General features: G+C 40.9%; 100 protein-coding genes and 1 pseudogene. 17 read left to right on the top strand and 84 right to left on the bottom strand.

The window, feature by feature from the left end:
• Nucleotides 1–213: 213 nt before the first annotated feature.
• The 8 genes from H0173_RS15045 to spoIIID all read right to left on the bottom strand — a co-directional run bounded on the left by H0173_RS15045 (nt 214) and on the right by spoIIID (nt 7,217).
• Nucleotides 214–699: a hypothetical protein gene (locus H0173_RS15045; protein ID WP_221847338.1), complete on the bottom strand. Its 486-nt coding sequence runs from the start codon at nt 697–699 to the stop codon at nt 214–216.
• A 165-nt stretch (nt 700–864) separates the two neighbouring features.
• Nucleotides 865–1,188, bottom strand: a complete 324-nt coding sequence (locus tag H0173_RS15050) for a hypothetical protein (RefSeq protein ID WP_221847339.1) — start codon at nt 1,186–1,188, stop codon at nt 865–867.
• Nucleotides 1,189–1,325: 137 nt separating this feature from the next.
• The gene (gene fabZ / locus H0173_RS15055; RefSeq protein WP_221847340.1) at nt 1,326–1,748 is read right to left on the bottom strand and encodes a 3-hydroxyacyl-ACP dehydratase FabZ; all 423 of its coding nucleotides are present in this window, start codon (nt 1,746–1,748) and stop codon (nt 1,326–1,328) included.
• An 808-nt stretch (nt 1,749–2,556) separates the two neighbouring features.
• Entirely contained in the window at nt 2,557–2,829 is a 273-nt protein-coding gene (locus H0173_RS15060) for a DNA-directed RNA polymerase subunit beta (protein WP_221847341.1), read from the bottom strand.
• Between the two features lie 13 nt (nt 2,830–2,842).
• Nucleotides 2,843–3,685, bottom strand: coding sequence for a flagellar hook-basal body protein (locus H0173_RS15065; RefSeq protein ID WP_221847342.1), 843 nt, complete (start codon nt 3,683–3,685; stop codon nt 2,843–2,845).
• 49 nt (nt 3,686–3,734) lie between these two features.
• Nucleotides 3,735–4,556 (bottom strand): flagellar hook-basal body protein, encoded by an 822-nt coding sequence (locus H0173_RS15070; RefSeq protein WP_221847343.1) that lies wholly within the window; start codon nt 4,554–4,556, stop codon nt 3,735–3,737.
• 957 nt (nt 4,557–5,513) lie between these two features.
• Nucleotides 5,514–6,515: a rod shape-determining protein gene (mreB, locus tag H0173_RS15075; RefSeq protein WP_221847344.1), complete on the bottom strand. Its 1,002-nt coding sequence runs from the start codon at nt 6,513–6,515 to the stop codon at nt 5,514–5,516.
• Nucleotides 6,516–6,944: 429 nt separating this feature from the next.
• Nucleotides 6,945–7,217, bottom strand: coding sequence for a sporulation transcriptional regulator SpoIIID (spoIIID, locus tag H0173_RS15080; RefSeq protein WP_221847345.1), 273 nt, complete (start codon nt 7,215–7,217; stop codon nt 6,945–6,947).
• 595 nt (nt 7,218–7,812) lie between these two features.
• On the opposite strand from spoIIID, the gene H0173_RS22900 reads away from it, so the two are divergent.
• Nucleotides 7,813–9,516: a methyl-accepting chemotaxis protein gene (locus H0173_RS22900; protein WP_221847346.1), complete on the top strand. Its 1,704-nt coding sequence runs from the start codon at nt 7,813–7,815 to the stop codon at nt 9,514–9,516.
• Between the two features lie 76 nt (nt 9,517–9,592).
• Here H0173_RS22900 and spoIIQ read toward each other — a convergent pair whose 3' ends face one another.
• Nucleotides 9,593–10,447, bottom strand: a complete 855-nt coding sequence (gene spoIIQ / locus H0173_RS15090) for a stage II sporulation protein SpoIIQ (protein WP_221847347.1) — start codon at nt 10,445–10,447, stop codon at nt 9,593–9,595.
• Nucleotides 10,448–10,672: 225 nt separating this feature from the next.
• Between spoIIQ and H0173_RS15095 the strand changes: the two genes are divergently transcribed.
• Entirely contained in the window at nt 10,673–11,425 is a 753-nt protein-coding gene (locus tag H0173_RS15095; protein ID WP_260631204.1) for an IclR family transcriptional regulator, read from the top strand.
• A 50-nt stretch (nt 11,426–11,475) separates the two neighbouring features.
• Here H0173_RS15095 and accC read toward each other — a convergent pair whose 3' ends face one another.
• The 4 genes from accC to pxpB are packed head-to-tail and all read right to left on the bottom strand — an operon-like array spanning nt 11,476 to nt 15,014.
• Nucleotides 11,476–12,831, bottom strand: coding sequence for an acetyl-CoA carboxylase biotin carboxylase subunit (gene accC, locus H0173_RS15100; protein WP_221847348.1), 1,356 nt, complete (start codon nt 12,829–12,831; stop codon nt 11,476–11,478).
• Between the two features lies 1 nt (nt 12,832).
• Nucleotides 12,833–13,279, bottom strand: coding sequence for an acetyl-CoA carboxylase biotin carboxyl carrier protein (gene accB, locus H0173_RS15105; protein WP_221847349.1), 447 nt, complete (start codon nt 13,277–13,279; stop codon nt 12,833–12,835).
• Entirely contained in the window at nt 13,276–14,292 is a 1,017-nt protein-coding gene (locus tag H0173_RS15110; RefSeq protein ID WP_221847350.1) for a 5-oxoprolinase subunit C family protein, read from the bottom strand. The genes accB and H0173_RS15110 overlap by 4 nt, the downstream gene beginning before the upstream one ends.
• Nucleotides 14,289–15,014: a 5-oxoprolinase subunit PxpB gene (gene pxpB, locus H0173_RS15115; RefSeq protein WP_221847351.1), complete on the bottom strand. Its 726-nt coding sequence runs from the start codon at nt 15,012–15,014 to the stop codon at nt 14,289–14,291. Before pxpB ends, H0173_RS15110 begins: the two co-directional genes overlap by 4 nt.
• A 278-nt stretch (nt 15,015–15,292) precedes the next feature.
• Here pxpB and H0173_RS15120 point away from each other — a divergent pair, with 278 nt between their 5' ends.
• The 4 genes from H0173_RS15120 to H0173_RS15135 all read left to right on the top strand — a co-directional run bounded on the left by H0173_RS15120 (nt 15,293) and on the right by H0173_RS15135 (nt 19,261).
• Nucleotides 15,293–16,063: a LamB/YcsF family protein gene (locus H0173_RS15120; protein WP_221847352.1), complete on the top strand. Its 771-nt coding sequence runs from the start codon at nt 15,293–15,295 to the stop codon at nt 16,061–16,063.
• 97 nt (nt 16,064–16,160) lie between these two features.
• Complete coding sequence (locus tag H0173_RS15125) at nt 16,161–17,303, top strand: NRAMP family divalent metal transporter (protein WP_396021248.1); 1,143 nt, start codon at nt 16,161–16,163, stop codon at nt 17,301–17,303.
• A gap of 35 nt (nt 17,304–17,338) precedes the next feature.
• Nucleotides 17,339–18,130, top strand: coding sequence for a putative hydro-lyase (locus H0173_RS15130; protein ID WP_221847354.1), 792 nt, complete (start codon nt 17,339–17,341; stop codon nt 18,128–18,130).
• A gap of 201 nt (nt 18,131–18,331) precedes the next feature.
• Entirely contained in the window at nt 18,332–19,261 is a 930-nt protein-coding gene (locus H0173_RS15135) for a DMT family transporter (RefSeq protein WP_221847355.1), read from the top strand.
• 153 nt (nt 19,262–19,414) lie between these two features.
• On the opposite strand, the gene spoIID is transcribed toward H0173_RS15135, so the two are convergent.
• The 38 genes and pseudogenes from spoIID to spoIIR form a co-directional block, all read right to left on the bottom strand.
• Nucleotides 19,415–20,446, bottom strand: a complete 1,032-nt coding sequence (gene spoIID, locus H0173_RS15140) for a stage II sporulation protein D (protein ID WP_221847356.1) — start codon at nt 20,444–20,446, stop codon at nt 19,415–19,417.
• 692 nt (nt 20,447–21,138) lie between these two features.
• Nucleotides 21,139–22,452, bottom strand: coding sequence for a UDP-N-acetylglucosamine 1-carboxyvinyltransferase (gene murA / locus H0173_RS15145; protein WP_221847357.1), 1,314 nt, complete (start codon nt 22,450–22,452; stop codon nt 21,139–21,141).
• A gap of 33 nt (nt 22,453–22,485) precedes the next feature.
• The gene (locus H0173_RS15150) at nt 22,486–23,229 is read right to left on the bottom strand and encodes a YwmB family TATA-box binding protein (protein ID WP_221847358.1); all 744 of its coding nucleotides are present in this window, start codon (nt 23,227–23,229) and stop codon (nt 22,486–22,488) included.
• 332 nt (nt 23,230–23,561) lie between these two features.
• Nucleotides 23,562–23,810 (bottom strand): DUF1146 family protein, encoded by a 249-nt coding sequence (locus tag H0173_RS15155; protein ID WP_221847359.1) that lies wholly within the window; start codon nt 23,808–23,810, stop codon nt 23,562–23,564.
• Nucleotides 23,811–24,304: 494 nt separating this feature from the next.
• Nucleotides 24,305–25,822 (bottom strand): NADH-quinone oxidoreductase subunit NuoN, encoded by a 1,518-nt coding sequence (nuoN, locus tag H0173_RS15160; RefSeq protein WP_221847360.1) that lies wholly within the window; start codon nt 25,820–25,822, stop codon nt 24,305–24,307.
• A gap of 6 nt (nt 25,823–25,828) precedes the next feature.
• The gene (locus tag H0173_RS15165) at nt 25,829–27,340 is read right to left on the bottom strand and encodes a complex I subunit 4 family protein (protein ID WP_221847361.1); all 1,512 of its coding nucleotides are present in this window, start codon (nt 27,338–27,340) and stop codon (nt 25,829–25,831) included.
• Nucleotides 27,337–29,199, bottom strand: coding sequence for an NADH-quinone oxidoreductase subunit L (gene nuoL / locus H0173_RS15170; protein WP_221847362.1), 1,863 nt, complete (start codon nt 29,197–29,199; stop codon nt 27,337–27,339). Before nuoL ends, H0173_RS15165 begins: the two co-directional genes overlap by 4 nt.
• 193 nt (nt 29,200–29,392) lie before the next feature.
• A complete protein-coding gene (gene nuoK / locus H0173_RS15175) occupies nt 29,393–29,707 on the bottom strand; it encodes an NADH-quinone oxidoreductase subunit NuoK (RefSeq protein ID WP_221847363.1) in 315 nt (104 codons plus the stop codon).
• Nucleotides 29,704–30,225 carry an NADH-quinone oxidoreductase subunit J gene (locus tag H0173_RS15180; protein ID WP_221847364.1) on the bottom strand — a complete coding sequence of 174 codons (522 nt, stop codon included), beginning with the start codon at nt 30,223–30,225 and terminating at the stop codon, nt 29,704–29,706. Before H0173_RS15180 ends, nuoK begins: the two co-directional genes overlap by 4 nt.
• Nucleotides 30,222–30,641, bottom strand: coding sequence for an NADH-quinone oxidoreductase subunit NuoI (nuoI, locus tag H0173_RS15185; RefSeq protein ID WP_066296838.1), 420 nt, complete (start codon nt 30,639–30,641; stop codon nt 30,222–30,224). Before nuoI ends, H0173_RS15180 begins: the two co-directional genes overlap by 4 nt.
• Before the next feature lie 38 nt (nt 30,642–30,679).
• Nucleotides 30,680–31,687, bottom strand: coding sequence for an NADH-quinone oxidoreductase subunit NuoH (gene nuoH, locus H0173_RS15190; protein WP_221847365.1), 1,008 nt, complete (start codon nt 31,685–31,687; stop codon nt 30,680–30,682).
• Nucleotides 31,687–32,787, bottom strand: coding sequence for an NADH-quinone oxidoreductase subunit D (locus H0173_RS15195; RefSeq protein ID WP_221847366.1), 1,101 nt, complete (start codon nt 32,785–32,787; stop codon nt 31,687–31,689). Before H0173_RS15195 ends, nuoH begins: the two co-directional genes overlap by 1 nt.
• A gap of 3 nt (nt 32,788–32,790) precedes the next feature.
• On the bottom strand, nt 32,791–34,176 hold the full coding sequence (locus H0173_RS15200; protein WP_221847367.1) for an NADH-quinone oxidoreductase subunit C: 1,386 nt from the start codon (nt 34,174–34,176) through the stop codon (nt 32,791–32,793).
• Between the two features lie 3 nt (nt 34,177–34,179).
• On the bottom strand, nt 34,180–34,692 hold the full coding sequence (locus H0173_RS15205) for a NuoB/complex I 20 kDa subunit family protein (protein ID WP_221847368.1): 513 nt from the start codon (nt 34,690–34,692) through the stop codon (nt 34,180–34,182).
• Nucleotides 34,683–35,057 carry an NADH-quinone oxidoreductase subunit A gene (locus H0173_RS15210; RefSeq protein WP_313770655.1) on the bottom strand — a complete coding sequence of 125 codons (375 nt, stop codon included), beginning with the start codon at nt 35,055–35,057 and terminating at the stop codon, nt 34,683–34,685. The genes H0173_RS15205 and H0173_RS15210 overlap by 10 nt, the downstream gene beginning before the upstream one ends.
• Nucleotides 35,058–35,578: 521 nt before the next feature.
• Nucleotides 35,579–36,286, bottom strand: a complete 708-nt coding sequence (locus H0173_RS15215) for a DNA alkylation repair protein (protein ID WP_221847369.1) — start codon at nt 36,284–36,286, stop codon at nt 35,579–35,581.
• A 668-nt stretch (nt 36,287–36,954) separates the two neighbouring features.
• Nucleotides 36,955–37,362: a F0F1 ATP synthase subunit epsilon gene (locus tag H0173_RS15220; RefSeq protein ID WP_221847370.1), complete on the bottom strand. Its 408-nt coding sequence runs from the start codon at nt 37,360–37,362 to the stop codon at nt 36,955–36,957.
• Between the two features lie 22 nt (nt 37,363–37,384).
• Nucleotides 37,385–38,806, bottom strand: coding sequence for a F0F1 ATP synthase subunit beta (gene atpD / locus H0173_RS15225; protein WP_221847371.1), 1,422 nt, complete (start codon nt 38,804–38,806; stop codon nt 37,385–37,387).
• 199 nt (nt 38,807–39,005) lie between these two features.
• Nucleotides 39,006–39,863 (bottom strand): F0F1 ATP synthase subunit gamma, encoded by an 858-nt coding sequence (locus tag H0173_RS15230; protein ID WP_221847372.1) that lies wholly within the window; start codon nt 39,861–39,863, stop codon nt 39,006–39,008.
• Nucleotides 39,864–39,969: 106 nt separating this feature from the next.
• Nucleotides 39,970–41,481, bottom strand: a complete 1,512-nt coding sequence (gene atpA / locus H0173_RS15235; RefSeq protein ID WP_221847373.1) for a F0F1 ATP synthase subunit alpha — start codon at nt 41,479–41,481, stop codon at nt 39,970–39,972.
• A gap of 24 nt (nt 41,482–41,505) precedes the next feature.
• Nucleotides 41,506–42,042: a F0F1 ATP synthase subunit delta gene (locus H0173_RS15240; protein ID WP_221847374.1), complete on the bottom strand. Its 537-nt coding sequence runs from the start codon at nt 42,040–42,042 to the stop codon at nt 41,506–41,508.
• Entirely contained in the window at nt 42,039–42,551 is a 513-nt protein-coding gene (gene atpF / locus H0173_RS15245) for a F0F1 ATP synthase subunit B (protein WP_221847431.1), read from the bottom strand. Before atpF ends, H0173_RS15240 begins: the two co-directional genes overlap by 4 nt.
• Before the next feature lie 143 nt (nt 42,552–42,694).
• Nucleotides 42,695–42,907: a F0F1 ATP synthase subunit C gene (gene atpE / locus H0173_RS15250; protein ID WP_023613579.1), complete on the bottom strand. Its 213-nt coding sequence runs from the start codon at nt 42,905–42,907 to the stop codon at nt 42,695–42,697.
• A 76-nt stretch (nt 42,908–42,983) separates the two neighbouring features.
• Nucleotides 42,984–43,697, bottom strand: coding sequence for a F0F1 ATP synthase subunit A (gene atpB, locus H0173_RS15255; protein ID WP_221847375.1), 714 nt, complete (start codon nt 43,695–43,697; stop codon nt 42,984–42,986).
• 23 nt (nt 43,698–43,720) lie between these two features.
• Nucleotides 43,721–44,095 carry an ATP synthase subunit I gene (locus tag H0173_RS15260; RefSeq protein WP_221847376.1) on the bottom strand — a complete coding sequence of 125 codons (375 nt, stop codon included), beginning with the start codon at nt 44,093–44,095 and terminating at the stop codon, nt 43,721–43,723.
• Nucleotides 44,096–44,097: 2 nt separating this feature from the next.
• A complete protein-coding gene (locus H0173_RS15265; protein WP_221847377.1) occupies nt 44,098–44,322 on the bottom strand; it encodes an AtpZ/AtpI family protein in 225 nt (74 codons plus the stop codon).
• A 247-nt stretch (nt 44,323–44,569) separates the two neighbouring features.
• The gene (locus tag H0173_RS15270) at nt 44,570–46,819 is read right to left on the bottom strand and encodes a S8 family serine peptidase (RefSeq protein WP_221847378.1); all 2,250 of its coding nucleotides are present in this window, start codon (nt 46,817–46,819) and stop codon (nt 44,570–44,572) included.
• A gap of 114 nt (nt 46,820–46,933) precedes the next feature.
• On the bottom strand, nt 46,934–47,563 hold the full coding sequence (gene upp, locus H0173_RS15275; RefSeq protein WP_221847379.1) for a uracil phosphoribosyltransferase: 630 nt from the start codon (nt 47,561–47,563) through the stop codon (nt 46,934–46,936).
• 231 nt (nt 47,564–47,794) lie between these two features.
• A complete protein-coding gene (locus H0173_RS15280) occupies nt 47,795–49,036 on the bottom strand; it encodes a serine hydroxymethyltransferase (protein ID WP_221847380.1) in 1,242 nt (413 codons plus the stop codon).
• A 162-nt stretch (nt 49,037–49,198) separates the two neighbouring features.
• Nucleotides 49,199–49,774 carry a TIGR01440 family protein gene (locus tag H0173_RS15285; protein WP_221847381.1) on the bottom strand — a complete coding sequence of 192 codons (576 nt, stop codon included), beginning with the start codon at nt 49,772–49,774 and terminating at the stop codon, nt 49,199–49,201.
• Nucleotides 49,775–49,860: 86 nt separating this feature from the next.
• Nucleotides 49,861–50,301: a ribose 5-phosphate isomerase B gene (gene rpiB / locus H0173_RS15290; protein WP_221847382.1), complete on the bottom strand. Its 441-nt coding sequence runs from the start codon at nt 50,299–50,301 to the stop codon at nt 49,861–49,863.
• A gap of 491 nt (nt 50,302–50,792) precedes the next feature.
• A complete protein-coding gene (locus H0173_RS15295; protein ID WP_483862200.1) occupies nt 50,793–51,740 on the bottom strand; it encodes a methyl-accepting chemotaxis protein in 948 nt (315 codons plus the stop codon).
• Nucleotides 51,732–52,088, bottom strand: a pseudogene (locus tag H0173_RS22905) (HAMP domain-containing protein); the annotation flags it as partial. The pseudogene H0173_RS22905 and the gene H0173_RS15295, both read right to left, overlap by 9 nt.
• A gap of 16 nt (nt 52,089–52,104) precedes the next feature.
• Nucleotides 52,105–52,539: a low molecular weight protein arginine phosphatase gene (locus H0173_RS15300; protein WP_260631206.1), complete on the bottom strand. Its 435-nt coding sequence runs from the start codon at nt 52,537–52,539 to the stop codon at nt 52,105–52,107.
• 151 nt (nt 52,540–52,690) lie between these two features.
• Nucleotides 52,691–53,242 (bottom strand): manganese efflux pump MntP, encoded by a 552-nt coding sequence (locus tag H0173_RS15305; RefSeq protein ID WP_221847384.1) that lies wholly within the window; start codon nt 53,240–53,242, stop codon nt 52,691–52,693.
• Nucleotides 53,243–53,371: 129 nt separating this feature from the next.
• Entirely contained in the window at nt 53,372–54,418 is a 1,047-nt protein-coding gene (locus H0173_RS15310) for an L-threonylcarbamoyladenylate synthase (protein WP_221847385.1), read from the bottom strand.
• 176 nt (nt 54,419–54,594) lie between these two features.
• Nucleotides 54,595–55,038 carry a GNAT family N-acetyltransferase gene (locus H0173_RS15315; protein ID WP_313770656.1) on the bottom strand — a complete coding sequence of 148 codons (444 nt, stop codon included), beginning with the start codon at nt 55,036–55,038 and terminating at the stop codon, nt 54,595–54,597.
• 82 nt (nt 55,039–55,120) lie between these two features.
• Nucleotides 55,121–55,783 (bottom strand): stage II sporulation protein R, encoded by a 663-nt coding sequence (spoIIR, locus tag H0173_RS15320; protein WP_221847387.1) that lies wholly within the window; start codon nt 55,781–55,783, stop codon nt 55,121–55,123.
• Nucleotides 55,784–56,248: 465 nt separating this feature from the next.
• Between spoIIR and H0173_RS15325 the strand changes: the two genes are divergently transcribed.
• Genes H0173_RS15325 through H0173_RS15350 form a run of 6 tightly spaced genes read left to right on the top strand, consistent with a single transcriptional unit; the run spans nt 56,249 to nt 66,658 of the window.
• Nucleotides 56,249–57,868 (top strand): diguanylate cyclase, encoded by a 1,620-nt coding sequence (locus H0173_RS15325; RefSeq protein WP_260631207.1) that lies wholly within the window; start codon nt 56,249–56,251, stop codon nt 57,866–57,868.
• Nucleotide 57,869: 1 nt separating this feature from the next.
• Nucleotides 57,870–58,913 carry a HEAT repeat domain-containing protein gene (locus H0173_RS15330; RefSeq protein ID WP_221847389.1) on the top strand — a complete coding sequence of 348 codons (1,044 nt, stop codon included), beginning with the start codon at nt 57,870–57,872 and terminating at the stop codon, nt 58,911–58,913.
• Between the two features lies 1 nt (nt 58,914).
• On the top strand, nt 58,915–60,315 hold the full coding sequence (locus H0173_RS15335) for a glycosyltransferase family 2 protein (RefSeq protein WP_221847390.1): 1,401 nt from the start codon (nt 58,915–58,917) through the stop codon (nt 60,313–60,315).
• Nucleotides 60,312–63,383, top strand: coding sequence for a hypothetical protein (locus H0173_RS15340; protein ID WP_221847391.1), 3,072 nt, complete (start codon nt 60,312–60,314; stop codon nt 63,381–63,383). Before H0173_RS15335 ends, H0173_RS15340 begins: the two co-directional genes overlap by 4 nt.
• Before the next feature lie 31 nt (nt 63,384–63,414).
• On the top strand, nt 63,415–63,783 hold the full coding sequence (locus H0173_RS15345; protein ID WP_221847392.1) for a response regulator: 369 nt from the start codon (nt 63,415–63,417) through the stop codon (nt 63,781–63,783).
• Nucleotides 63,773–66,658: an ATP-binding protein gene (locus H0173_RS15350; RefSeq protein WP_221847393.1), complete on the top strand. Its 2,886-nt coding sequence runs from the start codon at nt 63,773–63,775 to the stop codon at nt 66,656–66,658. The genes H0173_RS15345 and H0173_RS15350 overlap by 11 nt, the downstream gene beginning before the upstream one ends.
• A 62-nt stretch (nt 66,659–66,720) precedes the next feature.
• Here H0173_RS15350 and prmC read toward each other — a convergent pair whose 3' ends face one another.
• The 13 genes from prmC to H0173_RS15415 form a co-directional block, all read right to left on the bottom strand.
• A complete protein-coding gene (gene prmC, locus H0173_RS15355; RefSeq protein WP_313770657.1) occupies nt 66,721–67,593 on the bottom strand; it encodes a peptide chain release factor N(5)-glutamine methyltransferase in 873 nt (290 codons plus the stop codon).
• A complete protein-coding gene (prfA, locus tag H0173_RS15360; RefSeq protein WP_221847394.1) occupies nt 67,586–68,659 on the bottom strand; it encodes a peptide chain release factor 1 in 1,074 nt (357 codons plus the stop codon). The genes prmC and prfA overlap by 8 nt, the downstream gene beginning before the upstream one ends.
• Before the next feature lie 316 nt (nt 68,660–68,975).
• On the bottom strand, nt 68,976–69,641 hold the full coding sequence (locus H0173_RS15365; protein ID WP_221847395.1) for a GntR family transcriptional regulator: 666 nt from the start codon (nt 69,639–69,641) through the stop codon (nt 68,976–68,978).
• A 36-nt stretch (nt 69,642–69,677) separates the two neighbouring features.
• Nucleotides 69,678–70,655, bottom strand: coding sequence for a DMT family transporter (locus H0173_RS15370; RefSeq protein WP_221847396.1), 978 nt, complete (start codon nt 70,653–70,655; stop codon nt 69,678–69,680).
• 466 nt (nt 70,656–71,121) lie between these two features.
• On the bottom strand, nt 71,122–71,568 hold the full coding sequence (locus H0173_RS15375; RefSeq protein WP_221847397.1) for a hypothetical protein: 447 nt from the start codon (nt 71,566–71,568) through the stop codon (nt 71,122–71,124).
• A gap of 127 nt (nt 71,569–71,695) precedes the next feature.
• Nucleotides 71,696–72,316 carry a thymidine kinase gene (locus tag H0173_RS15380; RefSeq protein ID WP_221847398.1) on the bottom strand — a complete coding sequence of 207 codons (621 nt, stop codon included), beginning with the start codon at nt 72,314–72,316 and terminating at the stop codon, nt 71,696–71,698.
• A gap of 278 nt (nt 72,317–72,594) precedes the next feature.
• Nucleotides 72,595–72,798 (bottom strand): 50S ribosomal protein L31, encoded by a 204-nt coding sequence (gene rpmE / locus H0173_RS15385; RefSeq protein ID WP_221847434.1) that lies wholly within the window; start codon nt 72,796–72,798, stop codon nt 72,595–72,597.
• Nucleotides 72,799–72,961: 163 nt separating this feature from the next.
• Nucleotides 72,962–74,230 carry a transcription termination factor Rho gene (rho, locus tag H0173_RS15390; protein ID WP_221847435.1) on the bottom strand — a complete coding sequence of 423 codons (1,269 nt, stop codon included), beginning with the start codon at nt 74,228–74,230 and terminating at the stop codon, nt 72,962–72,964.
• Between the two features lie 370 nt (nt 74,231–74,600).
• Nucleotides 74,601–75,563, bottom strand: a complete 963-nt coding sequence (gene glpX / locus H0173_RS15395; protein ID WP_221847399.1) for a class II fructose-bisphosphatase — start codon at nt 75,561–75,563, stop codon at nt 74,601–74,603.
• Nucleotides 75,564–75,674: 111 nt separating this feature from the next.
• Nucleotides 75,675–76,961, bottom strand: coding sequence for a UDP-N-acetylglucosamine 1-carboxyvinyltransferase (locus H0173_RS15400; RefSeq protein WP_221847400.1), 1,287 nt, complete (start codon nt 76,959–76,961; stop codon nt 75,675–75,677).
• 265 nt (nt 76,962–77,226) lie between these two features.
• Nucleotides 77,227–77,868: a fructose-6-phosphate aldolase gene (fsa, locus tag H0173_RS15405; RefSeq protein WP_221847401.1), complete on the bottom strand. Its 642-nt coding sequence runs from the start codon at nt 77,866–77,868 to the stop codon at nt 77,227–77,229.
• A 384-nt stretch (nt 77,869–78,252) separates the two neighbouring features.
• Nucleotides 78,253–79,110: a class II fructose-bisphosphate aldolase gene (locus H0173_RS15410; RefSeq protein WP_221847402.1), complete on the bottom strand. Its 858-nt coding sequence runs from the start codon at nt 79,108–79,110 to the stop codon at nt 78,253–78,255.
• A gap of 260 nt (nt 79,111–79,370) precedes the next feature.
• On the bottom strand, nt 79,371–79,739 hold the full coding sequence (locus tag H0173_RS15415) for a response regulator (protein ID WP_221847403.1): 369 nt from the start codon (nt 79,737–79,739) through the stop codon (nt 79,371–79,373).
• 228 nt (nt 79,740–79,967) lie between these two features.
• Here H0173_RS15415 and H0173_RS15420 point away from each other — a divergent pair, with 228 nt between their 5' ends.
• Entirely contained in the window at nt 79,968–80,492 is a 525-nt protein-coding gene (locus H0173_RS15420) for a DUF2529 domain-containing protein (RefSeq protein WP_221847404.1), read from the top strand.
• Nucleotides 80,493–81,166: 674 nt separating this feature from the next.
• Here the strand turns inward: H0173_RS15420 and H0173_RS15425 are convergent.
• From H0173_RS15425 to H0173_RS15470, 10 genes are all read right to left on the bottom strand, one after another.
• Complete coding sequence (locus H0173_RS15425) at nt 81,167–82,768, bottom strand: CTP synthase (protein ID WP_221847405.1); 1,602 nt, start codon at nt 82,766–82,768, stop codon at nt 81,167–81,169.
• A gap of 319 nt (nt 82,769–83,087) precedes the next feature.
• Nucleotides 83,088–83,654, bottom strand: a complete 567-nt coding sequence (gene rpoE, locus H0173_RS15430) for a DNA-directed RNA polymerase subunit delta (RefSeq protein WP_221847406.1) — start codon at nt 83,652–83,654, stop codon at nt 83,088–83,090.
• Between the two features lie 186 nt (nt 83,655–83,840).
• Complete coding sequence (locus H0173_RS15435) at nt 83,841–84,032, bottom strand: hypothetical protein (RefSeq protein WP_221847407.1); 192 nt, start codon at nt 84,030–84,032, stop codon at nt 83,841–83,843.
• 215 nt (nt 84,033–84,247) lie between these two features.
• Complete coding sequence (gene icmF / locus H0173_RS15440) at nt 84,248–87,517, bottom strand: fused isobutyryl-CoA mutase/GTPase IcmF (protein WP_221847408.1); 3,270 nt, start codon at nt 87,515–87,517, stop codon at nt 84,248–84,250.
• Nucleotides 87,517–88,164, bottom strand: a complete 648-nt coding sequence (locus tag H0173_RS15445) for a TetR/AcrR family transcriptional regulator (protein ID WP_221847409.1) — start codon at nt 88,162–88,164, stop codon at nt 87,517–87,519. Before H0173_RS15445 ends, icmF begins: the two co-directional genes overlap by 1 nt.
• A gap of 96 nt (nt 88,165–88,260) precedes the next feature.
• Entirely contained in the window at nt 88,261–89,400 is a 1,140-nt protein-coding gene (locus tag H0173_RS15450) for an acyl-CoA dehydrogenase (RefSeq protein WP_221847410.1), read from the bottom strand.
• A gap of 72 nt (nt 89,401–89,472) precedes the next feature.
• On the bottom strand, nt 89,473–90,603 hold the full coding sequence (locus H0173_RS15455) for an acyl-CoA dehydrogenase (RefSeq protein ID WP_221847411.1): 1,131 nt from the start codon (nt 90,601–90,603) through the stop codon (nt 89,473–89,475).
• A gap of 47 nt (nt 90,604–90,650) precedes the next feature.
• The gene (locus H0173_RS15460; protein ID WP_221847412.1) at nt 90,651–91,502 is read right to left on the bottom strand and encodes a 3-hydroxybutyryl-CoA dehydrogenase; all 852 of its coding nucleotides are present in this window, start codon (nt 91,500–91,502) and stop codon (nt 90,651–90,653) included.
• Between the two features lie 645 nt (nt 91,503–92,147).
• Nucleotides 92,148–93,335 (bottom strand): acetyl-CoA C-acetyltransferase, encoded by a 1,188-nt coding sequence (locus tag H0173_RS15465; protein ID WP_221847413.1) that lies wholly within the window; start codon nt 93,333–93,335, stop codon nt 92,148–92,150.
• A gap of 239 nt (nt 93,336–93,574) precedes the next feature.
• Complete coding sequence (locus H0173_RS15470) at nt 93,575–95,677, bottom strand: (Fe-S)-binding protein (RefSeq protein WP_221847414.1); 2,103 nt, start codon at nt 95,675–95,677, stop codon at nt 93,575–93,577.
• Between the two features lie 238 nt (nt 95,678–95,915).
• Here H0173_RS15470 and cls point away from each other — a divergent pair, with 238 nt between their 5' ends.
• Nucleotides 95,916–97,118 (top strand): cardiolipin synthase, encoded by a 1,203-nt coding sequence (gene cls, locus H0173_RS15475; RefSeq protein ID WP_221847415.1) that lies wholly within the window; start codon nt 95,916–95,918, stop codon nt 97,116–97,118.
• A 285-nt stretch (nt 97,119–97,403) separates the two neighbouring features.
• Here cls and argS read toward each other — a convergent pair whose 3' ends face one another.
• The 4 genes from argS to speE form a co-directional block, all read right to left on the bottom strand.
• Nucleotides 97,404–99,074, bottom strand: a complete 1,671-nt coding sequence (gene argS, locus H0173_RS15480; protein WP_221847416.1) for an arginine--tRNA ligase — start codon at nt 99,072–99,074, stop codon at nt 97,404–97,406.
• Nucleotides 99,071–99,517, bottom strand: a complete 447-nt coding sequence (locus H0173_RS15485; protein ID WP_221847417.1) for a YwiB family protein — start codon at nt 99,515–99,517, stop codon at nt 99,071–99,073. The genes argS and H0173_RS15485 overlap by 4 nt, the downstream gene beginning before the upstream one ends.
• Before the next feature lie 148 nt (nt 99,518–99,665).
• Entirely contained in the window at nt 99,666–100,541 is an 876-nt protein-coding gene (gene speB / locus H0173_RS15490) for an agmatinase (RefSeq protein ID WP_221847418.1), read from the bottom strand.
• A 3-nt stretch (nt 100,542–100,544) separates the two neighbouring features.
• Entirely contained in the window at nt 100,545–101,375 is an 831-nt protein-coding gene (gene speE, locus H0173_RS15495; RefSeq protein WP_221847419.1) for a spermidine synthase, read from the bottom strand.
• A 366-nt stretch (nt 101,376–101,741) separates the two neighbouring features.
• Between speE and H0173_RS15500 the strand changes: the two genes are divergently transcribed.
• A complete protein-coding gene (locus H0173_RS15500; RefSeq protein WP_221847420.1) occupies nt 101,742–103,802 on the top strand; it encodes a transglycosylase domain-containing protein in 2,061 nt (686 codons plus the stop codon).
• A 183-nt stretch (nt 103,803–103,985) separates the two neighbouring features.
• Here the strand turns inward: H0173_RS15500 and H0173_RS15505 are convergent, their stop codons facing one another.
• Entirely contained in the window at nt 103,986–104,498 is a 513-nt protein-coding gene (locus H0173_RS15505; RefSeq protein WP_221847421.1) for a YwhD family protein, read from the bottom strand.
• Nucleotides 104,499–104,528: 30 nt separating this feature from the next.
• The gene (locus H0173_RS15510) at nt 104,529–105,185 is read right to left on the bottom strand and encodes a site-2 protease family protein (RefSeq protein ID WP_221847422.1); all 657 of its coding nucleotides are present in this window, start codon (nt 105,183–105,185) and stop codon (nt 104,529–104,531) included.
• Between the two features lie 342 nt (nt 105,186–105,527).
• Between H0173_RS15510 and H0173_RS15515 the strand changes: the two genes are divergently transcribed.
• Nucleotides 105,528–105,713: a 2-hydroxymuconate tautomerase gene (locus H0173_RS15515; protein ID WP_221847423.1), complete on the top strand. Its 186-nt coding sequence runs from the start codon at nt 105,528–105,530 to the stop codon at nt 105,711–105,713.
• 22 nt (nt 105,714–105,735) lie between these two features.
• On the opposite strand, the gene H0173_RS15520 is transcribed toward H0173_RS15515, so the two are convergent.
• The 3 genes from H0173_RS15520 to H0173_RS15530 form a co-directional block, all read right to left on the bottom strand.
• Nucleotides 105,736–106,245 carry a YwgA family protein gene (locus H0173_RS15520; RefSeq protein WP_221847424.1) on the bottom strand — a complete coding sequence of 170 codons (510 nt, stop codon included), beginning with the start codon at nt 106,243–106,245 and terminating at the stop codon, nt 105,736–105,738.
• Between the two features lie 22 nt (nt 106,246–106,267).
• Nucleotides 106,268–107,581 (bottom strand): HD domain-containing protein, encoded by a 1,314-nt coding sequence (locus tag H0173_RS15525; RefSeq protein WP_221847425.1) that lies wholly within the window; start codon nt 107,579–107,581, stop codon nt 106,268–106,270.
• A 196-nt stretch (nt 107,582–107,777) separates the two neighbouring features.
• Nucleotides 107,778–108,002, bottom strand: coding sequence for a YuzB family protein (locus tag H0173_RS15530; RefSeq protein ID WP_221847426.1), 225 nt, complete (start codon nt 108,000–108,002; stop codon nt 107,778–107,780).
• 390 nt (nt 108,003–108,392) lie between these two features.
• On the opposite strand from H0173_RS15530, the gene H0173_RS15535 reads away from it, so the two are divergent.
• Entirely contained in the window at nt 108,393–109,130 is a 738-nt protein-coding gene (locus tag H0173_RS15535) for an RsfA family transcriptional regulator (protein WP_221847427.1), read from the top strand.
• Nucleotides 109,131–109,390: 260 nt separating this feature from the next.
• Here the strand turns inward: H0173_RS15535 and lipL are convergent, their stop codons facing one another.
• A complete protein-coding gene (gene lipL / locus H0173_RS15540) occupies nt 109,391–110,227 on the bottom strand; it encodes an octanoyl-[GcvH]:protein N-octanoyltransferase (RefSeq protein ID WP_221847428.1) in 837 nt (278 codons plus the stop codon).
• Nucleotides 110,228–110,618 lie beyond the last annotated feature (391 nt).

Below are 110,618 nucleotides of genomic sequence, written 5' to 3' on the forward strand. Positions count from 1 at the left end.
AGTAAGGAGCTAGTTTCGTTCATGATAACTCGCCGTTCCGTCTGTGGGGTCTCGACCTTTCCTCTATCTCCCACAGGAGTCAAGTGCCTTCCGCTCCAATCCACTTTGTGCTTTAAATATTTCTAAAAATGCAACAATCTTTTAGAAAAGAGCCTAATCAAAAAATCATAAGGAGAGTCGGATACATATAGTCTGACCCCTTTTTCTCATTAATTAATGTACAATAGAATTTCTAAACGGTTCAGTGCCTTCTTCAAGCTTCATTTTTAGTTGCTCTATAATATATTCAATGTCCTGCTTACAGTAATTACGTAAAGGAAGCTCCTCTCCATAAGCATGAAAGTAAAGGATTGAAGCATATTTAAGCTCCTGATCCGTGGCACACCTTAATTGTTCTGCTTTTTTTAACAGTTCCTTCATTTTTATAATCAAACCAGATTCTTTATCCTTATTCTGTTCTTCATTAAAGACTTTTTCCAGTAAAATATTTATTTCTGCTGTTAAATCATCGCGGAAACTCGGATTCTTCTTTATTTCATCGTTAACAAAAGAATCATGATTTAAATATTCAATCCACATATTTATAAATTCATGAAACCTAACTTGCTTCACTTCCCAATTAATGCTTCCCATGTATTGTTTAAATACGATTATAATAGTTTGAGTAATTTTGGTGTCCCAAAGATCTTTAAACTCCATCCTTATAAAAGTCCTCCTATCTATTTATTCGCCATACTATAAAGTTACATTAACATGTTAATAATAACATTTGAAATAATTCTGATTGTTAGAAACAAAAAAAGGACAGGAATTTTTCCTGCCCATAAAGGATTTATTTTATATTCCGGTCAATTTATCTCTACTTTAATCGTTATGATCCTTCATCATATTCTTATTATGATCGTTATTCATATCATGACCATTATTGATATCATTATCATTGATGATATCATTTTTATTATTGTTTAGGTTGCCGTTCATGTCATCATTACGGTCTTGATTCGTATCGTCGAGACCTGGTGCATTTTTATTATCGTTCGTGTTGAAGTCGCCATTGTCACCATTTGGCGTTTTAATATTATTGTTTTGGTTTTCCGGAGGTGGTTCTTGGTCATTTGTAGCACATCCGGACAGTAACATCGCTGCAAGAACAGAGCCGCCAATAATCTTTAAAAGCTTTTTATTCATTCGAAAAAGCCCCTTTCGAAATATTATTGTTGTTGGACCGTTTTTACGGGTCTCCTGTTATATTTCCCAAAAACCTCTGCAACTTGCATAAAAAATAAAGCCAGCATGATAGATGCCGGCTTTAGGATGGAACATTATTATTGTAACGCAAACATGATTTCTGTTTCACAAACTAGCTCTCCGTCTACAGTGGCAACTGCTTTACCTTTTCCAACCGGCCCTTTCAGACGAATAATCTCAACCTCTAAACGCAATTGGTCTCCAGGCTTTACCTGTCTTTTAAAACGACATTTATCAATCCCCGCGAAAAAGGCAAGGCGGCCTCGGTTTTCTTCTTTCATCAGCATAGCAACCGCTCCAACCTGAGCTAACGCTTCTACAATTAGAACCCCAGGCATCACGGGATAATCAGGAAAATGCCCGTTAAAAAACTCCTCATTCGCTGTTACATTTTTAATTCCAATCGCCTTATGACCTTCCTCCACCTCTAAAATTCGATCAACAAGCAAAAACGGATAGCGGTGAGGAATAATTTCTTTAATTTGATTTACATCTAGCATAATTAGTACCTCCTCCTAATATTAGGTTATAGTTATTTTACTAAAAAATGAGTGAAACGGGAAGTTTTAAGAGTAGGATAAGTTTTTATATCATTCGGCTTTGGGACAAATTTTTATTGGATGTGTACTTTTTGTTGAAAAAACTTTCTAATGGTAGCATTTGGATCCTTCTTTTTATAAAACGAGTACATTGAACATTCCTATGTAGCGATTCATTCATTCTTTTCTTAAAACCAGTACATTGAGCGCTCCTATGTTGGCGTTTTACTCATTCTTTTCATAAAACCGTTACATTGAACACTCCTATGTTCACGTTTCACTCATTCTTTTCAAAATACGAGTACATTGAACATTCCTATGTAGCGATTCATTCTTTCTTTCTTAAAACCGTTACATTGAACACTCCTATGTTGACGTTTCACTCATTCTTTTCAAAAAACGAGTACATTAAACGCTCCTATATTGACGTTTCACTCATTCTTTTCATAAAACGAGTACATTGAACACTCCTATGTTACCGATTCATTCGTTCTTTTCTTTAAACCAGTTCATTGAACGCTCCTTGTTGACGTTTCACTCATTCTTTTCAAAAACGAGTACATTAAACGCTCCTATGTGAGCGATTCATTCGCGTTCTTTTCTTAAAATCAGTACATTGAACATTCCTATGTGAGCGATTCATTCGTTCTTTTCTTAAAACCAGTTCATTAAGCGCAGCCAGGATAGATTCCAACCCTGCACCCCCTGCCAAAGCAACAAGTACTAACCACAACACAAAAAAGAGGCCCCAACAAGGCCCCGTTTTTCCCTATTCTTTCTCCACTAAGTCCCTAATATGCGTCCAAGTAGATTTTTGGAATATATCTTTCGCATCGCCGCCGCCCATGACCCCATACCCGAATGCGGCTCCGGCGATGCCGCTAATCGTAATGAGCATCGCAACAATGATAATCCGCAGCCAAATAGGAATTATGCGCACCCGGATGCGGCGGTTGCGCCTTGCTTCCGCTAAGCTTTTGCGTTCTTTTTTTAATTGTCCACGCGTATTTGCTGCTTCTTGATTATTGTTGTTTGTTGACATTTTCCGTTCCCCTTTAACGAATTCCATTAACGAGTCCCATCATTTGATCAGCAATGGAGATCGATCTTGATTGGAATTGATAAGCACGCTGCATATTAATGAGCTCAGTCATCTCCTTGGACATATCCACATTGGATTGTTCAAGTGCGCGCTGCTGCATTGAAATTTGGTTTCTCAATGGGCCATTGAGTTCAGTTAAAATATCCTCAATTGGTGTATTTAACTCTCCAGCATTTTCTGGCAAACCAAGGAGATTGCCCCCCTTTTGCTCTAAAAACTGAGACTTCTTCACACGGACAACGCCGAGATTAAATTCACTCGATCCACCATTCCCCAAAGAAGCGGTTAAACGGCCGCCATCCTGTAAAACAAATTCCTTCACATCACCGTTAATCGTGATCGGATTATTATTTTCATCCAGAACCGGGTAGCCATTGCTCGTTACAAGCATATTCTCGTTTGCTGATAGAGGAGTCAGGTAGAATGCTCCGTCCCTTGTGTAGCGAATTGCAGAACCATTTTCACTCTGCTCGAGCACTTTAAAATATTGCCCCTCCGCTGTTAAAGCCATATCCAGTGACCGGTCCGTACTCTTTATGCTGCCTTGGCTTCCTACCATTTGAGATTGTGCCAGTTTCGCTCCGACTCCTTGGCGAACGCCATTCGGTGTTAAGCGGTTCACCTCGAGATTCGGGATAGTCTGATTATTATATTGCTGAAACAGCAGATCCGTGAAATTCGATTCTCTGCGTTTATAGCCGGTTGTGTCGATGTTCGCCATATTATTACTAACAATATCCATTTGCTTTTGCAGCTGGGTTAATGTGTTTTGTGCTGTAATCATCGTTCTATTCATGATTATTCCCCCTTATTCGCAAAATAACGTATATCACTTTGCGCATAAATTAGCCGATACGACCAATTTCGTTCGCAGCCTTTTCCATACTGCGGTCGTATGCCTGCAGCACCTTCTGATTCGCTTCAAATGCACGGTAAGCCGATAGCATCTCAGTCATCGTTCTTCCGACATCTACATTAGATCGCTCGACAAATCCTTGCTGAAGCTTAAATTGAGCTCCTGCCTCATTATAAGCGTTAGCTAGCGGGTTGCCATCCTCTGTGCGAAATAGCCCGTCTCCTAGCTTCATAAGGCGGTTGGCGTCCGGTGCAAAAGCGATTCCAAGCCTAGCTGTTTCGCCGCCCTCTCCTGTCACTACACCATTTTCATTAACAGTAAAAGTATCACTCGATAATTGAATCGGATTGCCCGCAACATCTAACACGTAGCCCCCGCTTGCTGTTGTTAAAAATCCTTGCCCGTCGACTGTGAAATTGCCGTTTCTCGTATACTGCCGCTCACCGTTTGGACCAGCCACTGTAAAAAACACACTGCCCTTTTCAGGCATGGACACATCAAGCAAAGCCATGTCAGTCTTAATGCCAGTTTCCTTTAAATCTCCCTGCAAAAAGGCTGGCATCGCTTCCTGCATATACACCCCTGTATTCAGCTCGCCAATGCGGCGGTTAATTGGCAAACGAAGCCCATTTTCTGTCGGGATGACTTCCTGATCAAAGCGCTGCAGCAGCATTTCTGGAAATGCACGCATAGCTGACTGATCAGCTTTAAATCCAGGTGTATTCGCATTGGCCATATTATTCGTTAACATTTCAGTCCTTTTCTGCTGTGCCAGCATACCGGACGCAACTGTATAAAATCCTCTGAACATAAGTCCACCTCATTAGAAGCTTTTCATTATATGTAAGTATCGTTTATTCCTATTATAGAAAAAATTCGCAGAATAAACATTAGTATTTTGAAGAAAAAAGTAAGAACTAACAGATTTTTGTAGAAAGTTTCCTAATATACATCCTATTTTAACATGTTCTTATCGGCTGGAAAGGTTTATTTGGATAAAAAAAAACGAGCATAAAACCAATAACGATTTTATTATCGGTTCTCTTTTGAAGTGCAAAATCATAAATATCAGTACAAATAACGTAGTAAAAAGCATGGTGATTGCAATATAATCATCATGCTTTTTCGCATCCGAATATTAACGGTGAAAATTCAAAGTCATTTATATTATCAGTTTAAGCGGGTAGTTGTTAGCACTTTCGATGGTTTTTAGTAAATGCCTATCATTAAGGTTTGGGAGACTAGAAAGATCCGCTATTATCAGTTGGGTGATCAGATAAGCACTAGATCTGATAAATAGACGGAATAATTTCGCTTAATGAGTAAATTGCATTGGAAATAGATTAAATAGCCGGAGGAATTCCGCCTATTGACTCGAAAAAAATAAAAATGGGGGATTTTGCTTGGCATAACCGGAAAACCTCCGCTTATTTTGCTTGAAACAAGCTCCATTCTGAATTTAACCGGAAAATCTCCGATTATGTTACTTTCGCTAGTTACTTAATTAAGGACAAGACTTCTTATTGTACAGGAGCCTTCGTTCAAAAATTGAAAGCCCTTCAGCCCTATCCCTGTCGCGATATAAATAAGAGTTCTGAAACTTGTAAAATAGTAACAACCGTTTTAGCCTATGAGAATGTTTATATAAAATTGTCATAAACGTTTTTATAACAATAAAAAATAGCATGCAAATCATACGCGATTTAACATGCTATTTGTACTCAAAAAGTGCACCCGTTACGGTTTTATACTCGACTTTATCAAAAAATTATCCAAGCTTGCGCTTTGGCAGCTTATCAATATTATCAAGCATGATGCCTGTTCCAATCGCTACACAGTCCATTGGGTTCTCAGCAATTAAGACAGGTACCTTTAGCTCTTCAGCAAGAAGGGTATCGATGCCATGCAGCAGCGCACCACCGCCTGTTAAAATGACACCGCGATCGATGATATCTGCAGATAGCTCTGGCGGAGTGCGTTCAAGTACACTTTTCGCAGCTTGTACAATGACAGCAACCGATTCTCTTAATGCTCTTTCAATTTCTTCAGAACGGACAGTAATTGTTCTTGGCAAGCCTGAAACCATGTCACGTCCGCGAATTTCCATTTCTTCATTTTTTAATCCAGGGAATACGGTTCCGATGCTTGTTTTAATATTCTCAGCCGTTCTTTCCCCGATTAAAAGCTTGTATTCACGTTTAATGTACTGAAGAATTTCGCTGTCAAAAGCATCCCCAGCCATTTTAATAGAAGAAGAAGTAACAATATCGCCCATTGATAAAACGGCAACATCTGTCGTTCCGCCGCCGATGTCAACAACCATGTTTCCGCTTGGCTGGAAAATATCCATGCCCGCTCCGATTGCCGCAACTTTCGGTTCTTCCTCTAAATAAATTTTCTTTCCGCCGCTCTTTTCAGCAGCTTCTTTAATAGCTTTCTGCTCAACACTTGTGATATTTGTTGGGCAGCAAATTAAAATACGAGGCTTTGAAAGAAAGCCTTTAACATTCAATTTATTAATAAAATGCTTCAGCATTGCTTCTGTTACATCGAAATCCGCGATCACTCCATCACGAAGCGGACGAATCGCTGCAATATTGCCTGGTGTACGTCCGACCATGCGTCGAGCTTCCTCACCAACAGCAAGCACCTTGTTCGTATTACGGTCAATTGCCACAACAGATGGTTCATTTAATACAATTCCGCGGCCCTTAACGTGAATGAGCACGTTAGCCGTTCCTAAGTCTATTCCAATATCCCTCGCAAACATTCTCTATTCTTTCCTCCTTAACTTCTGCCTGCATTGTCCGCCATAGGCTTATGGACATAATCAAGCACTAGGCAGAAAAACCTAGCACATACCCTATGTTTTTTAGCTATACTAAGCGAACGTCGCTATATTCACAATTTTTCAACATTTACTCCAAAAATAGAGCTCTACTTCTTACATAACAGACTTATTGATCATACGAATCAAGTTCTATCCTAATTCAATATTCTACCACACTCAATAAGAATTAAATAATTTTTTGTCAGTATTTGCGAGGGTTTTTGATGAATTTTGTCGTGACTAAGGGAAGGGTCTATTCTCCTAATAACTTTCGAATTAAAAAAGCAACCAGTCTGCCATGTGACTGATTGCTCTTTAGTAAGGTTAGTACAATTTTTGCACGCGTGTAACCCCAATTATTTGGCTTCTCTACTTGATGACCTCCTCCTCCGCTTCTTCTTTTTTATACTTCATTTTTGTCGCTTCTCCCCCGCGTAAATGTCGGATTGATTTATGGTAATCTAGAATTTCCTTCACTTCATTCGCCAGTTCAGGGTTAATTTCAGGTAGTCTTTCTGTTAAGTCTTTATGGACTGTACTTTTGGATACGCCAAACTCCTTCGCAATCACGCGAACTGTTTTTCTCGTCTCCACGATATACTTTCCAATCTTGATAGTTCTCTCTTTGATGTAATCGTGCACACCACTCGCCCTCCCTAAATTGGATGTGAGAAGTGTGAAATGAGACTCGCTTTTCGCTCCGATCTATACTCTGTTCCGCATGGGATTTGTCCCCACACGGCAGAAAGCGTTTACTTTCTGAACTTGCGGTGAATAAACATGTCCTAAGGCACATTCAGTACTATCTGCAAAACGACTCCTCACCTCAACCACTCTCTTTGTAAGGTTTGTAACAGTCTATTAGCTTGGTTGCAGATATATGCACGAAAAACATAATAGGGACAAGGTATCTTAATAATTTTTTGAAAATTCAGCCTAAATTTATGATTTTAGCTAAAATTAATCACATTTTTATACGGACATCTCTTGTTCCTTTGTAAATATTTTGTAATATTTATTTCAATTTTATTAAAAAAAGTACTTTTCTAACATTCAAACTTTATATATTATTAATTCATGTATCCTGCAAATTTTGTCGAAATAAATTATAGGAGTGGTTATCAAAAAAGCACTTTATTTTTTTTACGTTATCATTCCATTTAATGAATAAAATACAAAATAATTGTTTAGTTTTTATAAATAGAGCCATGTGTCGTGACTTGAGAGGGGAATACCAATGAGATGGTCATTGCGTAAAAAGATTTTAACCATATTCGGAGCTTTACTACTATTAATAGGGATTATTTGTGTTTCCTCATTTTTTACTTCTAGCAATCTTAATAAAAATGCAAGCACAATTAACTCAGAAGTACTGCCCCAAGTAATAAAAATTGGAGACATCAATTTTATTACTGAACATTATTTAGCAACGACGGATAAGTTATTATTATCAAAAGATGAAAAGTTTATGAATACATATCAAAATGAGTTAACCCAGCTTGAAAAGGAAACAAATACCCTTTTAGATGATTATGAAAAGTCATTGAAACAAGCAGATGCGATGCAAAACACTGGGGAGCTTAGAAAAAAGTGGAATGACTATATTTCCCTTTCCAAAGAACTTATTGCACTGAAAAAAGGGAAGCGTACAGATGAGGCGATTTTAAAATCCTATGAAGCGGAAATTGCTTTTAATAAAATGCAAGAAAACCTAGATAACTTAGTCATTATTCATGAGAACAATTCAACAGCTGTGGCAAACGAAGGGAAGAAGCTTTCTGACTTAAATAACATTGTCATGCTAAGCCTTGTTGTTTTCGCCATTATTTTCGTTATTCTTGTAAGCCTTTTCTTGCTTCGGATTATCCAAAGACCAATGGTCATGATGTCTGAGAAGTTTAGCAGAATGGCAACCGGCGACCTGACTGTTGGTGAAATCCATTTAAAAAACCGTGACGAAATTGGTGATATGGCGACAAGTTTTAACCAAATGCTAGAGAACTTAAAAGAGATTGTTCATAATATCGATTCCAATGTTGCCCTAGTGGCATCGACTTCTGAAGAATTAGCAGTCAGCTCCGAGGAAACAGCAAAGGCGCTAACACAAGTCACGGAAGCAATATCAGAGATTTCAGAGGGATCTTCTGCACAGCAGACAAGTACAACGATGAGTAAGGAAATTATTCAGGAAATTAATAGAGGAATGGATCAGGCTTCAAAATCAGTTGGGCAAGTTTCAGCTTTAGCGACCTCCACTACTGAAGCAACTGCAGACGGTACATCGGTCATGCAAAAGACGATGGATAAAATGAATGATATCCAGCAATCATCCCAGTCTACTGCCCAGCTTGTCACGTCTCTTGAGGAAAAATCGAAGGAAATTGAGCGTATTGTAACACTAATTACGGCAATCACGGATCAAACGAATTTATTAGCACTAAATGCAGCGATTGAAGCGGCTCGTGCTGGTGAACACGGTAAGGGATTTGCTGTTGTCGCAAATGAAGTTCGTAAGCTTGCTGAGCAATCAAACGGTGCGGCTAACGAAATACGTTCCCTTATTGAGACAATTCGTTTTGAAATCACGGAAGCAAATGATGCGATGGATAAATCCCTTCAAAATGTGGAGGAAGGCATTGAAATGGCAAAATCCACGCAAACAAGCTTCCTCGATATTGCTAGGATGATTGAAAATGTTTCTTCACAAACAGAAGAAATATCAGCCGTTATTGAACAAGTGAATGCCAGCACCCACAATATGCAGCAAATCATTGAAGAGGTGGCTCAGCTTTCCTCAGATGCGAATAACCGGGCACAAAATGTGGCCGCTGCAGCAGAGGAGCAAAACGCAACGATGGAGGAAATTTCATCCTCTACAAATGTCCTCAGCAAAATGGCCGACGAATTGAAGATTATAGTCAATCAATTTAAGGTACAATAATATATAAAAAAAAACCGCTCACAGCTTCACCTATTCTGGTGTAAGCCGAAAGCGGTTTTTTTATTCCTTATTAATACTATGCATTAGAGGAATCTTTGTTGTCCTCTTTCATTTTATCATCTGCTTTATCTTCTTCGGATTTTTTATCTTCATCGATTGTACCATCTTGATCTGCTTCATCCTCAGAATCTACAGCTTTTTGATCATCGGCTGCCTTAGTTTGATCTTCCTCTTTCAGCTCTTGTAGCGTACTTAATGGCTTTTGGAAGAAATCATGCGGATTCAAGGCTACATTGTCCTTACGAATCTCAAAGTGTACATGGACACCTGTTTCTTCATCAAACATGCTTTGGCCTGCTTTTGCAATCACTTGACCTTGCTTTACTTGATCGCCAACCTCGACACTGACCTCTTTAACAGATTGATACTGCGTTACAATTCCTTTGTCATGTTCAATTTCAATGACATTTCCCAACAGCACATCTTCATCAACCTTTGTAACAGTTCCGCTTAATGAAGCAACAACATCAAATGTTTCGCCGTCCTTCGAACCAATATCAATTCCTGTGTTTGGATGATATTGATTTTCGTATAGGACTAGAGCTGCCTCTTGTTCCTTTGCATCGCCATTCATATCATAGAAATGTCTTTTAATAACGGCTGCATCGGCATCTTTAACAGGCATCATGAAGTTTTCCATCGAACGGTTTACTTCGATTGCTGGTTCATTAAACTTTTTCCCCGGTACATCTGTTGCATTGTAATCCACATCTGGATTCGCTGCATTATTGTTTACATTTTGGTACCAAAGAACCCCGGTTAGAATGATTGCTGCTGCTGCAATGTAGATCGCTGGGAATGCCCAACGCTTCTTTAAAAAGCGCTTAAAGCTGGAATTTTGAGAAGATCGTTTCTTTTCTTCCTCTCTCATTTATCATCACCTCAGCAATCATTCTGAACAGATTAGAAGAATTATATACATTTGTTTAAAAATATTTTTTTGGTTTATTTTTCGACAAACAAATAGAAATTATTCATAGATTTTTTTAAAAAGTGAACCTGATCCCTGCTTTTCCTTTTCCAATGATAAAAAGTGAATTATGATAGGTGTAAAGAATAAGTCCAAACAGGGATGTTGAAAGGGGACTATTATTAGTTGAGTAAAAATAAAACAGTTGTGCGTTCCATGGATATTCTAAATCTATTTATTGAGCATCCTGAATTAACTTTTCAGGAGATTATCGATTTAACCGGGATTCCAAAGACCTCCGTTTATCGGATGCTTATGTCATTAGAGGAGATGGAGCTTCTGGAAAAAGGCAAGGATTCGAAATACCGATTAGGACTATTGTTTCTTACGTTCGGTCATCTCGTTTCGAGCAGGCTTGATATTCGCCAGATTGCCTATCCATTAATGAATGAGTTACATAATGATGTAAAAGAAGCGATTAACTTAATTGTTAGAGATGGCAATGAAGCTGTGTATATTGAAAAAATTGATGCAAAACAAAAGGTTCGGCTTTATACAGCAATTGGAAGAAAGAGCCCGCTTTATGCCGGGGCATGTTCTCGATCGATTCTGTCCTTTTTGCCAGATTCGGAAATACATGCTTATCTCGAAGCAACTGAGCTCAAATCGTTTGCTCTTGGGACTATTACCGATAAAGAAAGGCTCTATGAAACGATTAAACAGGCAAGAATCGATGGTTATACCATTAGCCATTCCGAATTGGAGAATTATACATCAGCAGTAGCAACGCCCATCTTCAACCACAAAGGTGAAGTAATTGCCGGCATCAGCATCGCAGGCATCGAAGCAAATTACAAAGGCGAAAACGTTGAATTATACGCAACTAAAGCAAAACAAGTTGCCAGGGAGATTTCTAGACAATTAGGATATGTAAAATAAAAAAAATGGGACAGTCTTTATATAAAATAGACCGTCCCGTTCATTCTAGTTTATCCTGGTTGCTTCATATTATAGGTTTCAAGAAAATTCGTGTTAAAATCCCCGCTTGTAAATATCTCATTTTCTAATAAGGATTGATGAAATGGAATAGTTGTATGAACACCTTCTACCGAAAATTCATCAAGAGCCCGTTTCATTTTCCGAATTGCTTCGTCTCTCGTTTTTCCATGCACAATTAATTTTGCCACCATCGAATCATAGAACGGCTGAATGGTGTACCCTGTATAGACAGAGGAGTCAACGCGAACACCTAATCCTCCAGGCGGCATATATTCCGTTATTTTTCCCGGTGATGGCATGAAGTTATTCGCAGGATTCTCTGCATTAATTCGGCATTCGATTGAACAGCCTGAAAGTGTAATATCTTCCTGCTGAAGGAGCAACGGAAAACCGGAAGCAATTCGAAGCTGTTCTTGAACCAAATCGACGCCTGTGACCATTTCAGTAATTGTATGCTCCACTTGAATACGTGTATTCATTTCCATGAAGTAGAATAAGTCATTCTTATAATCGTAAATAAATTCAACCGTTCCAGCCCCAACATAGTTGACTGCTTTACTAGCTTGAATCGCTGCCTCCCCCATTTTTGCACGCGTCCCTGCTGAAAGAGCCGGGGAAGGGGTTTCTTCAATTAATTTCTGCATTCTGCGCTGGATCGTACAATCTCGCTCACCAAGATGAATGACATTTCCAAATTTATCAGCTAGAATTTGAATTTCGACATGACGGAAGTCCTCAATAAATTTTTCTAAATAAACGCCAGGATTACCAAAGGCTGTTGCCGCTTCCTGCTGGGTAATTTCAAGCCCTTTTCTTAAGCTTTCAGCGTCCCTGGCAACACGAATTCCTTTTCCGCCTCCGCCTGCTGTTGCTTTAATAATGACTGGAAACCCAATCTCTTCGGCAATCTTGATGCCTTCCTCAAAATCATTAGTAATTCCGTCAGAACCTGGAACAATCGGAACCCCCGCATCTTTCATCGTTTGCCTAGCAATGTCCTTGATCCCCATTCTGCGAATAGAATCAGGTAATGGACCGATAAAGACAATACCAGCTTCCTCACATAATGCTGCAAACTCCGCATTTTCTGCAAGAAAGCCATAGCCGGGATGAATTCCATCGACATTACTTAATAGCGCAATATTCAAGATATTTTCGATATGTAAATAGCTATCTTTTGATGGTGCTGGTCCAACACAATAGGCTTCATCCGCCATTTTTGTATGGAGTGCCTCCCGATCTGCTTCCGAGAAGATAGCCACCGTTTTAATATTGAGCTCCTTGCACGCCCTAATAATTCTGACAGCAATTTCTCCTCGATTCGCAATTAATATTTTTCCAAGCATTTCATTCACTCACCTTCACGGTAAACAATGGCTGCCCGTATTCAACAACTTGTCCGTCTTCTACTAAAATCTCAATGATTTCCCCCTTGACGCCAGCTGCCACCTCATTCAATAGCTTCATGGCCTCAAGAATGCAGACCGGCTCACTTTCGGTAACCGTTGATCCTACCCCAACGAAGGGCTCAGCCTCTGGATTTGGACGTGCATAGAAGGTACCAATCATCGGGGCTTTAATGATATGGAGACTGTCTTCTTGAATGACTGGAAGCTCTGCCGCTTCTATTGGAGCATGCTGCTGTTTCTCATCTTTATTTTCTATACTGATCGAAGCATTTCCAGCACCTTGCTTTTGGAAAAAAAGCTTAAAATCCCCTTTCTCCAGCTTCAATATATCAATAGAAGATTTTTCAATGATCCCTACTATTTCTTTTAATTCGGCGATATTCATCTTCCCTTGTCCTCTCTTTCAAATAAGGCTTTAATTCGGATTCCAGTTGCTACTTTGCGAAGCTGCTGCTCTTGTTTCAGCAGTTCGATTTCCGCTTGCTCTAGTGATACTTCTTCAAACAAAATCATAGAGTTGGGCTGGAGCTGGGCTAAGCTTGGCAAATCCGCAGAAATAACTTGACCGATTTTCGGATAACCGCCAGTCGTTTGGCGATCGGCCATTAAGATGATTGGCTGACCATTCGAAGGTACTTGAATGGTGCCGTATGTCACTCCCTCTGATAGGAGTTCGAATTTCTCGGATAGTCTGATCGTTTCTCCTTCTAACCGGTAGCCCATCCGATCTGCTTGGGTTGTTAATGTATACGGCTTCGAGAAAAACGCTTCTTGACTAGCTGCATCGAAACGCTTGAACTCGGCCCCTTGTATGACTCGAATCGTTTGTGTTCTATTTAGGTTAATAAACTCTGGATAATTTACCGACCATGTAAAAGAAGAGGGTCTTTTTTCCAGCTGTTGAATGAGGGACTGGCTTACTGTACTGTAGTTGCCAACACAATCAAACACATCTCCATTTTGCAAAGCTCTTCCTAGATATCCGCCAATCGCAGCTCGTAAATAAGTGCTTTTGCTTCCCATGCTTGCGGGAACATCAATTCCGCCAGCGAAGGCGACATACGCCCTGCACCCTTTAATAGCAGATTTGAATTGTAAAATCGACCCTTTACGAATAAGAATTGGCCGCCACATTGGGACAGCTTCCCCATCAATCATAGGCTGCAAATAACCGCCAGTAATGGCGATTAACCCATCACGATCAAATTCGAGAGTTGGCCCCAATAGGGTAACTTCAAGAGCCCCTTCCCCTTCACCGTTTCCGACGAGTAAGTTAGCGATTCTTAGTGAAAGTGGATCCATTGCCCCGCTAACGATCACACCAAATTTCTGCGAACCGAATCTCCCTAAGTCTTGAATTGTTGTCATTAATCCAGGATGAAGGACTTTCACACTCATTGTTTCATCTCCTTATACTCTTCATGGGAAATTGGCACAAAACGAATTTTATCTCCGGATTGCAGCAGGGTCGGCGGTGTAAGCTCCGGAAGAAATAAATCAAGTGGAGTGCGGCCGATAATTTGCCATCCACCTGGTGTTTCCAGTGGATAGATGCCTGTTTGTTTTCCAGCAATTCCAACCGATCCAGGTGTGATCGCAAGACGGGGAGATTCCTTGCGTGGAGTAGCTATTCTCTCATCCATCCCCCCCATGAACGGGAATCCAGGCGCAAAGCCAATCATATAAACTAAATATTCATTTCCAGAATGAATTTCTATGACTTCTTCAACCGAAAGCCTATTGAACTCCGCAACATCCTCTAGATCCGGACCAAACTCTCCTCCATATGCAACTGGAATCGTGATAAGCCGTTGATCAGTTGCTTCATCTGATGATAATTCATCCATTAATCGCAAAATGAAAGCACTTACTTTTTTATAAGGACTAACGAACTCTTTATTTTCATTAGAAAAATAAACAGCAACAGGATTATAGTAAACAGTCAGACTATTATAAGACGGAACCGCTTCAGTCAATCCGGCAAACGGCTTTTTTTCTAACAAGTTTGCTAAACTTTTCACCTTTTCATGTGTGGTAGGGCATATCCCCTCGCCTAACTGAATCACTATTGCAGAATCCCCAAGAGGCCTAATTTGTGCATTTTTTTTCTGATGTATCATTAAAACAGCTCCTCTTAGTTTCGAATTTCGGTACTTACGTTCTGATAGACGGATACTAATCACATTATAATTTACTGATGTTAAAAAACAAGTACGAAAATAGTGAAAACGACAATAAATTCAATTTTTCTCACTATTTTGTAAATACATCTTTTCAAGAAAAAATAATTATGCTAGAATCGGTTTATGTTTCAAAACTCAAGTTCCGAATAACGAAACTTAGAGATGATAACGCTTACTTTTTAAAAAAATATCTGTCATTTCGGAGGGGAGAAAAGATGTTTCAGGTCGATTTAAATTGTGATATAGGGGAAAGTTTTGGTCGGTACAAGCTTGAGAACCAGGAAGAAATATTGAAATTCGTTACATCTGCCAATATTGCTTGTGGTTTCCATAGCGGAGATCCAACTGTGATGCGAGAAACGGTAAAGATTGCGATTGCCAATGGTGTCAAAATTGGAGCTCACCCTGGCCTGCCAGATTTAAACGGCTTCGGGCGTCGGGAAATGGCAATTACCCCACAAGAAGCCTATGACATGGTCGTATATCAAATTGGAGCACTGCAAGGATTTTTATCGACATTCAATGAAAAAATGCAGCACGTAAAACCCCATGGTGCGCTTTATAATATGGCAGCAAAAGATGCAAAACTTGCTGAGGCCATTGCACAGGCTGTTTATGATGTTTCACCCTCATTAATTCTATTTGGACTTGCTGGCAGTGAACTAACGAAAGCAGGTGAAAAGCTGGGTCTTCGGACAGCTCATGAAGTATTCGCTGATCGTACATATCAAGCGGATGGAACCTTAACTTCCCGGTCACAATCAGATTCAATGATTACTGATCAAGAGCATTCCGCTTCACAAGTTGTGAAGATGGTGACAGAGGGGAAAGTCATTTCCCAGCAGAAGACAGAAGTATCGTTGCGTGCAGATACGATTTGTATTCACGGTGATGGTGAACACGCACTAGACTTCGCAAAGTATATTAACGAAATGCTGGAAAAAAACAATATTACAGTATCTGCGATCTGTAAGTGGGAGGCTTAACATGGGAGTGCCAAAAATTGATTCCACACAAAAAAGCAGTGGAAGCTCAGTAAAGAAAAAAGCAACTAGAAGCGTCTTACTTGGTGCAGCCTTTTTAATGGCTACTTCATCAATTGGACCTGGATTTTTAACACAAACGACTGTATTTACGCAGCAGCTGGCAGCAAGCTTTGCATTTGTTATTTTAATATCATTATTACTCGATGTCTTTGCCCAAATTAACATTTGGCGCATTATTGCTGTATCAGGATTGCGTGGACAAGAAATTGCCAATAAAGTTTTGCCGGGACTCGGCGTTTTTCTAGCTATCCTTATCGTTTGTGGCGGCTTGGCTTTTAATATTGGAAACGTAGCCGGCGCTGGTTTAGGTCTAAATGCAATGCTAGGAATCGACCCGATTATCGGTGCAGTCATTAGTGCTGCCGTAGCCATCTTTATTTTTGTCGTTAAAGAAGCCGGGAAAGCAATGGATAGATTTGCTCAGTTTGCTGGAGGAGTTATGATCCTTCTCATGCTGTATGTTGCATTCACGACATCTCCCCCTGTAGGGAAAGCCTTGGTCAACACATTTGCACCTGAACAAATTAGTATCTTCGCGATCGTTACGCTTGTTGGCGGTACAGTTGGCGGTTATATTACATTTGCTGGCGGACATCGTCTATTAGATGCTGGGATTAAAGGTGTTGAGTCTTTGCCTGAAGTAACAAAAAGCTCGGTTACCGGGATTGTAGTTACAGGTATTATGCGTGTCGCACTTTTCTTAGCAGTTCTTGGTGTAGTTTCAAAGGGACTTGCCATTGATCCTGCCAATCCACCGGCTTCTGTATTCAAACTAGCAGCAGGTGATATCGGATTTCGTATGTTCGGTGTGATTATGTGGGCAGCTGCCATTACCTCTGTTGTCGGAGCAGCTTACACGTCCGTTTCATTTATCCGCTCGTTCCACCCAACTATTGAGAAATACAAAAACTGGGTCATTATTGGATTTATCGTTGTTTCGACTGCAACATTTGCCTTTGTCGGCAGACCTGTCACGATTTTAGTAATCGTTGGAGCGCTAAATGCGATTATTTTGCCACTAGCTTTAGGAACTCTTTTAATTGGTGCCTATAAAAAGAATATTGTCGGTGAATATAAGCATCCGTTATGGCTTACCATTACAGGCGGAATTGTTGTTGTGATTATGGGATATTTAAGTGTAGTTACTTTAATCGAGCAGTTACCTCAGGTTTTCAAGTAATCAAATAAAAATCCAACCACTTGGGGGAATCGCTAATGGAAAACTATGAAATGCTGGAGCCTCACGAAATAAGAGCACTTATTCGAAAGCAAGTCATTACTGGGCCAACAGCTGGCATGTCAAAAGGAAATACACAGGCGAATTTAGTTATTTTAAAAAAGGAGCATGCTTTTGATTTTCTCCTATTTTGCCAACGGAACCCGAAGCCATGTCCTTTATTAGACGTGACAGAGCCTGGCTCCCCAGTCCCTGCTATGATTGCTAAGGGTGCAGATATTCGTAAGGATATCCCGAAGTATCGGATTTATAGAGATGGTGTTTTTACTGAAGAGGTTTCTGATATTACTGAGTATTGGGAAGACGACATGGTTGGCTTCTTACTTGGCTGTAGCTTTACTTTTGAAACACCGCTCCTTGAAAATGGCATTCCCATTCGCCATATCGAGGAAAATTGTAATGTTCCTATGTACAAAACAAATATTTCGTGTGAAAAGGCAGGAATATTCGAAGGTCCAACTGTCGTTAGTATGAGACCAATGTCACCAGAGGATGCCATCCGTGCCGTTCAGATCACATCACGTTTCCCTGCTGTTCACGGTGCACCCATCCATATCGGCGATCCAAGCCTAATTGGCATTTCCGATATTTCAAAACCTGACTTTGGAGACTCCGTAACATTGAAGGAAGGCGAGGTTCCCGTATTCTGGGCTTGCGGTGTCACGCCACAAGCAGTGGCCATGGAGAGCAAACCCTCCATCATGATCACTCACGCACCAGGCTGCATGTTCATTAGTGACATCAAAGATAAGGAATTAAGCATCCTTTAGGATGTCACCTTTATGGTGCCTCTCTATGGTGTCAGACACCCTTTGTGGACATTTAAGCTTTTCGTCCTTCTGGAGTGGACTCCTGTTGTTATAATTTAATTTCTTCATTCATTTTTTTGAGGCGATGCACCATTCATCGTCTCTTTGACCTTTTCCGATTCAATCACGGCATATTTAATCGTCGTTGAAATGGGGTAGAATATGTTTACAAAATCAAATATCATGCTTTACGTCCTTATTTTACTCTGGGGAGCCAGCTGGCCAATTAATAAAATCGCAGTACCCTATTCGCCTCCCCTGCTTTATGCTGGACTACGTGCACTACTAGGCGGTTTATTGCTGGCTTTAATTATTTGGAAGACAAGAAAGGCAATCAAGTGGAAGAGCAATTGGAAAAAGTACCTCATCACCACACTTTTCAACTCAATCCTTTTTTTCGGCCTTCAAACAGCAGGCTTACTCTTTTTACCCGGTGGATTGTTTTCCGTTCTTGTTTATTTTCAGCCGATATTACTCGGCCTTTTCGCTTGGCTTATACTTGGTGAGTATTTGTCATTTATTCGTATAATTGGCTTGTTACTTGGTTTTGCTGGAATTGCTGTTGTAAGCGTAGATGGACTGATCGTCCATATTTCAGCAATTGGGGTAACGCTTGGATTACTGACAGCGATTAGCTGGGCTTTCGGTGTTATTTATGTAAAGAAGATTAGTAATGAAGTGGACCCGTATTGGATGGTGGCCATTCAATGCATAATCGGAGGCGTTGTCCTTTTAGGAATCGGTACAGTGTTTGAAAGCTGGTCTGGCATTGAATGGGGACGCCCACAATTCCAGCTCGGGCTAAGTTTCGGGGCTACAATCGGCATCCCGCTTGCCTATATTCTTTATTACAAGCTTGTCAGCGCTGGTGAAGCAAGCAAAGTGGGTTCCTATACGTTTCTTATTCCGATTGTTGCCGTTCTTCTAGGAGTGATTTTTTTAGGTGAAACAGTCACGTATACCCTCATTATCGGCCTACTCCTTGTAGTCATGAGTATTCGCTTTGTCAATCTTCAAAATAAGCCCCAATATAAAGCGAATTTCACTTCCCTTATTCTACCGAAAAAACGGAAAAAGGAAGAGGAATGTTAAAATGCAAAGGGACGGTTCGTTAGCTTCTTATTTATATAGAAGCTAAGACCGTCCCCTTTTTCATATTACTCTGTAAATCTGTTTACCCCTAATGTCCTCCTGAAAAACACAAACCACCCCAACTGTCTTTTTACGGTGTCTGACACCCTAAACCTATTTTTTCGCCAGGACTTTAGTTAAGTAGTTATCAGAATTAGCGATCTCTACTCCTTTATAGTAGTAGAAAATAATGTCTTTATAGCTTTTACCTTCCGCTGCCATTCCGTTGGCCCCATATTGGCTCATGCCGACCCCATGGCCATATCCCTTCGTATCAATGACAATTTTGTCACCCTTGCGAATCCAAGTGAAATCAGTAGATTTAAGTCCGAGCTTTTCCCTAATGTCCTTGCCTGTCAGAACCTTTCCGTTAATATCAACCTTGCCTACACGTTTTCCAGTTGTTCTTTCTGTTATGGTCCCGATGGTGTTACCCGACTTCAGCTTTACACCTAGTCTGTTTTCAAATTCTGCAATCGTAAAGACTTTTTGGTCACTAAACTTTGGGGACTTTAAATCCCATGGGCTCTCCACGCTCTGTAAGTACGGAACTGCATGTAACCAAATCGCTTCGGAATTCTCCGTATACCCGTTACTAGTAGAAAAGAAGCTCGCATCAATCGGGGAATTATTATAGACGATAATTTGCCCTCTCGTCTCATTCACCGCTTCTTTAATTTTGTCAATGGCCCATTTATAATCGGCTCCAAATGTTTTTCTAATTTCGTCTTGATCCATATAAACTTGGTGCTCCACCGTATCCGTCACAAGCGCTCCACCCGGCAGCCCAGATTTATTTTCTTTCATCATTTGATTAACAATATACGTTCTTGCCGCTAACGCCTGCGCTTTTAATGCTTCCTTTTCAAATTGCCTTGGCATTTCGGATGCGACAACCCCAACAACATAATCCTCAAGCGGAAGCGACTCCACCTGCTTAGTTTTCATTCGAAAAACAGCCACTTCAAGAGCTGGTCCATCAGATATTTCCGCTGGCTGTACCTTGCTCTCCTTCTGCTTTAACCGCTCCCCAAGCTTTCCCGTCACCTGATCTTCCTTAAACGGGAGGACTAACAAAGAAGGAATTAACAAAGTAATGAAAATAAGCAGTGCACCTAGTACGATGATTGGTTTAAATTTTGTCATGACTATGCCTCCATAAAAATGTAATCCTAGAACTCTGTTTGAGCCCCATCTCTCTTCATTCTTATGGTGATGGACAGGCTATTATGACAAGAAAATATTATGAGTGCAAGTAAAGGTTGTTTGCCAAGATGGAGCTCTATATTTGTATTCAACTGGCCGTCATATCCTCTTTGACGGTCAACTCCTCTCTGTTTTCGACTTCAACTGGCCGTCATTACCTCTTTGACGGTCAACTTCACTCCACTTTCGGCTTCAACTGGCCGTCATCTCCTCTTTGACGGTCAACTCCTCTCTGCTTCGACTTCAGTTGGTCGTCATCTCCTCTTTGACGGTCAACTCCTCTCTGCTTCGACTTCAGTTGGCCGTCATCTCCTCTTTGACGGTCAACTTCACTCCACTTTCGGCTTCAGTTGGCCGTCAGCTCCCCTTTGACGGTCATCTCCTCTTCATTTTCGGCTTCAACTGGTCGTCATCTTCACTTTGACGGTCATCTCCTCGCGACTTTCGACTTCAGCTGGTCGTCATCTCCCCTGTGACGGTCAACTCCTCTCTGCTTTCGACTTTAGTTGGTCATCATTTTCCCTTTAACGAACCTTATAAAAAAAGAAAAAACGCAACCCCCACTCGTCAGAGGTCTGACGGGTGAATTCTGCGCTTTTTCTCAATTATTCTTTATTTCACTAAACAAAAATTTATGCGTTCATATCGGAAACGTAAGTCTCTACTGACTTAACTGATTCTTCAATATCTTTTACTCGTTCAATATCTGCACCGATGCCAGCTAGTTTTTCATGGAAGTTGACATAGCCGCGGTCTAAATGTTTTAATTCCGTTACACGGGTAACGCCGTCTGCAACCAATCCTGATAAAATAAGTGCTGCGGCAGCGCGAAGATCGGTTGCGGCTACTTCTGCGCCTTGAAGATTCGATGGTCCATTCATAATAACCGAACGTCCCTCAATCTTAATATCAGCATTCATGCGGCGGAATTCCTCTACATGCATGAAACGATTTTCGAATACAGTCTCCGTGATTACACTGGTACCGTTCGCATGGAGCAATAACGCCATCATTTGAGATTGCATATCTGTTGGGAAGCCTGGATGAGGCATTGTTTTAATATCAACTGCCTTAAGCTTCTCCGGACCAATAACGCGAATTCCTTCTGACTCCTCGATAAAAGTAACGCCCATTTCTTCCATCTTGGCGATTAGCGAAGTGGAATGTTCAGGAACTGCGCCTTTCACAAGGACATCTCCACCTGTAATAGCAGCGGCCACCATAAAGGTACCTGCTTCAATACGGTCAGGAATAATATGATGCTCAGCGCCAAATAATTGGTCGACGCCTTCGATTTTGATTGTACCCGTACCCGCACCTCTTACTTTAGCACCCATTTTATTTAAGAAATTAGCAAGATCCACAATTTCCGGTTCTTTTGCGACGTTTTCTAAAATGGTTGTGCCTTTCGCAAGGGTCGCAGCCATCATAATGTTTTCCGTTGCACCTACACTTGGAAAATCAAGATAGATTTTTGCTCCGTGCAGGCGGCCATTTGCTGCTTCTGCCTCGATGAAACCATTGCCAACCTTCACCGTAGCTCCCATTGCTTCAAAGCCTTTTAAATGCTGGTCAATCGGGCGAGATCCAATTGCACAGCCGCCAGGCAATGCTACACGGGCACGGCCATTACGAGCTAGCAAAGATCCCATAACTAAAACAGAAGCACGCATTTTACGGACATATTCAAAAGGTGCCTCTTCTCTTAACTCTCGTGATGCATTAACAGTGACCTGATTATTATTAAACTCCACTTCGGCGTTTAAATAGCGTAATACCTCATTGATCGTGTATACATCGGAGAGAGTCGGTACATCACGAATTACGCTTTTGCCATCACTTGCTAATAGTGTTGCGGCGATAACCGGTAAAACAGCGTTTTTTGCTCCTTCAACTTTGACAGTACCGCTTAACCTATTTCCGCCGCGGACGATGATTTTTTCCAAAGTGTATTCCCCTCCGCGTCCAATTTCTCTATATTAATATTCAATCGTAATGATGGGTGTGCCAACTACAACCGTAGTCTTTTCGCCCAATCCATGATTTCTTATACCTATTTGCAAGTTCATATCCTCGCTATTTGTTTTAAGAACATTGCCAAACAATGTCGAATAGGCGGATGCAGATATGAAATTGTCCTCATTTAATGCTTCAATTTCTTTTGCACGAAATACAGCTAATAAATGGTTAATTTCTTCAGGCAAAGTCTTATCAATTTTATCACTGAATTCGCCTTTCAAACAAGAGAAAATTGTGGTATTTTCATGGAATATGTCAGAAATTCTGCTGCCTAAAAGAGACGTGATCTTTTTCTCTGATTCAGCTTTCCAACTATTTCCCTTCACTTCATAAATGACATACGTTTGGACATTTCTGTTTATGGGGGTCGATACGATCTTTATTGTCTCTTTTTGAGCATCTGTATCTAAAACCGCCATCGTTTCTGAATGTTTTGCTGACGAATTCGTCGTCCATTCCCAGTCTGGAAACAATGTCCTGAGCTCATTCGTAAACTTTTTCACATCATCTGCACTTTGAAGATTTTCCATTTTTTCTCTTGCATGTAAAGACCATTCAATGATCAAAATATCTTCGTCCTGTAAAATGGAAGCTAGCTTCGTTAGGTCAAGTTCCGATTTGGCCACAGTCGTTTTATTCCCAAAGTTTAAGACAATAAAACCAAATGTGCCAACAATTACTAAAAATATTTTCAAGTACCGCATTTCGCTTCCTCCCCCTTACTACCATTGTTACCAAGGAGGGCTCCTGCATACTTGGGAAATGTCGCCACTTTTTGACAATTTAAAAAACTGAAAGCCAACTTGTCGGCAATCTAATAACGAGCCAGTTTCCGAAACGAGACAAGAGAACGGTGTCCCGAAAAAAATTGAGGTTATTGCCCAATTTTTAATATCCTATTCAATTTTTCTCATTTCGGGAATCGTATTTGTATTCCATTTTTTTAAAAAACTTTTAATTAGCACAACACATAGAATTGTACTTAAAAAAAGGACAGTTGAAAACATGTACGAAGACCCATATTACGGCCATTTATTTAATTAAGAATAGTTTGTAGTATAAGGGGCAATTGCCTGGACCATAGCAAATAATCAAGGAAAAAATTACTGACTGCAGACCCGATTGCAATAGATAATAATATGTATAGGACCCTTGCCTGTACAACACGGTTTGGCCGCAAAATTTGATCAATGCGAATGGCTTGAAGCGCCCACCACGCAACTGCAATAAACACCAAGTGTGATATGATGCTAAGCAAGGCCTGTTGTCCAAATCCCGATACCATGAATACAACCCCCTTCACCATTCTTGGCGAAATTTTTAATGCCTTTCAATTCACATGCAGTTAAATAACCTGCTTTCAGAAACCAATAAATTGGCAATCCGCTTTATATGATAGCATCTTTTAATGCTTTAGAATAGGGAAAAGCTCTAAATTCCTTTAAAATAAACCGTTTTGCTTAAAATTTTTCGAAAAAACGCCATAATCCTTTTATTTCCGTTCATTTTCGTATGATTTCCGTAGCTTATAGGTTTTATTTGCCAGTTCACCATACATATCCGCCATTTTAAGGTTATATCCGCCAGTTCATCATATATATCCGCCAAATTTTAGTTATATCCGCCAGTTCACCGTACATATCCGCCAACTTAAAGATTTATCCGCTAGTTCATCATATATATCCGCCAATGACCTTTTTCCCCACAAAAAAAGAAAGGGGATGAAATCCCCTTCCTAAACGTTCTATATATAACCCCTTGTTTAAAAACATTCCCCTATTATTGAAAGAAATCGTTAAATTGATTGAAAGTCCCCTGTAAAAAGTCGAATGCAATACTTGGTGCAACCCCGAACAGAATCGTTGCAAATACGCAAATGCCGATTACGACTCCAAGACCTGCTGGCAGCTTGATATTCCCCTCATGGGCTGCTGGTCTGAAGAACATTTGCACCAGTACTCCGAAATAATAGAAATATGAAACGACAGTTGTTGCAATCATAATGGATACTAATACGTAGCGTGCAGGCTCAACAGCAAGTGCACCCATAAAGATGTTGAGTTTTCCGATAAACCCAGCAGTTCCCGGGATTCCCGCTAAGCTCAAAATAAATACTGCCATCGCCACAGCCAAAATCGGTGCTTTACGATATAATCCGGCAAATTGCGTAATATCTTCTGATCCGGTTTTTTGCGTAATCAGCTGGATGATCGCAAATGCTCCAAGGTTCATGAACAAGTATGCTCCTAAGTAAAACCAAAGCGTATCAAAGATAAATACGGATAGCGATGCGATTACAACTAGCAGATAACCTGCCTGCGCAATACTGGAGTAAGCAAATAAACGCTTAATATTTTTCTGTCTTAGCGCCACAACGTTTCCAATAATCATCGTCGCAGCTGCCAGGAAAGCAATATAATCCTGAACCTTCATAAACAACGGCACTGAATTTGGTATGTCAGACGATGGTGTGCTCAAGAATACAACGAGCATGATACGGACAATAATGATAAAGCCAGCTGTTTTCGAAACAACGCTCAAGAAAGCCGTAACAGGTGTCGGTGCTCCTTGGTACACATCCGGTGCCCACATATGGAACGGCGCTGTTGCCAATTTAAAGGACAATCCAACGAATACCATAAATAAAGCTAGACCCATTAGATAAATGTGCTGCGGATTCGAAAGCGAGATTAATCCCTGTGCCATTTCGAGTAAATTCGTCGTTCCAGTTAATCCGTACACATAGCTCATCCCGAATAAAGTAATCGCTGTTGAAATTCCGCCATTAATGACGTATTTCATTGCGGATTCATTCGATTGAATATTTTTCTTGCGGAGGCCCGCTAGAATATACGATGAAATCGATAGAAGCTCTAAACCTACGAATAATGTTATTAAATCGCGGCTGGACGCCATCATCATCGTACCTAATAGAGCGGCAAGGAAAAGATAGAAGAATTCCCCTTTGTAATCGCCAAGCCCTTCCTTCGGTTCATAGCTCGTTGCTAGAATCATAACGAGCGCTGCTCCCATTAGCAATAACAGCTTAAATGCCTTCGCGAACGAATCTAATCTAAATGTATCATATAGAATCGATTCCGAAGCATGCCCGAATAAGCTGAATAATGAAGCTAATGCGACTAGGATTCCGGCTAGACCAATCCAGCCGAGAATTTTCCGGTTAACAGTCTTCGGCATAAATAAGTCTAATAATGATAGTAAAGTAGCTGCACCTAGGATGATGAACTCAGGTGTCATGATGCTCCATTTATATGATAATAGTTCAGCAAGATCCATCCTTCATCACCCTCCTATCCCAAGCATGATTGTTTCTAGTGTCGAAGTTAGCGGTTCGCTTAGTACACTTGGGTACACACCAATTAATACGATAATCCCTAGTAAAACTAATGCTGGAACCCATTCCGTACCGCGAAGATCGGTAACACCGGCAAATTCGCGATGGGCTTTTCCATAAGTAATGCCTAGAACTGCACGAAGCAGGTACACAGCAGTTAGAATAATGCCTAATGCCCCAACCGCTGCCAGGACTGGCATTTCTTTAAATAGACCTAAGAAGGACATAAATTCACTGACAAACCCGGACATTCCCGGCATACCTAGCGAAGCCATTGCACCTGCTAGCAGGAATCCGGCTGTAATTGGCATCCCCTTTGCCAAACCGCCAAGATTCTGAATAATGGAGGTGTCAAAACGCTCATAAAATACGCCAACAAGGAAGAATAGAAGAGCCGCAATTAAACCATGAGATACGACTTGGAAAATCGCTCCCTGAATTCCTGCCTCATTCATCGCGCCTAAACCGATTAATACAATTCCCATATGGGAAATCGATGAGTACGCCAGCACCATTTTGAAATCGGTTTGAATCAGTGCTAAGAAAGCACCGTATAGGAGATTCACAACACCTAGCACGGCAATTAATACAGCCAAGCTTTGGAATTGCTCTGGAAAAATCCCCATTCCGAAACGGATAATCCCGTATGCACCTATTTTCAGCAAAATCCCTGCGTGAAGCATAACAACAGAAGGAGATGCCTGTACGTGAACTCTCACCATCCAGCTGTGCAGAGGGAAGATCGGCAGCTTAACGCCAAATGCGATTAATAAAGCAATAAGCAAGCCCATTTTCGTTCCTTCTGAGAAAACAGCATGATTCGGATCAGCCTTCAAAATAGCCATAAGTGCATCAATATTGGACGTACCTGTACGAGAGAACAGCACCATAATCACAATAAGCAGGACAGCAGATCCTAAACCGTTATATATAAGGAAGCTAAACGCTGCTTTTTCTTTTTCAAAATAACCCCATTTCCCAATCAGGAAGAATGTCGGAATCAGCGTAATTTCGAAAAAGATGAAGAATAATATCAAGTTTTCTGCAGCAAATACACCTAGCATACCTACTTCTAATAGAAGGAACAGCATGAAATAGCCTTTCCATTCCTTTTTAATATACATAGAAGCAATCGCTGCTAATGTAGATAGAATTGCTGTTAAAACAAGCATAATCAGTGAAAATCCATCGACTCCAAGTTCATAATCAATAGAGAACAAGTCTCCTAGACGGTTCGGGTCGCCAAATTGCACCCAGTGAGCTCTTTCACTTAAATCAGCAAGAGAGGCCCCTGCACGATATTGGAAAAAAGCCAACAGCGACAGAACCAGTGCTGGAAGAGTAGCTAAAAACCCGACTGTTTTAATCAAAGACTCATTTGTCTTCGGAATAAACGATAGGACCAATACACCAATTAAAGGGGAGAACACTAAGATTGATAAGAAATAAGCGATATTCATCTTAAATACCCCCCTGTCACTGCAAATACAACTACTAAAATGGCTAAACCTACAAAGGCGACTGTTCCATATCTCTGTACCTGTCCATCCTGGAACTTAGAGCCTAATTTTCCTAGAGCAAATACAGTTCCGGAAACCCCTTTTACAATGCCTTCAACAAGGAAGATTTCGATGTAACGGAGGAATAGACTGAAGAATTTTGTCACCTTTAAGATTGTCAGCTCGTAAAATTCATCAATAAAATATTTGTTATATAAAATCGAGTGCATCGTTTCAGCACCAAGCCAGTCGCGTGAAAGTAAACGCTTGCTGTAAATCATCCAAGCAAGGAAAATACCAAGCAGCGATACAACTGTTGCGACAATCATAATCCATGCAGGACCTTCGATATGTCCGTGTCCAAGTGCTGGATTGCCATCTGTTAGCCAATCTCCAAGGAATGTTCCGAACCATGGCGTATTAACATAACCTGCAACAACTGCCAGGACTCCTAGAATGACCATCGGGAGTGTCATCACACTTGGCGACTCCTTCACATGGCTCATATTGCTGCGGGATTCTCCCGAGAACACCATGAAGAACAGGCGGAACATATAGAATGCTGTAAAGAATGCTGCTACTACTGCCAGCCAGAACAATACAGTATTCCCATGAGCCCAAGCCGCAATTAATATTTCATCTTTACTGAAGAACCCTGAAAATAACGGTACCCCGCTAATTGCTAATGTTCCGATTAAGAACAGAGGTCCAGTGACGCGAAGCTTTTTCCACAGACCACCCATTTTTTCAATATCCTGTGTATGAACGGCATGAATAACACTTCCGGCAGCAAGGAAAAGCAATGCCTTAAAGAAAGCGTGCGTCATTAAATGGAATACACCAGCAACATAACCAGCAGATCCAAGCGCGAGCATCATATAGCCAAGCTGACTGACAGTGGAGTAAGCTAGTACTCTTTTAATATCAGTTTGAACAAGGCCAATACTTGCTGCAAAAATTGCCGTTATGGCCCCGATTACAGCCACTGTCATTAGAGCTGTTTCACTAGCTGTGAATAACGGGAACAACGCCGCTACCAAATATACCCCTGCTGCAACCATTGTTGCGGCGTGGATTAAAGCAGAAACTGGCGTCGGCCCTTCCATTGCATCTGGAAGCCACGTATGAAGCGGAAATTGACCTGATTTTCCGACAGCCCCAATAAAAATTAGTATTGCTGTTAATGTAATCATCGTTGGTGAAATCGCTCCAGCACCTACAGCTGCAAAGATTTCATCATATTCAAAGCTGCCCACTTGCCAGAATAAGAGAATCATTCCGATTAGAAGGCCCACATCCCCAATACGCGTCATAATGAACGCTTTCTTAGCTGCCTTCTTCGCTTCTTCTTTATAAAAGTAGAAACCGATTAATAGGAATGAGCCTAAACCGACAAGCTCCCAGAAAATATACGTTTGCAATAGGTTCGGTGAAAGAACAAGCCCTAACATAGCAAAAGTAAATAATCCTAAATAGGCATAAAAAATATGGAATCTGTCATCCCCGTGCATATATCCCTTGGAATACGTGTGAACAAGGAAACTTACGAGTGAGACGATTACGAGCATTAACGCATTTAACTGGTTTACTTCAAAACCCGCTGTTAACTGAACATCCCCAATTGTCAGCCAAACAGCTTCTGTCTTATGTGTGGGCTGAGTAAATCTTTCAAACAGCACCAGCACCGAATAGACAAGAGATGCAAGCGAGAGCAGAATTCCTATGTATGCACTCGCATCCTTAAGCCGTTTGCCGAAAAAGACTAGGAATAAGAACGATAGTAGCGGGAAAAGCGGTATGATCCATGCATTCTCCATCAATATCACAATCCCCTTTTTTGAACACGCTGAATAGTTTTGTTCATCTTTCAGCCAAGCGTGTTAGATTGAGGGCAAGTTATACTTGGGAGATTAGCGAAAAAATTGTAACTTATTTCCTATAAAAATTCGCATTATTTCCCGGAAAAACATTTTACTAGCATAACGAGCAGCCTCTTTATTTTTCAAAGCATTTCTAGTGCTTCATTGTATTCATTTCATCAACATTAACCGTTTTTCGATTGCGGTAAAGAGCAATCAAGATCGCTAAGCCTACAGCCGCTTCAGCTGCAGCAACCGTCATCGCGAATAAGGCAAAAATTTGACCTGTAATCGCTGGTGCTGCACCAAACTTACTGAACGCTACTAGGTTAATATTGACTGCATTGAGCATTAATTCAATAGATATTAAGACTATGACCGTATTTCTCTTCGTTAAGGCACCATATAAACCGATACAAAACAAAATTAAAGCCAAAGCCAGATAAGCTGAAATGGGAACTGAACTCATTCTTTTTCCGCTCCCTTCTCATCATCTTTCCTTGCCAGTACGATGGCACCGATCAGTGCTGCCAATAATAATACAGACGTTAGCTCAAATGGAATAATATATTTCGAATAAAGCGCCACTCCGATTTGCTCTGTATTATTTTCGTGCAATGTATTCGGCAGCCCTCCGAAATCAAGATTATAAATGCCGATGTAGACGGTAAACGCAAAACCTAATACCCCTAAAAACAGCAGCACTTTACGAAGTGATCCTGTTTTCGGCTCACTGACATCATCATGACGGGTAAGCATGATTCCAAATAACATGATGATTGTAATGGCTCCGGAGTATAGCAAAATTTGGGCTACTGCCAGAAATTCAGCAGATAGTAAAACAAAGATGCCCGCAATGCTAATGAATGTAAAAACAAGCGCCACTACCATATGCACAACTTTGGTAAGGTTTAATAAAAGCACGCCGCCCATGACCGCTACAATGGCAAGTGCCATAAACGCAATAAATTCACCTGAAAACGTCATGCTTTATTCTCCTTCCGTATATTCTCATCATTTTCATCAAGCCATTCCAAGTTTTTGAACAATTCGTCCCGGCTGTACTCTGCCAATTCAAAGTTATTCGTCATAATAATGGCCTCTGTTGGACAAACCTCTGTGCACAAGTCACATAGAATACATATTTCAAAGTTAATATCATACGTATCAATAATTTTTCCTTTTTTCGCCGGATCCGGATGCTTTTTCCCTGTTAGCTGAATGCATTCAGTCGGACAGATGTTGGCACATTGATTACATACGATACATTTTTCCGGATAGAACTTTTGTATGCCGCGAAACCGGTCTGGCAGCGGAAGCGGTTCATTCGGATAATCATATGTAACCTTTTTGCGTGTTAAGTTTTTTAGGGTATATGATAAACCTTTCGCTAATCCAAGCATGTTATTTCACCCCTTGATTTTTAGAAGTGTAAGGCTTTTTAAAATAGGTGGAGCAATTCCTTTAATAATGCGGTTAAGAAAATATTTGCTAATGCAACTGGCAATAGTACCTTCCAGCCAAATTCCATTAATTGGTCAGCACGCACACGCGGGAATGTCGAACGGAACCACGCTAATACGAAGACAACTAGTGTGAATTTAAGCGCAAACCATACAGCTCCTGGAATGAATCCTAAGAACGGAAGCGGCAGCCATCCGCCTAAGAACAAAACCGTTGTCAATGCAGCCATTGCAAAGAAATAGACATATTCAGCAAGCATGAAGAATGCCCAGCGGAAACCGGAGTATTCAACATGGAAACCGGCAATCAGCTCAGATTCTGCTTCTGGCAAGTCAAACGGCACACGGTTTAATTCAGCAACAGATGCGATGAAAAACACGATAAACGCAATTGGCTGCCAAACGATAAACCAGCCATTTCTTTGAGCCTCAACGATATCATTTAAATTTAAGCTGCCTGATAAAAGAATAACCCCAACAACAGACATTACAAGCGGGATTTCATAAGAAATCATCTGTGCTGCTGCACGCATTCCCCCAAGCAGGGCATATTTATTGTTTGATGCCCAAGCTCCTGTTACAATTCCTACTGTAGTAATTCCGGATACTGCGATATAGTAAAGCAACCCTACTCCAATATCAGCAAATTGAAATTTGTCTGTAAAAGGAATCGTTGCTAAAACCATGAATGCTGGTGCAAACGCAATGACAGGAGCAAGGATAAATAACGGTCTGTCTGCAAGCTTCGGGATCGTATCCTCTTTTAATAGAAGCTTTAGAACGTCAGCAACAGTCTGCAGCAGTCCCCATTTTCCACCAACTTGATTCGGACCCATCCGTCCCTGCATAAATCCCATTACTTTACGTTCTGCTAAAATTGCATACGTAACAAACCCTAAAACGACTAATAGTAAAACGACGGCCAGTAAGAAGAAAATACCGAAATTTAATAATCCGGGACTAGAGTGCAATAGTTCTTCTATCATTAACCGTCCACCTCCCCGAGGACAATATCAATTCCTCCTAAAATCGCAATCATGTTTGCCATGTTTTCGCCTTCAAGCAGCTTAGGGAGAATTTGCAGATTATAGAAGGACGGTCTTCTGAACTTTAAGCGATACGGCTCTTTTTTCCCGTCACTGTAAATATAGCAGCCAATTTCTCCACGTGGAGATTCGATTCTGACAAATGCTTCTCCTTTTGGAGCCTTAATAATTTTAGGAACCTTGGCCATGATTTCTCCCTCTGCCGGGAATTGTTCACACGCCTGTTCAAGTATTTTCAGAGATTCTTCGATTTCTGCCAATCTGACATGATAGCGTGCCCATGCATCCCCTTCTTCACGGGTCACAACATTAAAGTCAAAACGATCATAAATTGAATAAGGCTCATCCTTGCGCAGATCCCATTTCACTCCCGTACAGCGCAGGGTTGGACCGCTTAATGAGTAATGAATGGCATCTTCCTTCGTATAAGCTCCTACTCCTTTTACACGGTTTATAAAAATTTCATTTCCCGTCACAAGCTGATGGTAGCCGACGAGCTGTTCACGCATGTAAGGAATGAATTCTTTTACCTTTTCAATCCAGCCTTCTGGTGCATCCCATTTCACTCCGCCTACACGCATATAGTTGAAGGTCAAACGCGCTCCAGAAAGCTCATTCAGCATATTGATAATCATTTCCCGTTCACGGAAAGCATAGAGGAAAGGACTTGTTGCTCCAAGGTCTAGTAAAAATGTACCCCATGAAACTAGGTGACTTGCAACTCTTCCAAGCTCCATCGCCATAACACGCAAATATTCGGCTCTCTCTGGAACCTCGATGCCCATCATCGTTTCAACAGCATGACAGATCACATAGTTATTCGTCATAGCAGACAAATAATCCATCCTGTCTGTATAAGGAATGATTTGTGTGTATTGGAGATCTTCAGCCAGCTTTTCCGTTCCGCGATGCAAATAACCGATGACTGGCTTCGCTTCTTTAATGATTTCCCCATCTATTTTGACGACGAGACGAAATACACCGTGCGTACTAGGATGCTGAGGTCCAACATTTAAGAGCATTTCTTCAGTACGTATCACTGGTTACACCTCCACATCATACGGTTCATAGTCTTTTCTTAACGGATGGCCAATCCAATCCTCTCCAAGGAGAATCCGATGCAGATTCGGGTGACCTGTGAATGTAATGCCCAATAAATCATAGGTTTCGCACTCTGGCCAATTGGCTCCTGCCCATAAAGGCACAAGCGATTCGATGGTTGGTTCATCACGATCAATTTTTACTTTTAACGCAACAGACTGCCGGTTTTTATACGAGAATAAATGAACATATACTTCCATATGTGTTTCGAAATCTGTTCCATGGGTTTCTGATAAGTAATCAAACCCGAGCTGTTCATTATATTTCAAGAATTCTGCCAGTTTGAAGTAGGACTCTTTCTTCGCCACTAAAGTAGGAACATCTTTAGATAAACTATTGATATAGTAATCTTCCAGCACATCTTGTCCGAGATGCTCTCCAATTACTTTTACATACTTATCGAGATATGGCTGGTTTGGTGATGGTTTCGTTTCCTCGGCTGGTTCTGCGGCGGCTTTCCCACCTGCCTTAGCTTTCGCGGCTGCAGCAGCGGCGGCTTTTGCTTTTGCGGCAGCAATGGCCTTTGCCTTTTCGTCATCACCAGCTCCACCACCTGCTTTCGCATTGGCAGCAGCTTTTGCCTTTGCAGCTGCAGCAGCCTTTGCTTTTGCTGCGGCAATGGCTTTCGCCTTTTCATCATCACCAGCATCTGCTTCTCCCGATTGTTTTGCTAGTGCAGCAGCTTTCGCTTTTGCAGCTGCTGCGGCCTTTGCTTTTGCTGCGGCAATGGCTTTCGCCTTTTCATCATCACCAGCATCTGCTTCTCCTGATTGCTTTGCTAGGGCAGCGGCTTTCGCTTTTGCGGCGGCTGCGGCCTTTGCCTTCGCAGCAGCGGCAGCTTTTTGTTTTGCTATATCAAGGTCTTCGGCTGGCGGCTCCACTTCCGCTTCGCCTGATTCCTTGGCTTTCATCTTTGCAAGTGCAGCAGCCTTTGCTTTCGCTGCGGCAGCGGCTTTTTGTTTTGCTATATCAAGGTCTTCAGCTGGAGTCTCTTCCTTCGGTTCACCTTGCTCTTTTGCTTTCATCTTCGCAAGTGCAGCAGCCTTTGCTTTCGCTGCGGCAGCGGCTTTTTGTTTTGCTATATCAAGGTCTTCAACTGGAGTCTCTTCCTTCGGTTCACCTTGCTCTTTTGCTTTCATCTTCGCAAGTGCAGCAGCCTTTGCTTTCGCTGCGGCAGCGGCTTTTTGTTTTGCTATATCAAGGTCTTCGGCTGGAGTGTCTTCCTTCGCTCCACCTTGCTCTTTTGCTTTCATTTTTGCGAGTGCAGCAGCTTTTGCCTTTGCGGCAGCCTCCTTTTTTAACTGTTCCAGATCTTTTTCCCCGCTCATCGGTTACATCACCTTCTTCCCAGTTTTAGCCTCATAGCGGATTTTTTCCTTTAATTTATTAATTCCATATATTAATGCAGCCGGATTCGGGGGACATCCCGGTATGTACACATCCACAGGAACGATTTGGTCAACGCCTTTAACAACCGAATAAGATTTTACATATGGCCCCCCTGCAGTAGCACAAGATCCCATCGCAATCACCCATTTAGGTTCTGGCATTTGATCATAAAGGCGGCGAACGATTGGTGCCATCTTTTTCGTAACTGTCCCTGATACAATCATGACATCAGATTGGCGAGGGGATGTCCGGAAAAACGAGCCAAAACGGTCTAAATCGTAGTGAGCTCCGCCGACGCCCATCATTTCAATGGCACAACAAGCAAGCCCGAAGGTCATTGGCCATAATGAGTTACTCCGTGCCCAAGCTTTTATTTGTTCTAAAGTTGCCATAAAGACATTACGCTGCAACTCTTCCATCTCTTCAGGTGATATATTTTCCAATTTTAAGTCCATTTCAACACCTTCTTCTTCCATGCATAAATAAGACCGATTACAAGCATACATACAAAAATCAGCATTTCTATTAATGCAAAGATTCCGAGTTTTTCATAAGCAACAGCCCATGGATATAAAAACACAGTTTCCACATCAAAAATAACAAACATCAGTGCAAAAATATAATAGCGGATGTTAAACTGCACCATGGAATCATGGAATGGCTCAATCCCGCTCTCGTACGTAGTATACTTTGCCTCATACGGCTTATATGGCCGAAGTAGCTTCCCCAAGAACAAAGCAACCACAGGTAACAAAATTCCCAGACATAGGAACACAAACACAATCAAATAGTTATTTTGATATAAATTTAGCATCTCCATGTCTATCCCCTCCAATTTTATGAATTTTCTATACCCAGTTGTAACCGTAACCATTATAGCATTGTTACCAATTTGTGTCGATAAACCCAATAATTTTACTGGAAATTCTCTTGGGTTCAAAATAGGCATTATGCAGCCTTGGGCATCTCCTGAATTTATCTTCCTCAAGCAACATCAAAATGCCTCAAATGCGAAATATAATGTAGGACTATAGGAGAGAAATTTACAATGAGCAGCTCAAGAATTTGGAAATCCCCACACACACATTTGGAAAACGGAATGGAAGGAGTACCATATTTAACTATAAAACTCCTCCACGAATCACGGCACCCCAAAATTCTCTTTAGAAGTTACAATCCAGTGAACTCATTGATTACCATTTTCATTGAATCTCACATCATTCCTTCTTAAAATCGATTTCAACCTAATACTACATTTATTAATAAAATCTCTAAAAAATGCCCAAGCGTTTAAAAACTAAAAAACAGCTCTGCATTTAGATTGCAAAGCTGCCCTATTTATTAACAGATACAGGTCTTTCTTTTTAAACCAATTCGCTCTTTATCTTCTATTTTTTGAATATACTCAGTTGCTAACGGTACCTTACAAGCAGTATTCCCTACGTCTACGTGAACTTTTCCAATATGTTTCGCCACTCTCTTTGCCTCTTCCGATAATGCTTGAACATAGGCACCTGTCGAAATGACAAACCCGTTCATAACATAGCGCACACGATTTCGCTCACTATGAATGGTTTTCTCAATCTGTTTGAGCATTCCTCTAATTTCATCTAAATCTAATTGTTCATCAGGGGTAATTGATAAATAATTTGAATAGGTACTCCAGCCGCATACTGCAATCATTTCTTCTTCAGACTGCATCCAATCTTTTGCTAATTCAAGTGCATATTCGCTCTCCGCTGCCACACTGGCGACTGTGTACTCTGCTGGCATATACCAGTACGCCTTCTTTACCCAACCTTGTAAAACTTCCTTCGTCATTAATTTCGGGTTCACCGAGAGACCCGCTAAATACATGGCATCATGATTCCCGGTTTCATAAAGAGCAAGCGCTAAATCATGATCTTTCTTCACATATTTAACGAGCTTCTTTAAATCCCCAACCTTCACCCCGAAAAACGGTTCCTTTGCACCATGACGGAGAAATGTTTTTTTTGTTTGTTCGGACCCCATCTCCTCAAGCTGCTTCATAATCTCATCTAGCTTCACTTTTTCTCATCCCCCTTTAACTTTTTAAATCATTAATAAAATGATAGACAATTATACTTATTAATTCTTTTATTATTAAAAAAACCCTTCATAAGATTATTGTGCAGATTTACTATCTTATTTTTATTTTTGAACTAAACATAGGTTATTGGACAGCTTAACTCCTTATTAGCCAAAACTTGTCCAATAAAACTAGTTATCGGACGGCTTTCTCCCTTTTGAGCTCAAACCTGTCCAATAAAACCAGTTATCGGACAGCTTCCAACCTTTTCAGCTCAAACCTGTCCAATAAAACCACTTATCGGACAGCTTCCAACCTTTTCAGCTCAAACCTGTCCAATAAAGCCAGTTATCGGACAGCTTCCCACCTTTTCAGCTCAAACCTGTCCAATAAAACCACTTATCGGACAGCTTCCCACCTTTTCAGCTCAAACTTGTCCAATAAATCCACTTATCGGACAGCTTCCCACCTTTTCAGCTTAGACCTGTCCAATAAAACCACTTATCGGACAGCTTCCCACCTTTTGAGGACAAACCTGTCCAATAACCCAGTTATCTCCAGTTATCTCACAATTCTCCCTCTTTTAATCAAAAATTGTCCTTTCCGTCCACACTTCCTCCAATACAAAAGCCCCCCAGCCAGAGGCTGAGGGGCTATTAAACATCTATTAAAAATGTTTTTCTGATACGTTAATACGATTGATGGCACGCTGAAGAGCTAGCTCGGCACGCTTGAAATCGATGTTGTCGCGCTTTTGTTCGTGAAGGCGCTTTTCGGCGCGTTCTTTGGCACGCAACGCACGCTCGATGTCAATGCTATCTGCTTGCTCAGCTGACTGTGCTAAAATCGTTACTTTGTCAGGGCGAACTTCAACAAAGCCGCCGCTAACAGCTACAAATTCAGTATTTCCTTGTGTTTTTAAACGGACAGCTCCAATTTGTAACGGTGCAACCATTGGAATATGGCCTGGTAAAATTCCTAGCTCACCGCTTTGAGCCTTCGTACTTACCATTTCCACATCTGCTTCATACACCGGGCCATCGGGAGTAACAACACTGACTTTAATCGTCTTCATTTTTTACCCTCCTGGTCCGAAATTAGACCTCTACGCCCATTTTCTTTGCATTCTCGATAACCTCTTCGATTTTACCAACGAGACGGAATGCATCTTCTGGAAGGTGGTCATATTTTCCTTCAAGAATATCTTTGAAACCTTTAACAGTTTCTTTAACTGGTACGTATGAACCTGGCTGACCAGTGAACTGTTCAGCAACGTGGAAGTTTTGTGATAAGAAGAATTGGACACGACGCGCACGGTGTACAACAAGCTTATCTTCATCAGAAAGCTCATCCATACCTAGGATTGCGATAATATCTTGTAATTCTCTGTAACGCTGTAAAGTAGACTGAACTTGACGAGCTACTTCGTAATGCTCTTCACCAACGATTTCTGGTGATAATGCACGAGAAGTAGAAGCAAGCGGATCCACCGCTGGGTAGATACCCATTTCAGAAAGCTTACGCTCAAGGTTAGTAGTAGCATCTAAGTGAGCGAAAGTTGTAGCTGGAGCCGGATCCGTATAGTCATCGGCAGGTACATAAATCGCTTGGATAGATGTTACAGAACCTACGTTAGTAGAAGTGATACGCTCTTGTAATTTACCCATTTCTGTAGCAAGAGTTGGCTGGTAACCTACCGCAGAAGGCATACGGCCTAATAGGGCAGATACTTCAGAACCTGCTTGTGTGAAACGGAAGATGTTATCCATGAAGAAAAGAACGTCTTGTCCTTGCTCATCACGGAAGTATTCTGCCATTGTCAAACCAGTTAGAGCAACACGCATACGTGCGCCAGGCGGCTCGTTCATCTGACCGAATACCATCGCTGTTTTCTTGATAACGCCAGAATCAGTCATTTCATGATAAAGGTCGTTTCCTTCACGAGTACGCTCACCTACACCAGCGAATACAGAGATACCGCCGTGCTCTTGAGCGATGTTATTAATTAATTCCTGGATTAATACGGTTTTACCAACACCGGCACCACCGAATAGACCGATTTTTCCACCTTTGATGTATGGAGCAAGAAGGTCTACTACTTTAATTCCAGTTTCAAGAATTTCAACTTCAGTTGATAGTTGCTCGAACTTCGGTGCTTCTCTGTGGATAGAATCACGGCGTGCATCGGCAGGAATTGGACCATCAAGGTCAATTTTCTCACCTAAAACGTTAAATACACGGCCAAGAGTTACGTCCCCAACTGGAACAGAGATAGGAGCACCAGTATCTAATACTTCAACGCCACGCTGTAAGCCATCAGTTGAAGCCATCGCAATGGTACGAACTGTATCATCACCTAAATGAAGGGCAACTTCAAGGGTTAAGTTGATGTCAACTTCAGATTCGTTACGCGCTTTGTTAACGATTGTCAATGCATTATAGATCTCAGGAAGCTGACCGCTTTCGAACTTTACGTCAACAACTGGACCCATAACTTGAAGAACGCGTCCTTTGTTCATCTTTTTCCCTCCTAAATAGAAATGCGTAAGGCGACCGCTTATCGGCGACAAGCACAAGGCGAGCCGGCTTGGAGGTTGTTCTTTAACCTCCTAGACGGATTGACTTGTGACCTCGAGCCGATGTCGCCTGAAGCTAGACAGCTTCTGATTTCAAAGGTTATATTTACAAAATTCAATATTGAAAGAATTGATCGTTCTACTATTCTAACGCAGCTGCCCCGCCGACGATCTCTGTGATCTCTTGAGTAATCGCTGCTTGACGAGCACGGTTATAGCTTAGGCTTAGAGATTTAATAAGCTCATTCGCATTATCCGTGGCATTCTTCATAGCCGTCATCCTTGCAGCATGCTCAGAAGCTTTACTATCTAAAAGAGCTCCGTAAATTAAGCTTTCCGCATATTGAGGGAGCAAGACTTCTAGAATCTCTTCAGCTGACGGTTCGAATTCATAAGATGTAAGCTTTGAAGATGAAGCAATATCCGTAAGCGGAAGAAGCTTCTTCTCTGTTACATCCTGCTGAATGGCACTAACGTAGTGGTTATAGTACATATATAGCTCATCAAATGTCTGGTCTGTAAACATGCCAACCGTCTTGCTCGTAATATCTTTAATCTCAGCAAACTCAGGCTGATCCGGAACAGCAATAATGTCAAGAATGACATTCATGCCGCGCTTTCTAAAGAAATCACGTCCATTACGGCCGATAGCAATGATTGCATACTCATCATTTGATTTATGGCGTTGTTGAATAGTTTGGTATACATGCCTTAAAACGTTACTGTTAAATGCTCCAGCAAGACCACGGTCAGAAGTGATAACAAGATATCCAGTCTTTTTTACCGGACGGCTAGTTAGCATTGGATGATTTGCATCCTTGCTTCCAAGTGCGATGGAGGCAGTAACCTCTTGAATTTTTTCCATGTAGGGAACGAATGATTTAGCATTCATTTCTGCACGGTTCATTTTCGCAGCAGATACCATTTGCATTGCTTTTGTAATTTGGCTCGTTTTCTTCGTAGAAGTAATACGAGATTTTATATCGCGTAATGATGCCACAGGTTCTCACCACCCTTTTTCAAAGAATGTCCAGCAGAGAGTACCCGGAGTCCTCCGGGCACTGCCTGCTTTCCTAATGTCAGACCCTCTAATAGAGATTGCTTAATTACTTATCAGATGCTGCAAAAGTTTTCTTGAAGTCGTTAATTGCAGCAGCCATATCGTCATCAGCAGGAAGATCTTTAGTAGTAACGATCTGGTCTAACAATTCTTTGCGGTTATGGTCTAACCATGAAAGGAACTCAGATTCGAAACGACGAATATCGTGTACAGGAATATCATCTAAGAAGCCGCGAGTAAGTGCGTATAGAATCGCAACTTGCTTCTCAACTTTTAACGGCTTGTTAAGATCCTGCTTTAGAACCTCTACTGTACGGGCACCGCGGTTTAATTTCGCTTGTGTTGCTTTATCAAGGTCAGAACCGAATTGCGCAAATGATTCAAGCTCACGGTAAGAAGCAAGGTCAAGACGTAATGTACCTGCAACCTTCTTCATCGCTTTAATTTGCGCGGATCCGCCTACACGTGATACAGATAGACCTGCGTTGATCGCTGGACGTACGCCAGAGAAGAATAGGTCAGATTGTAAGAAGATTTGTCCATCAGTAATAGAAATAACGTTAGTTGGAATATAAGCAGAAACGTCCCCTGCTTGAGTTTCGATAAATGGTAAAGCTGTGATAGAACCAGCACCTTTAGCGTCACTCAACTTAGCTGCACGCTCTAATAAACGGCTGTGCAAGTAGAATACATCCCCTGGATATGCTTCACGACCTGGAGGACGGCGTAATAATAAGGAAAGCTCACGGTATGCAGAAGCTTGCTTTGTTAAGTCATCATAAACAACAAGAACGTGCTTGCCATTGTACATGAACTCTTCACCCATTGTTACCCCAGCATAAGGAGCTAAGAATAATAATGGAGCCGGCTGTGATGCAGAAGCTGTAACAACGATTGTGTAGTCTAATGCACCGTTTCTGCGAAGCATTTCTACTGCATTACGAACAGTAGATTCCTTTTGTCCGATTGCAACATAGATACAAACCATGTTTTGATCCTTTTGGTTCAGGATTGTATCGATCGCAACAGATGTTTTACCTGTTTGACGGTCACCGATGATTAACTCACGCTGTCCGCGTCCGATTGGCACTAATGCGTCAATCGCTTTAATTCCTGTTTGAAGCGGCTCGTGTACAGATTTACGATCCATAACACCTGGAGCTGCAGCTTCAATAGGACGAGTTTTTGTTGTGTTAATTGGTCCCATGCCATCTACAGGCTGTCCAAGTGGATTCACCACGCGTCCGATTAGCTCTTCCCCAACCGGAACCTCCATGATGCGTCCTGTACGGCGAACTTCATCGCCCTCACGAATATCTGTAAATGGTCCTAAAATAATGATACCGACGTTGTTTTCTTCAAGGTTTTGTGCCATACCCATAACGCCGTTTGAAAATTCAACAAGTTCTCCAGCCATGACATTGTCGAGGCCATGAGCACGAGCGATACCGTCACCTACAGAGATAACCGTACCTACATCACTCACTTGAATTTCCGACTGATAGTTTTCGATTTGCTTTTTTATCAGCGCACTGATTTCTTCAGCTTTGATGCTCATGAGTTTCACCCCTATCTACGAATCTTAGCCTAATAATTGACGTTCTAGACGATCTAGCTTACCGCGCAGGCTGCCGTCGAAAATCCGGTTTCCGATTCGAAGCTTAATGCCGCCGAGTAAATTAGAGTCAACAATATTTTCAATACGAAGTGATTGTTTCCCAGCTTTTCCTGCAAAAGCTGCAGATAAAGCATTCTTTTCCGCCTCTGTTAATGGACGGATGGAATACACTTTCGCCTCTGCAATGCCTCTTTCATCATTTGCAAGGCTTATAAAATGATCTGCCACATCAGAAATATGATCTTCACGATGGCGTTCAATTAAAATCATTAGAGTATTTAACACATATGTGTTAACAGATGCGAATGCACCCTTGATAATCTCTTTCTTCTTCTCAATTGGAAGTTTCGGAGATTTTAAAACCGCTTTTAATTCGGAGTTATGGTTGACTACATCCTTAACTACGCGAAGCTCTTCTTCCATTTGATCTAGAAGCTGGTGTTCTTTTGCAAGCTGGAAAAGAGCTAGCGCATAGCGCTTTGCTACTGTGGAGCTAATCATCGCTCTTCTCCTGCCTCTTGAATATATTCGTTAATCAGCTTTTCTTGATCGTCTGCACTTAATTCCTTCTCAATCACTTTAGAAGCAATTAAAACAGATAGAGAAGCCACTTGTTCGCGAATAGCTGCAACAGCTTTTTCCTTTTGCTGTTCAATTTCAAGCTTAGCGGATTCCTTAATACGATCAGACTCAGCACGAGCGGCTGTAATAATCTCTTCACGCTGCAGGTCGCCTTGCTTCTTTGCACTTTCAATTAAGCCTTGTGCCTCTGTACGAGCTTCCTTTAGAAGATTTCTTTGCTCTTCTAAAAGCTTCTTCGCTTCTTGACGGCTTTGTTCAGCTGCCTCAATTTCACTTGCTACGTGCTCTTCACGCTGCTTCATAATGCCCATTAACGGACCCCAGGCAAATTTCTTAAGAAGCGCCATAAGAATGGCAAACATAACAAGCTGGAATAAGATATCTCCACCGTTAAAAGAAACACCTAATACTAAATTGCTAGCTAACACCATCGATTCACTCCCTTCAAGAGTCTCTCAAGTTTATCTGTATATTAAAACGAAATTATTTCTTTTCAGGAATTTAGACATAAAGGAAAGGCGAAGGTTCTCATAGAATGATCTTCGCCATTTTGGAACATTTTTACCCGTTATTAACCACCAATAACCATGAACGCGATAACTACAGCGATGATAGGAATCGCCTCAACTAATGCAACCCCGATGAACATTGTAGTTTGAAGCATACCACGTGCTTCTGGTTGACGAGCGATACCTTCAACTGTTCTAGATACGATAAGACCGTTACCGATACCAGCACCTAGTGCTGCTAAACCGATTGCGATTGCTGCTGCTAAAAGACCCATTGTTAAGTTCCTCCTTAAAATTGTATATAAAATATTGGTTTTTATTTATTTGTTCAAATGAATGAACAGGTATATATTAATGGTCATGACTCACTTTGTGAGCCAAGTAAACCATTGTTAACATAGTAAAGATAAACGCTTGGATAGCGCCGACGAAAATTGAGAATCCTTGCCAAGCAAGTGTTGGAATTACAGCGGCAAGTATTCCGCCTACTCCCATATGAGCAAGACTACCAGCAAGAAGCCCTAGTAAAATCTCACCCGCAAAAATGTTACCGTAAAGACGTAAACCAAGTGTTAGAGTATTTGCAAATTCCTCAATGATCTTAAGAGGAAATAAGAACGGCATTGGTCTGAAAAAATCGCGGCCGTATTCCTTAGCACCTTTGATTTTTATTCCATAATAGTGCGAAAGTGCCACAACCATTGTTGCAAGTGTTAAGGTAATAACCGGATCGGCTGTAGGTGATTTCCACCATAATTTATCATCAATTACAACAGAAAACGGTAGTCCTAAAAAGTTAGAAATTGCAATATACATTAATAATGTGATTCCTAGTATGTGGAATCTGCCACCCGTTTTCCAATCCATCGTACTATTTACAATACCTTTAACAAAATCCATGATCCACTCAAAGAAATTCTGCATTCCAGTAGGCTTCATGGCTAGACGACGGGTAGAAAGCACGGCGATGAGAAAAACAACTAGACTTGCAATTGTAATCATCAAAATGTTTGCTAGGTTAAATGATAAGCCCATTAATTTAACTATTGGAGCCTCATGATGCATATGTGTTTCACCTCTCTTCCCCACTATTTACGTAAATGAAAAGATTGAAAAAAATAATCTATCATAATGACAATGTAGGATGTCATTAATCCAAAAACAACACTAATCAGGTGCACCTTTTCTGGATATTTCATCGCAATCATGACAGCTAATACCGCAGATGCCATTCTAGAAAGCATCCCTAGAGAACGCACCCTTTCCCCTTTTACTATAGCCTCTCCAAACCGGTCTACTTTTCTCGTCATAAGCCACAAATTAAATAAGCTCAATGATGTCCCTAAAATAAGCCCGAGAAAAATAGGTTGATGAGATGTAAATCCCCAGCCAAGAACGTAAATGGACAACAGTAAAAATATGTACTTTCGTTGCCTGATAAACATTAGTTTAAATTCTGGCATAGTCATTTATTCTCCTGAAAAAAATGTTTGATTAAGCTAATCATAGCGAATGTCCCCGCTGTCAATCCAAGCAGCAGTCCAATGATGAGAAATAGCGGCTCGGTGCCCGCCGCACGATCCAGCCATCTTCCAATGAAAATGCCAATTAGGACGGAACCGACTAATTGTGAAAGGATAGCAGACATTAACCCCATTGCTATATATGGGTTGCGGCTTTTTTGACGCATGAAAACACATCCTCTCTAGTAAAAGAGAATGATAGCGGATATAATGAATGCCATAAGGGTTAAATGACTTATTCTCTTTGAAAACCCAACCATTTTACACCCTTTGTAAGCATACAATAGGGTCTTGTCAATGTCAATGTGTTTGTAGTGAAAAAAGTCACAAACAAAAACAGGAAAATGTGGTATGTTCACAGTTTGATCACAATTTAATTTTGGCCTAAACTATTGAAAAAGGAGCGCAGTTTTGCTACGCTCCTTGTCCTCTGTCATAATCAGCCAATTGTCCATTTGGATTGACGAAAAGATACGATTCGATAGAATCCTCTTTTCCCGCCTTTTTGGCAAAAACCTTCATGATGTACAAGCCTGGATCCGGAAATTTCTCACTCCCGATCTCTTCCAATAGCTGTCCCTTTCCAACGTTTCTCTTCCAGTCTAAAAATCCTATAAATCGAAGACTTTCCGCATTAAACATCGCAATTCCAAATTCCTCTGCTCCTCCTGGCAAATACACCTCATACCTGTAAATATCCTTTTTATCTCCTTTTCCTATACCAAAACCCATCACACGCGGATAATTGGGTTCCTCAAGGACATATAGATAAGGAAGTGTAATACTTTGTGTTCCTGCATTTAAAATAATATTGCCATCATAGATTTTTTTCTTAAGTAGACGAGGATCTACAGATAGTCTTATCTGCACTCGTTTCTCCTCCCCGGGCTTTAAATAAAAAGAAAAGGGAAACTTCCAGCTAAGTCCTTTTTCCGCATGCGGAATGGAAAATGAATAAAATTGCTGTTTAGAACTAGTGTTTTTAATGGTGATATAGTTTGAATGGTCGTGCATCCGATCAGCAAGCTTAAATTTCCCAAACTGCAAGGATGCTGGCATAGCTAATGTGTTTGTCTTGATCGCCTTTTCTACTTGGATTCTTCCTGCCCCTTGTTCGAATGTCCTGTACAGCTTTCCCTTTTGATTAATGATAGGTTTAGCTGTATTCATAAGGGCTGCTTTTATTTCTTCCGGACCCCAGTCAGGATGTGCTTGCTTAATTAGCGCACAAGCTCCTGCGACATGCGGGGCTGCCATGCTCGTGCCCTGCAGCGGTAAATATCCGCCGGGAACCGTACTATTAATGGCAACACCAGGAGCCACTACATCAGGCTTGATTTCCCAAGTGGATGTTACTGGACCACGGGAACTAAAGTCTGCAAGAATGTCCTTCTCTTCCTTAATGAAGGTTCTCGCCAGTAGCTTGGTTTTCGTTAGTTGTTTTTTAATTCTCTCCCCGTTTGCTTTTGATAGAGCTGTGACTGGTATCGCTACCTCTGTCTCTAAATTTCCAAAAAACGCTCCCTTCGTATTATTGTAAATCATGACTGCTTCTGCTCCCGCTTCATATGCATTAATGGCTTTTTCCGTAAAGGTAAGCTCCCCTCTTTCGAGAAGCACAATTTTTCCTTTTGCGTTCTTTAATTCTTTCTTTTTCCCTAAACCGCCAAAGACGATTTCGTATGATTTTGTAAAGTCCCATTGTACAGATCCTTGAAGGGGCTCAAGCCTTAGGATCTGCCCGGCTATATCAATATAAGGGATATTCATTGTAGGAGTTGAGGCGCCAACCGAGATTGCCTTGGAAGCAGTACCGGGGGACCCGACCGTCCAGCTGTTTGGACCTGAATTTCCTGATGAAGTTACCGCTGTAATTCCCTGATCAACTGCCTTATTTAAAGCCAAACTAATAGGCAAATCCGGTCCGTTCACATTATTTCCAAGTGATAGATTTAATATATCGACCCGATCCTTTATGGCTCTATCAATAGCGGCAATGACCTGTTCAGTTGTTCCACTTCCGCCAGGTCCTAGTGCTCGATAGGATAATATCGTTGCTTCAGGCGCCACTCCGCGAATTTTTCCGTTTGCGGCAATAATTCCAGCCACATGTGTACCGTGGAGCGTGCTGGCACCTTCTGAAGGGAGCGTTTCCATCGGATCAAGATCCTGATCAACGAGGTCGTACCCGCCCCCATAATTTGCTCTTAAATCTGGATGAGTATAGTCAATCCCTGTATCAATGACGCCCACCTTTACCCCTTTTCCCGTTAATCGCTGATTTTTCGCATCAAATAAACCTCTGACTTCCTCTCCGCCAATCATTTTGACACTTTCTTCCGCATGAACCCTATACATATTTACCGGAGAGGCCAGTCGTGCTCCAGCAAGCTGGGAAAGCTTTTCTATATCGTCTTCTCTTCCTTTAACAGAAAATCCATGTAAAGCGTATTTGTAAATATGTCTCAATTCCAAATTCGGGACAGATTGAACTAGTTTTTTGATATCTTGTTCACTTTTTTCCTGATCTAAAATAATGATAGATACCTTTTCTTGATTTGCAAATTCAGTTGGAATAGGAGGGTGATGCAGCGTTCGTGCCTGAGCTGCCGGCTGGAAAAATAATATGAGGATGAGTGTTAAAATGAAGCTTTTTGTTTTCATGCAGTATCACCCTTTTTTACATAGGGTTTTCTTTATGGTGGGGAAATATGCGGATAGTTTGTACTTAAAAACCGGTCCTGATCTAGAACCGGTTCTTCAAAATTCAGTTAAGCTTTACTTCGTACCAAACAGACGGTCTCCAGCGTCACCTAGTCCCGGTACAATATAGCCGTGGTCATTTAACTTTTCATCTAGAGCAGCGATATAGATATCTACATCCGGGTGAGCCTTTTGAAGTGCCTCTACTCCTTCTGGTGCTGCTACTAGACACATAAATTTAATATGAGTAGCGCCGCGTTTTTTCAAGGAGTTAATCGCTTCAATCGCAGATCCGCCTGTTGCCAGCATAGGATCGATGACGATGAAATCTCTTTCTTCTACATCGCTAGGCAATTTCACATAATATTCTACTGGCTGTAATGTTTTTGGATCGCGGTAAAGTCCTACGTGTCCTACTTTTGCAGCAGGAATTAGCTTTAGGATTCCGTCTACCATTCCGATACCTGCACGAAGGATTGGGATAATTCCGATCTTTTTCCCAGAGAGGACTTTTGATTTTGTTGTGCTGATTGGTGTTTCAATTTCAACCTCTTCTAATGACATATCTCTCGTAATTTCGAACGCCATTAGTGTTGCCACTTCATCAACTAGCTCACGGAAATCCTTCGTCCCTGTTGATTTATCACGAATGTATGTAAGTTTATGCTGGATAAGAGGATGATCAAATACGTATACTTTTGCCATGAAAAATCTCTCCTTTTTCAATTAAGAACTGCAGTCAGCATTGTCCATTTCAACAATAGGGTTAGCAACTATATAGAAGCTATTCTATCTTCGACAATTTTCCTCAACATGCACTTCGTCTAATTTTACAGAAAAACTTTTACTAGAGCAACTTAGAAAATAAATTGTTAGTTAATCGTCATAATAAAGGGTCAGACCCCACCAGGGGGGTCTGACCCTTTTTACAAAATATTAGTATTCTGGATATAAAGTGAAATTGCTTGTTAATGCTTCTACACGATTTCTCGCTTCTTCAAGCTTGCCTTCGTCTTCGTGATTTTTCAGTGTAAGAGCGATAATAGCTGCGATTTCTTCCATTTCTTTTTCACCAAATCCGCGAGAAGTAACAGCTGCTGTACCGATACGGATACCGCTTGTTACGAATGGGCTTTGCGGATCGAATGGAATCGTGTTTTTATTGACAGTGATGCCAACTTCATCAAGGACATGCTCAGCAACTTTTCCTGTTAGGCCAAGTGAACGCAGATCAACTAGTAAAAGATGATTGTCTGTTCCGCCTGAAACAAGATCGATGCCTTCTTTTTGAAGGGATTCAGCAAGATGCTTCGCATTGGAAATGATGTTGCTTGCATATGTTTTGAAATCATCTTGAAGCGCTTCGCCAAATGCAACAGCTTTTGCAGCGATAACATGCATTAGAGGACCGCCTTGGATTCCAGGGAAGATCGATTTATCAATTTTCTTCGCGAACTCTTCTTGGCAAAGAATCATACCGCCGCGTGGGCCACGAAGTGTTTTATGTGTTGTTGTTGTAACAAAATGTGCGTAAGGAACTGGGTTTTGATGTAAGCCAGCAGCAACAAGACCAGCAATATGAGCCATATCAACCATTAAATATGCTCCAACTTCATCAGCAATTTCACGGAAACGCTTGAAATCAATCGCACGCGGATATGCACTTGCACCTGCAACGATTAGCTTCGGCTTATGCTCTAGCGCTTTTTCACGAACGACATCATAATCGATTGTATGAGTCTTTTCATCGACACCATACTCAACGAAATTATATTGAACACCACTGAAGTTTACAGGGCTTCCGTGAGTTAAGTGACCACCATGAGATAGATTCATACCAAGAACTGTATCGCCTTGCTCTAAAATTGTGAAATATACAGCCATGTTCGCTTGTGCACCAGAGTGCGGCTGAACATTGACATGCTCTGCTCCAAAGATTTCTTTCGCACGGTCACGAGCTAGGTCTTCTACAACATCGACATGCTCACAGCCGCCATAATAGCGTTTGCCTGGATAGCCTTCCGCATATTTATTCGTAAGCACTGATCCTTGTGCTTCCATAACCGCTTCACTAACAAAGTTTTCAGATGCAATCAATTCAATTTTTGATCTTTGGCGTCCTAATTCTTCTTGAATGGATTTGAAAACTTGCTCATCTTGTTTTGCTAAATGCTTCATCTAGTAAGCCTCCCTTTTCCTCTTCAAAAAATATGTACACACTTCTATTTTTGAAAATTCTATTATATCTTATCATGTTTTCATAGTGAAAAGAAGATTATAAATTCTTCAACAATTTAAAAAGGAAACGTCCTGCATATTACAGGACCCTTCCTTTTTTACTTAGCTGCAAGATTCATTTTCAGGTTTTCGCTCGTAGACTGCTCTTGCTCCGCCGATTAGCTTCGGTCTTACTTTGGCTAATGTGACATGGGCGTCGCCGACCATTTTTTGAGAGGTTCTTATTGGAACAGCAACATGCTTTAGATGCATGCCGATAAAGGTATCACCAATATCGATCCCTGCATCTGCCTGAATATGTTCAACAACAACCGGATCATTAAAATGTTCATAGGCATAGGTTGCCATTGCACCGCCCGCCGTTCGAACTGGAACAACGGTCACTTCTTCAAGGTTTTTAGCCTCCGCTGTGGCCCTTTCAACGACAATGGCTCTATTTAAATGCTCACAGCATTGGAAAGCAAGGGCAACACCCGTTTTTTCACTGAAGTTCATTAGTTTCGTAAAAATCATCTCTGCCACTTGTTCCGTTCCGGCTGTTCCGATTTTTTTCCCTGCTACCTCACTTGTACTGCAGCCTATAACAAAAATTTGTCGGGAATTTAGTGAAACTTGCTCGCTAAAATCATCTAAGATATTAGCAAGCTGTTTTCCCCAATCTTGAATGATTTCACTCATAAAAGCTCACCCTTTCGGAAACTTTCTATTTCTCGCAGATTAACAGGCTGTACGTTGGAAAGCTTCCACTGATTGAAGTTTCACCTTTATTTATTTTCGTAGTTTTTAATTTTGCCTACACGGTTTTCATGGCGTCCGCCTTCATAGTCAGTCGTTAGCCATATTTTTGCGATTTCGCGCGCTAATCCTGGTCCAATGACACGTTCGCCCATTGCCAGCATATTGCTGTCATTATGCTCACGAGTAGCCTTTGCACTGAAAGTATCATGCACAAGTGCACAACGGATGCCCTTCACCTTATTAGCCGCAATACTCATGCCAATCCCAGTACCGCAAACAAGGATTCCTCTATCAAATTCACCGTTCGCTACTTTTTCCGCAACAGGAAGTGCATAGTCTGGATAATCAACAGATGTTTCACAGTCACAGCCAAAGTCTTCGAATTCAATGCCCATTTCTGTCATGAGCCCCTTGATTTCTTCGCGAATATGGATACCGCCATGATCAGAAGCGATTGCTACTTTCATTTATAATCCTCCTATTTGTCAAACAACCATTATTTTGAGTATAGATTTATTTTGACATATAGATGGAGAGCAGTGCAAGGGGATAGAAATGTGCAAGCCCTTTGGAAATGAAAGTAGCTGATATATCTTGTAAGTGACCGATATATTCTGAGAGTCGTCGATATATCCCGAAACTCGCCGATATATCCCCAAACTCGCCGATATATCCCCAAACTCGCTGATATATCCCGAAACTCGCCGATATATCCCGAAACTCGCCGATATATCCCGAAACTCGCTGATATATCCCGAAACTCGCCGATATATTCCGAAACTCGCTGATATATCCTGAAACTCGCTGATATATCCTGAAACTCGCTGATATATCCCGAAACTCGCCGATATATCTTGAAAATCACCTAAGAATATCCCAATAATAGCCTGGCCTAGACCATTTTCAACTCAATACCGGCAAAAAAAGAGAGCCTTCCCATAAAGAAGACTCCCCCATTTTAAATTTGAAACCTCGTAATTGTGTTTTTTAATTTTTCAGCTTGCTCTTTTAATTCATTTGCTAACGTTTCTACATTAGCCATAACTTCATTTTGCTGATCGGTTGCAGAGGCAACTTCCTGGGCGCCAGCTGATGTTTCTTCTGCAATCGCCGCTACCTCTTGAGATTGTGTGGATGTGTGCTGAATGCTTTCCATTTGGCGGTCTACTAAATCAGTAATGGCGGAAACGAAGGAAGCCATTTCATTGACGGTTTTCGTCATTTCCTCAATAACTAGATTTGTTTCCGTTCCTTTTTTCGCCTCATCGTTAGCTGTTTCCACTTGCTCCGAAATTTGCTTCACGACATTTTGAACTTCGTCTTGGATATTTGTAATTAATTCAGAAATTCCTTGGACCGCTTTAGCACTTTCATCAGCCAGCTTTCTGACTTCTTCCGCTACGACGGCAAATCCTTTTCCATGCTCACCGGCACGTGCAGCTTCAATTGAAGCGTTTAGGGCAAGTAAGTTTGTCTGAGCCGCAATATCCCCAACAAGCTGGATAATTTGTTCGACCTTTCGGGCATTCTCCTCCAAACGGATAACCGATTGAAGCGATTCCCTGTTTTCATTCGCAAGCTTTTCAATCCCTGAAACGAGAGAATGAATGACTTTTTTCGAATTATGGAGATCCTGAACCATTTCACTAGAAACTAATTCCGAAGCTTTCGCTTTCTTTTGAACCTCATCCGCAATATTAATTACATCTTCAACCAGCTCCGCTGTAGACTGAATGGCAATAGCAGAATTATCAGCCCCGATTGAAATTTCATTAATCGTTCTGGCAATCGAATTTGCCTGTTCAGCCGCAAACGAGGATTCTTTAGAAATCGCAATTACTTTTTCATTCGTATCGCGGAAGTTTTCGTCAATCTTTTGAACCATTTCTCTTAAATTCGCAAGCATTTCATTAAAGGCAACACCTAGTGAACGAATTTCATCATCGGTTTTGGCTAATTCGACATCCTCTTGAATATCGCCTTGTGCTGCTTTTAATGCCATTTTCTCAAGCTTCTGCAATGGCTTAATAATGAAGCCTGCTGCAAAAAAGGCTAATATCCCAGACCAAATGATTCCCATGCTCAATGTAATAATGGTGAAAATCACTTCATTAAATGGCAAGGAATCCTTTACGATTGGAAATAAAAAATAAATAAAGAAAGCACTTGTTGAATACGTTATGATTGCTAGAATTGTAATGAATAATACTAGTTTCTTCCTTAGACCAAATTTGTAGCGTTGCTTCTCTCCCATTACGCTCCCCCTGCACTTACAATTTATTTATTATATCGGATATAGCCGCTTTCATTTCAATGAAGGTTTTCCGGTACACTTCAAGTGATCCCCCAAATGGATCGATAATGTCCATGTCCCCTGAATGATCGGCAAATTCCTTCAGTGTAAAAGTTTTCTCTGAAGCATGTGGATACATCCGAATAACTGCAGCTTTATGGCTTTCTGTCATTGTAAAAATATAGCTTGTCCACTCGACTAAGCTTTCGTTTAACATGGCAGCTCTGTGATCAATGTCAATTCCCTCTTCTGCAAGAACCTTCCGTGTATGTTCTGACGCATCGTTCCCATCAAACGCGTATACGCCTGCTGATTTCACCTCTACACCTGGAATGCCCATGCTTCTTAAAATGGCCTCAGCCATCGGGCTCCGACATGTATTACCTGTACATACAAATAAGATTCTGGTCAAGCTAACGCCTCCTTTTATCCATTATAAGCCAAAGTCCCCAGATTCAATAGTATTGTATGTGAAAAATTACTGAAATAATTAAGTGTTTTTGGGGAGCAGGAATTGAGGGAAATAAAAAAAAGAAAGGACTCTCATCCTTCCTTAAACTTCCCTATCCTAAAAGCAGCTTCAGCCCGAACGCTAACAAGATGCTTCCCCCTAGTGCCTCACTGTAGGATCCGAGCCAACCCTGAACCTTTCTGCCGATTAGCAGACCGAGCCAAGTTAAAATCGTAGCTGTAATTCCAAAGCAAGTTAAGACTAGCAATGTTTTTGCACCGTATATCCCTAGCGTCAAGCTAGCGGAAAAACTATCTAGACTAACAGTAAAACCAAAGAGCATTAAGCCCATCCCGACCGGCGTAATCATGCTGCTTTTTTCCTTTTGAAATCCTGACCAGATCATTTGAAGCCCTAATATAACAAGGAGCCCACCGCCTACATAAGTCGCGATGTCACCAAATTTTTCAGATAATAATCTCCCTGCAATGATTCCAAAAAGAGGCATCCAAACATGGAAAATACCAATTGTGATTCCAATTTTAAAGATCTGTCTAAGGCGAAGCTTAAGCATTCCCATCCCTAGTCCCACCGAAAAAGCATCCATTGCTAGAGCGAATGCCATAAGTGTGAGTGTTAGTATTTCTCCGAATAAATCTGCCATCTCTTCTCCTCCTTGGACTTGCTAATTAAACATATGCACGTCCAAGAGGTTTTAGAATCTAATAAGAAGGGAGGACTTTGTTTCAAAATATTTTATCTAAAAAAAATAATGGGACGAGAGAACCGTCCCTTAGTCCCGACTAATTACGCGATGTCCGGCTGCTTTCATGAGGCGGTTCATGATAGCTACTCCTACGCCTTCATTTGGGAACATTTCACTGTAGATGATGTCCGCTTGTGTATTGTTGAAGGTTCTTAGTGCTTCATATAAATAGGCTGCAACGGTTTCAAGATGTTGACGTTGTCCACAAGTGATCACGTAGTCAGCTTGATAGAATGATTGATTTTCTTCGGTTGTTATCACACCGACTTTATGGCCTTCTGCCTTTTGTTTATCCACAAGGCTCTGGATAAATTCTCTTGATCCGTCGACTAAATAGAGAGGAGCATCCGGCGCATAGTGACGATATTTCATTCCTGGGGATTTCGGTGCCTGTGATGCATCTGCCAGTGCAGCATCGACAGAAACCCCACCAATCACGGCTTCCAGCTGTTCCTTTGTCACTGCTCCCGGCCTTAAAATCACTGGGATAGGCTCCGTGCAGTCTAAAACGGTCGACTCAACGCCGACACCTGTTGGTCCTCCATCCACAATTCCCGCAATTCTTCCATTTAAATCTTCCCATACATGCTCAGCCGTTGTTGGGCTTGGCTTGCCTGAACGATTGGCACTCGGTGCAGCAATCGGAAGTCCGCACTCCTTCAAGAGAGCTAACGCCACAGGATGATCCGGCATGCGAACAGCCACTGTGGATAACCCTGCTGTTGCCAATTCTGAGAGTGTCCCCTCTTTCCTTTTAAAAATAAGAGTAAGCGGTCCTGGCCAAAATTCCTTTATTAACAGCCTTGCTCCATCCGAAATATCTTCTACAAAGTCATAAAGCTGGTGTTCTTCAGCAATGTGGATAATTAACGGATTATCGCTCGGTCTTCCTTTAGCAGCAAATATTTTACCGACAGCCTCACTATTTTCAGCATTTCCGCCTAATCCGTACACTGTTTCTGTTGGAAATGCTACCACTTCATTTTTTATTAAAAGATCAGCTGCCTGTGTAATTTGTGGATAACTCACTGAATTGTCCACATTTTTATCCACTGACCATCTTTTTGTATTCATGATGCTCCACCTTCTTTTATCATCAAAATTTCATATAAAAAATCGTATTATGACGTGATTCTTTTGTTAATTACTTTTGAAAGTATAAAAGAAGATAGAGGATAACTCAAGTATTGTCCACAATTTGTGGATAGTTAATCCACTTTTGTGTATAACTTCGTAAATTTATCCACATTTCACAGAGATAATTTCAAAAAGAACGAGTTGTCCACAGTTAAAATGTGTTTTACATGATCCGATTCGTAAAGCTCATCCGGCAAACTTTCCTTTTTCGCTTCCTTAAAACCTAGTAATTGAAAGAAGGACACCGATGCTTTTTTATTCGATGATAGATAAAGCTCTTGCAGCCCCCTGTCTTTTGCCAGCATAAGAATTTGCTCAAAAAGAATAAATACATCATTTTCCGACATATCCTTTGTCATCACAAGAGAACGAAGCAAACCAATCGTTCCGAGCGGCTCAATTCCAAGTGTGGCTTTAATCTCCCCTACATTACTTTCCATTATTAAAAAGTAATCAATAGCACTTTCTATTCCTTCACTATTTAATTTTGCCTGATCCAAAAAATCTCTTAATTTTTCCACATCATCCACTGCTGCACACCTTATGAATGCTGTCACTTTCCTACACCCCATTTTTTCAAATTCTATTAAAAATGATTTACTATATTCTTATGAAAAAATAGAGAGAGTAGAACACCCTTTACCCAAATATTTTCTCCCAAAGCTCAACTAAGAAAAATTTCACCTTTACCGGCTGTTCATCTTCCTCTGTATACACTGGCGGTGTCTTTTCTTTTTCAGTCTTAGACTCAGCCGCAACCTTTTCCGTTTTCTTCCCATCTTCGAATCCGTCACTGACTGCTACCCCATTTGAAAAATCTAGGAAGCATAGCGGCGGGAACAACACACACCACCAGTTAGCCCCTTTGCCTTCCCCTAATGTAATGAGGATGGCCTCGTATTCACCGGCAGGATAGAGGAATTGCCCATAAAGCTTCGTAGGGAAATCCACCTTTCCGAAATTGGCTTCAACAGCTTGATCAGAGTGATTGTCTGCTACAACCTTTTCTGCGATTTTCTGAATCTCCGGCAGCTTGGAACGAAGAATGCTTCTTGCCTCTTCAATAGAAGTAAGCTCTCCTACCCACTTTGTAATCTCTTCATTAACTGCATCCCTTACTTTTCTTTTCAATTCTTGATCAGCTTCTCTATCACTATTTGCTAGAATTCGTAATCGAATGGCCTCACTCGGAATCATGAGTTGTTCATCAGCCATCGTTTCACTTTGTGGTATATATAAACTTAGGATTGTTCCTAAACATAATAGAATAATATATAATTTCACCGCTGTTTTTGTTTTCATTTTCAACACGCCCCTTCACTAACACATTGTGGACAAAGAGACGATTTCTTAAACTAGTAAAATGAAAAAAATCTATTTTTCCCGTGCAAGTGTTTTTCCAGCAAAAGGCCAACATTACTAATGTATAAAAAAGATTGACGGAAGTTCACGATGGTACTATATTTTGTTTGATAGCTTAAATTTTACACGATAAGTAAAGTCTTGAAGTTTATTAATATAGCAGTCTAATAGTATAGAGACAAAACAAAAAATCATATTCAAAGCAGTCATTTTCATTTCAATTAAATGAAATAATTGCAGGTCTCTTATTTAGCTAGACTAACGTAACCGGCCTTTTCATTTGTATGGACCGGTTTTTTATTTTTTAGTCCCTGAATTAACACGAACCTATTACAACTATGATTTACTTTCGCTTTGTGTTCGTCAAGCCCGTCTACAACAATGAAGCACAATGAGGTGGAAACGATGAAATTAAAAAAATATAAGGATCTCCTTTTTCAAAAAATAAAAGCTCAGCTGACTGACTGGTTTGAGCAGGATACCCAGACAACAATATCTACAGAAGAGGTTGACCGCTTTCTCCATTCAATAAAAGGAACAGCCGGCACTCTTCAGCTTGAGGAGCTTCACCAAATGGCGTCCAAACTAATGGACGAGGCTGATCGTAAAAATGAGGTAAGCTGGCCGGTCGAAGATCTCCGTAACTTTCTATACGAATTATTAGAATTCAGCTATGAATATGAACACCTTTATCAATTAGAGGAAAATGAGGCAGAACCGCGAATTGAAAACGTCCCACTCATTCAATTAATTGACGACGATGTTTCCATGCTTATTCTGCTTAAGGATGCGATGGAGGGAATGGGCTGGATGGTGCTTGCCAATACAGATCCAATCAAGGCAACAGAGCAATATTTCGATATGCGCCCTGATTGTCTTATTATTGACATTAACCTCCCGCGCAAAAATGGATTTCAAATTCTGGAGGATATTCAAAGACATGCGAACAAAAAGTTCGTTCCCAAAATCATGATTAGCATTCAAAACGACAAACAGACAAGAATCCAGGCTTATAAAATGGGGGCGGATGATTTTATCGAAAAACCGATTGACCTTGAAGAGTTCTTAGCCCGTATGGAGCGACATATTGAGAGGAAGAAAATCTTCGACCAATCTGTACTCATTGATGAGCTGACCCAAGTGTATAACCGGAAGTTTCTTCAGGATACGATGAAAAGAAGCATAAATGAGTTAAAACGGTCAGGTAAATATTTTACCCTAGCTGTTTTGGATCTTGATTTCTTTAAACAGGTAAATGATACATACGGTCATATTGCCGGAGATCGGGTTCTTATTGCTTTTGCACAATTTTTAAAGGAAAATGTCCGAAGCACAGATACGGTTTTCCGCTTTGGCGGGGAAGAATTTATTATTTTGCTCCCTTCCTCCACAGATATGGAGGCAAAAGAAGTACTGACAAGATTATTAAAGGAATTCTCTCAAGAAACGTTCATTGAAAACGGCATCGAGTTTTCCGTTACCTTTTCAGCTGGGGTCTTTATGATTAAAGATCCGGAAATTACCATCCAAGATGCGATAAAAATCGCGGACTCTGCTCTATATGAGGCGAAAAATAATGGCCGTGCCCGGGTCGAAAGTGCCAATAAGATTGAAGCTGCTATTTCAAGAAAGCAGTTAAATGTTTCCGTCATCGATGATGATGCGATTATCCGCACGGTGCTCAAGAAAATTCTTCAAAATATGAAATTTGAGCGGTTTGATTTAAATATTGAAGTGTACGAGAACGGGCTGAAATTCTTCCAATCTAATAGACTTGAAGAAAAAGGCGGACATTTCTTAGTTCTAGATGGAATGATGCCAGTAATGGATGGAGTTGAAGTATTGCAAAAAGCAAAACAGGCAAAAAATGCAAAAGATATTACAGTCCTCATGCTGACAGGCAGAAAGAGCGAATTTGATATTGCCGAGGCTCTAAAGCTTGGGGCTGATGATTATGTGACGAAGCCATTTAGCATTACAGAGCTGGAAGCGAGAATAAAGCGGCTTATTCAAAGGCTTTCTTAATATGTTAGTGCCTGAATTAGTCGCTTTATCCTATGCTGCTGTGTCCATACTGATTCTTTTGCTCCTATTGTTTATATATTTAGTCATTAGAAAAGTAATCGAAAATACTCGCAGAGCGAATATTAATTTGTTAAAAGAAAAGCTGAGTCCCCTTCTTTTAGAGTTTTTGACAGAGGATAAGATTACAAGAAATCTTCGTCTCCATTCTGAGCTAAAAATGAAAGCTGCTGAGGAGGTTCTTACTAGCTACTCAGCCATTATCGAAGGCGAAAAGGAAAAAGAAAATCTTTTTTCCTTTACAGAGCTTCATTTAAAAGATTATTATGCAGCGAAATTGAAAAGCCGCAAATGGAGTAAGCGCATGAATGCACTCTATCATATAGAAGGCTTTCGCTTGCTTAGTCTGCAGGACGATGTTTTGGCGATTGCACAAAATCCCCGGGCATCCCACGATGAGCGGGTACATTCTTTACGAATTTTGGCCTCTTTTCAATATGCCAAGTTTTACACCGTAGTTACCGGTCTTCAGCCGCTAGCTGATTCTGAATATAGAAATATTCTTATGCGCTTAAACGAAAAAAGCTTTGAACAATTTATCCTTGGCTTCCATCATTGTCATGAAGCTTTAAAATGGGCCATATTAGATGTAATTGCGATAAGCAAGGAGCTTAAATACACCTATTTTGTTGAAAAGGTTTTCGCCGCAAATGAAGGAGAAATTCAGCTTAGAGCCATAAAAGCTCTATCTGCAATCGGCTATGTAAAGGATTTGAAGCCATATTTGCCTTTGTGCCAATCAGGGCATTGGCAGCAGCGGATGATGGTGGCAAAATTATTTGGCTCCCTTAAGGACCCATCGCTGCTTCCCATTTTGCTGGAGCTGCTTCATGATGCATCCTGGTATGTTCGTTCACAGGCTGGACAGTCAATCATGATGTTTCCAGATGGAAAAGCCGCATTACAAAATGTGCTCAATACGTCTCAAGACAATTTCGCTAGGGATATGGCATGGGAATGGATGATTAAAGGAGACTTATACACTTAAAATGTGGACAAATATTGTTGTTTTTTTTGGCTGGTTTATTGCTGTTTATATGTGTATCATTATTAGTTTTTATACGATTATTCTCTTCTTTTCGGTCATTCAGCTGCGAAAAGGGTATTTGCTGGAACATGAACATACGTATGAAGACTATAAAGATGAAATCTATACAAAGCCGGTTTCTATTATCGTTCCTGCCTATAACGAGAGTGCCGGCATCATTCAAAGTGTGAGGTCGCTGCTTAGCATACATTATCCACAGTTTGAAATTATTGTTGTGAATGACGGATCCACAGATGACACGCTTGAAAAAATGATCGAGCAGTATGATATGAAGGTTGTGGATAAAGTCATCCGCAAGCAAGTAGAAACGATGCCGATTAAAAAAGTATATCAATCTAGAAGTCTGCCAAAATTATTTTTAATCGATAAAGAAAATGGCGGGAAAGCGGATGCTCTGAATGTGGGGATAAACATCTCCCATTATCCTTATATTTGTTCATTAGATGGTGATTCCATTCTTGAAAGAGACGCCTTCCTTAAGGTGATGAAGCCGATCATTGACTCTAATGAAGAAGTTATTGCTTCAAGCGGCAGCATTCGAATTGCGAATGGATGCCAAATTCGGGATGGGCAAATGCTGCAGGTTGGCTTAGCTAGAGAGCCGATTGTCATTATGCAAATTATCGAGTACTTGCGAGCATTCTTAATGGGGCGGATTGGATTAAGCCGGCACAATTTATTGCTCATCATTTCAGGCGCATTCGGGGTTTTTTCGAAACGCTGGGTACTGGAGGCCGGTGGGTACAAAACCGATACAGTTGGCGAGGATATGGAGCTGGTCGTCAGACTCCACCGCTTAATTAAGGAAAGAGGACTTAACAAACGCATAGTTTATGTGCCGGATCCAGTTTGCTGGACAGAGGTTCCGGAGAGCATCACCTTTTTACGAAAACAGCGACGCAGATGGCACCGGGGATTGTTTGAGAGCCTATGGACGCATCGGAAGCTAACGTTCAATCCTAAATGCGGAAGCATCGGCTGGATCTCCCTTCCCTACTTCTGGATTGTTGAATTTTTCGGACCGATAGTCGAATTAATGGGCTACCTGTTTGTGATTTTATCACTATTCTTAGGTGGCATTTATATCGAGTTTGCGATTTTGATTTTTTTACTTTCCTGTTTGTACGGGTCGATTTTTTCCATGGCTGCTGTTTTGTTGGAAGAATGGAGCCTGCGTAAATATCCAAAAGTAGCGGATTTATTTAAACTATTCTTCTATTCTCTGACTGAAACACTGTGGTATCGGCCGCTAACTGTTTTATGGAGATGTGAAGGCATTTGGCAGCTGATCATCGGTGATAAAAGCTGGGGAGAAATGAAGAGAAAAGGTGTTTCCGAATGAAAAAACGACTAACAAGATCTCAACGTATTGTCTTTGGCTTTATCGCTGCCCTTTTGATCGTGTTAACGAGCCCTTTTTGGTTATGGCAGCTCAAACAGGATCTGCCATTGAACTTTGCTATTCTAAGCAATCAGTCTGGGAATAACGGGCTAATTTGGCTATTAAAAAATGAAAAGACAAAAAATATTTCAGCACATAAACAGCTCTCTTCTGATCATGATGTTTATTATTTATCTGATCCGGAAGGAAAGCTCAGTGAGGATGGAATCAATAACTTAGAAAAGACTCTTATTCTAAACGGCGGCAAGACGCTTATCTCGGAATATAGCACGCTTACAAATGCTATGACTGATACATCTCAGAAAAGAATTGAGAATCTATTAAACATTAGCTGGAGCGGCTGGTCAGGTAAATACTTTTCGAGTCTTGAAAGTAAGGATATTCCCGCTTGGATTAAAGAAAACTATTCAAAGGAATGGAAGTTTACCGGTCCAGGGATTATTTTAGTTAATCATGATGGATTTGTTATCGTTCTCGATCATAAAGATTTAGAGGGAAATGGGTTAGCCTTTCAATCGACAGAAAACGGAAAAAAACTCCTGGGAAGCGGACTGCGAGCAGATTATCAAGGCTGGTTTAACCTCGTTGATACTAGCGATGAAGATGAAATACTGGCAGTCTATTCTCTTCCAATATCAAAGAAAGCCAAATCTCGACTAAAGAGTTATAACATTCCGGATGAATTTCCTGCCGTTGTTTCCTACCAAAATGCTAGCTATACTTCCTATTATTTTGCCGGGGATTACTCCAGCGAGAGGGATGTCCCTGGAATCTATCAAACTAGCGGTATTTCTTTGTGGAAACAGTTTTCTAATGACTCGTTTTACTGGAAGGCATATGTTCCGATGATGAAAAAGCTATTATCCGATGGACTTGATTTGCGGACCAATCAGGAAAAGGTTGAGCTTGTTCAAGACAATGGTATTAGAACAAATAGCAAAACAACCGGGGCCACAATCCAAATCCGGAAAAACGGCAAGTGGGAAGATATGCTTGTAAAAGGCGTAAATATGGGGATCGCCAAGCCCGGAGCATTTCCAGGTGAAACGGGGATTACGAAGGAAGAATATTTCCGCTGGTTCAAAGAAATTGGGAATATGAACGCCAACGCGATCAGGGTGTACACGATTCATCCCCCTGCCTTTTACGAGGCGTTTTATGAGTACAATCAGATTGCGAAAAAGCCGCTCTATCTTTTTCATGGGGCCTGGGTGAACGAGGAAAATCTTGTACACTATCAAGATGCGTTTCATCCGGAAGTGACTGATGATTTCAAACAGGAAATTAACAATATGATTGATATTGTGCACGGACATGCCAGTCTCCCAGATAGACCTGGCCATGCTTCCGGCGAATACACCTATGATATTTCCCCTTATGTCCTTGGCTTTATTCTGGGCATTGAGTGGGATCCTGAAGCAGTTGTGAATACGAACTCGAAGCATAATGGAATGAAACCACTGGATGGGCCATATTTCAAGACGGATCAAGCATCTCCATTTGAAATATGGCTGGCGCAAATGATGAATGATGCCACTGCCTATGAAACGAAAACCTATCAATGGCAGCATACGATGAGCTTTACAAATTGGGTAACGACTGATCTGCTCACCCACCCTGCTGAACCGAGTAAAAAGGAAGATCTTGTAACAGTTGATCCAAATCATATTATTAAAACAAACGATTTTCATGCCGGATTATTTGCTTCTTACCACGTGTATCCCTACTATCCGGATTTCATGAATTATGAAAAGAAGTATACAGAGTATATCGATTCTGAGGGCAAAAAGAATAATTATGCCGGATATTTACATGATCTTCTTTCCGCTCATACAATGCCTGTTCTGATTGCAGAGTTTGGCGTTCCAGAGTCTCGCGGGCTCACACATCTAAACGTTGATGGCATGGATCAGGGGCTTCATTCCGAGGAAGAACAAGGCCAAATCAATAAACGGCTATTTCAATCCATCGTAGATGAAGGAGCTGCTGGCGGGCTTGTCTTTACTTGGCAGGACGAATGGTTCAAGCGGACATGGAACACGATGGATTATGATAATCCAGACCGCCGTCCCTATTGGTCAAATAGGCAAACGAATGAACAGCACTTTGGTCTGCTTGGCTTTGAGCCAGGAGCATTTGAACCTCCCATCTATCCAGACGGCCAGATAACGGATTGGGAGAAAATAAAGGCAAAGCCAATCTATGAATCTTCCAATGGATCGATTAATAAAGTTTTTGTTACGTCTGATGAGGAAAATATTTATTTCCGTCTTGACTATGAAAAGCCAGTGGACCCGAATCATATGAATACTGTGCTTCTCATTGATACAATAAGAAATCAAGGCCAAACTAAAATTCCGCTTCCAAACGGACAATTCATTCAGGCCAATTTTGGCGCTGATTTTCTAATAAACTTAGCGAATCAAAATCAATCTTCCATTCTGGTAGACAGCTATTATGACACCTTCTATTTTCATTACGGACAGCTGTTAAAGATGATACCGACACAAGATTATGCAAGCCGGAAAAATAACGGGATCTTCCATCCAATCAGACTTGCTTTGAACAAGGAGCTAACCATCCCATCAACTGGAGAAAAACTGCCTTTCATCTCCTATGAGACCGGTAAATTAAAGTTTGGAAACGGCAATCCTCTTTATCAAGATTTTGATTCCTTAACCGATATTAGTATGGGCAAAGATAGGAAAACCATTGAGCTTCGCCTCCCATGGGCTTTATTAAACATAAAGGATCCGAGCCAAAAGGAAATGATCGGCGACCTTTGGAAAAATGGATTAAACGCCAGTGAAAAAATGGATGGAATTAGACTAGCGGTCGTCACTGTAAATAAGGACAACAGCATGAGCAGTTTCCCAAGTCTTCAGGACGGCAAGCTCATGGCTGAAAATACCGCCTCCTACTCATGGAATAGCTGGGAACAGCCTGCCTATCATGAAAGATTAAAAGATTCCTATTTCATCATGAAAGAAGTTTTTAGGAAAAATTAAATGCGATGCATTCCAAGATGGAGGATATTAAATGAACAAAATTTTATTTGCTGAGGATGAAGAAATTTTACGAATGCTCGTTGTCGATACGCTTGAAGACGAAGGATATGAAATTGACGAAGCAGCGGATGGTCAAGAAGCACTAGATTTATTCAATCAGCATACATATGACCTTGTGATCATTGACTATATGATGCCAGTTTTTACAGGATTAGAGGTAATTGAGAAAATCCGCTCAAGCTCTAGGAATCAAGATGTAAAGATTCTCATGCTGTCAGCGAAAAGTCAGCAGTTCGAGCAGGACCGTGTGTTAGCAGCAGGAGCTGACTATTTTATGGCCAAGCCATTCAGCCCCCTCAATCTATTGAAAAAGGTTGGGGAGATACTCGATGAAGCTTAATCAATACGTAAAAAAAAGCTTAACTAGGCAGTTCATTACAATTTTTAGCCTATTCACCCTTCTCTTTTCTGCAAGTTCTATTAGCTTATTTTTTGCACATCATGAGATAAATGATACTTATTATAAGGAACGGAAGGCACTTGTCGAAAAGCAGCAGATTCTAGCCCAAATAGATGACGCCTTTAACCTGACTGTCCTAGATACCCGCAGTTACATCGCTTTTGAAAATAATGATTTTAAAGATGGTGCACTCGCACAATTGCCTATTCTTAATAAGCTTCATAAAGAATTTGAATCCATCTCCGTAACCCAAGAGGATAAGGCTTATGCAAGAGAATTACGGGAAATGATTGATTTTTATTTTTCCGAAAGACTAGCAGATACGATTACTTCTATTGAAAGCGGGAAAAAAAATGAGCTAATTCAAAAGGCGAATTCACTAGGTTTTGAAAAGGTAAGTAACTTCCAGAAATACTCTGACTCTTATTTAAAAAGTGTCCAGAATTCCTTAAACAATACGGCTATAGAGCTATCGGAGAAACAGTCTTTTGTTCAATATGTGTTTATTGCTTTACTTGTTGTTCTACTGTTCATTTTCTTTTTATTAATACGAATCATGCTGAAAAGAGTTGGCCAGCCGCTTGCCCAGTTTGCCAATGCGGCAAATGAAATTGCCCTTGGAAAAGAAGCGGTCATTGAGGTAGAAGATGGCCGTGAAGATGAGCTTGGTGCATTATCGATTGCCTTCCGTAAAATGATTAAAAGTATTCAAGATAATGAACAGGATCTTCTTGCACAGAACGAAGAGCTCATTGCCCAGCAAGACGAGCTTCAGGCACAGCAAATGGAATTGGAATCGATGCTTGAAGCTGTCCGGGAAAATGAAAGAAAACTGGAACGGAGAAATAAGCTGACTAATGAAATATCAAACTCCCTCCAAAAGGATGTAGTGCTGGAGAGTATTGTATTTAATATGTGCGACGTTCTTGAAGCTGACCGTGGAGTTATTGTCATGCTGAATGAAGAAGCAACAGCATCTTTCGGGGTCTCCAAGGAAGGCATTCATCAATTTAGAAAATATATCGAAAATGGTTTACATGACCGTCTGAAGAAAACGAAAAAGGTTTTTACTATTAAGCGTGAGCTCCAGGCTGAAGAAAAGGGTTACCATACAGCAATTGCATATGGATATGATTTATATTTGCCTGTTCTCTCATCCCTTAATGAGGTCGCAGCTATTATGGTCTTCACCCGATTCGGAAGCCCCTTCCACCAAAATCAAATGGAAGAAGAATATGAGGCCCTATCCAAGCAGATTGGCATCTCACTTGAAAAAATTAGACTGTTTGAAGCATCTGAAGAAAACCGCAAGCTCAACCAAAGTATTATGGATACGGTGAAGGAAGGCATTCAATTAATTGATTGGAGCGGCAGAGTCATTCAGGTGAATAAGCAATTGAGTGACATATTCGGCTGCCATGAGGGTCTAGACAGTTTAATTGGACTTCCATGGGAAACATGGACAGATTCTATGAAGGAATTTGTGGAGGATGAGTCAGGTTTTATTTCATTCCTAACATGTGCACTGAATAGCTCTGAAGCCACCTCAGAGGAGTATTCTTATTCGTATAGAATGAAAAATTCCAAGCAGGTCATTAAGATGTATTTTGAAGGCCTCTATCACGGAAACGAGCGGACAGGCACCGTAATTGTTCATCGGGATATTACAAAGGAATTTGAAGTAGACCAGATGAAATCTGAATTTGTAAGTACGGTTAGCCATGAATTGCGGACACCATTGGCTAGTATTCTTGGCTTTACCGAATTAATGCTAAATCGCGAATTAAAGCCAGTCAAACAAACGAAATATTTAACAACAATCTATAACGAAGCCAAACGTCTGACTGCCTTAATCAATGACTTTTTAGACGTTCAGCGAATGGAATCAGGAAAACAAACTTACGAAAAGAAATTCATTAAGATTATTCCAATCCTAGAAAAAGTTATTGAGACTCAGCAATTCCAAACGAGCATTCATCAAATCGAACTGCAGCAATCGATTAATAATGATATTATACTTGGCGACCGTTCCAGAATGGTGCATGTCTTTACGAACCTTCTTAACAATGCCATCAAATATTCACCAGATGGCGGGGAAATTAAAGTAAAGATCTACCAAGAGGACGATCAGCTTAAAGTAGATATTACCGATCACGGACTTGGCATTCCAGAAGATGCACTCGATAAATTATTTAATAAGTTTTTCCGGGTGGATAACTCGGATCGAAGAACGATTGGCGGAACAGGATTAGGCCTTGCCATTGTTCAGGAAATTATGAAAGCCCATGATGGAATGGTGTATGTGAAATCAGAATACGGCAAAGGAAGCACCTTTACTCTTTCATTCCCAACAGTGGAGACAACTCATATTAGAGAAAATGTGATTCCCCCTAGTACAGAGAATAACGAATTCAACATCATGGTAGTAGAGGATGATCATAGCCTTGCCGAACTGATTTATAATGAATTATCCGAAAGCGGGTTCCATGTGACAAGCTTTGCAAAAGGAGAAGAAGCTCTCGATTATATTCAGAAGGAAACACCAGATGCGATCGTTCTGGACATCCTCCTTGAAGAGGAAATTGACGGTTGGTCCATTATGAAAAATATGAAACAAAATGAACGGCTCCAAAACATTCCGATCATTATTTCAACAGCCTTGGATGAAAAGGAAAAGGGATTCTCTCTCGGTGCCAACGACTATTTGATCAAGCCGTATAAACCGAGCCAGCTTTCTCATGTCATTCACCAAACGCTATCAAAAACAGGAAAAATTGGTCAAATCCTTATTCCAGAAGAACATTTAAATAAATAAAACAGATGAAGGGGAGCCTCTGTAGCCGGATTTTCGGCTATTGAGGCTCCCCTTCTATATGATTAAAAACCAATCTCAGCAAAAACCATTCTGTCTTTTCCATTAATATCAAATTCAATTTCGATGCTTGCATTAGGAAAAGCTTGCTGAAGCAGATGTCGGACGGCTTCACTTTGGCCAGTCCCTACCTCAAATCCGATTATTGCTTGCTCATTAGCAACAGCGGGCAGCTCTTCAGCGAATCTTTTATAAATATCCAGCCCGTCCACACCAGCAAATAAAGCACGATGAGGCTCATGCTCTGTCACAACCTCTGACATCCATTCGATATCGCCATCAGGAATATAAGGCGGATTCGAAATTAGACAATCAAACTTTTCACCCTTTTCGATAAAGGGTTTTAAAAGATCTCCTTGAATAAAACGAATATCCGCACCAAGCTGACGTGCATTCTCCTCCGCTAAAAGGAGAGTCGGCTGATAAATATCTGTGGAAGTCACAGAAAGGTCAGGCTTCTCAAGCTTAAGCGTAATCGCAATAGCCCCGCTCCCCGTCCCAATATCCGCTAATTTGAGCCCTTCCCGATTTCCAAAAAGCTTTTGAATTCGGTTTAATGTATGATAAACCAATTCCTCTGTTTCAGGGCGTGGAATCAAAACATCCTCATTTACCTGAAAATCACGGCCATAAAAAGATTCATAGCCAATAATATATTGCACCGGCTTTCCTTCACGATGAAGGATAACCGCCTTTTTAAATTTTTCGAAAACGGATTCCTCCAGTTCCTCCCGGAGACTTCCTAGAAATTGGGCCCGATCTAATCCCATATAATGCCTCAATAGTAATTCTCCCGCATTGTCGTCACGATTCTTTTCCTTTAAAAAAGAAGAAGCCCAGTTGAGGGCTTCATACACTTTCATAGATGGATTACTCATTTGAAGCACTTTCAAGCTTCGAAGATTGTTCTTCAAGGATTAACGCATCGATGACTTCATCTAGCTTCCCTGAAAGAATTTGGTCCAGCTTTTGAATCGTTAAACCAATGCGGTGATCAGTTACACGGTTTTGCGGGAAGTTGTACGTACGAATACGTTCAGAACGGTCACCTGTACCGACTGCAGATTTACGTGCTTGATCATATTCAGCCTGTGCTTCACGCTGGAATTTATCATAGACACGGGCACGTAAAACTTTCATCGCTTTTTCTTTATTCTTAATTTGCGATTTTTCATCCTGACAAGATACAACTGTACCTGTTGGAATATGTGTTAAACGAACAGCTGACATTGTCGTGTTAACACTCTGTCCGCCTGGTCCGCTTGATGCAAACGTATCGACACGAACATCTTTATCGTGAATTTCAATTTCAACTTCCTCAGCTTCCGGTAATACTGCAACCGTTGCTGTAGACGTATGAATACGGCCGCCAGATTCAGTTTCAGGCACACGCTGAACACGGTGAGCGCCATTTTCAAACTTCAGTTTGGAATAAGCACCATTTCCGTTTATCATGAAGATAATCTCTTTGTAGCCGCCCACTCCCGTTGAGTGAGTTTCAATAACTTCTGTTTTCCAGCCTTGCGTCTCAGCAAAGCGGCTGTACATACGGTATAAATCGCCGGCAAACAAAGCAGCCTCATCCCCGCCTGCTGCACCGCGAATTTCCATAATAACGTTTTTATCATCGTTCGGGTCTTTCGGAATAAGAAGGATTTTTAAACGAGCCTCTAATTCCTCTACCTTTTCCTCTAGCTCATCAAGCTCTTCTTTAACCATTTCGCGCATTTCCGGATCCAGCTTCTCTTCAAGCATTGCTTTTGCATCTAAGAACTGCTGACGAACATCCTTATACTCACGATAGGTTTCTACCGTTTCTTGAATATCTGATTGTTCCTTCGAATACTCACGTAATTTTTTTGGATCATTGACAATATCAGGATCACTCAAAAGCTCATTTAGTCTTTCATAGCGGTCCTCAACAGATTGAAGACGATCAAACACAGCATTTCACCTCTAATTTCCATAACACTTCGGACTATTATTTCCGAGCTATCTATATTCAATACGTTCACACTATTAGCAGCGTCCACGCTTTTTAAAGATTAAAGTCCATAACATTATAATTATAGTATAGGTAAGAGGTGCAGTCAAAACCAAATTGGTGTATAGGACGCAGAAAAGGCTATCGCTTCCAGAACGATAACCTTTTACATGTATCTTATCCAAATTTTAGCCCCATTGTTTAATCAAAACAATAATGAATCTTTTGATAGCCAGAACGCATGTCTATGAATCTCATGCGACATCCCTGTAATAATTAATATTCATTTGCATTTGTATCTCCAACAAGAAGTCTCCCAAGGCTCAGCCAGTTTTCCTCGACTAAAGAGCTAGCTATATTCAGATTTTTCGATCGGCAAGCCTCGATAATTTTCTGATGCTCTTCAATGGATTTCATGGCATCTAAAGAGCTAAACTTTGAAAATTCTAATCTGCGCACTTTCGACATGATTCGCTCGAGTGCAAGCCCTATTTCCTGATTCCCTGATACTGAGAGCAACACTCCATGAAATTCATCATCCGCTTCAACTGCACTTACAACATCTTTATTTTCTAACGCTTTTTTCAACCTAGCATTGCTATCTTCCATTAGATGAATATCTTCTTCTGAAATAGAAGGTACCGCGAGACGTGCCGCTAAACTATGTAAAGCAGCTACAACTGTAAATGCGTTTTTCGCCTCCTCCAAATCAATTTGAGTAATGCGGGTTTGCGAACCTGGCAATGATTCAACGAGACCTTCATCTTCAAGCCTCTTCAATGCCTCTCTAACAGGCGTGCGGCTGACGCCAAATTCCACTGCTAGATCTTTGTCCATAATTCGCTGGCCAGGCTCTAATTCCAAAGTTATAATCGCTTTTTTCAATGAGTCATACACTTGATCTCTTAAGGCTGGACGAGCAATCGTTTTAATTATCTTCATAAAACCAATATATCAACGTTGGATATGACTGTCAATTTAACTAGATTTAGCTCTATCTGCCACAACTTTGATTGGTTTTTCCCGATTGGACACATAACTATGCAGCACCATGCCAGCAATAACTAAAAGAATTCCTGCCCATGAAACAAGCGAAGGAACAGGTGCTGATAAAATAAGCATTTCCCCAGCAACCGCAAATAACACTTCAAACGATTGTGTCGCCTCTACTGCGGCAAGTCTTTGCATATCCCCTTTTACAATGTCAGTAGCCTTGAAGAAGAGGACAGTTGCAATTACTCCAGAAAATAATGCTACGAGGAGAGATTGAACGGTTTGTCCGACACTTGGAGGTCCAACTGTTGCAGCTCCATAAATCGATAAAAGCAGCCAAAATGGAAGGCTTGCTACCGTCATGCCTAACACCCTTTGATAGGCATCCAATCGATTCCCGCAAACCTCCATCATTTTTCGATTGCCGAGTGGGTATGCAAAAGATGCAATGATAACAGGTAAAACTCCTAATATGAGAACATGAGTTGATAAGCCGTTTGCCTGATCAAGCTGCATGAGCGCTACCCCTAGAAGAATGATCAGGGACATGGCTAAGCCTATAAATGGAATTTTCCCTCTCACCTTAATTGGACCGTTTGCCGTTTGTCTCGTTTCAAAAAATAACGGTGAAAGAAGGGCTCCTGATATGATAGTTACTTGCCAAGTTCCCGCAATCAGCCATCCCGGTCCATATGCTGCTGCGAAACTTAAAGGAGCATAAAATAGACCAAACCCGATAAAACTCCATAGAAACCAAGCACCTGGATTTCTCTTCATTTCAGCAAACAGCTGCCCTAAGTTTTTTCTGGTCGCGACGATGATGAAAAGGAATGGAACCATGAAAAAGTAACGTAAAGACGCACTCCAAATCCAGCTGCCCCCAGAAAGCTCCATCGATCGGTTTAAAATAAATGTAAAAGCAAAAAAGAAAGCCGCAAATATTCCTATTATGATAGGCCGCATGATGTTCTCTCCTAAAATTTAAAATATTATGTAAAATTCCTATAACTAATATATCGCATTTCGGTTTTTTAGCAATAGTTTTTTTGACAGGAGGTACTTCTTTTTGGTCTTAGAAAAGTCCGGTATCTTTATTGGTGATAGACTCTCCAATTGTTTTGTAATCTAGAGAAATTTTGTTTATCGGACACTCAAGGACACTTTTCTTCATTTCTTGTCCAATAAATACCTTTATCGGACATCAAACAGCTCTTTTTCATAAAACTTGTCCAATAAACCCTTTTATCGGACATCAAACGGCTCTTTTTCATAAAACTTGTCCAATAAACTCTTTTATCGGACATCAAACAGCACTTTTTCATAAAACTTGTCCAATAAACCCTTTTATCGGACATCAAACGACACTTTTCAATAATACTTGTCCAATATCTTTTTAATAAAAAAAAATGCCCTGCACTAAGCAAGGCATTTAACGGCGATCCTCTTGAATTTTTATTTCGATATGATAACGTGGTAAGGCATTTTCTAGTTTGTCCCGAACCTTCTTTGACTCTTTTCTTCTTTCAGTGTCTGACAGCATTCCTTTTTTATATGCCGTTACCCACATGTCATCCCCATTGATCCATACGGGACCTGATCGATAGCCGTTCATCCCATCGATTACCTTACGAGCCTGTTCAATATCTGACTGTTGAGTAACTCGATTCGTCCCAGGGGTATTCGGGAAGTTCGGATTTTGCTCATCCATCGTCCAGGCCCTTGTGTTATACTCGGCGTCATCATTGCGGGTAGATACATTTCGAAATCCGTCTTCCTTTTCATTTGGACCATATAGTTTTTCAACCCCGCGGTTAAAATTCGTATTACAGCCTGCAGCTAAAATAAGTAGCATAATTATTACAAATAGTCTTTTCATATGCTGCACCTCCATTATTAGCATGTCCGCTATAACTGGAGTTAGTACTGTCCAAATTCAACCAAACACAAATTTTTTTCTAAAAATAAAAAAACTGCCTGAAACGTTTCAGACAGAGTTAAGTAATTTATAATGGCTGTGTGGTCTGCTGTTCCTCACCTAATAAGCTGGGTGATTTGGGAACTTCATGATGATGGCGGCAACGAGCCTCGTACGCTTCCGATGCACCGACTAAAATAATTGGATCATCATAGGACGCAGGCTTTCCATTAATTAATCTTTGGGTACGGCTAGCGGGTGAGCCGCAAACTGCACAAACTGCCTGAAGCTTAGTCACTAATTCTGCAATAGCCATAAGGGCTGGCATTTGACCAAAAGGCTCTCCGCGGAAATCCTGGTCAAGGCCTGCAGCAATAACACGGTGGCCGCTATTCGCTAGATGTTGAATGACCTTTACAATTTCTGAGTCAAAAAATTGTACCTCATCAATGGCAATGACATCAATATCTGAATGAATATGTGCAAAAATATCTGTAGAATTAGAAATCGGTATCGCTGTAAAGGCTGTCCCATTATGTGAAACAACTGCTTCCTCACTATAGCGATTGTCAATTTGCGGTTTGAACACGACAATTTGCTGTTTAGCAAATTGAGCTCTGCGCACACGGCGAATCAGTTCCTCTGATTTTCCGGAAAACATGCTTCCGCAAATCACCTCTACCCATCCATGATGCTTCATTACATACATAGAAGGCCATTCCTCCTTATAAGAAAAGCGCAAGTGCCTTGCTCACCCCCGACAAGCACAAGACGAGCCTCCCGGAAAGGTGTTCTTTCCTTTCTGGGAGGATTGACTTGTGACCTCGAGGTCGACAAATACGCGACGTCCTGTCGCATTGTCGACACTAGTACGTCCTGTACGTCGGGGGTAGGCGCTGGAGCTAGACATTTCTCAAAGTCCTGAAACTTAAAATCGAAATAAAAAACAGGCAAGAACGAAAACTTGCCTGTTTTGGGTTGTTATTATTATTGCTTGATGCCGTATTTTTTGTTGAAACGGTCAACACGTCCGCCAGCTTCAGCGAATTTTTGACGTCCTGTGTAGAATGGATGGCATTCTGAACAAGTTTCAACACGGATTTCTTTTTGAACAGAACCCGTTTCAAATTCATTACCACATGCACATTTAACTAATGCTTTATTGTAATTAGGATGAATTCCTGCTTTCATTCTTTTCATCTCCTTCCGCCCTGAATCATGCTGAGACAGAGTTATATATTACGGGCCATAAAGACGACCGTATAATCTAAAGCACACTGGAATAATTATAACAAGGCAAATCCCATTTTGCAATATTTGATTATGCGTTCAAAAAAGGAATTTTTTCCTTTACTTAATGTGAACGCTTTGATTTCATTTCTTCAGCTAGATTAGCGAAAAAGTCTTCATTTGATTTCGTTTGTCTTAGCTTACGCAAGAATTTCTCTGCGAAATCAGGTGAATCAGTCATAGACTTGCGAATCGCCCATAGCATATCAAGCTGTTCCTTCTGGATAAGCAGCTCTTCTTTACGTGTTCCGGAACGGCGAATATCAATCGCTGGGAAGATTCTTCTTTCCGCAAGAGCACGGTCAAGGTGAAGCTCCATATTACCTGTTCCTTTAAATTCCTCATAAATGACATCATCCATACGAGAACCTGTGTCTACTAAAGCCGTTGCTAGAATCGTTAAGCTTCCGCCTTCTTCAATATTACGGGCCGCACCGAAGAAACGCTTCGGACGGTGAAAGGCAGCAGGGTCAATCCCCCCAGACAGCGTTCTGCCGCTTGGCGGAATTACCAGGTTATAAGCTCTCGCTAATCTAGTAATACTATCCATTAAAATGACAACGTCACGCTTATGCTCGACTAAACGCATCGCACGCTCAAGAACAAGCTCAGCTACTTTAATATGATTTTCCGGAACTTCATCAAAGGTTGAGCTTACAACATCTCCAGCTACAGAACGTTCGATATCTGTTACCTCTTCTGGACGCTCATCAATTAATAGAACAATCAGTTCTACTTCTGGATGATTCGTCGTAATGCTATTGGCAATTTCCTTTAAAAGCATTGTTTTCCCTGCTTTAGGAGGGGCTACAATCAGTCCGCGCTGGCCAAAGCCGACTGGGGCAAGCACGTCCATAATTCGTGTTGATAGGTGTCTCTGTGTTGTTTCAAGCTTCATATGGCTATCAGGATATAGCGGCGTTAATGCAGGAAAATGCACACGCTCTTTAGCTGATTCCGGATCGTCTCCGTTTACCGCTTCTACTTGAAGAAGACCAAAATAGCGCTCATTCTCTTTAGGAGGACGAACCTTTCCAGAAACTTTGTCTCCATTCCGTAAATCAAATCGGCGAATTTGCGAAGCCGAAATATAAATATCCTCAGAGCTTGGAGAATAGTTAATCGGTCTTAAGAAGCCAAAGCCTTCAGACTGAATAATCTCCAGGACACCTTCCATGAAAAAGTATCCTTCTTTTTCAGCTCTTGCCTTTAAAATAGCAAAAATTAATTCTTTCTTTGTTAATTTACTGTAATAGGAAACTTTATATTCGCGAGCTAGCTCATAAAGCTCCTTTAACTTCATATTTTCTAACATAGATATATTTAATCCCATAACGACACCACACTTTTGAATTTTCAAACTCTTCCCCTAAAGACAAAAAATAAACAAATATAAATAAAAAATAAAAACGGGAAAAATATGATTGAGGCAAAACTATTAGTATATATTTAAAAAACCTGAGGATAAGTCCAAAAGGAGCTAATTAAATCCTGCTGTTTTGAAAGGTTATTTTGTTGAGGTCCCTTACAAAATTCAAAGAAATCTAATATTAACTATAATTTATTTACAAATTGGAAACAAGTCAATTTTGGCAGGAAATAAGAGGACAGGTCTGACAATCGTAGCCAGACCTATATTTATATCCTCTTTAAAATGGCTTGGAAATATACTTTCCAATTGTATGAACTAGCATTCTGAAGAATTAACGAATGACTAGATTAGGTTTTTTCGTTAAACTGTGACGGCCCTCAATGAAGCGAACGGTTCCGGATTTTGCACGCATAACGACTGTGTGAGTAGATCCATAGGTGCCTTTAAATTGAACACCGCGAAGTAGCTCCCCATCCGTAACACCTGTCGCTGCGAAAATTGCATCATCGCCTTTTACTAGGTCTTCCATAAGAAGAATCTTATTCACATCAAGCCCCATCTTCTTGCAGCGCTCGATTTCAGCATCATTTTGAGGCACAAGCTTTCCTTGGATTTCTCCACCTAAGCATTTAAGCGCTACAGCAGCTAAAACTCCCTCAGGTGCTCCACCAAGACCGAATAAAATATCCACTCCAGTATGATCAAATGCCGTGTTAATCGCACCCGCTACATCTCCGTCATTAATTAGCTTAATTCTAGCGCCGGCTTCACGAAGCTGAGCGACAATATGACTGTGGCGATCACGATTTAAAACCGTTGCCACGACATCTTCAATGTCTTTATTTTTCGCTTTTGCGACAGCTTTTAAATTGTCAAGAACAGAAGCATTAATATCGATTTGGCCAACTGCTTCTGGACCAACCGCAATTTTATCCATATACATATCTGGAGCATGAAGCAGGTTACCATGATCTGCTACAGCTAGTACAGCAAGTGCATTCCAGCCGCCTGATGCAACGATATTTGTACCCTCTAGCGGATCTACAGCCACATCTACACGTGGGCCGTAGCCAGTGCCAAGCTTTTCTCCGATGTAAAGCATTGGTGCTTCATCCATTTCCCCTTCACCAATAACAACGGTTCCTTTCATAGGCACAGTATCAAATACGTTTCTCATAGCTGTTGTTGCTGCATCATCAGCTTCATCTTTTTTTCCGCGGCCCATCCAGCGTGCTGATGCTAAGGCAGCACCTTCTGTCACACGGACAAGCTCCATTGTTAAACTGCGTTCCATCCTTATTTCCCCCTCAAGTCTATGCTGCATTCATTTTTATGATTAAATTTTGACAAGCCAATTGGGCACGCGTCAAAAAGCGATCAGCATTTTGACAGCATACCCTACAAATTAAGCATTTTTCATTTGTTCTAGTTCTTCTTTTGTTAAAGTTTCTCGCCAAACCGTTGCACCGAGACCATTTAACTTTTCAACTAGGTGGCTGTAACCGCGGTCGATATGCTCAAGACCTGTTACTTCTGTTACTCCCTCGGCCATCAATCCGGCAATGACTAATGCAGCACCAGCCCGTAAATCACTTGCCTTCACCTTGGCACCTTGAAGCTTAACCGGACCGTGAATAATGGCAGAACGACCTTCCACCTTTATGTTCGCATTCATTCTTCTTAATTCATCAATATGTTTAAAACGGGCACCATAAATAGTGTCAGTCACCATACTTGTTCCTTCAGCGCTTGTTAAAAGCGAGGTAAAAGGCTGCTGAAGATCTGTTGGGAAGCCTGGATATACGAGTGTCTTAATGTCCACAGCTTTTCTTTTTACAACAGGATGAATATAAACATGGTCATCCCCTGCTTCAATATGGGCACCCATTTCTCTTAGTTTTGCAATCAGTGATTCTAAATGCTGAGGAATTACATTATCAATAGTCATTCCTTCGCCTACAGCGGCACCAAGAATCATATAAGTGCCTGCCTCAATCCGGTCTGGGATAATCGTGTGCTGACAGCCATGCAAATGTTCTACGCCATCAATGCGGATCACATCAGTTCCAGCACCTTTGATTTTTGCTCCCATATTCGTCAGCAAAGTAGCTACATCAATGATTTCCGGCTCTTTTGCCGCATTTTCAATAACCGTTCTGCCCTTTGCACGGACAGCTGCAAGCATAATATTGATTGTTGCACCAACACTGACCACGTCCAAGTAGATCCGAGCCCCTCGCAGCTCATCCGCGCGCAGATAAATGGCACCCTGTTCATTCGTAACAGTAGCACCAAGAGCTTCAAACCCCTTAATATGCTGATCAATAGGTCTTGGCCCTAAATGACAGCCGCCTGGTAGCCCGATTACCGCTTTTTTAAAGCGTCCCAGCATAGCCCCCATTAAATAATATGAGGCACGCAGTTTTTTTACTTTTCCATTCGGCAAAGGCATGGAAATCATAGAGGATGGGTCAACAATCATATCGTTGTCTGAAAAACTGACGCTTCCCCCTAGTTCTTCAAGCAGCCCTTTTAAAATCTGAACATCCGAAATATCTGGCAACCCTTCAATTGTGACAGGCGAATCAGCTAGAATCGTAGCCGGTATCAATGCCACTGCGCTATTTTTTGCTCCGCTAATCCGAACAGTTCCTTTTAAAGGGTAACCGCCTGCTATCATAAGCTTTTCCATTATTAGCTCCCTTCTACGCCGTAAGTATAAGAAAAATGCTGCGTGGGTAATAAAATGTACACACTTCAACGTTGTAGCTTGTCCTCTAGTACTGTATGTTTTTTCCGTAATAATCCCATCTTCTAGTTTACACGAAAAAACCATTCCCATGTATGAATATGTAAAGAAAGTTATCATTTTATAGTTGGAACTACTAACACTTTACCCCAATTTGGCAATTGATAAAACCCAAAGTTAGGTAAAAAATGATAATCCGACCATTTTATTATCGAGCATTCCAATCTGCTAGGAATGCTTCAATTCCTTTATCCGTTAAAGGGTGTTTAAATAATTGCATAATCACTTTATAAGGAATTGTCGCAATATGAGCACCTTTTAAAGCTGCGTCTGTTACGTGCTGAGGGTGGCGAATAGATGCAGCAATAATTTCTGTCTCGATATCATGGATTGCAAAAATATCAGCGATTGTTGAAATTAGGTCCATCCCATTATGACCAATATCATCAAGTCTGCCAAGGAATGGAGATACGTATGTTGCACCTGCTCTAGCTGCAAGCAATGCTTGGTTTGCACTGAAAATAAGAGTTACGTTTGTTTTAATGCCTTCTTTTGAAAAAGTACTAACAGCCTTTAATCCATCTGGAGTCATTGGGACCTTAACTGTAATGTTTGGAGCGATTGCTGCAAGCTCACGTCCTTCTTTAATCATTCCTTCAGCATCAAGAGCAATAACCTCTGCGCTAACGGAACCTGGAACAAGCTCTGTAATTTCACGAAGTCGATCATGGAAGGTTACGTTTTTTTCCTTTGCCACTAAAGAAGGGTTAGTTGTTACCCCGGATAATATCCCTAGTGCGTGTGCTTCTTTGATCTCTTCCATATTTGCTGTATCAATAAAAAATTTCATTGTAAATCCTCCTTCAATACTTTAATAAGTCTATTATTTTTATGTAATGCTCTATTAGTAAAGTTATTTAAAACGAAACAGTGAACCGTTCCTTTCCGTTACAGGCACGCAGCGATCGCGGGGAGGAAGTCGAGCCTCCTCGCCGTTCCGTCTGCGGGGTCTCGACCTTTCCTCTACATCCCGCAGGACATTGATTAAACATCCCTGGATTAACACCGCACGACAAAATACGGATGTATTTTGGAGGAGTCAAGTGCCTTCCACTCCAATCCACTCTGTGCTTTCAATATTGTATAGATTAAAAATCTTTACTATTATTTCCTGGTTCTTAACAAATGAATCGAAACCGCCTCTAACATAAAGGCGGTTTCCTAACGCTGTTTATTAAGCTTTCCCAGATGAACCAAACTCGCGCATTTTGCCGATAACTGTTTCCTTAATGACTTCTCTTGCTGGTCCTAGGTATTTGCGCGGATCATACATTGATGGATTTGCCTCTAATACTTCACGTACCTTTTTAGCAGAAGCAATTTGGTTTTCTGTATTTACATTGATTTTAGCTGTCCCTAGAGAAACCGCCTTCTGAATATCCTTTGTCGGGATTCCAGTTCCGCCATGAAGAACGAGAGGAACGCCTGTAAGGTTTCCGATTTCCTCCATTTCAGCGAATCCTAGCTTCGGCTCGCCTTTGTAAGGACCATGCACAGATCCTAATGCAGGAGCTAAGCAATCAATATTTGTTCGTTTTACTAGCTCTTCACATTCCTTCGCATCTGCATAAATAACACCGTCAGCCACGACATCATCTTCTTGGCCGCCAACTGTTCCTAATTCCGCTTCTACAGACACTCCGCGAGCATGTGCGTATTCTACTACCTTAGATGTAGTCGCCACATTCTCTTCAAAAGGGTCATGAGATGCATCAATCATAACAGAAGTAAAACCAGCATCAATTGCCTCTTTACATTTATCGAAACTTGAACCATGATCTAAGTGAATAGCTACAGGTACAGTAATTTTATAATCTTCAAGCAAGCCTTCTACCATTTTAACAACGGTTTTAAATCCTCCCATATAGCGTGCAGCCCCTTCGGACACACCTAGGATGACAGGGGATTTTTCTTCCTCTGCTGCTTGAAGAATCGCTTGAGTGAACTCAAGATTATTTAAATTAAATTGACCTACTGCATAGCCTTCGGATTTTCCCTTTTTAAGCATTTCAGTCATTGAAACTAAAGGCATCGTTCTTCCTCCTTCATGAATCATCGTTTCTTATTTTCACAGGATAATCTTCCCTCAGGTACTTCCGTTTATGTATCATCCTGCTTAAACTGAACCGATCGTATGGAATTCATTTGTATCATACCAAAACCTAATAAGAAATTCCATTACTCCAACTAAATTTTCATGTTTAAAAAAAGCCTGCGGGGCACGAATACAGATGTTTATTAATAGATCTGTATCCATACCCCACAGGCTGCTTTTTCACAAAGCATATAGATTTAATTTGTAATAGGGACATATTTCTTAACTGCCGCCCGGATATCATCAATATCAAATGGCTTGGCAAAGTGTGTTAAGGCTCCTAAGTCCCGCGCTTCCTGAATCATATCAAGCTCACCATATGCCGTCATAATGATCACACGGATATCCTTATCAATGACTCTCATTCTTTTTAATATTTCAATCCCGTCCATTCCAGGGATCTTCATATCGAGAAGAACTAAGTCAGGTGAATGCTTGGAGACAATTTCAAGTGCCTGAATTCCATTTGCAGCCTGGTATGTATCGTACCCTTCCTTTTGCAGTACTTCATTTAGCAAAATCCGAATACCAAATTGATCATCAACGATTAATATTTTCCCCTTCAATCAACCCACCTCTTCCTTCGTATCAAAAATTCTGTCATGTTTAATAGACGATTGTTTAGCTACGCTACCCATTATTATACATTCCCCTTCCCTTTATTTCTATTTCTTGGATAGAAATTCCTTCTTCTGAAAAAACTTTTGATCACCGTCTCTTTCGTCAATTTTACCTTTCTGCCCATTTTTCATATAATGAACTCAGCGAATCTACGAAATGATAGGAGAGAGATCATGCTAAAAATGTTTTCTACACAGCTTACAGGGCTGTTTAAAAGAATTCAGGAAAAAGAAGAATTTTCCATGGAGGATAGTGCTAGACTGCTTGCCCAGGCAGCAGTTGGAGAGGGAAATATATACATATTTGCTACAAATGAAATGAATGCAGTTGCCTATGAAGCAACAGCGGGACAGGAACCATTAAAAAACGCTGCCATTTGGCCACTTGACCAACCGCTTGATGATCTTTCTGAAACAGATCGGTTCCTCATCGTGACAAGAAACTCCACTGATGAAGAAGCTGTAAAAATGGGAGAAATCCTATCCGAGAATAGAATTCCGTTCGTAGGCATCTCCACCGCTCAAGAAGGGCATGGCTTAACTGATCTTGCCGATGTGCATATTGACTTAAAACTTACAAAAGGATTGCTGCCAGATGAAGAAGGCAACCGGTTTGGATTCCCCGCTTCTATGGCTGCATTATTTGCGTATTATGGAATCCGCTTTACGTTGGAGGAAATTTTTGAGGAATATGAATAAGAGGACATAGTTGGAGGCAGGGATTTTTAAGGCTTTGAGCTGGATACTGATGCTTTCTGCAATGCGTTGAACTTGGCGGTAGCTATGAATGGTTCATAGTTACCGGTTTATTGAGTTTAACATTAAAATAGTTACATTAAATGGCTCTAAGTTGCTGTTTCACTGGCTTTCACTTAAAAACGCGTACATTAAATCGTTCTATGTTCCCATTTCAACAACTTTTCTCCCAAAACAAACTCATTGAACCACTCTATGTTACCGTTTCACTGACTTTCCCCTTAAAACGCGTACATTGAACCGCTCTATGTTCCCATTTCAACAACTTTTCTCTCAAAACAAGCTCATTGAACGACTCTTTGTTACCGTTTCACTGACTTTCCCCTTAAAACGCGTACATTGAACCGCTCTATGTTCCCATTTCAACAACTTTCCTCTTAAAACAAGCTCATTGAACGACTCTTTGTTACGTTTCACTGACTTTCCCCTTAAAATGCGTACATTGAATCGCTCTATGTTCCCGATTCAACCACTTTTCTCCCAAAACAAGCTCATTGAACCCCCCTATGCTACCGTTTTACCCTTCTACCCCCCTCTGCAATAAAAAAAAGACCCTGCCAAGTACCAGCCCCCCCACACTGGAGAGCTGATACTCAAAGAGTCTCAAAAATCTATTCTTATTCACTAAATTTCAATGATGCACCAACGAAGTCACGGAATAATGGTTGTGGGCGTGTTGGTCTTGACACAAACTCTGGGTGGAATTGTGAAGCGACAAACCATGGATGATCTTTGATTTCAATGATTTCCACTAGGCGTCCATCTGGGCTTGTGCCCGAGAAGACAAAGCCTGCCTCTTCCATTTCTTGACGGTAGTGATTATTAAACTCGTAACGATGGCGGTGACGCTCATAGACAACTTCATCTTGATAAGCTTCATAAGCATTAGTACCCTCTGTAACTTTACAAGCCTGGATACCTAATCTTAATGTTCCGCCTAAGTCTTCAACATCCTTTTGCTCAGGAAGAAGGTCAATGATTGGATGCTTTGTTTTTGGATCAATTTCTGCTGAATGTGCTCCTTGTAAATTCAGTACATTGCGAGCATATTCAATAGAAGCTAATTGCATACCTAGGCAAATGCCAAGGAATGGTTTTTTATTTTCACGAGCGTATTGAATTGCAAGGATTTTCCCTTCAACTCCGCGATCTCCAAATCCGCCAGGAACAAGAATTCCGTCTGCATCGCTTAATAGCTCAGTAACATTCTCTTCTGTAACGTTTTCTGCATTGATCCATTTAATATCAATATCAGAATCATGTGCATAGCCTGCGTGCTTTAATGCCTCTACTACAGAAATATAAGCATCTTGCAGCTCAACATATTTTCCAACAAGAGCGATTTTTGTTGTTTTTGATAAGTTTGTCACTTTATCAACTAGCTGCTTCCACTCCGTCATGTCTGCTTCGCTGCATGCTAGTTTTAAATGATTGCAAACTAAGCTATCAAGATTTTGTTCTTGAAGAGCAAGTGGAATAGAATATAATGTTTCAGCGTCACGGCATTCGATAACAGCCTCTTTATCAATATCGCAGAATAAAGCAAGCTTGTCCTTCATATCCTGTGAAATTGGCATTTCTGTTCGAACAACTACGACATTTGGCTGAATGCCTAGGCTTCTTAATTCCTTTACACTGTGCTGAGTTGGCTTTGTTTTCATTTCGCCTGCAGCTTTAATATACGGAACTAGCGTACAATGAATGTACATTACATTGTCACGGCCGATATCACTTTTAATTTGGCGAATCGCTTCTAAGAATGGAAGGGATTCGATATCCCCTACTGTTCCGCCGATTTCAGTAATAACTACATCTGAATTCGTTTCATGTCCCGCACGGAAAACACGGTCTTTGATTTCATTCGTAATATGCGGAATCACTTGAACCGTACCGCCATTATATTCACCGCGGCGTTCTTTTCTAAGTACAGTTGAATAAATCTTCCCAGTCGTTACACTGCTGTATTTTGTTAAATTTACATCAACGAAACGCTCATAGTGACCTAAGTCTAGATCTGTTTCAGCTCCGTCCCCTGTTACAAACACCTCTCCATGCTGATATGGGCTCATTGTCCCTGGGTCCACATTGATGTATGGATCAAATTTTTGAATCGTCACGCTTAATCCTCTGTTTTTCAAAAGGCGTCCAAGGGAAGCTGCGACAATCCCTTTACCGAGTGATGAAACAACGCCACCTGTTACAAAAATATACTTTGTCATTATTATTCCCCCTCATTTCAGTTTGTGCATATTCGCCTTTATTTAAAGACTAAAAATAATGAATTTTGATTATGGCGGGTATAGTCCCAACTTAAGGATGCGTGAACTTAAAGTAGCATAGGAAATACACTTAAATCCGGTACATAAGCTATATTTCTTACTTGCCAAAAAATAAATAGCGCCCCGCTTACTTTATTACAAGTAAGGGAGCGCTATACGCGTCTAATGATTCGTTCCTTTTTAAGGAGCCCAAAAAGTATTCTACAAGCCTGCAAAAAAAAAGTCAAGATGGTGTGCAGAAACTTCTATGAGGAAAAAATTAATCTAAATCTTCCTCTTCTATGTCCATATCATCATCTTCAATTTCCTCATCTTCATCGCCAAGATCATATTCTTCGTCACTCTCGATAAGGTCATCGTCTTCATCTTCCAGGTCTTCATCATCTAGAAGTTCATCATCTTCTTCTAATAACTCTTCATCTTCTTCGAATTCATCCTCTAGATCATCAAGATCATCGTAATCAATATCTTCATCATCTAATTCATCATATTCATCAAGCTCATCATCAGCAGCCTTCTTAGCCTTTTTCTTCTTAGGCTTAATTTCTGTTACAACGTCCTCTTCCTGCTGCTCAATTGGATACCATACACGAAGTCCCCATTTATTGTCCCCTAAGCCTAGGAAACGTCCATCAATGTTTAAATCTGTATAGAATTGGGCAATTTTCGCTCGCACCTGATCCTCTGTCAGATCAAGGAGAGTTGTTAGTTCATCCATAATATCCTGAAATGCCAATGCTTCTTTTTTGCCTTTTAATAGTTCATAAGCGACTTCAATGAAAGACATTTCCTGAAGCTCTTCTTTTGAAAGTTCATATAAACTCATATTTGCACGTCCTTTCTCTATGTCACGCTTTTAAGAAAGCGAAAATAAATAACTTTTGGAAAATCAGTTTAGTAGCTTTATCTTTTTATGTATTTGGGAGCCGTTTTAACAAGGATTTCTATGTCCTTTTACAGCCCCGTGAATGCATATTCTTCATTATAAACAATAATTTAGTGTTTATGCCAGCTATATCTTTCGCCCATTATCTTTTTCATTTTTATCCGTGTTTTTTATTTTTCGGGAGAGCTGGCTATAGGCGCGAGTAAAGGAATAAATGGATATTAAAAAGAAAGGAATGGCGCCAAGCTGCATTTGATACAAATAATAAAATCCGACAAGAGTTCCTATTATCACAATCAACATAAAGATGTTTTTCACATTCCCACATCCTGCAACTAATATCCAAGAAGCTAAAGGGTCCCGCTTTCTGCAATTACTTCGATTATATATAACTTGGCAATGATTGTATATTACTTAAAAAGGCCCAAGCGCCTTGGCAAGACAATTTTCATACTAAAAAAAGTTTTACACTCCTAACATGGAAAAAAAGAAATCGGCGTTCTCACCGATTTCCTTCTATACTTACAACGAACCTACATATTTCTTCTATATTGTCCGCCCACTTCATAAAGGGCTCTAGTAATTTGGCCAAGGCTTGCTACTTTCACTGTCTCCATCAGCTCTGCAAAAATATTACCGCCGGATACGGCTGCTTCTTTTAATCGCAGCAGCGCTTCCTCTGCTTGATCTTTATTGCGTTCTTGGAAGCTGCGAAGATTTTGGATTTGCATTTCTTTTTCTTCTTTTGTTGCCCTTGCCAGCTCCATATTATTCATCTCTTCTTCAGAAGGAGGGTTCGGATTTAAATACGTATTGACTCCGATAATTGGAAGCTCGCCTGTATGCTTTAGCATTTCATAATGCATGGACTCATCCTGAATTTTTCCACGCTGATATTGCGTTTCCATGGCGCCAAGAACTCCTCCGCGATCATTGATGCGTTCAAATTCTTGAAGCACCTGCTCCTCGACAAGATCGGTTAATTCATCAATGATGAAAGCGCCTTGCAGCGGATTTTCGTTTTTCGTTAAGCCGTGTTCCTTCGTAATAATCATTTGGATGGCCATTGCGCGGCGCACAGATTCCTCTGTCGGCGTTGTAATCGCCTCATCATAAGCATTCGTATGAAGGGAATTACAGTTATCTTGCAATGCCATTAGTGCTTGCAATGTTGTACGAATATCATTGAAATCAATCTCTTGAGCATGAAGAGAACGACCAGATGTTTGAATATGATACTTAAGCTTCTGGCTTCGCTCATTGGCACCATACTTATCTCTCATCACCGTCGCCCAAATTCGGCGAGCTACACGGCCTAGAACGGTATATTCAGGATCTAAGCCATTCGAGAAGAAGAATGATAGGTTTGGTGCAAAGTCGTTAATATCCATTCCCCTGCTCAAGTAGTATTCTACATACGTAAAGCCATTAGCTAATGTGAATGCTAATTGTGAAATCGGGTTAGCCCCTGCTTCAGCGATATGATAGCCTGAAATGGATACAGAATAATAGTTACGCACTTTATGATCAATAAAATATTGCTGAATATCCCCCATCATGCGAAGGGCAAATTCCGTCGAGAAGATACAAGTATTTTGCCCTTGATCTTCTTTTAAAATATCAGCTTGAACTGTTCCGCGAACCGTTTGTAAAGTTAGTGCCTTCACTTCCATAAATTCTTCTACTGTTAGAATGCGGCAAAGCTCTTTTTCCTTCGCTTCTACCTGCTGCTCAATCGCAGTATTCATGAACATGGCTAGAATGATTGGAGCTGGGCCATTAATTGTCATTGACACTGATGTAGATGGATGACACAGATCAAAGCCGGCATAAAGCTTCTTCATATCATCCAGCGTACAGATGCTGACGCCGCTTTCGCCAACCTTTCCGTAAATATCCGGACGATAATCTGGGTCTTCTCCATATAATGTAACAGAGTCAAACGCTGTACTTAGGCGTTTAGCCGAGTCGTCCTTAGATAAATAGTGGAAGCGGCGATTCGTTCTTTCCGGTGTTCCTTCTCCAGCAAATTGTCTCTTTGGATCTTCGCCTTCACGCTTGAACGGGAACACCCCGGCCGTGAACGGGAATGAGCCTGGAACATTTTCTTTATAAACCCAGCGGATAATTTCCCCATAATCCTTATATTTAGGAAGGGCCACCTTAGGTATACTTAATCCGGATAAGCTTTTCGTTTTTAAGACCGTAATAATTTCTTTGTCACGGATTTTTGTGACGAATTGGTCTCCCGTATATTTTTCCTTTAACGACTCCCAGCCATTCAGGATTTTCTTCGTTTCCGGAGTCAGCTGGGATTCAACGTTAGACTTAACTGCTTCAAGTGACGCAAGAACCTCTTCGTTTGCCTCCTGCTCCTTAACGGCAAGAATAGCTCCCTCCAGCTGGAATAGCTTACGGGCAAGATCTGCCTGTTTTTCGGCCTTTTTATGATATTTACGTACCGTTTCTGATACTTCTCTTAAATAATAGCGCTGCTCATTCGGGATAATGACATTTTGCTTTTCGACTATTGCATGCTTTGAAAAGCTAGTTTCCCAATCTGTACTAGCCTTTTCATTTAATTTTTCAATAATCGCGGCAAAAACAGCATTTGTTCCCGGATCGTTAAATTGACTCGCAATCGTGCCAAATACAGGCATTTCTTCAATATCCTTTTCAAAAAGCATGCGGCTTCTTTGATATTGCTTTTGCACTTGGCGCTTCGCATCTTCAGAGCCTTTGCGCTCAAACTTATTAATGACAATTAAATCGGCATAATCGATCATATCGATTTTCTCAAGCTGGGAAGGCGCACCGAATTCACTCGTCATCACATACATAGAAACGTCACAAATTTCAGTTATTTCTGCATCCCCTTGCCCGATTCCGCTTGTTTCTACAACAATTAGGTCAAAGCCTGCAGCTTTTACAACAGAAATGGCATCCTTAATCGCCAGTGAAAGCTCACTCTTTGAATTTCTTGTCGCTAAGCTTCTCATATAAACACGCGGGTTAAAAATTGAATTCATACGGATACGGTCGCCAAGAAGGGCTCCGCCTGTTTTTTGCTTTGTAGGATCAACCGATAAAATAGCCACTTTCTTTTCCGGAATTTCATTAATGAAGCGGCGAATCAGTTCATCTGTTAATGAGCTTTTTCCAGCTCCACCTGTACCTGTAATTCCGAGGACAGGGACTGACTTTTCCAATGATTTCACTTTTTCCATTACCGAATCAAGTGCTGCCGCAGCTTCTTTGTCAACCGTCACATGATGCTCTGCTAACGTGATCAGCTTCGCAATAGCATTAGTGTTTCCTTCTTCAAGCTTTTCAATTTGCTCGGTCGCTTCTACCGTAAAGGTTGGAAAATCACATTCTTCAATCATCATGTTAATCATGCCTTGAAGTCCATGCTGACGTCCATCCTCAGGTGAGAAAATTCGGGCAATCCCGTATTCATGAAGCTCTTTAATTTCCTTAGGAATGATAACTCCGCCGCCGCCTCCATAAATGCGGATATGAGAAGCGCCTCTTTCTTTTAACAGATCATACATATATTTAAAGTATTCAACGTGTCCTCCTTGATAGGAAGATATCGCAATTCCTTGAACATCCTCTTGAATGGCTGCATTCACTACTTCCTCCACCGAGCGATTATGTCCCAAATGGATCACCTCTGCACCGCTCGCCTGAATGATCCGTCTCATGATATTAATAGAAGCATCATGGCCGTCAAAAAGACTTGAAGCAGTAACAAATCGAATATGGTTCTTTGGCTTATACACTACTGCTGAACTACTCATTATTCTCCTCCTGTTCGTGATAGCGCAGGTTTTCTAATCCCTTGAAAAAGCAATTCTGTTTGCAGCTCAATATACTCCTCAAGCGTATACATTTTTTTCAATGACCACCGGCGGAAAGCCCACATTTGCCCTTGAACAAAAATATTGTGTGCAATCATTTTTATCCTATCTTCTGTAAGATCAAATTCTTTATTTTCCACACATCTGCTGATAATTTGTTCAAACATCTCAACCATTTCGATTTCTTTCTTCAGAACATATGGAAGGGCGTCCTTTGATAAGGATTTGACCTCCTGGTACATGACAAGAACTTCATCCTGCATTTCATCGACCACTCGGAAGTAATCAGCAATCCCCATCTTTAAGCTTTCTAATGTTCCTTGATTTGTATCAAGATCCTTCTGCAGCCTGTCGCTTACCTGGTCATAGATGCTGTCACAAACGAGATACAGCACATCTTCTTTCGTCCTAATATATTCATATAATGTGCCAATGCTAAAGCCTGCTGCTTTCGCAATTTCTCTTGTCGTTGTGCGATGGAAGCCCTTCTGAATAAATAGGGTTACAGCCCCTTTAATCATTTGATCTCGTCTCTTTTTGACAAGGCGCTCATCTTTTACGGACGCCTGCACTTCGCGTTTTTTCATTTTACCTACCGTCTTTCTTAAGGCAGAGAGGAGAAAGTTTCACGATCGGCTCTCCTCTCAACTCGCCTTTTTCTTAATAGAATAAATGATAGGGACCTATTTTGTCAGCATACGAGAAATAACAAGGCGTTGAATTTCCTGTGTTCCTTCATAAATTTGGGTGATCTTGGCATCACGCATAAAGCGTTCTACCGGGTAATCCTTTGTATAGCCGTAGCCACCGAAGATTTGAACAGCATCTGTCGTAACCTTCATCGCTGTATCGCCAGCTAATAGTTTCGACATCGCTGATTCTTTTCCATATGGCAAACCTTCTGATTCTAGCCATGCAGCCTGGTATGTTAATAGTCTTGAGGCTTCAATGCTTGTTGCCATATCTGCCAGTTTAAAGCCGATTCCTTGCTGAGCCGCAATTGGCTTACCAAATTGAACGCGTTCTTTCGCGTATTCAATCGACGCATCTAAAGCACCTTGGGCAATTCCAACAGCCTGTGCAGCAATCCCGTTGCGTCCGCCATCAAGCGTCATCATCGCAATTTTAAAGCCTTCCCCTACATTGCCTAGTACATTTTCAACCGGAATCTTACAATTATCAAAAATAATTTCTGTTGTTGGTGAAGAACGAATTCCAAGCTTTTTCTCTTTTTTGCCCACTGAGAAGCCCTCGAAACCTGCTTCCACGATGAATGCCGTTGTTCCACGGTGTTTTTCATTAGGATCTGTTAATGCAAAAACAACATAAATATCAGCAATTCCACCATTTGTGATGAAAATTTTAGAGCCATTTAATACGTAATGATCTCCTTCTAGACGCGCTGTTGTTCTCATCCCGCCGGCATCCGAGCCGCTGCCAGGCTCTGTTAACCCATAAGCTCCAATTTTCGTACCTTCTGCCATTGGACGTAAATATTTTTGCTTTTGCTCTTCACTACCGAATTTGAAGATTGGCCAGCCTGCTAATGAAGTATGAGCAGATAAAGTTACACCTGTTGATGCACATACTCTTGAAAGCTCTTCTACAGCAATACAGTACGCTAAATAATCACTGCCGATGCCGCCGTACTCCTCTGGCCATGGAATCCCTGTCAGACCAAGCTCCGCCATTTTATCAAAAATTTCACGGTCAAATCGCTCTTCCTCATCACGCTCAGCTGCCGTTGGGGCCACTTCGTTCTTTGCAAAATCTCGTACCATTTTTCTAATCATTTCATGTTCTTCTGATAATTGAAAGTTCATGTCCCTGTCCCCCGTTAATCTATTTTTGTAGAGCCTGTGGGGCAATGCGAAAGTCCCCTTCAGGCTGATTTATTAAAGCTGTTTGCTAATTACTAATCGCTGAATTTCACTTGTGCCTTCATATATTTCTGTAATTTTTGCATCGCGGAAATATCGTTCTACCGGATAATCTTCTGTATAGCCGTAGCCGCCTAATACTTGAATCGCTTCTGTTGTAACCTCAACTGCTGTTTTAGAGGCAAAAAGCTTAGCCATGGATGCTTCTATCCCGCACTTAACCCCTCTTTGGCGAAGATCAGCTGCACGGTAGATTAATAGCTTTGATGCCTCAACTGCTGTTGCCATATCTGCTAGCTTGAAGCCTATCCCTTGCTGAGCGGCAATCGGTTTTCCAAATTGTACACGCTCTTTCGCATAAGCTGCCGCTGCTTCAAGTGCCGCCTCTGCAATTCCGAGTGCCTGTGCTGCAATACCGATTCTGCCGACATCGAGATTTGCGAGGGCAATTTTGAAGCCTTCACCTTCTTCGCCTAGTAGATTTTGGGCAGGCACCTTCATATCCTCAAAGCTAAGCTGCAGCGTTCTAGAGCCATGCAAGCCCATTTTTTTCTCGTCTTTTCCAATCACAAGTCCCGGCGTATCTTTTTCAACGATAAAAGCAGATATTCCTTTACTGCCAAGCTCAGGGCTAGTCGAAGCAAAAACAATATACACATCTGCTTCGCCGCCGTTTGTAATAAAGACTTTGGAGCCGTTAATGATATAATGATCCCCGTTTTTTACAGCCTTTGATTTCAGGCTTCCCGCATCAGAACCGGCGCTAGGCTCTGTTAGGCAAAAGGCACCTAGATACTCCCCGGAAGCTAGCTTTGGCACGTATTTTTGCTTTTGCTCTTCTGTTCCGAAATAAAGAATTGGATTCGTTCCAACAGAGGTATGAACGGAAAGAATAACGCCAATCGTCGCGCTCACCTTTGATAATTCATGAATTGCGATAATATAAGAGGTAAAATCCATTTCCGACCCGCCGTACTGTTCCGGAACGGGAATCCCCATTAAGCCAAGCTCCCCCATTTTTTTTAGTATTTCACTAGGAAACTCACCTTGTTCCATTTTTTCAACAAATGGAGCAATTTCAGACTGAGCAAAATCACGAACCATTTTCCTCATCATGTCTTGCTCTTCGGTAAATCTTAAATTCATATTCAGCCCTCCGTTAAACCTCTCGGATGATTATTTTCAAATGGACTTTATTCATAAACGTAAAAGCCTCTGCCTGTTTTGCGTCCGAGCCAGCCAGCCTTTACATATTTTCTTAACAGTGGACAAGGGCGATATTTATCGTCGCCGAATCCTTCGTGAAGGGTTTCCATAATATATAGACAAGTATCCAGGCCAATGAAATCAGCTAACGTTAGCGGGCCCATCGGATGATTCATGCCAAGCTTCATCACTTCATCGATTGCTTCTTTTGTAGCAACACCCTCATAAAGGGTATAAATCGCTTCATTAATCATCGGCATGAGTATTCTGTTTGACACGAATCCTGGGAAGTCGTTGACTTCAACCGGTACCTTTTTAAGCGTATTGGTCATGTCCTCAATTGTTTGATACACTTCATCCGCTGTAGCAAGGCCGCGGATAATTTCTACTAGCTTCATAACCGGAACAGGATTCATAAAATGCATGCCGATTACTTTTTCAGGACGCTTGGTCGCTGCAGCAATCTCTGTGATCGGCAGCGATGAAGTATTACTTGCCAGGATGGTATGTGCTGGTGCGATTTCATCGAGTTGGCTGAAAATCTTTGTTTTGATTTCCATATTTTCTACAGCTGCTTCAATCACGAGGTCAACAGCCTTCGCATCCTGAAGATCTGTTGATGGAGTAAGCCTGCTTAGGATCTCTTCCATCTGCTCAGCAGTCATTCGTTCTTTTTCAACCTGACGAGATAAGTTCTTCTTAATGACTCCTAATCCGCGATCAATAAATTCTGGTTTCAAGTCGTTTAGCAGGACACTGTAGCCAGCCTGCGCACATACTTGGGCGATTCCAGAGCCCATTTGGCCAGCCCCGATCACCATAATTTTTTGTACGTTCATATTTGGTCCTCCGTTCTTCGTATAGGTGCTGGATTAATTGCGAAACTTATAGATTTGTTTGCGAAAACTATTAGTTTGTTTGCGATACCTACCGCTTTGTTTGCGAACTATTAATTTATTTGCGATACCTACCGCTTTGTTTGCGAAAACTATTAGTTTGTTTGCGATACCTACCGCTTTGTTTGCGAAACTGCTAATTTATTTGCGATACTAACCGCTTTGTTCGCGAAAACTATTAGTTTGTTTGCGTTACCAACCGCTTTGTTTGCGAAAATTATTAGTTTGTTTGCGTTACCAACCGCTTTGTTTGCGAAACAGCTAATTTGTTTGCGATACCTACCGCTTTGTGCGAAAACTATTAGTTTGTTTGCGATACCTACTGCTTTGTTTGCGAAACTGCTAATTTGTTTGCGATACCTACTGCTTTGTTTGCGAACTGTTATTTTATTTGCGATACTAACCGCTTTGTTTGCGAAAACTATTAGTTTGTTTGCGTTACCAACCGCTTTGTTTGCGAAACTGCTAATTTATTTGAAATACCTACCGCTTTGTTTGCGAAAACTATTAGTTTGTTTGCGTTACCAATCGCTTTGTTTGCGAAACAGCTAATTTGCCTGAGAAACATACGAATTCTGATTATTAAAATCAGCTCTTCGGAACCTCAATCATAATCGCGTCACCTTGGCCTCCTCCGCTGCAAATGGCTGCAATGCCAAATCCTCCGCCTCGACGCTTTAATTCATGCATTAACGTTAAAATAATTCTAGTGCCGCTCGCTCCTATCGGATGTCCAAGCGCTACCGCACCGCCATTTACGTTTACTTTATTTTCATCTAAATTAGCAATCTTGCCGCTTGTTAGTGCAACAGCTGCAAATGCTTCATTAATTTCAAAAAGATCAATATCCTCAACTGTTTTTCCTGTCTTTTTTAACAGCTCATTGATTACGATACCTGGTGTTTTCGGGAAATCCTTTGCTTCGACCGCAATCTCCGCATGCCCCAGAATGATCGCTGCAGGTTTTCTGCCTTCTCGAGCTGCTCTCTCCTCACTCATTAGAACGAGTGCTGCTGCCCCATCATTCACTCCTGGTGCGTTCCCAGCTGTAATCGTTCCGCCTGATCCGAATGCCGATTTAAGCTTTGCCAGTTTATCAACCGACGTATCTTTTCTCGGTGATTCATCTTCTGAAATAACGACTGAATCTCCTTTTCTTTGAGGTACCTCTACTGGTACAATTTCCTCTGCCAATTTTCCCGCTTCCATTGCTGCAATTGCCAGCTCATGGCTTCTAAGTGCCCAGCGATCCTGCTCTTCGCGGCTGATCTCCATCTCCTCAGCAGCACCATTTCCGTAAGTCCCCATATGAACACCAGTGAAACTGCAACTTAATCCATCGTGAATCATTAAGTCCTTGACCGCTGAATCCCCCATGCGAAGTCCCCAGCGTGCGTTTGGCAAGAAGTAAGGCGCCTGACTCATAGACTCCATTCCGCCAGCCACGATGACCTCTTCATCGCCAAGACGAATGATTTGATCACCAAGCGTCACACTGCGCATACCTGAGGCACAAACCTTATTGACCGTTTCCGTTTTTACATTCCATGGTAGTCCAGCTTTTCTGGCTGCCTGACGGGAAGGTATCTGGCCTTGCCCTCCTTGAAGAACAGTTCCTAAAATAACCTCGCCGACCTCTTCCGGTTTTACACCTGCACGTTGAAGTGCTTCCTTCACAGCAAATCCTCCAAGATCTGAAGCAGAAAAGCTGCTTAATCCACCAGCAAATTTACCAAACGGCGTTCTTGCACCGCCAAGAATTACGGTTCTTCCCATCAGTATCGCTCCTTTTTCTAATTGTGATTTTCATCATCATTTAAAGCGGACAATCCGAGCGACTGAACGCTCGCTCAACCTAAGCCGAAAAAAATAACCACCAAAATGTAAGCGCTTTATCTATAATTCTATTTTACTTTAAAAATAGTAAAAATTGAAACATTTTACGCAAAATTCATAAAGTTCAACTTCAATCTGCACAGAGTACAAATTGAAGTTGAACTAAATTTCTTAAGAAACTAATGTTGATTTTCTCCAAATACGGACTTTTCAAGGATTTCCGCAACGTCGTACGTATGAACGGTTTCCTCTACTTCTTTCGCCTTTGTTCCATCTGAAAGCATCGTTAAGCAGTATGGACAGCCAGAACTGATCACAGATGGCTTAACAGCTAATGCCTGTTCTGTACGAGAAACGTTAATGCGATGGCCTGTTTCTTCCTCCATCCACATCAAGCCGCCTCCTGCTCCACAGCACATGCCCGTTTCGCGGTTTCTATCCATCTCCACAAGCTTCACGCCAGGAATCGATTTCAAGATTTCGCGTGGAGGATCATATACCTCGTTGTAGCGGCCTAAATAGCAGGAATCATGGAACGTAATGGTTTCGTTAACCAGGAACTGCGGCTTGAGCTTTCCTTCTTCAACAAGCTTAGCAAGCAGCTCTGTATGGTGATAAACCTCCGCCTCAAGTCCAAAGTCAGGGTACTCATTTTTGAAAATATTGTAGGCATGAGGGTCGATCGTAACGATCTTCTTCACTTCTGCCTTTTCAAATTCCTCAATATTCTTTGTCGCAAGCTCCTGGAATAAGAACTCATTTCCAAAACGTCTTGGCGTATCTCCGGAGTTCTTTTCCTTATTTCCAAGAATTGCGAACTTCACGCCAGCTTCATTCAATAATTTTGCAAAAGAAAGAGCTATTTTCTGGCTGCGGTTGTCAAAGGAACCCATGGAACCTACCCAGAATAGGTACTCGAATTCTTCCCCAGCTTTATTCATTTCTTTTACAGTTGGCACATGAACATCCTCACGTGTTTCTCTCCAGTTCTCTTTCTCTTTGCGGTTTAATCCCCAAGGATTTCCTTGGCGCTCGATATTTGTCATCGCACGCTGAGCATCAGCATCCAGCTTTCCTTCTGTTAAAACAAGATAACGGCGAAGGTCGATGATTTTATCCACATGCTCGTTCATAACTGGACATTGATCTTCACAGTTACGGCAAGTCGTACATGCCCAGATTTCTTCTTCGGTAATAACTTCACCAATTAAGCTTGGGCTGTAAGCCAATCCAGCAGCCGCTTCCTCTGCCCCCTTGCCTGTACCAGCTAATGCAAGCTGGTTACCCATTGTGTTTGAAAATGCGAAGGTTGGGACCCAAGGCTGCTTAGATGTAACAGCGGCACCGTGATTCGTTAAATGATCGCGTAGCTTCAAAATCAAATCCATCGGAGACAGCATCTTGCCAGTTCCCGTTGCCGGACACATATTTGTACAGCGTCCACACTCCACACAAGCATAGAAATCAATCATTTGCAGCTGTGTAAAGTCTTCAATTTTTCCAACACCAAAGCTCTCTTGCGTTTCATCTTCAAAATCAATTTTTGTTAATTTACCCGGCTTTTCAAGTCGGCTGAAATAAACGTTAGCAGGTCCAGCAATTAAGTGCGCATGCTTGGATTGTGGAACATATACTAAAAATGCTAGTAAGAAAATTAAATGAATCCACCAAGCTACATAGAAAACAACAATTGATGCGGTTTCACCCATCCAGGAGAAAGCACCAGCGATAACGGAGGCAACGGGCTCTGACCATGAAGCTTCATGACCGTTCCAGATCATACCCATTCCATTTCCAAGTAAAACGGAAAGCATTAAACCACCGATAAAAATAAGGACAAGACCTGATTTAAATCCTCTTTTTAAACGAACAAGCTTTTCCACATAGCGGCGGTAAAAAGCCCAAATAACCGCAACCAAAATCATTAATGTGACTAGCTCCTGAAAAAACGTAAAGCCTGAATATATTGGCCCAAATGGTAAATGGGCACCAGGCTTGATTCCTTTAATAATGAAATCAATGGCACCAAATTGGACAAGAATAAACCCGTAGAAAAACATAACGTGAATAATTCCACTTTTCTTATCCTTCAAAAGCTTTTTCTGACCAAATACGTTTACCCAAATCTTGTTCATCCGCTCTTTTACGTTGTTATCGAACTCTACTTTTTTACCAAGTTTGATATATTCGATTCTCGTTTTCACAACATACACAAACAAACTGATTGCGTAAGCGGTTACAAGGAGAAATCCAATTAGATTTACCCATAACAATCCCGTCATAAACGTTAGCTCTCCCCTCTTAAATGGATTGTCCTTCTTATAATTCAAAAATTTTTAACACAATATAATATTCAGAAATTATTCTTTGATTCTATTATATAATGAATGAGCATTCAGTCAACGTTTTTTTATATAATTTTCAAATTACATTATCCATATTTATTACATAAAAAAGACATTAATAGAAATCGTTATGCCGGAGATAATAATTGGAAACAAAATCGAGGAGCAGAAAACAATGAAAGTTACAACAGTAATTTGGATCATCATTCTTTTTATTGCTCTTTGGCTATTCCTTGACTTTTACTTAGGAAGAAAAAATCAACTAAAAAGATTGGAGAGGAAGGACTATCCTTATTGGCAGAGCAGCTTGAATATGTTTACGGAAGGTCCAGAGCTATTCGCTGATCTTTTTTCCGAGCTTCATCGTGCAAAGTATCATATTCATATACTATTTTATATTGTAAAGGACGACAAAATTAGTACCGATTTTTTAAATATCCTAAAGGAAAAAGCGAGAGAAGGTGTAGAAGTACGACTTCTGCTTGATCGGATCGGGAGTCATCGATTTAATAAAAAAATGATTCAATCGCTTCGGGAGAATGGCGTGATGTTTTCTTACTCCCATACGCCAAGGCTCCCATTTCTTTTCTATTCACTGCAGGCACGAAATCATCGCAAATTAACGATTATAGACGGCAAAATTGGATATATTGGCGGCTATAACATTGGCAAGGAATACATTAATTTGGACCCAAAGCTCAGGCCATGGAGAGACTATCATTTAAAAATAATGGGTGAAGGAGTTGCAGGGCTGCAGAAGGAATTTTTAACGGATTGGCATTTGGACACGAATATTGATTTACTTGAGAATCCGGAATACTTTCCTAAGCTCCCGAAAGGGCCATACCGTCATCAGCTGATCCCTTCTAAAGGCGCTTATTTAGAAGACACCTTCTCCGCTATGATTCGTAACGCAGAAACAAACATCATCATTGGTACACCATATTTTATCCCCAGCCAAAGATTGCTCAACGACTTGTTAGACGCGCTGAAAAGAGGTGTCACTCTCACCATTCTTGTACCGAAAATGGCTGATCATCCTCTCGTCAAGGAAGGCTCCTACTTCTTTTTTAGAAAGTTAATGGAGCAGGGTGCACTTGTCTATGAATTCATGAATGGCTTCTACCACGCTAAAACCATTATTATTGATGATAAAATTTGTGATATCGGAACAGCGAATTTCGATCATCGAAGTCTCTTTCTCAACTATGAGATCAATTGTTATATATATGACTATCAATTTATTCAGAAGGCTCGAGCGGTTATGGAAACGGATATTAGCTGTTCAGAACGAATGACACTGGAGCACTTGAACCAATTTGATCCTGTCCGGTCGATTAAGGAATGGCTGGCTCAGTTGATTATATTATTTTTGTAATCAGTCATTTCGAAAGGAAATTTATTTTTAGAAAAAGTGCTTAGTTCATTGTGATTCATGGAGACCTTCGTTCTTGGCTTTCCCCGGCGAAGGGTTCCATGAACTCTCCTTGAAGACCTTGGTCCATAATTTTCACCTGCGAAGGGTTTCATGGACACTTCATTCCAAGCCCCACTCATAATAAACTCCCCCAAACATTGACTCATACCTCCAAACCCAAACAAAAAAAGCCAGCATGTCAATTAGGAGGGAGAATCCCTTTCCTAATTAATGCCAGCTTTCCTATTACATTTTTTCCGGAGCAGATACACCGATCAGTGCAAGTGCATTCTTCAACGTGATTTGTACAGCCTTGATTAACGCTAATCTTGCTTTTGTTCTTTCAGGGTGATCCGTGTCTAACACTTTTTCTGCGTTGTAAAAGCTGTGGAATGTGGATGCCAAGTCGAAAATATAGTTCGTGATTCGATGTGGCAAACGTTTTTGTGCAGCTTCACCAACAGCTTGCGGGAACTCGCCAAGCTTCTTCAGTACATCCATTTCTTTTTCAGCTGAAATTAATGAGAAGTCAGCATCATGGCTTACAGTTAACCCTTGCTCTTCTCCTTGACGTAAAATGCTGCAAATCCGTGCATGAGCATATTGCGCATAATAAACTGGGTTTTCATTAGACTCGGAAACCGCTAAATCTAAGTCAAAGTCCATATGTGTGTCAGCGCTTCTCATAGCGAAGAAGTAACGTGTTGCATCCAGACCTACTTCTTCCACTAGATCACGCATCGTTACTGCTTTACCAGTACGCTTACTCATTTTCATTTTTTCACCGTTTTTGTATAAATGAACGAGCTGAATGATTTCTACTTCAAGTGCTTCACGGTCATAGCCTAGTGCTTGGATAGCTGCTTTCATACGTGGAATATAGCCGTGATGGTCTGCTCCCCAAATATTAATCAGCTTTTCAAAGCCACGCTCCAGCTTATCCTTGTGGTACGCAATATCTGGTGTTAAGTACGTATAGGAACCGTCGTTTTTAATTAAAACACGGTCTTTATCATCGCCAAATGTTGTAGAGCGGAACCAAGTTGCACCGTCCTCTTCATAAATATGGCCATTGTCTCTTAAAGCTTGTAAGGCTGTATCGATTTTTCCATTATGGTATAGAGATGTCTCGGAATACCACACATCAAATGGAACACGGAATTCTTCTAAGTCAGCCTTTAGCTTCGCCATCTCATATTTTAATCCGTAATCACGGAAGAAATCAAAGCGCTCTTTTTCATCCACATTGACATATTTGTCGCCGAATTCCTCAGCAAGCTTTTTCCCAATCCCAATAATATCCTCGCCGTGGTAGCCGTCTGCTGGCATTTCTTTTTCCAATCCTAGTGCTTGGAAGTAACGAGCTTCAACAGAATACGCTAAATTATTGATTTGGTTACCTGCATCATTAATATAATATTCACGTGAAACATCATAGCCTGCCTTCGCTAGAATATTACTTAGTGAATCCCCTACTGCCGCTCCACGTGCATGTCCAAGGTGAAGATCTCCAGTCGGGTTAGCAGATACAAACTCTACTTGAAGCTTTTGATTTCCGCCAACATTCGTTTCCCCATAACGGTCCCCAGCTTCGAGAACCGCTGGAATTAAACCCGTTAAATAGCTATTATCCATATAAAAATTAATAAAGCCTGGTCCAGCGATTTCAATTTTTTCAATTGATGCTGCGGACTTATCGAAGTTAGCAACGAGCTCTTCTGCGATCATTCTTGGCGCCTTCTTCGCTACGCGTGCAAGCTGCATCGCCATATTCGTGGAATAATCTCCATGAGCCTTTTCCTTTGGTATTTCTAGCACAACGTTAGGAATTTGTTCTTCAGTTGCTAAATTTGCTTTTAAGACAGCGGCTTTTATCTCTTGTTTCAGCATGTCTTGCATTTGTTCTGCACTGTTCATTGTTCTTCCTCCTCTTCGAAAGTTATCGATAAATGGTATGTACCTGAATTTGCCCCTTGCATTTTTAATTCATATAAAAGTTCGATAGAGCCACTTCCGGTTTGTGCATCAAACTGGTGGTCCAGCCTTTTTGTCATTGTATCCATCTCAAACACGCCATAAGGTGTATGGTAGCTTCCTTTAAGCTTTTTATTCATGATGAACGGAAGCCTCATTTTCACAGCACCGCTTCGTAAAATAAGACCTTCGTTATCAGATACTTTAATGATCGTTTTTGCCATTCCTTCATCCATTGCTTCATCATATTGAAGAAAACGGGCATTTTCCTTTATATAGTATCGACCAAACGCAACAAGTTCAAAAGTATCCTTATTGCGTCCATCCCGAATGTCTGTCTTTACTTTAATTTTAACAGGCAATTGCTCCGCTGGTCTAGTGGACAACCGCTACACATCCTTTTCCCTGCAATCTATAACTTTATAAAGTATAAATATACTGCCTAAAAAGTGCAAATACAATTTCCTTGAATTTATTCAATTGCTTAGTAAAAAACGGAGACTGTTCACATATGTGCAGTCTCCGCTTTTCTTATTATTTCACCCAGCCAAGAATCATTTCGCGGATGAGTTTGCTTGCTGTGTTAGCTGTTTGCTCGGATGGGTCATAGATAGGGGCTACTTCTACAAGGTCGCAGCCGACTACGTTTACGTTAGAACGGGCAATTTCATGAATGGAAGCTAGAAGCTCCTTTGAAGTAATCCCGCCTGCGTCTACTGTACCTGTTCCAGGTGCATGTGCAGGGTCAAGTACATCAATGTCGATCGTTACATATACTGGGCGTCCTGCAAGTGTAGGCAAAATTTCTTTTAACGGCTCTAGTACTTCAAATTTTGAAATATGCATGCCGACTTCTTTCGCCCATTGGAATTCTTCCTTCATTCCAGAACGGATTCCAAATGAGTAAACATTTTGCGGCCCCATTAAATCACATGCTTTACGAATTGGTGTGGAATGAGAAAGTGGTTCTCCTTCGTAATTCTCACGCAAATCTGTATGCGCATCCATGTGAATGATAGCAAGATCCGGATATTTTTTGTACATTGCCTTAATAACTGGCCATGACACTAAATGCTCTCCGCCCATGCCGATCGGAAATTTATTTTCTGCTAAAAGCCCATCAATAAATTCCTCGATTAAATCAAGGCTTTTTTGGGCATTCCCAAATGGAAGTGGAATATCACCTGCATCAAAATATTTCACTTCTTCTAATTCACGATCCAAATACGCACTGTACTCTTCTAGTCCAATAGAAACTTCGCGAATACGAGCAGGACCAAAACGAGAGCCTGGACGATAGCTAACAGTCCAGTCCATTGGCATTCCGTAAAGTACTGCTGAACTTTCCTCATAATTTGGATGGCTTTTTATAAAAACATTACCAGAGTATGCTTCATCAAAACGTACCACGAATTATCCCTCCACTAGATCCTTCACAAATTTCGGTAATACGAAAGCAGCTTTATGAAGCTCTTTTGTGTAGTATTTTGTTTCAATTTCATGGAAACGTTCTTCGCTTACAGCTAGTGGATCATGCTTTTTAGAGCCAAGAGTGAACGCCCACATGCCGCTTGGATATGTTGGGATATTCGCTACATAAAGACGTGTAATCGGGAAGATTTCTTTAACGTCTTTTTGAACGTTGCGAATTAAATCAGCTTTAAACCAAGGGTTGTCTGATTGCGCAACAAAGATTCCGTCTTCTTTTAACGCTTTCGCAATTCCTGCATAGAAGCCTTTTGTAAATAGGTTAACAGCTGGACCTACAGGCTCAGTTGAGTCAACCATAATGACATCGTATTGGTTTTCGCTTTGGGCAATATGCATGAAACCGTCACCAACTTGAACATCAACACGAGGATCGTCAAGCTTGCCAGCGATTTCCGGAAGGTATTTTTTCGAATACTCGATTACTTTTCCATCGATATCAACAAGAGTCGCCTTTTTCACACTTGGGTGCTTAAGAACTTCACGAATTACCCCTCCGTCACCGCCGCCAACAACTAACACATTCTCAGGGTTTGGGTGTGTAAACAATGGTACGTGAGCAACCATTTCGTGGTATACGAATTCATCTTTAACAGACGTCATTACCATGCCGTCTAGTAAAAGCATGTTGCCCCACTCTTCTGTTTCTACCATTTCAAGCATTTGAAAGTCTGTTTGTTCTGTATGTAAAGTGCGTTTTACCTTCATCGTAATGCCAAAATTCTCTGTTTGTTTCTCAGTAAACCAAAGTCCCATTTATTTAACCATTCCTTCCGAAAAAATCGTATTTATGCTTTTCTTGTCCAGCTCCAGCGCCTAGAAACTATTGGACTTCCCACCCCTTCCCTACGATAAGACAAGGGTGGTCCAGTCCATACGTTGCTAAACAAGGCGCTTCCGCTTTTCTTTTTATACTTCCCAATCTAAATAATTACAAACATGAGAAAAAGTATAGATGAATCTAGCAAAAATGCAAGAAAAAATTGCAATTAGTGATTCAGAAATGTTTAAAACGGAGGTATTTTTTCAATACTAGTGAGAGATGAATTTTTTGCCAATAGAAAAAGTACTGAATTCTAGTAATAATCACTAGAAAACTTTGGAGAGGTGGTGGTGTTCACGATGGAAATTATGACAAATCAGCGTTTTAAAAAGGCTGGAAAATATTTGCGTGCGATGATTATACTAAGCCTCATCGGCATGGCGATTGCGACTATCATCATTGCCGGCATCCTGATTTATGCAAAGATATTAGGACCTCCTCCGCTGGCGGTTCCACAGTCAACATTATTTTATTCTGATGATGGTACCGTAATTGGGGAAAGTCATAACGGTCAAAAGCGATATTGGATTGAGCTTTCGGAAATTAGCCCCCACTTAGTGAATGCCACTATTTCGATCGAGGACAGAAAGTTTTATTCCCATCACGGGTTTGATTATACGCGAATTGCCGGAGCAATTATTGCTGATATTAAAGCAATGGCAAAGGTTCAAGGTGCCAGCACCATTAGTCAGCAATATGCACGTAACCTGTTCCTTGAACATGAAAAAACATGGAATCGAAAATTAAAAGAAGCCTTTTTCACCATTAGACTAGAAATGAATTATACAAAAAAAGAGATTTTAGAAGGCTATTTAAATACAATTTATTATGGCCATGGCGCCTACGGTTCAGAAGCGGCAAGCCAATTTTATTTTGGCAAGCATGCTAATGAATTAACTCTTGGAGAGGCTTCGATTCTAGCAGGAATTCCAAAGGGGGCTGGCATTTATTCACCTCTAGTCTCAATCGAAAATGCGAAAAGCCGGCAAAAGGTTATTTTGAATACGATGATTGAAAATGGCTATATTGACAAACAGTCGGCCACAGCAGCACTTCATGAACCACTTACCATTGTAGGCAAGCATCTTCATACAAAATCGAAAATAGCTCCTTACTTTCAAGACGCTGTACGGCAAGCTTTAAAAACACAATTACATTTGGACGACCGGATCATTGAGCTTGGCGGATTAAAGGTTTATACGACCCTTGATTTAAAGCAGCAGGAAATCGCGGAGCAAACAGTAAATGAGTTAATTTCTAGAGAATCTGAGATACAGACAGGACTTGTTTCAATGGATCCAAAAAACGGTCATGTGAAAGCAATGGTTGGCGGAAGAGATTATGAGGAGAGCCCTTTTAACCGCGCCGTGCAGGCAGTCCGGCAGCCAGGTTCTACTATGAAGCCTTTGCTGTATTACGCAGCGTTAGAAAGCGGTTTTACCCCTTCTACAATGATGAGGAGCGAGCAAACAACATTTCGCTTTGATGACGGCAGACCTGATTATACACCGAAAAACTTTAATAGCCAGTACGCAGATGGCGACATTACAATGGCTCAAGCACTGGCACTATCAGATAATATTTATGCTGTAAAAACCCATCTATTTTTAGGATTAGACACACTTGTTAATACGGCAAAGAAATTTGGCATTTCGACAAAAATGAGTATGGTTCCTTCACTGGCGCTCGGCACATCAGGTGTACGGGTTATTGAGATGGCAAATGCCTATAGTATTTTTGCCAACGGCGGAAAAAAGGTTTCACCCGTCTTAATCACAAGAGTTGAAAATCCTAAAGGCGATATTATCTATGAACAGACAAAAGAGGCTATTCCTGTACTGCGTCCGGAATTAGCCTACGTCATGACCCAAATGATGACCGGTATATTTGACCCGAAATTAAACGGATACACGAGTGTTACAGGGAGATCGATTATTAAAGACATGACACGCACATACGCAGGAAAATCAGGCTCAACAGATACAGACAGCTGGATGATTGGCTATTCCCCACAGCTTGTGACAGCCGTTTGGACCGGATATGATAAAGGAAAAACCATCACTCTTTCAGCTGATAAATCGTATGCAAAAAATATTTGGATTCATTTCATGGAGAAAGCTCATGAGGGTTTACCTGTAAAAGGCTTTAAACCTGTAAAAGGAACGGTCGGTGTGTATGTGAATCCTGAAAACGGCAAGTTAGCGACTGATCAATGCCCTGTAAAAAGGCTGACATACTTCGTCGAAGGCACGGAACCAACTGAATATTGCACAGACCACTTAATGTATAAGGAAGAAGTGCCAAATAAAAAAGAAAAACCAGCTAAAAAGCCATGGTATAAGAAGTTGTTTGATTGGTAAATGGTATTTATTGTAGAAAAATGAAAAACCTCGTGCCAAAAGGCGCGAGGTTTTTCGTGTCCTAGTTCTATACAGTGTATTCACACTGTTAAATAGTTTACTTTTTTTCTCGGATTTGGGCAAGTAGTTCGAAATTTTAGTCAGGAATCTGTCACAATTTCGTCATAAAGTCAAAAATTTTTGTTAATTCCCTTGTAAATCATCTTTCAATTGTTGTATGGAACGTTCCCACATGCCAGCGTCATGATTTTTCAAGAAATCTGCAAGCACCTTTTTCGATTTTGCATCCATATGATCCACCATGATATGGCGTTTAATGGATTTATCCATTTTATTCACATGCTCAGGCAGTGACTTATAGCCTCTGCGAATCTCTCTGTCGACTGTCATTTCACATGCCGTAACTCCTGCATAATAAGGCCCTTCCTCTTTACGGTCAATTGTAACCCAAATGAGCCAATACGGCTTTCCATTTGGCACCTCTTCTTTATTAGGAAGAAATTTAATACCTCTCTCTACAGGACTGCGTGCATGCAGGGCCCCCACTTCGATCGAAGCCTCACCTGCTTCTACATCAATAATAACTGGTGACACATTATCAAGACTTAATGAACCTGTGCCAAAACCCCCATGACCCTCAGTCGGGTCACTTTTAATAATATTAAACCCTATATTTTTCTTCTTTTTTTCTTCCACCGTCAAGTTCCTCCTTTTGTAAAAAACTTATTATAAGAATATGCCGCTAAAGAAATTTCCCAAACCATTAGCAACAATAGGCAGCACTACACGGAAAATTGGCCCAATCGTATATTGATCAAGTGGCGTTATAACAAGAATTAAGAAAATCACCGATCCGTAAGCCTCATACTGTGTTAATTTCGGCCTAATCGATTTTGGCATCAGATCTTCCACTATGCGATAACCGTCTAAAGGCGGGAGCGGGATTAAATTAAAGATAAACAAGACTAAATTAAGATGGATAAACATATTAAGGAAATCTGGCACAAACGCTGGAAGTCCTGATGCTACGCCAGTTCCAACCATTGCATACCAAATTAAAAACCCTAAAGACGCCATAAGCAGATTGCTTATTGGCCCAGCAATTGAAACCAATATTCCTGCTAACCTCGGATTCTTAAAAAAGAATCGGTTCACCGGAACAGGTCTCGCCCACCCAAACCCAGCAATAAAAATGAGGATTGTTCCAATTGGATCTAAATGATGGATTGGATTTAATGTTAATCTGCCCTGATTTTTCGCTGTCGGGTCGCCAAATTTATAGGCGACATACGCGTGAGCAAACTCATGAACGGTAAAAGCAATCATTAATGTAATCGCAACATAAGGTATTTCCCCTAACGAGAAAGCTAGAAATTGTTCCAACCGCAAAACCCCTTTTATCTCACTCTAGAAAAAGTATACACGAAATACAAGCTAAAAGGAAAACGCACCCACCTCTTGCACATTTTTCTGAAATATGAAAAACTACAAAGAAAAGCGGAAGCGCCTTGATCACCCCCGACAAGCACAAGACGATACTCCCGGAAAGGTGTTCTTTACCTTTTTGGGAGGATTGGCTTGTGACCTCGAGGTCGACAAAAACGCAACGTCCTGTTGCATTGTCGACACTAGTACGTCCTATACGTCGGGGGTAGGCGCTGGAGCTAGACATTTCTCAAACACGAGAAACGTATTAATATTTATTTTACAAAGGAGAGATTACAAATGCCATATGTAACTGTCAAAATGCTTGAAGGCCGTACTGAGGATCAAAAGAAGTCACTCGTTGAAAAAGTAACAGATGCTGTAAGTGAAACAACAGGCGCTCCAAAGGAAAACATTGTTGTGTTTATTGAAGAAATGTCTAAGAATCATTATGCTGTTGCTGGCAAGCGTTTAAGCGACCAGTAATTGCGAAAAAAGCCGGGCTGCTCTAGTGCCCGGCTTTCTCTTTCAAGCTTACAATATATTGATAGGCAGCTTCCACTTCCTCGTCCGTGTATCGCTGCTTGCTTTTTAATGTAAAGATCTTCTCTTTCACTTCATCTTTCGGAAGTGTATCGAAGTACAGCACAGTCGATACAAGCTCAAGAAATCTCGCATTTTGATTATTCATATCAGTCAAGCAAACTTGCAGGTTCGGCATGGCTACCTCTTCATTAAGGCCCAAAAATTCCTTTCCATTCTCCGTTAGCGTATATCGATATTGATAATAGCCGCCCTTCTTTTCCTTCACTTCATTAAGGAAGCCCATATTGCACAGCTCCTCTACTCTTAGCGTCAGCTCTTCAGAATAAGGTCCATAGAAGTGAAATTGGAATCTTTCTTGAAAAGGAAAATCTAACTTCTTCGCAATGTACACCATTTTCTGAAGCCTTTTCCGCCCAATGATTTCTTCTGAGGCTGCAATGGCATGAATGATTTTAGCATGATCTTTCAACAAGATACGTCAACTCCTACTCCATTTAATACCGTGACTCGTCTATTTCTAGCAGCTTGCAAATTTCTTTTTTAATTGATTGTGCATTGGAATGATCTTTAACAAAGTCAGCCGGGTAGTACAATTTATGATCGGTCCTTCTTTTACCTGAAATCGCATCAACTATTTCAGATTCGCGGGAAAGCTCCCGAATTTCCCCATTTTTCATTAATAAATGGATCGGCAGCCTTTCCTCCTCTTCTCCCGGACGATAAAAATCATATGGAAGATCAGAAGAAGAATCGACAACAAGATAATACTCCGGATCCATTCCTGCTTTTTGGAACAAAACCGATAACTCCGCTAGCTTTTTATATTCTTTTGCTGGATCAAATTCAGCATATTTAAATAGATTTCGGTTCATAAATCGGCAGCATAGATCTCGTAATATCGGATCCTCTTCGTCCTGCCACATTTGGAAATAATACAAAATAATAGCTTCATCCAGTTTAATATAATCTTCGAGTGACATATCCCCATTAAACATAGAGGCAAAATGATGAGGATATGATTTGAAAGCATAGCCCTGCCTATGTAAGTCCTTGGCGCGATGCAATATTTTCGTTAAAATCACCTCAGCACTTCTAGTAACCGGGTGAAAATAGACCTGCCAATACATTTGGTACCGGCTCATAATATAGTCCTCTACCGCGTGCATGCCGCTCTGTTTAAAAATGACCTGGTCTTCTCCGGGCTGCATAACGCGCAAAATTCTTTCCATGTCAAAATGGCCATAGCTAACCCCAGTATAATAAGCATCTCGCTGCAGATAATCCATGCGATCCGCATCAATCTGGCTGGATATCAGGCTGACCACTAGTTTGTTTTTTGAGGTTTTTGCAATTACTTCCGCTACTTTAATAGGGAAATCTGGACTGATGGTTAAAAGCACTTTATTAACTTCGGTTTCTCCGAGAATGATAGCTCTTGTAAAATGCTCATGATCGAGGTCAAACACTTTTTCAAAGGAATGGGAAAACGGCCCGTGTCCTAAATCGTGGAGTAATGCAGCACATAATGAAAGGAGGCGGTCATCTTCATTCCATTCAGGTCTGCCCTGAAAGACATCATCCGCAATCCGCCGGATAATTTCATACACACCTAAAGAATGATTAAATCGGCTATGTTCAGCTCCATGGAAGGTCAAGTACGTAGTCCCGAGCTGCTTAATCCTTCTAAGGCGCTGAAACTCTTTTGTTCCAATCAAATCCCAGATTACGCGATCCCTCACGTGAATATAACGATGTACAGGGTCTTTAAAAACCTTTTCTTCACGTAATTTCTCCACCGGATATGCCATCTTTTACCTCCGATTTTCTAATGTGTCTCTATTATATCCCGATTCCCTCACCAATTCACTACAGAAATTCTGTTAATTCCCCAGCATTCGACTCAAAGCCTTGGGGGATATAGCTTTTCTTTTTGGTGCAAATTTGGAATTTATTTACGGATTCTTAAACAAACAAAAATCACCCTAAGGCAATGTTAAGGTGATTTTATTTCTTAAGCTTTTTATCGATTTTTTCCTTTAATTCTTCTTCTGTTAATCCAGCTAATGGACGATTGTTAACGAAGGCAAATGTCTTCTTTCGGCCAGGTCCACAATAAGACTGACAGCCTATTTCTATTTTTGCATCTGGATCGATTTTCTTTAATAGTGGAATTAAGGTCTTTAGGTTAACACCTTGACAATCGTCGCAAACTCTAAATTCGTTTGCCATATATATTACAACCCTTTCTGCGGTCTAACTTGAAAATATGAAACGTTCTCCTATAAAAATTGGCAAATTGCCGCTGTTATATTTAAAAATATGAAAAAAACCATTTTCTAGTAAAAGAACCTGCTAGCATAAGCACATTTGCATTCAATTACTCCTTGCTGTATTTTACAGCTTCTCTCCAGCTAATGCAAGTTGTTGCTTTTATTAAGCAGTAGAGGAAAAATCCGTAACATATGAATCTAAAGTGTTTACATTACCTATCTAGTGAAAAATAGAAAAATGTAAAAAATCTACTATCCTTTTAATTTTCCTTGTATATTTTTCTTCTGTTCTGTCCATCCTGAGACTAAGGTAATTAAAAAATGTAAAATAATTGGGAGTTGAAAGCAAATGAAAGTTCGTCAAGATGCATGGACTGAAGAAAATGATTTATTACTAGCTGAAACCGTTCTAAGACATGTGAGAGAAGGGAGTACACAATTAAATGCTTTCGAAGAGGTGGGCGATCGCCTGGACCGTACCTCTGCAGCCTGTGGATTTCGCTGGAATGCTGTCGTCAGACATCAATATGAAAAAGCACTTCAACTAGCAAAAAAACAGCGAAAGCAACGTCAGCGTTTACTAGGAAAAGAGCAAGGCGGAAAGAAAAAATTACTATACTCACCACCGGTCCCTTCTCTATCAGAGGTGGAAACTATTACGCCTACTCCTGCTTTAGTGGCCCCCTCCTCATCAGATGAAGAGGCGGAAATTGTGGAAGCAATTGAGACAAGACCAGTTCCGGTATACTCAGAGGAAACCAGTTACACAGGCGGATCTGATTTAAATCTTGACCGAGTGATCTCTTACTTACAAACTTTAAAACACTCGAGCATTCAATTAGATATATTAAGAAATGAGAATGAAAGATTGAAACGGGAAAACGCGCAGATAAAGAGCCGTAATAATGAACTGGAAGAGAAGATTAATCATCTGGAAGAAAACACGGAAACGATCCAAGAAGATTACGAGACGCTAATGAAAATTATGAACCGTGCAAGAAAGCTTGTCCTTTTTGAAGAAGAAGAAAGGCCCGCAACGAAGTTCAAAATGGACCGAAATGGAAACCTAGAAAAATTAGCTGAATAAAAAAGAAATGCGCAAGCGCCTTGTCCACCCCCGACAAGCACAAGACGAGCCTCACGGAAAGGTGTTCTTTAACTTTCTGGGAGGATTGGCTTGTGACCTCGAGGGGGTAGGTGCTGGAGCTAGACAATTCTCAATTTCAAAAAGGTATTTTTCTTATAGTGTAATGAATATATATAAAACTTCCAATTTTGGGAGCAGGAGAAGAGAATAATATCCTCGATTAAAAAGAAAAGCCGTAACGTCTTGTTAACGGCTTTTCATTATTTTACTTCCCTTAATACCTTTTCATTACGTTCAGCTATCCGACTATAATACCCTTCAAACAAGGAGATTTCTTCCTCGGTTAAATCGCCTGAAAACAAGTGATTCGAATTATTTTTCAAGGCATGTAAAAACCTAATCATGACATCTTGAATCGATAGATTTTGCCCCAATAGCTCTGATAAAGAGGCCATTACCTCAGGTTTAATATCAGGAAAAGAAAATTTCGTTTCCTCATTTTGTTTGGCAATCTTATAAAAGCGGCCGATTCTTTCTGCACGTTCACTTCCGCTTCCATTCACGCAAAGATAGATTTGCACAGCGACTCCATTTCGCAGACGCCTTTGGGAAATGCCGGCAAACTTTTTCCCTTCGATACTCAAATCATAGCTGCCCGGACAATAAGACCCAACAATCTCTCTTGCTTCAATATCTTTATGAAAGTCAGAAAACATCTCTTTGATCAGCAGCCACATCGCATCATAGCCTCGATTGATATCAATGCCTTTATGACTCTCAGAAAAAACTAGTGTTAGATTCAAAACCCCTTCATCTAGGACAACTGCCAAACCGCCAGAATTTCTAACAATGACACGATAGCCTTCATCCTGCAAATATTGAATTCCTTCTTTCAGAAAAGGAAGCTTTGTATCTTGAATGCCAAGAACTACTGTATTATCATGTACCCACGATCTTGCCGTCGACGGTGCTATTCCGTTTCCTACAGATGCACAAAGGGTATCATCCATCCCAAATGAATAAATAGCATTATAATGAACAGCCAAAGCTGATTGATCGATAACTCTCCATTGCTCCTGCTGTAATAAATCACTCATTTTTGTTCTCCTTTTAGGAAATCTACTGGTCACATTTCGGCCAAACCAAATTATATCATAAGAAAAGCGCAAGCGCCTTCGGAACAATTAAAGATCAAATTGTTCCTGCGAGGATTATTCAGAGAAGCTTTCCCTTGTGCTCACCCCCGACAAGCACAAGACGGTCCTCACGGAAAGGTGTTCTTTACCTTTCTGGGAGGAACGGCTTGTGACCTCGAGGGGGTAGGCGCTGGAGCTAGACATTTCTCAGACTCGAAAAGTTATACTTCTTATCAATAAAAAAAGAGACGGACAATGTCATCCGTCTGCGATCTTTTAACAAGGCTCTTTTCGCATAATTGTTGTTTTTAGTCTTTGGCATTTGCCCGTTGATTTCCGCTGCGGGCACTTG

It is taken from the genome of Bacillus sp. S/N-304-OC-R1 (assembly GCF_019749375.1).
Taxonomy (GTDB): Bacteria; Bacillota; Bacilli; order Bacillales; family Cytobacillaceae; genus Cytobacillus.

Excerpts from the sequence above, each read along its gene's own strand:
- H0173_RS15045 (WP_221847338.1), bottom strand. The coding sequence starts at position 699 with ATGGAGTTTAAAGATCTTTGGGACACCAAAATTACTCAAACTATTATA.
- H0173_RS15050 (WP_221847339.1), bottom strand. The coding sequence starts at position 1,188 with ATGAATAAAAAGCTTTTAAAGATTATTGGCGGCTCTGTTCTTGCAGCG.
- fabZ (WP_221847340.1), bottom strand. The coding sequence starts at position 1,748 with ATGCTAGATGTAAATCAAATTAAAGAAATTATTCCTCACCGCTATCCG.
- H0173_RS15060 (WP_221847341.1), bottom strand. The coding sequence starts at position 2,829 with ATGTCAACAAACAACAATAATCAAGAAGCAGCAAATACGCGTGGACAA.
- H0173_RS15065 (WP_221847342.1), bottom strand. The coding sequence starts at position 3,685 with ATGAATAGAACGATGATTACAGCACAAAACACATTAACCCAGCTGCAA.
- H0173_RS15070 (WP_221847343.1), bottom strand. The coding sequence starts at position 4,556 with ATGTTCAGAGGATTTTATACAGTTGCGTCCGGTATGCTGGCACAGCAG.
- mreB (WP_221847344.1), bottom strand. The coding sequence starts at position 6,515 with ATGTTTGCGAGGGATATTGGAATAGACTTAGGAACGGCTAACGTGCTC.
- H0173_RS22900 (WP_221847346.1), top strand. The coding sequence starts at position 7,813 with ATGAGATGGTCATTGCGTAAAAAGATTTTAACCATATTCGGAGCTTTA.
- spoIIQ (WP_221847347.1), bottom strand. The coding sequence starts at position 10,447 with ATGAGAGAGGAAGAAAAGAAACGATCTTCTCAAAATTCCAGCTTTAAG.
- accC (WP_221847348.1), bottom strand. The coding sequence starts at position 12,831 with ATGCTTGGAAAAATATTAATTGCGAATCGAGGAGAAATTGCTGTCAGA.
- accB (WP_221847349.1), bottom strand. The coding sequence starts at position 13,279 with ATGAATATCGCCGAATTAAAAGAAATAGTAGGGATCATTGAAAAATCT.
- H0173_RS15110 (WP_221847350.1), bottom strand. The coding sequence starts at position 14,292 with ATGAGTGTGAAAGTCCTTCATCCTGGATTAATGACAACAATTCAAGAC.
- pxpB (WP_221847351.1), bottom strand. The coding sequence starts at position 15,014 with ATGATACATCAGAAAAAAAATGCACAAATTAGGCCTCTTGGGGATTCT.
- H0173_RS15120 (WP_221847352.1), top strand. The coding sequence starts at position 15,293 with ATGTTTCAGGTCGATTTAAATTGTGATATAGGGGAAAGTTTTGGTCGG.
- H0173_RS15125 (WP_396021248.1), top strand. The coding sequence starts at position 16,161 with ATGGCTACTTCATCAATTGGACCTGGATTTTTAACACAAACGACTGTA.
- H0173_RS15130 (WP_221847354.1), top strand. The coding sequence starts at position 17,339 with ATGGAAAACTATGAAATGCTGGAGCCTCACGAAATAAGAGCACTTATT.
- H0173_RS15135 (WP_221847355.1), top strand. The coding sequence starts at position 18,332 with ATGTTTACAAAATCAAATATCATGCTTTACGTCCTTATTTTACTCTGG.
- spoIID (WP_221847356.1), bottom strand. The coding sequence starts at position 20,446 with ATGACAAAATTTAAACCAATCATCGTACTAGGTGCACTGCTTATTTTC.
- H0173_RS15150 (WP_221847358.1), bottom strand. The coding sequence starts at position 23,229 with ATGCGGTACTTGAAAATATTTTTAGTAATTGTTGGCACATTTGGTTTT.
- H0173_RS15155 (WP_221847359.1), bottom strand. The coding sequence starts at position 23,810 with ATGGTATCGGGATTTGGACAACAGGCCTTGCTTAGCATCATATCACAC.
- nuoN (WP_221847360.1), bottom strand. The coding sequence starts at position 25,822 with ATGGATCTTGCTGAACTATTATCATATAAATGGAGCATCATGACACCT.
- H0173_RS15165 (WP_221847361.1), bottom strand. The coding sequence starts at position 27,340 with ATGAATATCGCTTATTTCTTATCAATCTTAGTGTTCTCCCCTTTAATT.
- nuoK (WP_221847363.1), bottom strand. The coding sequence starts at position 29,707 with ATGAGTTCAGTTCCCATTTCAGCTTATCTGGCTTTGGCTTTAATTTTG.
- H0173_RS15180 (WP_221847364.1), bottom strand. The coding sequence starts at position 30,225 with ATGACGTTTTCAGGTGAATTTATTGCGTTTATGGCACTTGCCATTGTA.
- nuoI (WP_066296838.1), bottom strand. The coding sequence starts at position 30,641 with ATGCTTGGATTAGCGAAAGGTTTATCATATACCCTAAAAAACTTAACA.
- nuoH (WP_221847365.1), bottom strand. The coding sequence starts at position 31,687 with ATGATAGAAGAACTATTGCACTCTAGTCCCGGATTATTAAATTTCGGT.
- H0173_RS15200 (WP_221847367.1), bottom strand. The coding sequence starts at position 34,176 with ATGAGCGGGGAAAAAGATCTGGAACAGTTAAAAAAGGAGGCTGCCGCA.
- H0173_RS15205 (WP_221847368.1), bottom strand. The coding sequence starts at position 34,692 with ATGGACTTAAAATTGGAAAATATATCACCTGAAGAGATGGAAGAGTTG.
- H0173_RS15210 (WP_313770655.1), bottom strand. The coding sequence starts at position 35,057 with ATGGAGATGCTAAATTTATATCAAAATAACTATTTGATTGTGTTTGTG.
- H0173_RS15220 (WP_221847370.1), bottom strand. The coding sequence starts at position 37,362 with ATGAAGACGATTAAAGTCAGTGTTGTTACTCCCGATGGCCCGGTGTAT.
- atpD (WP_221847371.1), bottom strand. The coding sequence starts at position 38,806 with ATGAACAAAGGACGCGTTCTTCAAGTTATGGGTCCAGTTGTTGACGTA.
- atpA (WP_221847373.1), bottom strand. The coding sequence starts at position 41,481 with ATGAGCATCAAAGCTGAAGAAATCAGTGCGCTGATAAAAAAGCAAATC.
- H0173_RS15240 (WP_221847374.1), bottom strand. The coding sequence starts at position 42,042 with ATGATTAGCTCCACAGTAGCAAAGCGCTATGCGCTAGCTCTTTTCCAG.
- atpE (WP_023613579.1), bottom strand. The coding sequence starts at position 42,907 with ATGGGTCTTTTAGCAGCAGCAATCGCAATCGGTTTAGCAGCACTAGGT.
- atpB (WP_221847375.1), bottom strand. The coding sequence starts at position 43,697 with ATGCATCATGAGGCTCCAATAGTTAAATTAATGGGCTTATCATTTAAC.
- H0173_RS15260 (WP_221847376.1), bottom strand. The coding sequence starts at position 44,095 with ATGCCAGAATTTAAACTAATGTTTATCAGGCAACGAAAGTACATATTT.
- H0173_RS15265 (WP_221847377.1), bottom strand. The coding sequence starts at position 44,322 with ATGCGTCAAAAAAGCCGCAACCCATATATAGCAATGGGGTTAATGTCT.
- H0173_RS15270 (WP_221847378.1), bottom strand. The coding sequence starts at position 46,819 with ATGAAAACAAAAAGCTTCATTTTAACACTCATCCTCATATTATTTTTC.
- upp (WP_221847379.1), bottom strand. The coding sequence starts at position 47,563 with ATGGCAAAAGTATACGTATTTGATCATCCTCTTATCCAGCATAAACTT.
- H0173_RS15280 (WP_221847380.1), bottom strand. The coding sequence starts at position 49,036 with ATGAAGCATTTAGCAAAACAAGATGAGCAAGTTTTCAAATCCATTCAA.
- H0173_RS15285 (WP_221847381.1), bottom strand. The coding sequence starts at position 49,774 with ATGAGTGAAATCATTCAAGATTGGGGAAAACAGCTTGCTAATATCTTA.
- rpiB (WP_221847382.1), bottom strand. The coding sequence starts at position 50,301 with ATGAAAGTAGCAATCGCTTCTGATCATGGCGGTATCCATATTCGCGAA.
- H0173_RS15295 (WP_483862200.1), bottom strand. The coding sequence starts at position 51,740 with ATGCTTGCGAATTTAAGAGAAATGGTTCAAAAGATTGACGAAAACTTC.
- H0173_RS15305 (WP_221847384.1), bottom strand. The coding sequence starts at position 53,242 with ATGGCAGATTTATTCGGAGAAATACTAACACTCACACTTATGGCATTC.
- H0173_RS15310 (WP_221847385.1), bottom strand. The coding sequence starts at position 54,418 with ATGAATACAAAAAGATGGTCAGTGGATAAAAATGTGGACAATTCAGTG.
- spoIIR (WP_221847387.1), bottom strand. The coding sequence starts at position 55,783 with ATGAAAACAAAAACAGCGGTGAAATTATATATTATTCTATTATGTTTA.
- H0173_RS15325 (WP_260631207.1), top strand. The coding sequence starts at position 56,249 with ATGAAATTAAAAAAATATAAGGATCTCCTTTTTCAAAAAATAAAAGCT.
- H0173_RS15330 (WP_221847389.1), top strand. The coding sequence starts at position 57,870 with ATGTTAGTGCCTGAATTAGTCGCTTTATCCTATGCTGCTGTGTCCATA.
- H0173_RS15335 (WP_221847390.1), top strand. The coding sequence starts at position 58,915 with ATGTGGACAAATATTGTTGTTTTTTTTGGCTGGTTTATTGCTGTTTAT.
- H0173_RS15340 (WP_221847391.1), top strand. The coding sequence starts at position 60,312 with ATGAAAAAACGACTAACAAGATCTCAACGTATTGTCTTTGGCTTTATC.
- H0173_RS15345 (WP_221847392.1), top strand. The coding sequence starts at position 63,415 with ATGAACAAAATTTTATTTGCTGAGGATGAAGAAATTTTACGAATGCTC.
- H0173_RS15350 (WP_221847393.1), top strand. The coding sequence starts at position 63,773 with ATGAAGCTTAATCAATACGTAAAAAAAAGCTTAACTAGGCAGTTCATT.
- prmC (WP_313770657.1), bottom strand. The coding sequence starts at position 67,593 with ATGAGTAATCCATCTATGAAAGTGTATGAAGCCCTCAACTGGGCTTCT.
- H0173_RS15365 (WP_221847395.1), bottom strand. The coding sequence starts at position 69,641 with ATGAAGATAATTAAAACGATTGCTCGTCCAGCCTTAAGAGATCAAGTG.
- H0173_RS15370 (WP_221847396.1), bottom strand. The coding sequence starts at position 70,655 with ATGCGGCCTATCATAATAGGAATATTTGCGGCTTTCTTTTTTGCTTTT.
- H0173_RS15375 (WP_221847397.1), bottom strand. The coding sequence starts at position 71,568 with ATGAAAAGACTATTTGTAATAATTATGCTACTTATTTTAGCTGCAGGC.
- H0173_RS15380 (WP_221847398.1), bottom strand. The coding sequence starts at position 72,316 with ATGTATGTAATGAAGCATCATGGATGGGTAGAGGTGATTTGCGGAAGC.
- rpmE (WP_221847434.1), bottom strand. The coding sequence starts at position 72,798 with ATGAAAGCAGGAATTCATCCTAATTACAATAAAGCATTAGTTAAATGT.
- rho (WP_221847435.1), bottom strand. The coding sequence starts at position 74,230 with ATGGGATTAAATATATCTATGTTAGAAAATATGAAGTTAAAGGAGCTT.
- glpX (WP_221847399.1), bottom strand. The coding sequence starts at position 75,563 with ATGGAACGCAGTTTAACAATGGAGCTTGTCCGTGTGACAGAAGGTGCT.
- H0173_RS15400 (WP_221847400.1), bottom strand. The coding sequence starts at position 76,961 with ATGGAAAAGCTTATGATAGCAGGCGGTTACCCTTTAAAAGGAACTGTT.
- fsa (WP_221847401.1), bottom strand. The coding sequence starts at position 77,868 with ATGAAATTTTTTATTGATACAGCAAATATGGAAGAGATCAAAGAAGCA.
- H0173_RS15410 (WP_221847402.1), bottom strand. The coding sequence starts at position 79,110 with ATGCCTTTAGTTTCAATGACTGAAATGCTTAAAAAGGGAAAATCCGAA.
- H0173_RS15420 (WP_221847404.1), top strand. The coding sequence starts at position 79,968 with ATGCTAAAAATGTTTTCTACACAGCTTACAGGGCTGTTTAAAAGAATT.
- H0173_RS15425 (WP_221847405.1), bottom strand. The coding sequence starts at position 82,768 with ATGACAAAGTATATTTTTGTAACAGGTGGCGTTGTTTCATCACTCGGT.
- rpoE (WP_221847406.1), bottom strand. The coding sequence starts at position 83,654 with ATGAGTTTATATGAACTTTCAAAAGAAGAGCTTCAGGAAATGTCTTTC.
- icmF (WP_221847408.1), bottom strand. The coding sequence starts at position 87,517 with ATGAGTAGTTCAGCAGTAGTGTATAAGCCAAAGAACCATATTCGATTT.
- H0173_RS15445 (WP_221847409.1), bottom strand. The coding sequence starts at position 88,164 with ATGAAAAAACGCGAAGTGCAGGCGTCCGTAAAAGATGAGCGCCTTGTC.
- H0173_RS15450 (WP_221847410.1), bottom strand. The coding sequence starts at position 89,400 with ATGAACTTTCAATTATCAGAAGAACATGAAATGATTAGAAAAATGGTA.
- H0173_RS15455 (WP_221847411.1), bottom strand. The coding sequence starts at position 90,603 with ATGAATTTAAGATTTACCGAAGAGCAAGACATGATGAGGAAAATGGTT.
- H0173_RS15460 (WP_221847412.1), bottom strand. The coding sequence starts at position 91,502 with ATGAACGTACAAAAAATTATGGTGATCGGGGCTGGCCAAATGGGCTCT.
- H0173_RS15465 (WP_221847413.1), bottom strand. The coding sequence starts at position 93,335 with ATGGGAAGAACCGTAATTCTTGGCGGTGCAAGAACGCCGTTTGGTAAA.
- H0173_RS15470 (WP_221847414.1), bottom strand. The coding sequence starts at position 95,677 with ATGACGGGATTGTTATGGGTAAATCTAATTGGATTTCTCCTTGTAACC.
- cls (WP_221847415.1), top strand. The coding sequence starts at position 95,916 with ATGAAAGTTACAACAGTAATTTGGATCATCATTCTTTTTATTGCTCTT.
- argS (WP_221847416.1), bottom strand. The coding sequence starts at position 99,074 with ATGAACAGTGCAGAACAAATGCAAGACATGCTGAAACAAGAGATAAAA.
- speE (WP_221847419.1), bottom strand. The coding sequence starts at position 101,375 with ATGGGACTTTGGTTTACTGAGAAACAAACAGAGAATTTTGGCATTACG.
- H0173_RS15500 (WP_221847420.1), top strand. The coding sequence starts at position 101,742 with ATGGAAATTATGACAAATCAGCGTTTTAAAAAGGCTGGAAAATATTTG.
- H0173_RS15515 (WP_221847423.1), top strand. The coding sequence starts at position 105,528 with ATGCCATATGTAACTGTCAAAATGCTTGAAGGCCGTACTGAGGATCAA.
- H0173_RS15525 (WP_221847425.1), bottom strand. The coding sequence starts at position 107,581 with ATGGCATATCCGGTGGAGAAATTACGTGAAGAAAAGGTTTTTAAAGAC.
- H0173_RS15530 (WP_221847426.1), bottom strand. The coding sequence starts at position 108,002 with ATGGCAAACGAATTTAGAGTTTGCGACGATTGTCAAGGTGTTAACCTA.
- H0173_RS15535 (WP_221847427.1), top strand. The coding sequence starts at position 108,393 with ATGAAAGTTCGTCAAGATGCATGGACTGAAGAAAATGATTTATTACTA.
- lipL (WP_221847428.1), bottom strand. The coding sequence starts at position 110,227 with ATGAGTGATTTATTACAGCAGGAGCAATGGAGAGTTATCGATCAATCA.